This window comes from Kitasatospora kazusensis (assembly GCF_039529945.1).
Taxonomy (GTDB): Bacteria; Actinomycetota; Actinomycetes; order Streptomycetales; family Streptomycetaceae; genus Kitasatospora; species Kitasatospora kazusensis.
In genome coordinates this window covers 111812-223246 of the sequence record NZ_BAAANT010000005.1, presented here as the reverse complement: position 1 = coordinate 223246, position 111435 = coordinate 111812, and the positions used below count along the sequence as shown (strand labels likewise).

Below are 111435 nucleotides of genomic sequence, written 5' to 3'. Positions count from 1 at the left end.
GTCGCGGATCTGCTCGCCGAGGCCGCCGTCCCGGCGGGCGCAGTTCGCGCAGCAGAAGAACTTGCCGGACACCTCGACCCCGTGGCCGACGATCCGGACGGTGCAGTACTCGCAGCGCGGCGCGAGTTTCTCCATCGCGCACTCGAAGCTGTCGAACATGTAGCTCTCGCCGGTGACCGTCCGGATCTCGAACGCCAGCCAGTAGTCGTTGTTGCACACCACGCAGACCGCCATCGGGCAGGTCCTCTCTGTTCAGTCCGTTCAGCTCGTCTGTTCGGCTCCGCTGTACGCCTTCCCCAGCTGTTCCGAGTCTTCGGCGGGCTCCTCGGGTCGGCAATCGGCGCGCGGCCGAACGGATACTGGAAGGAGCCGCACGAGGAGGCAGCCATGATCGTCCGAATTTGGGAGGCGCACGTCTCACCGCAGCTGGTGGACGAGTTCTGCGACCGCCTGCTGAACCAGTCGCTCCCGGAACTGGCCGGGGTGGACGGCTTCCTCGGCGCCGAGCTGCTGCGCTCGGTGACCGAGGAGGACCACCGGGTCCTGATGCTGGCCCGCTGGCGGGACGAGCGGGCGCTGCTGGCCTACGCCGGGACGATGTGGCGGATCCGCCCGGTCTGGGCGGCCGGCGAGTTCCGCCACCTGGAGCACCCGCCGGTGGTCGCGCACTACACGCCCGTCACACCCGCCACGCCCGTCACACCCGCCACGCCGGTCGTACCCGCCAAGCCCGTCGCGCCCGTCGCCCCCGGCCCGCCCGGCGGGGTCGGCTGACGGCGCCGACCGGGATGACGGCGCCGACCGGGACGCCGCGCCCGGCCGGGACGCCGCGCCCGGCCGGGGGCGGTGCGCCCGCGGCCGGGCCCTGGGGCGCTTCGTCGGTCGGTGAGGTCGTCAGTCGGTGAGGTCGTCCTCGTCGAGGGAGTAGAGGTCCATGGCCTCGGTGGCCTCCTGGTCGCGCTGCTGGGCGCGTAGCGCGTGGACCAGGGCGATCGCCTCCTCCCAGGCCTCGTCCTCCGGGTCGTCGAGGAGCGCCAGGGCCGCGCGGGCGGCCTCCTCGGCGGCGGGCGGGTCGGCCAGGGCCAGGTGGGCCTCGGACAGCAGGGTCAGCAACTCGCCGAGATCCCCCGGATCCCCGTGCCGCTCCATCGCCGGGCGGGCGGCGAGCAGGCGGTCGCGGGCCTCCGCGACCAGGCCCTGCCCACGGAGCAGCCCGGCGGCGGCGACCCGGAACTCGGCGACGGCCGTCAGCAGCCCCGGGTCGTCGGCGTCGCTACCGCTACTGGCACCGGCGCCGGTGAGCGCCGCCACCGCCGCGTCCGCCTCCGCGAGGGTGTCGAGGGCGGCCGGGCCTTCGAAGGCCGTCAGCGCCTCGACGGCGTGCCGGTAGGACTCCAGCTGGGCGCGCGCCCGGCCTGCCGCGCCGTAGCCGCGTGCCGCCAGCAGGTGCTGCTCCGCGGCGTCCGGGTGGTAGCCGTAGGTCCGCGCGATCTCCCGGTGCAGGTCGGGCCGGGACGGCACGCCGGGCACCCCGGCCGTGCCGGGCTCCAGCAGTCCGGACAGTTCGGGCAGCTCCAACAGTTCCAGCAGTTCCAGCAGGGCGGCGCGGGCCGGCTCCTGCTGGTTGTCCTCCAGGTACAGCTGCGCCAGCAGGTAGTGGCAGGCCGCCGTGTCCGCCGTCAGTCCGGCCCGGGCCAGCGCGCGGACCGCCTGCTCGGCGGCCTCCAGCGCCTCCCGCTTCCGCCCGGCGTCCTGGAGTGCGGCGGCGACCAGCGCCTGGCTGCGCGCGGCCGCGGCCGACTCGCCGGCGGCCGTCTGCCGCGCCACCTGCTCGACCAGCTGCCGGACCGCATCCTGTTCGCCGGACGGCAGCCGGCGCTCGAAGACCGAGAGCGGTACGGGGGCGCCGAGCGGACCGGCGGCGAGCCGCTCGGCCAGCAGGCGGCCGTGGTGGTCGTTCCCGTTGCGGGCGTCGAAGCGGTCCGCCAGCAGGCGGGAGCGGGTGCGCAGTTCCTCGGCCAGCTCGGCGACCGTGCGGTCCGGCAGACGCCTGCCCGCCACGGTCGGGAAGCGCAGCCCGCGCCCGCCCTCGCCCCGGGCCTCGAACTGCGTCAGCACCGCTGCCGCCGCCGAGGTGAACTCCAGCTCGTCCAGCGGTGTCGGGACCTGCTCCAGCAGGGGCAGGTGCCGTTCGACCAGGTCGAGGCCGCGCTCGGGGTTGCCGCTGTGCACGCAGAACATCACGTTCTGCGCCAGCTCCGCCAGGTGCTTCGCCTCGCCGCGGATCGCGCGGTAGGCGATCCGGTGCGCCTCGGCGGCGTCCGACCCGCGCCCGGTGTGCAGGTAGGCGAGCAGCAGGTCGGAGTTGATCGCGTGCGGCTGTCGCTCGCAGCCCCCGCTGGTGCGGGCCGGTTCGCCGATCCGGATGGCCTCCTCGTACCGGCCCAGCTCCGTCAGCACCCGTACCTGGCTGCCCGGGACGCAGCCCGAGCAGTCCGACAGGTCGTCCCGGCGGGTGCGGTTCATCTCCTCGTACCAGTGCTGCGCCCGCGCCGGGTCGCCGAGGGCGTGTGCGACGTCGCCGCGGTGCTGGAGGACGGCGTGCATGCTGTGACCGCCGCGCTTGAAGCGCTGTTCCATGTCCTCCAGCAGGGCCAGCGTGCGGGCCAGCGGGACCTCCGGGAAGTCCGACAGCCCGCCGACCATCCACTTGAACTGCCACAGCAGCTGGTGGTGGTCGTGCCCGCCGAACCGGGCCGGCTCGCGGTCGTAGGCGGCCAGGCACCAGGCGAAGGTGACGTACGACTTCGAGGGCGCGCCGCCGAGCGCGTACACGTCGGTGGCGCGCATCCGCACCTCGAAGGCGAACTCGGTGAGTTCCAGGGCGTCCGCGTGCCGGATCACCTCCTCCAGCGCGGCGAACAGCACCGGGCCGCCGGGCAGGCTCCAGGTCTTCTGGTAGCGCGTGCGCAACTCCTGCTCGCTGTGGCTCACGCGGCACCCCCGGCGGCGACGGCCCGGCCGATCAGGCCGAGGAAGGACTGGTTCAGTACGGCGGTGTCGGCCGGCCGCAGCGGGTGGTGCCCGAGCAGCAGCGCCTGGACGTAGAGGCCCTCCAGGCACATCCCGGTCAGCTCCGGTTCGCCGAGCGTGAGCACCTGGCGGACCAGCGGGTTGCGGTGGTTGAGGATCAGCCGGGGGCGCGGGTCGGTGGCGCTCTGGAAGCTGCCGAGGATCGCGGCCCAGGTCTCGTCCACCTGCTCGCGGGTGGAGCGGACGTCGACCTGGAAGGCGGTGTCCTCGTCCAGCAGGTAGAGCGCGGGCAGGCCGGACGGCTCGAACGAGCGGACCAGCACGTCACAGCCGAGCCGCCCCAGCACCCGGTCGGCGGTGGCCAGGAAGGGGCCGAGCGAGCCCTCGTCGGCCACGTCGAGCCGCTCCAGGTGGGTGGTCAGGTCGGCCGCGCGCAGCGGCTCCACCACCAGCTCGCGGTCGAGGGTGGCGACCCGGTCGATCAGCTCGCTGTCGTACACGTAACCGGCGTTCAGCACGGCCAGGCCCTGGGCCGCCGCCACCGGGGCGAGCTGGCGGAACTCGTCCAGCTGCGGGGTGAAGCGCAGCAGGCCGTACCGGGCCCGGAACTCCGCCAGGGTGAGCGGGCCGACGTTGGTCTCCATCGGCCAGAACTCCTCGACCAGCCGGAGCATCTCGTCGTCGTGCACGGCTATCGCCTTGACGCCGAGGTGGTGCACCCGCAGGAAGCTCCGCAGCCGGGCCGGGTCACCCGTGCCGAGCCGGAGCAGCCAGCCGCGCAGCCGGTCGCCCAGCGCGTCCCGGGTCGCCGCCAGCAGCGAGTCCTCGTAGAGCGCCTCCCGGCTCGCGGTGGGGCGCAGTTCGGTGGTGTCCACCACGCAGCGGACGAAGAACGCCCAGTCGGGCAGCAGCCGTTCGGCGCCCTCGGCCAGCAGCATCTGCTTCAGGTAGACCCGGTGCGCCGCCGGGACGGCGGGGTTGGCGGGCATCGGCAGCACGAACGCGACGCCGTTCAGGCCGGCCTCGGCCGACGCGATGTCGATGACGTCGAACGGCGTGAAGCCGAAGACCTCCTCGCAGTACCGCTCCAGCCGGACCCGGCGGGTGGCGGCGCTCTCCTGCTCCGGCCGGGCCCAGGGGGCCGTCCCGCCGGTCAGTTCCGTGCCGTCGACCGTGACGGGGAAGGGGAGTTGTGAGCCGTAGTGGCCGGCCAGCCGGGTGATCGCGGCCCGGGTGAGCAGGTGCTCGGTGCCCGGGCGGGGGCGCAGGGTCACGGTGGTGCCGGGCTCCGCGCGCTGCCGGTCGGCGGCGGCGAGCTCGACGGCGTAACTGCCGTCGGAGCGGCCGTGCCAGAGCACGGTCGGCTCGTCGCCGCGCCGGGTGCTGACCCTGATCTCGTCCGAGACCATGAAGCAGGAGAGCAGGCCGATCCCGAACTGGCCGATGAACTCGTGCCGGGCGAAACCGAGTTCGTCCCGCTTGGAGCTGCGGCCGATGGTCGCCAGCAGCTCGTGGACCTGCCGCTCGCCGAGGCCGATGCCGTTGTCACGGATCTCCAGCGAGCCGTCGCCCGTCAGATCACCGGAGGTGATCGAGATCCGGCCCTGGTACTCCGGACGGTCCAACTGGACGGCGGTGATCGCGTCCACCGCGTTCTGCAGCAGCTCGCGGCTGTAGACCTGCGGGCTGGTGTAGAGGTGATGGCTCAGCAGATCGACGATCCCGCGCAGGTCTACGCGGAAGGATTCGGACACGGTGTGGCTCCCGGTGCTTGACTGGGCAGCACCCTAGGTCCTCGTACCGACAGCGCGGCAGTGGATTTTCCGGGCTCCGCTCCGGGCCGGTACCGGGGGCCGGTGTCGTCACCGGACGCGACGGCCCGCCGGACATCCCTACGCCACCCCGTTGACGGATCGGCTCAGTAGACTCCGGCGGTATGACGCAAGAAGGGTGGGGGACCCTGCCGGCCGATCCGTTCGGCGACCCGCGAGTCGGGAACCAGCGGTCCGGAGATCAGCAGGTCGGAAGTCAGCAGGTGACAAGTCCGGACGCGGGGCCGGACGGTGATCCGGGCGGTGATCCGCAGGAGGGCCCGTACGCGGGGCACTACGTGGTCTGCGGCGGGAACGCCCTCGCACACCGGCTCATCGAGGAGTTGATCGAGCACTACGAGGTCCCGGTGGTCGCCGTGGTGCCGGACCTCGCCCGTGACCACGCCCCGCAGATCGGGCAACTGCCCGGGGTGGTGGCCGTGCTGGAGTACGGCACGGTCACGGCGGAGGCGCTGCGGGCGGCCCGGGTCGAGACCGCGCGGGGCATCGCGCTGGTGGACGGCACCGACCAGGAGAACATCCACGCCGCACTGAGCGCGCAGGGCCGCAACCCGGGGATCCGGATCGTGCTGCGGATGTTCAACCAGCGGCTCGGCGAGCACATCGAACGCCTGCTGCCCAACTGCGCCTCGCTCTCCGGCTCCGCCACCGCCGCGCCCGCCTTCGCCAACGGCGCGCTCGGCCGCCCCAACAGCGTCCGGGTCGGGGACCGCTACCTGTACGTCGCGTACGACGACGACATCCAGTCCAACCAGATCTGCGTGGTCGCCGACCGGATCGACCGGCAGGACCTGGGCAGGCTGCGGCTGCTGCCCGAAACGGCCGGGCGTGCCGCCGAGTTCATCGCGCTGGCCCGCCGGACGGACTCGGCGGGGCCGCTCGGGGCCGGCCACACCGACGGGGATCCGGCCCCGGTCGGCCCGGACGCCCTCGTGCCGGGCGGGATCGCCGCCCTCCAGGCGCTGACCAGCGAGCCCCCGCTGCACATCCCGTGGTGGAGCCGGGCCCGCTGGTGGCTGATGGACACCTTACGGTTCTTCACCAGCGCGCGGCTGCGGATGCTGCTGATCGTCGCCTTCAGCGCGGTGGCGGCCGGGGCCGGGGTGCTCTGGTACTTCAACGGGCAGCTGGACTGGGCGGTCTACCTCACCCTGCTCGACATGGCGGGCGCCGCCCAGCCGGACCAGCAGGGCGTCCCCGTGCCGGGGGCGCTGTGGACGCGGATCGCCCAAGTGGTCATCACCTTCTGCGGCATCACCTTCGTGCCGGTGGCCACCGCGATCGTGGTGGACGCACTGGCCACCGGCCGGCGCGGCCTGCCCAAGGCCCCCGGCGGCGGTATCCGGGACCACGTGGTCGTGGTCGGCCTCGGCAACGTCGGCACCCGGGTGGCGGCGCTGGTCCGCGAGGCCGGCGTGCCGGTGGTCTGCATCGAACGCGACCCGACCTCCCGGGGGATCGCGGCCGTCCGGGCCCTGGGCCTGCCGGTCCTGGTCGGCGACGCGCCGCTGGAGGCCCAGCTGCGGCGGGCCAGGGTCCAGCGCAGCCGGGCCCTGGTCGCCGTCACCAACGACGACGCGACCAACCTGGAGGCGGCACTGGAGGCCCGCGCGGTCCGGGGGGAAGTCCGCATCGTCGTCCGCCTGTTCGACGACGACTTCGCGCACCACGTCTACGCGACCCTGGGCAACGTCGCCTCCCGCTCGGTCTCCTACCTCTCCGCGCCCGCGTTCGCCGCCGCCCTGATGGGCCGGGAGGTGCTCGGCACCCTCTCGGTCTTCCGCCACGTGCTGCTGATCGCCGAACTCGCCTGCGACTCGGGCTCGGGCCTGGTCGGCCTCAACCTGCACGACATCGAGGAGCCGGGCGGCGTACGGGTGATAGCCGTCCGGCTGGCCCGGCGCCCCGAGGACTACCAGTGGAACTACGCGGACCGGGCCCGCCGCCTGCTCCCCGGCGACCACGTCGTGGTCGCCGCCACCCGCAACGGCCTGGCCCGGATCAGCACCCCGGTCCCGACGGAGACCTGACGGTCCACCCGTGCTGGCGGTCAGCCACTGACAGGGGCGCGGGGAACTGCGCGAAGCCGGTAGCGACGGCGCCGCACCTTCCGCCTCACGCAGTTCCTCGCGCCCCTTGGGTTCACCTGTGCTCGCGGTCAGGCACAGACAGGGGCGCGGGGAACTGCGCGAAGCCGGTAGCAACGGCGCCGCACCTTCCGCCTCGCGCAGCGACTCAGCGGTTCTGGAAGGACGGCGGCCGCTTCTCGGCGAACGCCGCCATACCCTCCTTCTGGTCGGCGGTGGCGAAGGCCGCGTGGAAGAGCCGGCGCTCGAAGCGGACGCCCTCGGCGAGGGTGGTCTCGAAGGCCCGGTTCACGCTCTCCTTCATCATCACGGCCGCCGGCAGGGACATCGCGGCGATCGTCTCGGCGGTCGCCAGCGCGTCGGCCAGCAGTTCGGCGGCCGGGACGATCCGGGACACCAGGCCGGCCCGCTCGGCCTCCTCGGCGCCCATCATCCGGCCGGTCAGGCAGAGTTCCATCGCCTTGGCCTTGCCGATCGCGCGGGTCAGCCGCTGCGAGCCGCCGATCCCGGGGATGACCCCGAGCTTGATCTCCGGCTGGCCGAACTTGGCGGTGTCGGCCGCCAGCAGGACGTCACAGAGCATGGCCAACTCGCAGCCCCCGCCGAGCGCGTAGCCCGCCACCGCGGCGATCACCGGCTTGCGCAGCTGCCCCAGCCGGTCCCACGGGCCGAGCCAGTCGTCCAGGTAGACGTCGGGGAAGTGGTTCTCCTGCATCTCCTTGATGTCGGCCCCGGCGGCGAACGCCTTCTCCGAGCCGGTGATCACCATCGCGCCGATCTCCGGGTCGCGGTCGAAGCCGGTCGCCGCGGCCACTACCTCGTTCATCAGCCGGCTGTTCAGCGCGTTCAGCGCCTTCGGGCGGTTGAGCGTGATCAGCCCGACCCGTCCCTTGCGCTCGACCAGGATCGTCTCGTAGTCGGTCATCGCCGTTGCTCCATCCCTGAAGTCCCTGCGCCCTGCGCGGGCGTCCATCTGCCGCTGCCTACCTTCGCGGACGATACCGGCGGCGCGCCAGTCTCGACAGGCGAGACAGTCGTCACCCGGGGCGGACCGCGTGGACCTGACGGTAACGGTGTGCCGGCCGGGAAGGGCTTGCCCGATCGGCCGCGTCCTGCCGAGACTGGGCGGCGTGGACGAATCCGCCTCACCCTCACCGTCATTCCCACCGTCACCGCGCCCCGCAACGCCGCGCCCCGCCGCGCTGCGCTTCGCCGACCTGGTGCTCGACCCGGGCACCTTCCGCAGCTGGGACACCCCGCCCCGGCACCCGGCCACCGGCCCGTACGCCGAGGCGCTCGACCGCGCCCGGGCCCGCAGCGGCGCGGACGAGGCCGCCCTGACCGGCGAGGCCCGGCTCGCCGGGCACCGGGTCGCGGTGGTGCTGAGCGAGTTCACCTTCCTCGCCGGGTCGATCGGCACCGCCACCGCCGCCCGGCTGCTGGCCGCCATCGAACGGGCCACCGCCGAACGGCTGCCGCTGCTCGCCTTCCCGGCCTCCGGCGGCACCCGGATGCAGGAGGGCACCCCGGCGTTCGTCCGGATGGTCGCCATCGCCAACGCCGTCACCGCCCACAAGGCCGCCGGGCTGCCGTACCTCGTCCACCTGCGCCACCCCACCACCGGCGGCGTGCTCGCCTCCTGGGCCTCGCTCGGCCAGCTCACCACGGCCGAACCGGAGGCGCTGGTCGGCTTCCTCGGCCCCCGCGTGTACGAGGCGCTGTACGGCGAGCCCTTCCCGGCGGGCGTCCAGCGTTCCGAGCACCTGCTCGCACGCGGGACGGTCGACGCCGTGCTGCCCCCGGACGCGCTGCGGCGCCGGCTCGCGGACACCCTGGGCGTGCTCGCGGCCCGCCCGGGCCCCGGGCAGGCCCCGCCACCCGCGCCCGCGCCTGAGCCCGAGTCCGCGCCGTCCGCCGGGCGCCCGGCCGGGTACTCCGCCCGGCACCCGGTCTGGGAGTCCGTCACCCTCACCCGCTCGCCCGACCGCCCCGGGCTGGCCGAACTGCTCGGCGCGGCCGGCACCGTCGTCCCGCTGGCCGGCACCGGCGCGGGTGAACGTGACGAAGCGCTGCGTACGGCCCTGGTCCGGTTCGGTGCGACGGGCTGCGTGCTGGTCGGCCACGACCGGGCGGCGGCCGCCGCGCACGGGCCGGTCGGACCGGCCGGGCTCCGCGCCGCCCGGCGCGGCATGCGGCTCGCCGCAGACCTGGGCCTGCCGCTGCTGACCGTCATCGACACCCACGGCGCGGAGCTGAGCCGGGAGGCCGAGGAGGGCGCCCTCGCGGGCGAGATCGCCCGCTGCGTCGCCGAGTTGGGCACCCTGCCGGTCCCGGTGGTCAGCCTGCTGCTCGGCGAGGGCACCGGTGGCGCGGCGCTCGCGCTGCTCCCGGCGGACCGTACCGTGGCCGCCGAGCACGCCTGGCTCTCGCCGCTGCCGCCGGAGGGCGCCTCGGTGATCCTGCACCGCACCCCCGACCGGGCCCCCGAACTGGCCGAACAGCAGCGGATCGGCGCCGCCGAACTCTTCCGCGAGGGCATCGTGGACCGGATCCTCCCGGAGCCCGTCCCGGCCTCCGCGGACCGGGCCGGCTTCGTCAGCCGTACCGTGGCCCTGGTCGAGGCCGAACTCGCCGCCGCGGCCGCCACCCGCTACCCGGCCGCCCGGCAGGCCCGCTTCCGCCGGCTGGCGCAGTGGGAGTGAGGGCGGTGGGGGCGGGGACGGCGGGGGCGGCTCCGGGTCAGCTGCTGCCGTTGACGACGGCGCTCTGCACCGCGCCGGCGTCCAGCTGCCGCTTGGCGAGGATGCCGTCGTACGTCCGGTCCACGACCAGCGACTCCAGCGCCTTCGTCATCACGTCCCGGAGCGCGCCGTCGGACTTGCGGAAGGCGATCCCGTAGGGGCGGGGCTGCAGTTGCTCGCCGACGAGTTCGAGGGTCTGGCCGCCGTCGACGGTCTGGGCGTTGTAGAGCCCCTTCGCGTAGTCGGTCAGGGTGGCGGCCGCGCTGCCGTTGCGCACCTGGTCGATCGCCTGCGCGTCGGTGTCCACCTCCGAGACGGTCAGGGTCTGGCCGAGGCGCTGGCAGACTCCCACCTGGCTGGTCGCCAGGTCGTCGTGGATGGTGCCCTTCTTCACCACGACCGTCTTGCCGCACAGGTCGTCGAGCTTGGTGATCCGGCCGGGGTTGCCCTTGTGCGCCACGATCGAGATGCCGGCGATGAAGTAGTCGAGGAAGTCGACGCCGTCGTTGACCTGCTTGCCGTCCTTGTCCACGCCCTGCTCGCGCGCCCGGGTGTCGGTGATGCCGGACATCCCGATGTCGTACTTCTTGTCCATCACCCCGGGGAGCACGTTCGCGAAGACCCCCGCGTCCTCGAACTCGATCTTGACGCCGAGCACCTTCTCCAGGGCCGCCGCGATGTCGGGGTCGAGACCGTCCGGCTGCCCCTGCTGGTTCTTGAACACCACCGGCACGGAGGTGAACGAGGCGCCGACCCGGATCACCCCGGCCTTGCGGACGGCCGCGGGCAGCTGGTCGTGCAGGGAGGTCTTGCCGCCGCCCGAACCACAGCCGCCCAGCATCAGCGCGCCGACGGTGGCGGCGGCGACCGCACCGAAGCGGCGTCGGGTGGAAGCAGTCATCTTTGATCTCCCGTGGGGTGGAGGCAGAGCGCCGCGAGTGTCCGGTGACCGGCGGAGGCAGCTGATGCCGGGGCCGCTCATCCGTACGCGGACAGGGCTCGCCAGCTTATGACTGCCCTGGTCACGGCAGGGTTAACGTTGGTTCACGGTCAGCTCTCGCTCTTGTGGGCACAGTGTGCCCCGCTCCCGAGGGCACGGCGCGGCCCGCCGGGGCGGCGGCGACCGCCCCGGCGTCGGCCCCGGCCGTCCCGGTGGTCCAGCACCTCGACCGCATCCCCGTTGGACCACAGGTAGGCCGTCCGACCTGCGGCCGGAACCCAGGCGGCGGTCACCTCGCCACCTCCACCCGGACGTAGTGCGAGCGCCCGGCGATGGCGAAGGTCAAGGTCAGACACCTGTCGCGTTCCAGGAACTCGGTCACCCGTTCCTCGGCTCCGGGGGTGTCGAAGAAGTAGCGGTAGGCCTCGTACTGCGTCCACCCGAGCGGCAGGGGACGGAGTGACTCCCACACGGCCGCCACAGCGTCCCCCAACTTCTTGAACTCCGTCGGGGCCATGACGCCCTCGATCTCCACGACGACTCCGCCCGTCATGCCGTCACCGTTGCGGCGGGCCCAGCGGCCAAGAGCCCAGGGGCCGCCGCGCAGGAGCCGCAGGAGACGACCGCCCACTCTCGGACGACGCCTTCCCCGACCCGAGTTGCCACCGCCCCAGCTGGGCGGAGAGGGTGCTCGGCGGAGCCACAGTCGATACACGCTGCGCCACGAAGGCGAGCGGGGCTGACACCCTCGACGATCCGCGGGTGGGCCCGTGCAGGTTCCCGGTGTGCTGTCACGTCACCATCGTGGCGACCGAGCGGGGTCTCGGGTGACACAGTGTGTGTCACCACGAGGTCACACCGCGCGCACCCACTGGGCGAACGACAGCAGTTGCTGATCCCGGCCTCGGTCGAGGCGGACCATCGTCCCGAGCTCTGTTCGGACCTGTCCGTGCTCGCGTACGTGCTGCGGCGCGATCGACCGGGCGACGAGCAGGGACTTCAGTGCGTGCTTCGGCTGCCCGAGCTGCATCTGTGCACGACCGAGGTCGATGTAGTAGTGGGACCGGCGTTCCGACGGCAGGTCGTGGGGCGGCGACCATGTGTTGCCGACTGCGACGGCGTCGCGCAGGTCGGTGGTCTCGTTGAGCTCGACGGCGACGGCCAAGCGGTGGATCTGCAGGGAGTCGGGGCCGACGGCCGTGCCGCAGTAGACGCCCTCACGGATGCCGCTGGTGAGCCGGACGGCTTCGGTGAGGTGGAGGCGGGCGGTGTCGGTGTCACGCATTCGGCCGGCGACAACGGATGCCCGCATGTGGAGTGCGCCGATGGCGGCCCGTAGCCTCGGTGCGGTGGCCGGCGGGGCGGCGTCGATCGCGGTCTGAAGGGCACGCAGGCCGGTGGACAGGGCGCCGCCGGCGAAGTATGTCTCTGTACGAACGTAAGCGGTAGCGGCGTCGAGCTCTGGGCTCTCGGCGATGCGGGCGGCCCAGCGCATCAACTCGACCAGGCGGGCGGACAGGTCGCGGTACCCGTGTTTGAAGGCGACGGCATCGGCCGACCGGTACGCGGCGGCGAGCAGCCGGGCGGCACGCTGCCGCTCGGCACCTCGGTGGACGTCAACGGCGCGCGCCAGTTCACGCAGGAGGTCCGGCATCGTCTCGGCAAGGCGCACGTACTGTGCGTTGACGCGGCGTTCGACGGCAGTCCGCACGTCGGTGGAGAGCTCGGCCAGCGACCGGACGGGGCCGTCCTCGGGGAGATCGTACGTCGCGATCGCAGCCCGGACGGCGGGGAGAGCGAGGTGCACGCGGCTGTCGCCGTGACCGGAGCTGTCGAGGAGGTGCTCGGCGGTGACCTGTAGGGCCTCGGCGATCGCGTGGAGGATGTCGTCGCCGGGGGTGCGGCGGCCTTGCTCGATCTTGCGGATCATGCTGAGGGAGACCGACGTGAGGTCGGCGAGTTCTTGCTGCGTCAGTCGGCGGGCGCTGCGGAAGGTGGCGATTCGTAGGCCGAGCTCACTGTTGGTGCTTCCCGACATGGCGCTCTCCCGTTCCGTGCCCGACCACGGAACGGTAGCGCTTCGGAAGGTCCGGTCAGTGCTGTTCGGTGAGCAGGTCGGCCAGCTCGGTCAGCGAGTTGACGGTCCAGTCGGCGTCGGGTGCGGCCGTGGTGAGGCCGATGGGCCCACGACGGATGTGCGCGGTACGCAGGCCCGCAGCGCGAGCGGGGGTGATGTCGTTGGCGGGGTGGTCGCCGACGTAGACGGTCTCGTCCGGCCCTGCGGGTACCCAGGCGCTGATGTGGTCGAAGAACGAAGCCGCAGGCTTGGCCACCCCCCACTCGGCGGAGGTGGCAAGCTCGTCGACGGGCAGCCGGAGTCCACGTAGGAGCTCGCCTGCGCGCTTGTTCTGGTTGCCTGCGACGCCGACCCAGACGCCGGCGTCCTTCAGACGTTGGAGGGCGGGACGGACGTCGGGGTACAGGTCCGTCTCGTCGAGGTACTCGTCGTGGCCGGTGGCGCGACGGGCCTCCCATTCGGCGGGGACGTCACACCCGGGCTTGACGATGCGGATCGCCTCGCCGTTGTCGAGACCTCGGGCCAGAACAGTGCCGACCAGTGCGGACATGGTGTGGGCCGGGACGCCGAGCCAGCTCGCCCAGTCCGCCCAGTAGCGGGTGTCGGAGGTGAGCGTCTCGCCGATATCGAACACCACTGCACGAATCATGGCGGTCAGCCTAACCCTGGTGGGCGAGCGTCGGCGTGGACCGGGTGAGACCGGGCGGCCGCTCGGCTCGGCACGGTGACTGCTCGCTCAGCAGCCGAGTTCGTCGGCGCCCAGCGGGGCGAAGAAGCGGGCCACCTCGGCGTCGGTCACCTCGGCGAGGGTGGCGGGGGACCACTGCGGGTTGCGGTCCTTGTCGACCACCTGGGCGCGGATGCCCTCGACCAGGTCGGGGGTGGTGAGCGCGGTGCAGGAGACCCGGAACTCCTGGTCGAGGGTCTCGGCCAGGGAGGTGTGCCGGCGGGCCCGGCGCAGGGCGGCCAGCGTGACCTTCAGTGCGGTGGGCGACTTGGCCAGGATCTGCTCGGCGGCCTCCTTGGCCTCCGGGACGCCGCTGTCCCGCAGCCGCTCGACGATCTCCTCGACCGTGTCGGCGGCGTAGCAGGCGTCGATCCACCCGCGCTGGGCGGCGAGTTCGGAGTCCGGCTCCGGCGCGGCGGCGGCGTGCACGGCCGCGACGGGGTCGGCGGAGGCGAGGACCGGGGCGAGGCCGGGCGAGGGGACGAAAATGTCCGCGAACCCGCAGAACAGCGCATCACCCGCGGTCATCGAGGCGGCGGTGAGAGCGAGGTGGGTGCCCGTCTCGCCCGGCGCACGGGCCAGCAGGTGGCTGCCGCCCACGTCGGGGACCAGGCCGATCCGGGTCTCCGGCATCGCGATCGTGGAGTGCTCGGTGACCACCCGGAGGCTGCCGTGGGCGGAGAGGCCGACCCCGCCGCCCATGGTGATCCCGTCCATCAGGGCGACGTACGGCTTCGGATAACGCGAGATCAGGTGGTTGAGCAGGTACTCGTCGCGGAAGAACGCCCGCGCGCCCGCCCCGCCGAGCTTGGCGTCGTCGTGCAGCGCCCGGATGTCCGCCCCCGCGCACAGCCCGCGCCCACCCGCCCCGGAGAGCAGCACCACCGCCACGTCGTCGTCCACGGCCCAGGCGTCCAGCGCCTCGCGGACGGCGAGCAGCATCCCGTGGGTGAGCGAGTTGAGCGCCCGGGGCCGGTCGAGGACGATCCGGCCCACCCGTCCGTCGGTGTGCAGCTGTACGTCAGTGGTCATCGGGCCCGCTCCGTCGGTCGCATGTCCTGATCTCCGGGACACCGTACTCGGCCCGGTGGCAGCATGGATCCGCGCCCGGGGGCCGCCCGGCCGCCGACCGATCGGAGTCCAGATGTTCCGCAGCCCGCCGGGGTCCCCCGCGCCGAGGATCCCCGCCCCCCAGGAGCTGCTGAGCGGCTTCGGACGCCGGTTCGCGATGGTCGCGGCGCCCGCGCCGGACTGGCGGCTGCTGGTCGGTACCTGCGCGCAGGACGACTTCGTCACCGAGCTGGACGTCACTTACGTGCTGGGCGGCCGGTCGGTGGCGATGGTCAGCACCAGCCGTCCGGTGCCGGAGCACTTCCGGGTGCGGTCGGAAACCACCCTGTGGGGCACGCTGGCCTCCTTCGTCGCAAACGCCGGTGCCAGGGACGGGAGCCGCGGTTCGGAGCTCTTCCGGGAGCTGGAGACGACGTCGACCCCGCTCCTGGTGGACGGGAGCGAGGTCGAGGGGTCGGGCCTGGTGTACGGGGACTTCTTCGGGGTGCTGGCGGACCTGGGCGACGAGCGGATCATCGTCTGCGGCCGGTCGGATGCCCGGGAGGCCGCCTGCGCGGTGGTGTTCGGGACGGAGCTGCGTGGCGAGCTCTGGAGCCGTACCCCGCCCGCTACTTGACCGAGCCGGCGGTCAGGCCGGAGACGACCTGGCGCTCGATGAAGGCGAAGAGGACGACGACCGGGAGGATGGCGACGACCGAGCCGGCGAAGAGGTAGTTCCACTGGACGGTGTAGTTGCCGATGAAGTTGTTGATGCCGACGGTCAGCGGCTGGCTGGACGGGACGGTGGTGAGCCGCAGGCCCATCACGAACTCGTTCCAGGCCGAGATGAAGGTGAAGATCACGGCGGTGACGATGCCGGGCATGGCGAGCGGGATGGTCACCCGGCGCAGCGCGCCGAGCCGGCCGAGTCCGTCGATCTGCGCGGCCTCCTCCAACTCGACCGGGATGGAGGAGATGTAGGCGGTGAGGATCCAGATCGCGAAGGCCAGGTTGAAGGCCGCGTTGCAGACGATCAGCGTCCAGACCGAGTTGAGCATGTCGAACTGGTAGAACTCGCGGTAGAGGCCGACCAGCAGCGAGGTCGGCTGGAACATCTGCGTCACCAGGACGAGCAGCAGGAAGGCCTTGCGCCCCCGGAAGGTCATCCGCGCGGTGTAGTACGCGGCGGGCAGCGCGACCAGCAGCACCAGCAGCGTCGAACCGCCCGCCACCAGCAGGGTGACCCGCAGGTTGGTGCCGAGGGTGGAGTCCCGCCAGACGTCGACCAGGTTCGACCAGGCGAAGTGCGTGGGCAGGTAGGTCGGGTCGCGCAGCTCGTCCGCCGGGCGCAGCGCGGTGACCACCATCTCCAGGTACGGCAGCAGGAAGAGCGCGGCCAGCAGCCAGGCGACCGCCGTGATGACCATGGTGCGCGGCCTGAGGCCGCGGCGGGTGCGGATCACCGGGAGCACGGGCCGGGTGTCGGCCGGCGCGGGCAGGGTGTCGGTCTGCTGGGTCATCAGCTCTCCTCGTTCCAGCGGCTGACCTTGAGGAAGGCCAGGACCATGACCACGATCAGGGCGAAGTTGACGACGGACATCGCGGCGGACTCGCCGATGTCGGTGTTCATCAACTGGAAGGCGAAGACCGTGGTGGTCGCGGTGGCGCTGTCCGGGCCGCCCTGGGTGGTGCCCCAGATGACGGGGAAGGAGTTGAAGACGTTGATCAGGTTGATCACCAGGCCGACCAGCAGCGCCGGGCGCAGCAGCGGCAGGGTGATCAGCCGGTAGGTCTGCCAGGGGCCGGTGCCGTCGACCCTGGCCGCCTCGTACACCTCGCCGGGGACGGTCTGCAGCCCCGCCAGCAGGGTGTACGTGGTGAAGGGGAGCGAGACGAAGACGGCGATCAGCACCATCCACGGCTTCGCGGTGGAGGGGTCGCCGAGCCAGTCCTTCGGGCCGTCGATCAGGCCGAGGTCGGTCATCGCGGTGTTCAGGACGCCCGCGGTGCGGTCGAGCATCCACTTGAAGCCGATGGAGGTCATCAGCACGGACGCCGCCCACGGGGCGATCAGCGCCCAGCGGGTGAGCCGGCGGCCGGGGAACTGCTGGTTGAACAGCTGGGCCAGCGCCAGCGAGATCACCATGGTCAGGGCGACCACGACGACCGTCCAGATCACCGTCCAGCCCAGCACGCCGTAGAAGTCGGGTTCACCGAAGAGCTTCGTGTACTTGTCGAAGCCGGCCGAACCGCGGACGAAGCCGCTGGTGCTGATCCGCAGGAACGAGGTGTGCACCATCTCGTAGACGGGCCACAGCACCACCAGCAGGATCAGGACGACGGCGGGGGCGATCCACGGGAGCGGGCCGAGCCGGGCGAGGCCGGAGCGACCGGCCCCTGGTGCGCCGGATTTGAGCGACACGGGTACTGCCTTTCCTAAGGGTGCGCGGGAGGCCGGGGCAGGTGCCGGGCCTCCCGCGCGCTGCTCAGAGCCGGGGCCGGCGGATTACTTGTCGGCGACTGCGGCTTCGGCCTTCTTCTGCAGGTCGCCCAGGACCTTGGCCGGGTCGCCGGAGACGGCGGTGCCGCCGCTCTTCTTGATCTCGGCGGAGACGGCGTCCCAGGTGGTGTCGCCCAGCGGGTAGAAGGAGGCGTTCGGGAGCAGCGAGAAGAACGGCGCGAGGTCCGCGTGCTTGCCGCTGCCGGTCATGTCGGCCAGGGTGTCCTTGGTGACCGGCATCAGGTTGTACTCCTCGTCGAACTTCAGCGTGTTCTCCTTGGAGTACGCGAAGTCGAGGAACTTCCTGATCTCGTCCTTGTGGCCGTTCTTGTTGAACGCCATCATCCAGTCGGCCACGCCCAGCGTGGACTTGAGCGGGCCGTCCTTGCCCGGGATGGCGGTGGCGGCGTAGTCGACCTTGCCGTCCTTGGCCATCTGGATCAGGGAGGGGTGGCCGTTGAGCATGGCGGCCTTGCCGGCGGCGAAGTCCGCGAAGGCGGTCTTGCGGTCGGTGGTGGCCGGGTTGGCGTAGGTCAGGCCGGCGTCCACCAGGTTGCTCTTCAGCCAGCTGAAGGTGTCGATGTTCGCCTGGCTGTTGAGGGTGTACTTGCCGGAGGAGTCGGTGTAGCCGCCGCCGTTGCCGAGCTCCCACATCATGCTTTCGCCCTGGGCCTCCTCGGGGCCGAGCGGCAGCGCGTACGGGGTGACGCCGGGGACCTTGGCCTTGATCAGCGCGGCATCGGCCTTGACGTCGGCCCAGGTCTGCGGTGCCGAGGCGATCCCGGCCTGGGTGAAGATCGCCTTGTTGTAGAAGAAGGCGCGGGCCGAGGAGACGAACGGGATGCCGTACTGGGTGCCGCCGACCTGGCCGGCCTTGGCGAAGGTGTCGATGAAGTTCGCCTGGGTGGCGGGCGAGAGCACGTCGCCGGCCGGGTAGAGCAGCTTGTCGGTGACCTTGTCGGCGTAGCCGCCGGTCTGCAGGATGTCCGGCACGTTGCCGCTCTGGATCATCGTCTTGACCTGCTTGTCGATGTCGTTCCAGTTCACGACCTGCAGGTCGACCTTGATGGTCGGGTTGGCGGTCTCGAAGCTCTTGACCACGTCGCCCCAGTAGCCCTGCGAGGAGTTGGACGCCTTGTCGCCGTAGTCGGCCGCGACCAGCTTGAGCGTCACCGGGCCGCTCGCCTTGGAGCCGTCCCCGCTGCCGCTGCTCTTGCTGCTGCCGCACGCGGTCAGGGCCAGGACACCCACGGCACAGAGCGCGGAGAGGTTGAGGACCTTCTTGTTCATCGTGGGAACCGCCTTCGACATGGGGGAGGGGAGGCCGTGACGGCGCCGTCGGCTCGGCAAGCAGCGGTGCGCTGGCAACGGTGCTTGAGGCACGAGCAGTTGGGACGGGCAGAGCGGGTGTTCCCCGGAACGGTCCCAGAGTGCAGGTAGGGCGGATATAGGTCTACACCAGTTATGGAAGTGAGGGAGTTCGTTGCAGCCTGTGCAATCCCAAAACGGGCATGCGGCCCATAACGTCGATTGGTACGGACCAAGTTGGCCGTCTCCTGGATGCCCCCGCCGCCCGGATCGGGCCCGGACATGCCACCGCCTCCGCTCCCTGCCCTTGGGCGGGCGGGAGCGGAGGCGGTCGGCCGGATCGGGCCGGGTGAGGCCCGGGTTGGGGGGTGCTATGCGGGGGTGCTACTCGGTGGCCGCGCACTGGCTCAGGGCCGCCACGGCGGACTGGACCTGGGTCGGCAGGGTCTTGAGGTCGGGGCTCTGGTTGCTCTTCGCGCTGTCGGCGAGCTTCTGGTAGACCTCGCCGAGCTGCTTCGCGGCGTTCTTGGCGTCCGGGTTCTTGATCTTCTCCGCGTCGGCGGCGAACTGCTTGGCCACGTCCTGCAGATCGGCGGCCGCCTTCGCGTGGTCCTTGGCGTCGGTGCTGATCTTCTGGCCGGCGTCCGTGATGTGCTTGATGGCGTCCCGGCACGGGCCGCCCGAGCCCTGGGCGGCCGCACCGGCCGCGCCGGCCGCCCCGGAACCGGCGGCCGCCGACGAGGCGGCCTTGCCGGCGGCGGACTCCGTTTTCGCGGAGGAGCAGCCGACCGCCCCCAGGAGAACGATCGCTCCCAGAGCGATCGCGGACAGGGCACGCCCTGATATCTGCTTCGTCACCATGTGTCTGATTCCCCGTTTCGAGCCGCGAGTCGGCGCCGCCGATCATAGCGGCCGCCTTTCGGTCCTCCCCGCCTTCACCGGTTTCCCAGGGTTGTCCGGTGCGTCGTGGCCGAGAGGTGATGGATCGTCATCAGTGCTCTGAACAGGAGCGGAGTGCTCTGGCGGTGGCCGGTGGCGGGTGGGAGCAAACCTGTTGCCGGTCGGTAACTTGTCCTGTAGTTTGCGATCGTTTTAGATCACATCGGATGTCTTCGTTTCGGGGAGCAAGACTCCAACGGGCGCACGTGCTACGGCTGTCAGCCGCGTGCGCGTGATGTGCGCTGCGCGAGTGCCGTTCGCCGGAACGGGGTTCGCGAAGGGCGAGCAGTGTTTTCGTACAGAACCGGTCGAATACGAGGGGCATCGCGGGTGGTCGCCTCGGCGGCCGTCCTGGCCATGACCGCCTCGCTGGTCGCCACCACCGTGGGCACGGCGCACGCCGCCCCGGTGGTGCACACCGACGCGGCGCCGCCGCCAACCGGTCAGCCGGACCTGCCGACCCGGGTGAAGGCGATGGCCGCCGCGGCCGACGCCCGCCGGGCCCAGGCCGAGGTGGCGCACGCCATGCACGCCGGCGGTCCCGCCATGAAGGCCGGCGCGGGCGCCCTGCTCATGAGCGGCAACCCCGTTGCCGCGCCCGGGGCCCAGCTGTTCTACGGGTCGGCCTCGGCCGAGACGGTCGTCGACTCCAAGGGCAACCGCACCTCGGCCGGCGGGCTCGGTGAGGGTGTCGGCGCCGTGGCGCAGAGCGCCCAGGCCACCCTCCCCAACGGCCACCTGCACGTGGGGATGCTGACCAAGGACGGCAGGCTCTACGACAACGTCCGCCTCGCGAACGGCGACTGGACCGGCCCGATCCTGGTCGACGGCGGCACCCACACGGTGGCGTTCGCCGAGACCGCGCTGCCCAACGGCGAGCTGCACTTCGAACTGCTCACCGACGACGGCATCGTCAACGAGCACACCTACATCCCGGGCGACTACCCGGCCTACAACATGGGGACCGGGGTCGCCGGCACCGTCCTCTTCGACTCCCTTCCGGGCAAGGTCAAGGGCCTGGCGGTCGCCGGGCTGCCCAACAACGACCTGCACCTGGAGCTGCTGACCGCCGACGGCAAGGTCTGGACGAACGTCCGCCACAGCAGCGGCAACTGGGACGGCGTCACGGCCGCCGACGGCGGCGCCACGCCGTCCTCGGCCGTCGCTGCCGCCGCCACGGCGAGCGGTGACGTACGGCTCGACCTGCTCGGCACCGACCGGATCGTCCGGGAGAAGACCCGCCACGCCGACGGCAGCTGGACGGCCGCCTCGGTGGTGGACGGCAGCGGCACGGCCCGCGCGCTGTCGACGGTGAGCGTCCCGAACGCCCAGCCGTACATCGTGACGCTGGCCGCCGACGGCACCGTCTCCGACAACGCCCTCCAGGCCAACGGCAGCTGGACCCGGTCCGCCGTGGCCGCCCCGCACGCCACCGGGCTCTCGGCCGGCGCCGCCGCCACCGGTGAGCTCCAGGTGGACGTGACCGCCGACGACGGCCGGCTGTGGAGCACCGGCCGCGCCGGTACGGGCAGCTGGAGTGCGCCGTTCGTGGTGGACGGCGCCTTCGGCCACACCAAGGACCTCGCGCTCACCGGCGCGCCGGGCGGTGACCTGCACATCGTCTCGCTCGCCGACGACGGCACCGTGTGGGACCAGGCCCGCCGCGCCGCCGCGAACAGCTGGAGCACCAGCTACTCGGGCACCGTCCTGGTGGACGGCTCGCACCACGCCGTCGCCGCCGCGGCGGCCTCGACGCCGAACGGCGACGTGCATGTCGTGGTACTGGGTGACGACAACACCGTGCGCGACATCGTCGGCCACAGCAACGGCAGTTGGGACACCCCGGCGGTCGCCGAACAGAGCGGCACGGCGCGGGCGGTCTCGGCGGTGGGCCTGCCGAACGGCGAGGTCCACCTCGGCGTACTGAAGGCCGACGGCAGCGTGCTGGACACCGTCCGCCACACCGACGGCAGTTGGGCGAGCTCGGCGGTGACGGCCCCGCACGCGGGCCACGTCGCCGTCGCCGCCACGCCGAACGGCGAGCTGCACCTCGCGGTGGTCGCCGACGACGGCAAGGCCTGGGACGTGCTGCGGCACGCCGACGGCAGCTGGGCGGCCCCGGCGCTCGCCGACGGCGGGCACACCGCCAAGTCGGTCTCGGCGGCCGGATCCGCCGCCAACGAGGTCCACCTCGTGGTGCTCGACACCGCCGGCGCGGCCTGGGACAACGTCCGCCGCACCGACGGCAGCTGGGCCGCCAACTCGGCCCAGTTCGGCCTCATCGACGCACGGGTCAGCGACGCGCCGGTGGCCTTCACGGCCAGTGGCGACCTGCACGTGAACCAGTTCGTCACCCCGCGCATCGACAGCGCGTTCGTCAAGGACTCCACCGACGCGAAGACGGCCTCGGCCGCCCGCTACGCGCACGACACGGGCCTGGAGAAGTACCTGGCCCCGTACGCGACCTCCTCCGACACGCACCTGCCGCAGTACGACACCGACGTCACCGACTACATGTCGTTGGCCGGTGTCAACGCCCGCGACGCCTCCCTGACGGCTCCGCCGGTGGCCAAGGCGAGCCAGGCCGCGCAGGCCAAGGTCACCGCGATCGTGAAGGACCTGATCGCCAAGAACGGCGGCCAGGACCCGTTCGGCCTCTACACGATCCTCGGCACCACCACCAACAACGGCTCCGCCGACGACGTCCGGCGCTTCATCGAGTACAACGGCATGCCGCAGACCGCTCCGGTCAAGGGCACCCCGGAGTTCCGGATCGAGGTCGAGGCGCTCAAGGCCCGCTGGGCGAGCGGTGACACCACCAACCCGGTGGACTGGCAGAACGTCCTGGTCGAGGCGGAGGAGACCGCCTCCGCCGAGTGGCTCGCCGAGCAGGCCTCGCAGGCCAAGCCCCGGGCCGACATCCTCAGCGCGGAGCTGCGGTCGCTGACCGCGCTGCAGAGCGGCACCGAGGCGATGCACCAGGCCCTCGGCTACGCCTGGGCCGCGAGCCAGATCCTCAAGTGGCAGGCGGCCAACCCGTCGAAGCCGATGGACAAGGCCACCGCCGACCTGGCGACGGTACGGAACCTGGTCACCGCCCAGGCGGCGATCGCCCGCCAGGGTGCCAACGACGCGAAGGCCGCCGCCGACACGGTGGACCCGGCCGTCGCCGCCTCCAACAAGATCGCTGACGACGCCGGCCTCCCGCACGGACGCGGGCTCGCCTACGCGCAGCAGTCCGGGGACGTCGCCAAGTCCTCCGCCGCCGCCGCGCTGGCCACCGCCAACGCGCTCGACACCGCCGTGGCCGCCACCGGTGCCACCGCCGCCGACAGTGCCACCCTGCTCGCCAACTCCCAGGCCCAGGCCGCCGCCGCCCGTGCGCAGTACCTGCGCCAGTCGGCCCAGGACAGCGCCGCCACCGCGGCCGACCTGGCGGCCGGTGCCAAGACCCGGGCGGCCGCCGCCGCCTCGGCCGCCGCCGACGTCGCCACCGCGAAGGGCCAGGCCGTCCAGGACCAGGCCGACGCGAGCGCGGCGAACGACCGGGCCAAGGCGGCCGCCGCCAACGCGGCCACCGAGCGGCAGAACGCCGCCAACGCCAAGGCGGACGCCGAGACCCAGCGGACCGGCGCCAAGCAGGCGCTGGCCGGTGCGCTGGACAAGGCCAAGGCCGCCGGCGACAGCCGCGGCAAGTCCCAGGCCGCGAGCAGCGACGCCGCCACCAAGGCCTCGGCGGCCAAGCTGGCCGAGGACCAGGCCGCCGCCGCCCGGAACGCGGCCGCCGTCGCCCAGCAGAAGAAGGACGTGGCGACCGCCGACGCACAGGCCCTGGCCGCCGCCGCGGTGGCCGCCCAGGGTACGGCCGCCGCGGCCGACGCCCAGACGGCCGCTCAGCAGGCCGCCACCGCCGCCGCGCAGGCGGCGACCGCCTCCGACCAGGCCTCGGCCCAGGCGAAGACCGCCACCGACGCGGCGGTCGCGGCACGGACGGCGGCCACCACCGCGGCGGCGGCTTCGGCCCGCGCCACCGCGTGGGCGGCCGACGCCGACGCCAACGCGCTGCTGACCTGGTCGACCGCGATGGACGCGGAAGCCGCCGCGGCGACCGCGATCACCAAGTCGCAGACCGCCGCCAAGAACGCCTCCGACGCGGCGAACCTCGCCTCGCAGGCGGGCCAGGCCGCGCTGGCGGCCGACACCAAGGCGGTGGCGGCCTCCCAGCAGGTCGACAACGCCGTCGCCGCGAGCGCCACGGCCGCCGGCCAGGCGTACGCCACCGCGCAGGCCGCCGCCACCGCCCGGGACGCCGCAGCCGCGGTGACCGCCCCGGCGAATACGGCGATCGCGCTCGGCGCTCCGTACGCGCTGACCGACTCCTCGGCCGGTCTCGCGACGCTCGCCTCGCAGGGCGCGCTGACGTTCGCCCAGCAGCAGACCGCCGTCGCCGACGCCGCCTCGGCGCAGGCCGCAACCCTGGCCACCCAGGCCGCCGCACTGGCCGCCCAGGCGACCGGCGACGGGAAGCTCGCGGCCCAGGCCGCCTCCGATGCGGCGGCCTCCGCCGCCCAGGCCGCCGCTTCGGCGGACGCGGCGCAGCAGTCCTCCGCCGCTGCCGCCTCCGACGCGGCCGCGGCCAAGTCGGCTGCCACGCAGACCGCCGCGATCGACGCCCAGGCCCAGGCCCAGGCGAAGGCCGCGTCCCAGTCCGCGCTGGACGCGAACACCGACTCGCAGGCCGCGGCAGCCGCCGCGACCGCAGGCGAGAAGGACGCCGCGGCCGCCGCCGCAGCCTCCGCCTCCGCCGACGCCGACGCCAAGTCGGCGCGCGGCACGGCGGACCAGGCAGCCGCCTCCGCGACGGCCGCGGAGAAGTCCGCCGCCACAGCGGCCGCCGACTCGGCGACGGCGGAGCAGTCCGCCACGGCCGCCGAGCAGCAGCTGCGCAAGGACGAGGCCGCGCTCGCCGCGCAGGTCGCGGCCGCGCAGCAGGCCGCCCAGGCCCGGCACGACCTGGACGCCCGGGCGAAGATCATGGACAACCAGGCCCAGATCCGGATCGGGCGGGCGAACCTGGCCTACCTGCTGCACGTCGGCGGGGTCGCCTCCAAGACCCTGGCGACCACCCGGCTCGCCGGGCCCGGCCAGGCCGACGCGGCATCGTGGTCCTTCTTCAACCCGGACATGTGGAACGCCTGGAACGCCGACGTCGTCGCCGCCCGCGACGCCGCGAGCGGCCGGTACCAGCGCACCCAGGACCGGCAGCAGACCGTCTGGAAGTACTTCACCACCGATTTCGCCCACACCGAGCCCCAGTACGACACCGCCGTCACCCAGTTCCTGGACACCGGGAACGCCTACCTGAGGGTGGGCCGGGCGGCCGGCTACGGAGCGACCCCGGAGGTGCCGCAGGCCAGCCAGGCCGCGCTGGACCGGGTCGCGCAGATCCTGAAGGACAAGATCGCCGCGAACGGTGATCCGTGGAACCTGTGGTCGATCATGCTCGCCTCGCCGCAGACCCGCGGCTCGGCGGACGACGTCCGGCGGTTCATCCAGTACAACGGCTTCCCGACCGTCGCCCCGGCCAAGGGCAGCGCGGAGTTCCGGCTCGAAGTCGAGAGCCTGAAGACCCGCTGGGCCAGCGGTGACCCGACCAACCCGCAGGACCCGAACCAGGTCATGGTCGAGGTCGAGGAGACCGCCTCGGCCGAGTGGGAGGCCGAGTACGCCGGCCAGGCGCAGCAGCGCACCGACATCGCCAACGCCGAGATCAAGGCGCTGACGGCGCTGCAGTCCAGCGCCGAGGCGATGCACGACGCCCTGGGCAACGCCTGGGTCGCCAACAACCTGATGCAGGCCCAGGCGGACCCGCACAGCGCGTGGAACACGTACATCAAGGACTGGCCCACCACGATGGGCGGGAACTTCTCGTCCGACGGCAAGCCGGTCTCGGTCACCGACGACCTGGCCGCCGTCAAGTCGCGGGTCGACGCCCTGTCGGCGACGGCCACCCAGAACGCGGCCGACGCCCAGGCGGCGGACGACTCGGCCTCGGCCGCGGTCACCTCCGCCGGCCAGTCGGCGGGCGCCAACGGCCTGCCGGCGGGTCGCGGGCTCTCCTACGCGACCGAATCGGCCCAGGTCACCAAGGCCGCCGCGGCCGCCACCCAGGCGACCGCGCTGGCCATGAAGACCGCCGTCGCGGCCACCAACGCCACCGTCGCGGACAGCGGCGCCCTGCTGGCCAACGCCAGCGCCCAGGCGCACGCGGCCCGTGCCGCCTTCCTGCGCGCCACCGCGCAGGACGACGCGCAGAAGGCGGCGGCCGACGCCGTCGCCGCGCAGGACAAGGCGGACGCGGCGGCGACGGCGGCAGCCGTCGCGGCCAAGGACAAGGCGACCATCGCCACCCTCCAGGCCGGCTCCAACGACGCGGCGGCGCGCGCCAAGGCCGCCGCCGCCACGGCTGCGACGGAACGTCAGAACGCCGCCACCGCGAAGGCGACGGCGGAGACCCAGCGCAACGCCGCGGCCACGGCGAACGCGGCGGCGCAGCAGCAGGCCGCTGCTGCGGCGAGCAGCGACGCGGCGGCAGCGACGGACGCCGGTAACGCGGCGAACGACAACGCCACCGCGCAGAAGGCCGAGAGCAACGCGGCGGCTGCCAAGTCGCGGGCCGATGCGGCCCGGACGGCGTTCGACTCGTCCAGTGCCAAGGCTGCTGCCGCCGACGCGGCGGCTGACGCGGCGGTCGGGACGAGCGCGGCGGACGGTGCGACGGCCGCTGCCAAGCAGGCCGGTCTGGACGCCGACGCGGCTGCCCAGGCGGCCGACCAGGCGGACGCCGACGCCAGGACCGCGACCGATGCCGCCGTGGCAGCACGCGCTGCCGCGACCACCAGCGGTGCGGCGGCTGCCAAGTCGATGGCGGCGGCCAAGGTGGCCGACTCGGCGGCGGCCCAGACCCGGGCCAACGCCGCTCAGGGCGACGCCCTGGCAGCCGACGCGATCAGCCAGGCAGGAGTGGCAGCGCAGAACTCCAACGCGGCCAACGCGCTGGCCAAGCAGGCCGCAACGGACTCGGCCAACGCCAAGGCGGCGGCCGACGGAGCCCAGAAGGAGGCCGACGGAGCCACCGCCGACAGCGCCACCGCTGCCGGTCAGGCGTACGCCGCATCGCAGCAGTCGGAGATCGCCCGCGACACCGCGAACGCGGTGACGGCGCCCGCCGACCAGGCGATCCAGCTCGGTATCGCGTTCGCGGCCACCGACGCCACCGCCGGTCTCGCTGTCGCTGTCGCCGACACCTCCAAGACGCTGGCACAGCAGGAGGCGGTCGTCGCGGACGTCCGCGCCACCGAGGCGGCGGCCTTCGCGGCCGCGGCCCAGGACGCGGCGAACCGGGCTAACGGGGACGCCAAGCTGGCGGCCCAGGCGGCGGCGGACGCGGCGGCCTCGGCCGCCAAGGCCTCCCGCTCGGCCTCCGACGCCCTCAAGTCGGCGGCCCAGGCGGCCTCCGACGCCAAGGACGCCAAGGCCGGCGCCGACCAGCTCCACGTCACCGACACCCAGGCCCAGAGCGACGCCTGGAACGCGGGCCTGTCGGCGGCCGCCGCAGGCAACGACGCCGCGGCCGCCAACGCGGCGGCGACGGCGGGCGAGACGGACGCGGCGGCAGCGCACACGGCGGCGGCCAACGCGAGGGATTCGGCGGACGACGCGGCCTCCAACGCGACCGACGCCCAGACATCGGCGAACTCCGCGAATCAGGCGGCGTCCACCGCCCAGGCGGACGCACGGGAGTCCGCGCAGATCGCTGAGGGTGCCGCTCAGTTGGATCAGAATCCGCCCGCGGCGACGGACACCCCGGTGGCCTCGGACTCGGACCTTCCGGGTCTGGTCATCGAGCCTGTGGACCTGAAGGCGGATGCGCACGCCACCGACCAGTGCAAGTGGAACCCGGATCACCCGCTCCACTGCAGCCTGCCGGCTGATGTCCACATCACCGGTTCCGGGATGGTGTACCTGGTGACGTGTTCGCTGCCCAACGCACCTGCGGCCCAGTGCATCCAGACCGGCCAGTACCAGAAGGACTCCTTCGGCTCGGTGCCCATCGACGTCACGCAGCACCGGGTCTTCAACGTCGATATGTGGCAGCAGGACAAGACCTTCACCAAGACGCTCGCCTACAGCATGATCAGCAACTTCGTCCAATGCGCCAAGGACCTCAAGCACCTCGACCCCACCAGCAACGACTGCCTCATGGCGGTCGGCAGCATCGTCATTCCGCTTGCGCTGAAGGCCTTTCTCAAAGCTGCTCTCGCAGTCCGGGCCGCCTGGGTCATCGGCAAAATGGTCGGTGTTGAGGCCGCAGTCAATGTGCTGACCCAGACGGCCAAGGCCGCAGCGATCGACGCGTTCGTAATGTCCAGGTTCAGCCAGGCTCTGAAGCCGGTCATGATCAAGGATCTTCTCCAGACCTTCCTCCCCTGTGTACCTACGCACAGCTTCTCCGCCGGTACCGGCGTCCTGATGGCGGACGGCAGCGTCAAGCCGATCCAGGACGTCCGCGGCGGCGACATGGTCGAGAATGCCGCGCCTGGTGGTGGGGTCGAGCGGCACCGCGTCGAGAACGCGTTCACCACCCGCACCGACACCGAGTTCACCGACCTCACGGTCAGCGGACCGGAGGGCCGGGGGAAGATCACTGGCACCCAGAACCACCCGTACTACGATCTGACCCGCCAGGCATTTGTCGATGCATCCCGGCTGACGGTGGGTGACCGCCTTCAGAGCGCCGGGTCGACTCCGGTGACGGTCCTGGAGGTGCGCAACTACACCTCTGCGATGGTCACCTACGACCTGACCGTCAGTGACCTGCACACCTATTTCGTGCTTGCGGGCCGTACACCGGTGCTGGTGCACAACTTCGACTGCCCGGTCGGTGTCACGGTCGAGGCGACGGAGGACGGGATCACCATCGCCCACCCGGCGAGTGGGACGATGACCATCGGAATCCTCGACGCGTGGACGGGCAAGCTGACCCTGGGCATGGACCGGCTCGACGGTTCGACCATCTCGGGCAAGCAGATGTTCCAGATGGTGATGGAGCACTTCGGCGACCGGGTCGAGATGATCCAGGGCAACTGGTCGTACGGCGACAACCTGGCCGCGTTCAACAAGCTGATTGCGGAAGGGATGCCGGAGAAGACGGCTGCGAGGGCGACCTGGACGGGCCTGCGTGCCGCAGACTACGGGTTCACCAGCGTTCGGATCTCGCGTGCCGTCCCCGCCGCGGATGGCGGGTACGCTGCGGTTTCGGCAGATTTCAGGAGGCCGTAGGACATGGCAGAGCAAGACTGGGTCGCAGAACTCCGGCGATTGGCCGCTCTGGGGATGGACATCGTCCAGATCGCTGAGCACATGCGGGAGAACCACGACGAGTTCAGGCAACGGTCGATCGTCATCCTGAACCACTATCGCGTCGCGTTCGGCTTGTCGATCCCGCAGATGCAGGACATCGGCGGTTGGTATGAAGGCGGTCTCTCCGCCGAATACCTGCGCAACGAGATCCAGCTCTGAACGGCACGGCATAGCGTCGGCCCCGCCAAGGTCAGTCCTGGCGGGGCCGCGTTCTGACTGCGAGCCGGAATTCAGAAGGCCGCACCCTCCAGGAGGGTGCGGCCTTCGCCGTTGTGCCGTCCGGCCGGTCAGGGGACGATGCGCCCTGTCACCTCGCCGAAGCCGATGACCGTCCCGTCCGGGCCGGGGGCGGTCGCGGTGATGGTGACCTCGTCGCCGTCCTCCAGGAACGTACGCGTCGTGCCGTCGGGGAGCTTGACGGGGTTCTCGCCGTTCCAGGTGAGTTCGATCAGGGCGCCGCGGGTCTCGACCTCGGGGCCGCTGACCGTGCCGGAGGCGAACAGGTCGCCCGGGCGCAGGCTCGCGCCGTTGGCGGTCATGTGGGCGAGCTGCTGGGCGGCCGTCCAGTACATCGCGGCGAACGGCGGGTGCGAGACGGGGTGGCCGTTGAGGCGGACCTCCATCGCGATGTCCAGGCCCCAGGCCTCGCCCTCGCGGTCGTCGAGGTACGGGAGCGGCTCGACGTCGCGGGTCGGCGGGGTGACCCGGGCGGCCTCCAGGGCGTCCAGCGGGACGACCCAGGGTGAGACCGAGGTGGCGAAGGACTTGCCGAGGAAGGGGCCGAGCGGCACGTACTCCCAGGCCTGGATATCGCGGGCCGACCAGTCGTTGAGCAGCAGTACGCCGAACACGTGCTCGCGGAAGTCGGCCAGCGGGACGGGCTTGCCGAGCTCCGACCCGGCGCCGACCACGAAGCCGACCTCGGCCTCGATGTCGAGCCGGCGCGAGGGGCCGAAGGACGGCAGGGCCTCGCTCGGCGCCTTGCGCTGCCCCTGCGGGCGGACGACCGGGGTGCCGGAGACCACCACGGTGCCGGCCCGGCCGTGGTAACCGATCGGCAGGTGCTTCCAGTTGGGCGTCAGCGGTTCGGAGCCCGGACGGAAGATCTTGCCGAGGTTGGTCGCGTGGTGCTCGGAGGCGTAGAAGTCGACGTAGTCGGCGACCTCGAACGGCAGGTGCAGCTCGACCTCGCCGCGCGGCAGCAGGCAGGGGCTGATCGCGGCCCGGTACGACTCGTCGCCCAGCCAGGCCGTGAGCGAGGCGCGCACGGCCGTCCAGGCCGGACGGCCCGCCGCCAGCAGCGGGCCCAGCGAGTCCGCGTCGAGCAGCACCGAGGGCTCCCCGGCCGCGCGGGCGGCGGCCCCGGCGTCCAGCACGAAGTCGCCGACGGCGACGCCGATCCGGCGGCGGCCGGGCTGGTCCGGCGCGGTGAAGACGCCGTACGGCAGGTTGTGCAGGCCGAAGGGCGAGTCCTGCGCGGAGGCGAGCCAGCTGGTCAATGGTTCTCCAGGGGCGGGACCAGGCCGAGTTCGGCCAGGTCGACGAGGGGTTCGATGACGCTGCAGGTCCCGAACGCGGTGAAGGAACGCCGCAGGTCGGCGATCTGAGTGTCCGTCAGGTCACCTGCGGCGGAGGCGAGGACGGCCCCGGAGCGCTCGGCCAGCAGCTCGGCGGCCCGGTCCGGCTCCGCCGCCGCCAACAGGACGTTCAGGAAGCCGTGGTGCTCGAACCCGGTCACCGCGTCGGTGTGCCGGACGGCGTTGTGCAGCCCGGCCGTGCACTTGTACGGCAGCCCGCGCTCGGCGCAGCCGGCCAGGAAGGCGGCCAGCTCCCGCTCGGAGGGGAAGGCCTCGGCGGTGAGGCCGCCGGTGCGGTACTTGGCCCGGTACGGCGTCCCGGCGAGCGCGTCCAGCGCGTCCGGCAGGCTTGCTCCGCGCGGGATTTCGACCGTGCCCCAGACGTCCTTCGGCAGGTGCTCGTCCAGCGCCGCGACGGCGGCCCGGACGTCGGTGGCGGCCAGTTCGACCCCGGTCACCGTGAGCGCGGAGGCCGCTTCGAGCGCCGGGACGAGCTGGTCGCTGCCCCCCGGCAGCACCAGCCCGACCCGCAGGCCCGGCTCGGCCAGCCGGGCCAGTTCGCCCAGCAGGCCGGCCCCGCAGAGGAACGGCCCGACCGAATCGGCGTACGCCGCGGCGCGGTGCCCCAGGTGCGCGGGCACCGCCTCGGCGAGCGGCAGGTCCCCCGGCGGGAACACCGCCGCGTCGTCGAACAGCCCCCGGAACAGGGCGGGTACGGTCACTGCCCCGTCCTCCGCCCGCCGGACCAGGTCCAGGCGTAGCCCAGGTCCTCGCTCGCCCCGGCGCCCTCGCCGAGCTCCAGCGGGCGGAAGGTGTCCACCATGACCGCCAGCTCGTCGAAGAACTCCACGCCGATGCTGCGCTCGTACGCACCCGGCTGCGGCCCGTGGGTGTGGCCGCCGGGGTGCAGCGAGATCGAGCCCTGGGCGATGCCCGAGCCCTTGCGCGCCTCGTAGTTGCCGCCGCAGTAGAACATCACCTCGTCACTGTCCACGTTGGCGTGGTAGTACGGGACGGGGATCGACAGCGGGTGGTAGTCCACCTTGCGCGGCACGAAGTTGCAGATCACGAAGTTGTTGCCCTCGAAGACCTGGTGCACCGGCGGCGGCTGGTGGACCCGCCCGGTGATCGGCTCGTAGTCGCTGATGTTGAACGCGTACGGGTACAGGCAGCCGTCCCAGCCGACCACGTCGAACGGGTGGTGCGGCACGGTGTACCGGGTGCCGACCACGCCGGACGGTCCCCGGTGCTTGACCAGCACGTCGACGTCGGTGGCGTCCACCAGCAGCGGCCCGACCGGCCCGCGCAGGTCGCGCTCGCAGTACGGCGCGTGCTCCAGCAGCTGCCCGAAGCGCGACAGGTAGCGCTTGGGCGGCGTGATGTGGCTGTTCGCCTCGATGCAGTACGCGCGCAGCGGCTCGTCGCCGCCGGGCACCCAGCGGTGGGTGGTGGCCCGGGGGATGATCACGTAGTCGCCCTGGCCGACCTCCAGCGTGCCGAAGACCGTCTCCAGCACCCCGGAGCCCGACTCCACGTACACGCACTCGTCGCCGAGCCCGTTGCGGTAGAGCTCGCTCGGCGCGCCGGCGGCGACGTAGGAGATCCGGACGTCGCCGTTGCCCAGCAGCAGGCGGCGGCCGGTGACGGCGTCGGTGTTCTTCCACTCCTCGCCCTGGAACAGCTCGTGCAGCTTCAGGTGGCGGGGGAGCAGCGGCAGGTTCGGGACGGTCGCCTGCTCGGGCAGCTCCCACACCCGGGCGTTCACCAGCGCGGACGGAATGCCCCGGTGGTAGAGCAGCGAGGAGTCCGAGGAGAACCCCTCCTCACCCATCAACTCCTCGTAGTACAGCCCGCCTTCGGGCGTGCGGTGCTGCGTGTGCCGCTTGGGCGGTATGTCGCCCAGCTGCCGGTAGTGCGCCATGACCTGGTCTCCCTCGGGGGCTCAGAGGTTGCCGCGCTTGTCCTGCTCGCGCTCGATCGACTCGAAGAGCGCCTTGAAGTTGCCCTTGCCGAAACCGAGTGAACCATGCCGTTCGATGAACTCGAAGAAGACCGTCGGCCGGTCGCCCTGCGGCTTGGTGAAGATCTGCAGCAGGTAGCCGTCCTCGTCCCGGTCGACCAGGATGCCGCGCTTCTTGAGCTCCTCGACCGGGACGCGCACGTGCCCGATCCGGGCCCGCAGCTCCGGGTCGTCGTAGTACGAGTCGGGGGTGGTGAGGAACTCCACGCCGTTGGCGCGCAGGATGTCCACGGTGGTGAGGATGTCGTTGGTGGCGAGCGCCAGGTGCTGGCAGCCGGGGCCGCCGTAGAACTCCAGGTACTCGTCGATCTGCGACTTCTTCTTGGCGATGGCCGGCTCGTTGAGCGGGAACTTCACCCGGTGGTTGCCGCTGGCGACCACCTTGCTCATCAGCGCGGAGTAGTCGGTGGCGATGTCGTCGCCGACGAACTCGGCCAGGTTCTCGAAGCCCATGACGCGGTTGTAGAAGCCGACCCACTCGTCCATCTTGCCGAGCTCGACGTTGCCGACCGCGTGGTCCAGGGCCTGGAACAGCCGCTTGGGGTGGCCCTCGGGACGCTGCACCTTGGTCTCGGCGGCGACGTAGCCCGGCAGGTAGGGGCCGGTGTAGCGGGAGCGGTCGACCAGCGTGTGGCGGGTCTCGCCGTAGGTCGCGATGGCGGCGCGGCGGATGGTGCCGTGCTCGTCCGAGACGTCGTTCGGCTCCTCCAGGATGCGGGCGCCCTGGGCGCGGGCGTGCTCGATGCACTTGTCCACGTCCGGGACCTCAAGGGCCAGGTCGACCACGCCGTCGCCGTGCCGGCGGTGGTGGTCGAGCAGCTCGCTGTCCAGGGCGACGCCGCCCTTGATCACGAACCGGCAGGAGCCCGAGCGCAGCACGAACGCCTTGCGGTCGCGGCGGCCGGTCTCCGGGCCCGAGTAGGCCACCAGCTCCATGCCGAACACCGACTGGTAGTGGTGGGCCGCCTGGGTGGCGTTGCCGACCACGAAGACGACCGCGTCCTGGGCGATCACCGGGAAGGGGTCAGCGGCCGCGTCGTGCTCGACCAGGCCCACCAGGCGGCGCAGCTGCTCGGCGTCGAGACCGGCCTCCCGCTCCTCGGGGGTCAGTTCAATGGTGTTCGCGGTCATCGGTGGTTCCTCCACGTTGAGGCTTCCGCGCGGCACTGGGGTGGGTGTGCGCGGTTGAGGGGTGAGCTTGCTCCTGTCGGGCGGATTGGGCAACAGCTCCGGTCCTGACTGCTCAATGTGTACAAGATGAGCAGCCTGGCCCTGTTCTCACTGCTCAGATTGTCCAGTGATCGTCCCCGGCCTCCGCGAACCGGGTGAACCACCGGCCGAACCACTCCGCGGCCAGCTCGGCGACGGTCTCCAGCGCGCGGGGCTCCTCGAAGAGGTGGGTGGCGTCGGGGACGACGGCCAGACCACTCTCGCACCGCAGCAGCGCCCTGGCCTGCCGGTTCAGCTCCAGGACCGCCCGGTCGGCCCCGCCGACGATCAACAGCGTCGGGGCGCGCACTTTGGCCAGTCGCTCGCCCGCCAGATCGGGCCGCCCGCCCCGGGACACCACCGCGGCCACCCGGTCACCGTGCTCCGCCGCCGCCCACAGCGCGGCGGCGGCGCCGGTGCTCGCCCCGAAGTACCCGAACGGGAGCCCGTCGGTGCCCGGCTCGTCGGCCAGCCGGCGGGTCGCCGCGCCCAGCCGGTCGGCGAGCAGCTCGGGGTCGAAGACCTTGTGCCGGTCCGGCTCCTCGTCGGCCGTCAGCAGGTCGAGCAGCAGTGTCCCGAGACCGGCACGGTTCAGCGCGGCGGCCACTCGGCGGTTGCGCGGGCTGTGCCGGCTGCTGCCGCTGCCGTGCGCGAACAGGACCACGCCGGCCGCCCGGTGCGGGAGGGCCAGCTCGCCGGCCAGCCGCGCCCCCGGCGCCTGGATCTCCAGCTCGCGCTCCACGGCAGGGGTACCGTCCGCCGCCGCGTCCAGACAGGCGAGCACCTCCGCGTCGCCGGTCTGCCCGAAGTCGGCGTAGAACTCCCCGATGGCGTAGAACCGCGCGGGGGTGAACGGGCAGACCAGCTCGTCGGCCGTCCCCGCCATGGTGCTCCGCCAGTCGGCGGGCGCGACCGGCACCGCGAGCACCACCCGCGCGGCGCCCCTGGCCCGGACGATCCGGCAGGCCGCCTTGGCGGTCGAACCGGTGGCGAGACCGTCGTCCACCACGAGGACGGTACGGCCGCGCAGGTCGACGCCGTCGCGCCCGCGCCGGTACCGGACGGCCCGCCGCTCCAGCTCCGTCCGCTCCGTCCGCTCCACCCGGTCGAGCTGCTCCGCCGTGATCGCGGCCCCCCGGATCACCCGGTCGTTCAGCACCCGCGCCCCGCCCTCGCCGATCGCCCCCATCGCCAGCTCCGGCTGGAACGGCACCCCCAGCTTGCGGATCACACAGATGTCCAACGGCGCCCCGAGTGCCCCCGCCACCTCCGCCGCCACCGGCACCCCGCCGCGCGGCAGCCCCACCACCACCGGATCGGCCCCGCGCAGATGGGTCAGCTCGGCCGCCAGCCGACGGCCGGCCTCCGTTCGGTCGGTGTAGTTCATGGCACGGCCTCCGGGAGCTGGCCTTCCCCCGGTTCCACGGTACGTCGGGGGCGCGTGGGCAGCTGCGTGGGCTCGGGGAGCCCCGGGCGGCCTCGCTCCCGGCCCCCGCGCTACCGTCCCTGAGGTCTCGTTGCCGCCGCGGCCGCCCGCGCGTCGGGCGTGCTCTCCTGGGCCGTCCAGGCGAGCAGCAGGCGCAGGGCGTCCTCGGAGGGGCTGCCGGGTTCCGGGGCGTAGGTGATCAGTGCCTGGGTGGGGTCGTCGACGGCCCGCAGGGTCTCGTAGAACAGTTCGAGGTCGCCGACGACCGGGTGCCGGAAGCCCTTGGTCCCCGAGGCCTTGTCCTGGACCGGATGTTCGGCCCACCAGGTGCGGAACTCGGGGCTTTTGACAGCGAGTTCGCCGATCAGGGCGGTCAGCTCGGGGTCGTCGGGGTGCCGGCCCGCCTCCATGCTCAGGTAGGCGACGTTCTCACGGGCGCAGGCGTCCCAGTCGGCGTACAGCGTGCGGGAGCCGGGGGCGAGGAAGGTGATCCTGGCGATGTTGCGGGCGGCCGGCTCCGCCGTGTCGAAGTCGCCGAGCAGCGCGCTCGCCGCGCGGTTCCAGGCCAGCACCTCCATCCGCCGTCCCATCACCAGGGCGGGCAGCCCGTCGAGGGACTCCAGCAGCACCCGGAGCATCGGCCGTACGCGCTGCGGGCGCGCCGCCCGCCGCCCGGCCGGGCCGCGGGCGGCGGCCGGGCGGGCTATCCGGTGCAGGTGGCGGGTCTCGTCGGCGTCCAGCCGCAGCGCCCGGGCCAGCGCGTCCAGCACCGCCGGTGAGGCGTTGCCGACCCGCCCCTGCTCCAGGCGGGTGTAGTAGTCGACGCTGACGCCCGCCAGCTGGGCCAGCTCCTCGCGGCGCAGGCCCGCCACCCGGCGCCGCCCGCCGAAGTCGGGCAGGCCGACGTCCCGGGGCAGCAGCCGGGCGCGCCGGGAGCGCAGGAAGTCCCGCAGGGCGGTCGTCGTGGTCATGCGCCGATTGTCGCCTGTACGCCGGTGCGGAGCCTGGCCCTGGCAGGACCAGGCTCCGCACCGGCGACGTCCCGACATCCCGACGTGCTCGCCGTGCGCACGGACCGGCCGGTCTCAGGCCGCGTCCCCGCCGCGCAGGACGGCCGCGTGCTCGGCCGCGAACTCCGCGAAGGAGCGCGCGGGGCGCCCGGTGAGCTTCTCGACGTCGGGGCTCACCGCGCTCGCGTGCCCGGCGGCGTACAGGCCGTAGAGCTCGACCATGCCCTCGGCCCGCCAGGTGTCCCAGCCGGCGCCGAGCATCCCGGCCAGTGCGGCGGCGGGCTCGGCGGCCCGGTACGTCACCTCGCGGCCGACGACGGCGCCGAGCTGCCCGGCGATCTCGGCATGGGTGAGGCCGGCCGGGCCGGTCAGGGTGTGGACGGCGCCCTCGTGCCCCTGGCCGGTCAGTACCGCCACCGCCGCGTCGGCGACGTCGCGCGCGTCGACGTAGCTGACCGCGCCGGTGCCGCCCGGGGCGGTCAGCCGGCCCTCCCGGACGTCCGCCGCCATCCCGAGGAAGTTCTGGTAGAAGCCGTTCGGCGCCAGCACCGTCCACGGCAGCCCGCTGGCCAGCAGGTGCTCGTACCCGCTGACGTGCGCGGAGACGAACCGTACGCCCTCCGGCCGCTGCTCGATCCCGGCGGCGGTGTGCAGCACGATCCGCGGCCGCCCGCCGCCGCGCACCGCCGCGTCGATCACGTTGCGCTCGTGCGCGGCCATCTCGGGGTGGACCGCGACCAGCAGGTAGACCGCGTCGGCCCCGGCCAGCGCGGCGTCCAGCGAGGCCGGGTCCGCGAAGTCGGCGGCCACCGGCTGCACCCCCTCGTCCCACTCCGCCGGGACGGACCTGGTGTCGCGGACCAGCGCGCGCACGTTCTCGCCGCGCTCGCGCAGCCCACGGACGATCCTCGAACCCACGGTTCCGGTGGCACCGGTGACCACGATCACGAACGACTCCTCATCGACGGGACTCCACGGCACCGGCCTGACGGTCGGTCAGCCGCACTGCTGTGGAGCTTAGTCCGACGATCAAGGCCGGCTGCGGGCGGGGCATCCGAAGTGATGATCCGTCAGTTTGTCCTGCGGTAGCGGAAGTGCCCCCGGATGTCCCGGCAGAAGTACCGGCCGTGGCTGGGCGCGCCCATCAGTCCGTCGCGGACGCTCACCGGCACGTCGAAGTAGCGGTAGACCGCGCCGCTGGTGAATTCGACCTCCAGCTCGCGGGCGGCCTCGTCGTAGCCGACCGACCGCAGGCAGGACGACTCGACCGGTGTCCGGAGCACGGCCATCCGCGCACCACCCCCGTCGCCTCAGTGGGTGCCTGGTCCCAGTGTGCGCCGCCGGGCCCTGGAGCCGCCGTCCGGGACGCGGTGGGGACCAGGAGCGGACCTGGCGCCCGTGCGTCCGGGACGTCGGGATCGCGACTGTGGGGAGCACCGCAACACCGCAGGACAGCAACACCGCTGCACCGCAAGACAGCAGCACCGCAGGACAGCAGCACCGCAGTACGAGCCCGAAGGAGCCCGACGTGCCTGCCAACCGCATCACCCACCCCCGTGCCGCACACGGGGCCGACCACGGCCTGTTCACTCTGGGGGAGCCGGTCACCGCGTGGACGGTCAGTACCGCCCTCCCCGTCACCTACGAGGTGGCCTTCACCCCCCAGGTCCTCTCCCCGGCCAACCCCGCGCTCGCGCAGGCGGGCGGCCACCCCGGCCGGCGGCTGGTGGTGGTGGACTCCCATGTCCACGAGCTGTTCGGCGACCGGATCCACGGGTACTTCGAGGCCCGGGGGCTGGAGCACCGGATCTGTGTGCTGCCGGCGCACGAGCAGGTGAAGACCATGGACTCGGTGTTCCGGGTCGCCGAGCAGATGGACCGGTTCGGGATCTCCCGGCGCGGCGAGCCCGTCATCGCGATGGGCGGCGGCGTGCTGATGGACGTGGTCGGGCTGGCCTGCAGCCTGTACCGGCGCTCCACCCCGTTCGTCCGGGTGCCGACCACGCTGATCGGGCTGGTCGACGCGGGGGTGGGGGCGAAGACCGGCGTCAACTTCGGCCCGCACAAGAACCGGCTGGGCACCTACCACCCGGCCACCGCCACCCTGCTCGACCCGTCCTTCCTCGCCACCCTCGACCCGCGGCACCTCAGCAACGGCCTGGCGGAGATCCTCAAGATCGCCCTGATCAAGGACCGGCGCCTCTTCGACCTGCTGGAGCAGCGCGGCGAGGCACTGATCGAGCAGCGCTTCCAGGGGCCGGCCGCCGGCGGCGAGGTGCTCGTCCGGGCCGTCCACGGGATGCTCCAGGAGCTGCAGCCCAACCTCTGGGAGCACCGGCTGGAGCGGTCGATGGACTACGGCCACTCGTTCAGCCCGACCGTGGAGATGCGGGCGCTGCCCGAGCTGCTGCACGGCGAGGCGGTCTGCGTCGACATGGCCCTCACCACGGTGCTCGCCCAGCGGAGGGGACTGGTCGAACCCGGGCAGCGGGACCGGATCCTGGCGCTGATGCGCACCCTGCGGCTGCCGCTCTGGCACCCGCTGATGGAGCCGGAGACGCTCGGCGACGCGCTCACCGACACCATCCGCCACCGCGACGGCAGGCAGCGGCTCCCGCTGCCGGTCGGGATCGGCGGCGGCTGCTTCGCCGACGACCTGACGGCGGACGAACTCGGCGACTCCGCCGACGAGTTGCGGGAGCTGGCATGCGTCACGCAGTGATCGTCGCCGACAACCGGCAGCCCGCCGACGTGCACGGTGTGCACGGCACCCGGGGTCTGACCCAGTGGGCCTGCCTGGCCCGCCGGGCCGGGCTCGGGGGCGGCTGGGAGGCGGTGGAGTGGGCGTGCGTCCCGGCTGGCGGGGTCAGCGGGGAGCACCTGCACACCCGCACCGAGGAGGTCTACGTCCTGCTGGCCGGCCGGGGGGAGATCACCCTCGACGGCCGCCCCGTGCCCGTCCGGGCCGGCGACGCGGTCCTCACCGGCCTGGGCACCACCCACGGCCTGCGCAACACCGGGACCGAACCGCTCGAATGGCTGGTGATCGAGATGCCCGCCCGTACGACCGCACCGAACCCGACCCGGCCTGACCCGGCCGCCCCTGACCCGGTCGTCCCTCACCCGGCCGCGCCGGACCCGATCCTGCGGCACGCCGTGATCACCAACCTGCGGCGGGTCGGCCCCGTCGACCCCGGCGCGGTGTTCACCGGCCCGCTGCGCACCCTGGAGGTCACCCGGCTCGCCGCCCGCGAGCGGGCCGTCCTGCGGACGGACGGCGTCGAGCACACCGTCTTCGTCACCCGCGGATCCGGCCGCGCCGCGACCGGTGACGTCCGGATCCCGCTGATGCCGGGCCGGGCGCTCACCCTCCCGCTCGGCACCGGCGCGGCGCTGACCGCCGGGCTGGACGGGCTGGAGTACGTGCACGCCGTACTGGCCGTGCCGGCAGAGGAGTTGACATGATCGTCGCCGACATCGCGCACGCCGCGGTGCACCTCGGGCCCGGCACCCAGCGGATCCGCACCCGCTGCCTGGCTCGCCGGGGGATGCTGCACAGCGAGTGCGAGGCCGTCGAGCACGTCCGGCTCAGCCCGGGTGCCTGCTACGAGCTGGCCGGGCGCTCCGGCACCGAGGCCGCCTGGTACGTGCTGCGCGGACCGGTCGCCCTGCTGGACTGCCCGGAGCAGCCGCAGCGCACCTTGGACGAGGGCGACCTGCTGCTCGCCCCCGACGGCCAGGGCGTCCACCTGCACGGCGGTCCGCTCGGCGCCGAACTGCTCTGCGTGACCGTCCTGCCGACAGCGGTGAGTCGTGAACTCCCGCCCCGCCGACCGGACTTGCTCGACCACTGAGAGCCCCTGGGGCGCGGGGAGCCGCGCGGGACCGGAGGGTACGGCGTTGCCGTCCCCGGTCCCGCGCGGCTGCCCTGCGCCCCCCTCGTGGCCGGGCCGGCCCCAGGCGCATTCCGGGCCGGCCCCGGGCGGGAGACGGGGCCGGGATGGGCACCGGGCCTCAGGTGTCCGGGGCCCCGGGCCTCCCATGGTGAGGAGGTAGGAATTTCCCAGAGGAGGCCCGAGATGGCCCGCTCCACCGAACCGGTCGCACTCGACCGGGAGTTGCAGACCGGCGGCGCGAACTACCGCGTGAAGGTCCGCACCGGCGACCGCTCCTGGGACGAACTGGCCCGGGACCTGGCGGCGCTGGACGCCGACCGGTACGTCGTCATCACCGACGGGGACGTCCCGGCCGGCCTGCTCGCCCGGGTCCCGGCGCAGGTGCTGCGCATCCCCGGCACCTGCACCCTGCAGACCGTCGAGCGGCTGGCCGAGCGGATCCTGCTGGCCGGGGCGACCCGCCGCACCCTCGTCCTCGGCGTCGGCGACGACCGGACCGGAGACGTCGCCGGCCTGCTGGCCGGCCTGCTGTTCCAGGGGCTGCGCCTGGTCCACGTGCCGACCACGCTGTCGGCGATGTGCGGTCCGGCGCTCTCGCTGCGGCACGTCCTGCCCTCGGCGGTCCTCGGTACCCACCATGCGCCCGAGCTGGTCTGGGACCAGCTCGACCTGCTGCGGGACCGCCCCGCCGACGAGCTGCGCGCCGACCTCGCCCACCTGGTCAGGAGCGTCCTGGCGGTCTGCCCGGCCCAGTACGACCGGGTCGCCGCCGTGCTGAACCCCGACGCCCGCTACGGGCCGGCCGAGCTGGCCGCGTTCGTCGCGCTCTGCACCGACGCCCGGGCCGCCGTCACCGCCTACGACCCGCTGGAGCGCGGCCCCGGCCGGGTCCTGGGCTACGGGAGCACCATCGGGCGGGCGGTCCGGCTGCTCACCGGCGGCGCCCTGCGCCCGGGGTACGCCGACGGGCTCGGGATGCTCGCGGCCGCCCGGACCGCCGCCCACCTCGGCCTGCTCGACGCGGCCGGCGAGCGTGCCCACCGCGAGCTGCTGCTGCGCAGCGGCTCGCCCGTCGCGCTGCCGGCCGGGACCGACCCCGACGGGCTCCCCGCCGCCGTCCGGCTCGCCGCCGAGCGCGGCGGCGAGGCCGGGCTGGTGCTGCTGGCCGGGCTCGGCCGACCGTACGTGGCCGACGGGAGCCTGCTGACCCAGGTGGGCGAGGACACCCTGCGGGCCGGGGTGGAGGCGCTGCGGGCCGGGGGTGTCCCGTCCAGCCGTACCGGTGGCGCACCGGTCCCGGCCCGGGCGGACCGGTGAACAGGGAGCAGGACGGGACACCGCTCCCGTGCACCCGGGACTTCGGGCAGGCCAACGTCGTAGGCAGGAACGAACCACCAGTAGCAGCCGGATCGGACCAGGAGCGTCAGCCATGACCAGCACCGCTATCACCGCCCTCCGCCGGGGCCGCGCCGTCGACCCCGGCCGGGTGCTCACCGGGCCGCTGTGCGGCGTCGGGCTCTCCTGGCTCGAACCCGGCGACGGGATCCTGCTGGTGGCCGAGGGCGTCGAGCACACGGTTTACGTCACCGCCGGAGCCGGCTTCGTCACGGCGGTGGCCGCCGACGCGGCCGACAGCGCCGACAGCGCCGCGGACACCGACTCCGCCGTCGCAGACTCCGACTCCGACTCCGACGACATCCCGCTCGCCGAGGGCACCGCCGTCACCCTGCCGCTCGGCGGCCGGGCCACCCTCACCGCCGGGGAGGCCGGGCTGGAGTACTTCCACGCCGTGCTCGCCGTCCGGGCGGCACTCCGCACTCCGCAAGAAGGCGCGTCATGATCATCACCACCGCCACCGCGTCCGCCATGGTCGTCGTCGGCCCGGGCACCGAGCGCACCCGCGTCCTCTGCCTGTCCCGCCGGGACCTGATGCACAGCGACTGCGAGGCGTTCGAACACGTCCGCCTCAGCCCCGGCGCCCACCACCTGCGCGCCGGCCGCCCGGACACCGAGGCCGCCTGGTACGTGCTGCGCGGCCCGGTGGTCGCCGAGCAGCGGCCGGACCGGGCCCAGCACCTCGCCGACCGCGGTGACCTGCTGCTCGTCCCGCCCGGCCAGGAGCTCGACCTGCTGGCCGGCCCGCTCGGCGCCGAACTGCTCTGCCTCACCCTGCACGCCCAGGAGGCCGCCCCGAAGCGGCCCCGCACCCGGAGGACCACCCGCCCATGAGCGCCACCGTGAACTCCGCCACCGTGAACTCCGCCGCCGTGAACTCCGGGCCCGGCACCATGACCGCCCTGCGGATCGAAGGACCGCACCGCGCCGCCCTGGCCCGGGTGCCGCTGCCCGAACCCGGCCCCGACGAGGTCCTGGTGCGCACCGCACTGGTCGGCCTCTGCGGCACCGACCTGGAGATGCTGCACGGCACCGCCTCCTACCTGCGCGACGGCCGCACCTCCTACCCGGTGGTGATCGGCCACGAGTGGACCGGCACCGTGGTCCACGGCAACGCCGGATTCGCCCCCGGCGAAAGGGTGGTGGGCCACACCATGCTGCACTGCGGCCGCTGCCGGATGTGCCTGCGCGGCCGCCGCGCGCTCTGCGAACGCCTGCGCGAGGTCGGCCTGTACGGACAGCAGGGCGCCGCCGCCGAGTACGTGGCGATGCCGGGCGGCTCGCTCAGCCGGGTGCCCGACCCGGTGCCGGACCGGGCGGCCGCGCTGGTCGAACCCGCCGTCACCGTGGTCGGCGGCCTGGAGCAGGCCCGCTGCCGGCTCGCCGACCGGGTCGCCGTGATCGGCACCGGCACCATCGGCCTGCTCGCCGTCCAACTCGCCGCCCGGCTGGCCGGATCGGTGGACGCGGTCGGCATCGACCCGGCCGGGCTGGAGCTCGCCCTGCGCTGCGGCGCCGGGCGCGCCCTCACCCCCGAACAGGCCGAGGACGGCGGGTACTCCCTCGTGGTCGAGGCCTCCGGCGCCGCACCCGCCTTCCGGCGCGGGCTCGACCTGCTGGAACCCGGCGGACGACTCGCCGTGATCGGCGTCGCGGGCGCGCCCGCCGAGGGCTTCGTCCCCGGTGAACTGGCCCTGCGCGGGCTGGAGGTGATCGGCGTACGGCACGGCCTGGACTACTACGACCGCACGCTGCGCCTGTTCCAGGACGGCGTGCTGGACGCCGAGCCGCTGATCGCCACCGTGCTCCGGCCGTCGGACGGGCCGGCCGCGTTCGAGCTGCTCCGGAGCGGCCGGACCGGGCCGCCCAAGATCCTGATCGACTTCGGAGGTTCCCGATGATCCTCGTCCCCGCAGCCATCCCCGAGCGGGCCCCGGCCTTCCGGCGCCTGATCGACCCGCAGCTCTTCCCGCAGGCCAGGGGCGGCCTGACCGTCGAGGCACTCGCCGCCGGCACCCGCGCCGAGGAGGCGGCCGGAGCCGAGGCCGTGACGATCGTGCTGGCCGGTCGGGCCGCCCACGGCGGGCGCGCCGACGGCGTGATCGGCCCGGGCGGCGGGCTCTACCACCCGCCCGGCACCCGGTACGCCCTGAGCGCCGGCGCCACCCCGGCGGTCGTGCTGACCGTGTACGCGCTCCCGGCCCCCGCGCCGACCCCGGCTTCTGCGCAGGGCCCGGCGGCGGCCGGCGGATCCGTCCCGCTGGCCCGTCGGCGGGAGGCGGGCGCCCTCACCCGGGCCGGCGGCTTCGCCGGGATGGGCGTGCACTGGCTGGCCACCGGCGCGACCGTCGGCTCGCGCCGGCTCGCGCTCGCCACCTCGACGTTCACCCCCGGCGGCAGCCACGACCTGCACCGCCACCCGGACGCGGACGAGTTCTTCCTGGTCCTGGCCGGCGGCGGCGACCACCTCACCGACACCGGCCGGGTCCGGCTCGCCCGGGGCGACCTGGCGTACGTACCGGCGGGGGAGTGGCACGGCTTCCGCACCCGGCAGGGCGTCACCACCGTCGCGCTGTACGGCTACCTCGGCGCGGCCGGCCTGGAACAGGCCGGTTACCAGATGAAGGAGGCAGCGGCATGACCGCCATCGTCACCGGCGCCAGCTCCGGCATCGGCCGGGCCACCGCCGTCGCGCTCGCGCGTGCCGGGCACACCGTCGGCATCGGCTACCGCACCGACCGGGCGGCCGCCGAGCAGACGGCCCGGCTCACCGCAGGGCAGGGCATCGTCTTTCCGCTCGACCTGGCCGACCCGGAGGCCGCCGCCGAAGCGGTGGACCGGGCCGCCGAGTGGCTCGGCGGGATCGACGTCCTGGTCAACTGCGCCGGGATCAACCGTCGTTCGCCCGTACTGGAGGAGAGCCTCGGCGAGTGGCAGCGGATCCTCACCGTCGATCTGACCGGCCCGTTCGCCTGCGCGCAGGCCGCCGCCCGGCGGATGGTGGCGCAGGGGCGGGGCGGCCGGATCGTCAACGTCACCTCGGTGCACGAGTTCCTCCCGATCCTCGGCGGCGCCTCGTACTGCGCCGCGAAGGGCGGGCTGGGCGAGCTCACCAAGGTGCTGGCCCTGGAGCTGGCGCCGTACGGGATCACCGTCAACGCCGTCAGCCCGGGGGAGACCGCGACGCGGATGAACGGTGTCCCGGACGGCCAGGACGCCGAGGGCATCTCCCGCCCGGCGATCCCGGCCGGCCGGCCCGGCCGCGCGGCCGAGGTCGCCGCCGCCATCGCCCACCTCGCCGCCCCCGAGGCGGCCTACACCACCGGGATCACCCTGACCGTCGACGGCGGGCTGAGCCTGATGAGCGCCATCGCCAACCAGCGGTACGCCAACGAGCCCGACCGCAACGAGCAGTACGTCACCGAGAACGGAGTCACGCCATGACCGGCATCCCCGGCGCGCTCGCCGTCCACCACGTCGCCTACACCGTGCCCGACCTGGACCAGGCGGTGGAGTTCTTCACCGGCGTGCTGGGCGCCCGGCTCCTCTACCGGATCGGCCCGGTGGAGGACAAGGAGGGCGACTGGATGACCCGCCAGCTCGGCGTCCACCGCGACGCCGCCACCCACATCGCCATGCTGCGGCTCGGCCCGGTGACCAACCTGGAGCTGTTCGAGTACACCGCTCCCGGCCAGCGCCGCGAACTGCCCCGCAACAGCGACTGGGGCGGCCACCACCTCGCCGTCGCCGTCACGGACGTCGACGCCGCTGTCGCCTACCTGCGCGCGCAGCCGGGCGTCGAGGTGCTCGGCGAGCCGCAGACGATCACCGACGGCGGCCCGATCGACGGCGACCGCTGGGTGTACTTCCGCACCCCGTGGGGCCTGCAACTGGAGGTGCTGAACATGCCCCCCGGCATGCCGTACGAGAGCGGGACCGAGGCCCGGCTCTACTCCCCGACCGAGCAATGGAGTTGACGATGCACACCGCCACCGCCGCCGTGGTACGCGCCCAGGACGCGCCGTTCGCGCTGGAGCCCGTCCGGCTGGACGACCCCCGCCCGGACGAGGTGCTGGTCCGGATCGCGGCGGCCGGGATCTGCCACACCGACCTGAGCGTCCGGGCCGGGCGCACCCCCGGCCCGCTGCCCGCCGTGCTCGGCCACGAGGGCACCGGCACCGTCGAGGCCGTCGGCCGCGCGGTGACCAGGGTCCGGCCCGGGGACACCGTGGTGCTCACCTTCGACTCCTGCGGCGGCTGCCCGCCCTGCCGCGCCGGGCAGCCCGTCCAGTGCGAACACTGGCCCCGGCTCAACCTGTTCGGCGGCAGCCGGCTGGACGGCAGCGCCACCCTGCGGGCCGAGGACGGCACGCCGCTGCACGGGCACTTCTTCGGACAGTCCTCCTTCGCCACCCTCGCGCTCGCCAGCGAACGCAACGCGATCCCGGTGCCGGACGAGGTGGCCCAGGACGTGCCGCCCGAACTGCTCGCGGTGTTCGGCTGCGGCGTGCAGACCGGGACGGGCGCCGTGCTGAACGTGCTGCGCCCCGAACCCGGCCACACCCTCGCGGTGTTCGGCGCCGGGGCGGTCGGGCTGGCCGCCGTGCTGGCGGCCCGGCTCACCGCCGCGACCGGGATCGTGGTCGTCGACGTCCAGCCCGCCCGCCTCGCGCTCGCGCTGGAACTCGGCGCGACGGCGGTGGTGGACGCCCGGACGGAGGACCCGGTCGAGGCGATCGCCGCCCTGACCGACGGCCGGGGCGCGGACCGGACCCTGGAGGCCAGCGGCAACCTGCGGGCGCTGCGGCAGGCGGTGGACGCACTGGCGGTCGGCGGCGTCTGCGGGGTGGCCGGCGCCCCGCCGGCCGGCAGTGAGGTCACCCTCGACGTGCCCGCGCTGCTCGGGCGGGCGCCCCGGATCGTCGGGGTGAACCAGGGCGCGGCGGTACCGGAGCACTTCCTGCCCGCACTGGTCCGGCTGTACCGCTCCGGACGGCTGCCGGTGGACCGGCTGGTGCGGACCTATCCGTTCGCCCAGGTGGAGCGGGCGGCGGGGGCCGCGCGGTCGGGGGAGGTGGTCAAGCCCGTCCTCCTGATGCCGTGACGCTCGCGCTGTGCGGTTCGCCCGCGATGCGCTGTCCAGGGGGCGCTTCCAGAACGGGTGCACGGGTGCACGGGTGCCGCGCCGTACCTGCCGGTTTCGCGCAGTTCTCCCCCAGCCTTCGGCCGGGAGGTACCCCCACGCGCCCCTGTTCGGGTGGGCCCTTTACGGTTCGTCCCGGTTCACCCCCATCGGTCAGCATGTCACACTAAGTCACAAAGTGGTCGCTGGTAGTGTCGGCCAGGTGGATGACCAGCAGAGGGACGCTTCACCGGTGCGTGTACTGATCGTCGACGATCACCCGCTCTTCCGAGAGGGCCTCAAGGCCGCGCTGCAGAGCGCCGACGGGGTCGAGGTGGTGGGCGAGGCGGAGACGGTCGCCGCCGTGGCCGACGCCGTCGCGCAGTGCCAGCCGGACGTGGTGGTGATGGACCTGTCGCTGCCGGACGGCTCCGGCCTGGACGCCACCCGCCGTCTCGCCGCGCAGACCCCGGCCGCCCCCGTCCTGATGCTCACCATGGCGGACGACGACGGCAGCCTGCTCGCCGCGCTCCAGGCCGGGGCCCGGGGCTACCTGGTCAAGGGGGCGGGGCGGGACGAGGTGCTGCACGCCGTCCGGACGGTCGCGGCGGGCGGCGCGGTCTTCGGCGCCGAGATCGCGACCAGGATCACCGCCCTGCTGGCCGGCACCCGGCTGCGCGAGGCCGGGCAGCTCTTCCCCTCGCTCACCGCGCGGGAGGCCGAGGTGCTCGGGCTGGTCGCCCGGGGGCTGGACAACCACCGGATCGCGCGCGAGCTGGTGGTCGCCGAGAAGACCGTCCGCAACCACGTCACCCACATCTTCGAGAAGCTGCACGTCGCCACCCGCGCCGAGGCGGTGGCCCGCGCCAGGGACATGGGCCTGGGCGACGACTGAGGACCTCCGCGACCGGCAACCTCCACGGCTGAGGACCCCGGCGGCCTCCACGACCGAGGACCCCCCGCGGCCGGGGGCCTCTCCGCCGCCACCGGCCCGGCCGGCGGTAGGGGCCCGATCGGGACCGGTGGCCCGTGCGTCCGGGACGTCGGGCGGCCGAGGATTCGAGCAGGGAGGCCCATATGACGACCGAAGCCGAAGCCGCCGCACCACCCGTCAACCTCGCCTGGGCCTACCGGGCGGGGGCCGCGGCGCTGCTCAGCGGCTTCGCCTGGGCGGTGCTGGCACTCACCCACCTCGACCGGCCGGAGATCGCCGTCACGCTCTCCCAGGACGGGCCGGTGATGCTGCTGGCGCTCGGCTTCGTCCTGGCCGGCCTGTTCATCCTGGCGCACCGGTCCGGCTTCGGGCTCGGCCGGCTGCTGCTCTCCAGCGGCCTGCTGCTGTGCGCCTCGCGGCTGTTGCTGATCGTCCTCGGCGTCGTGCATGCCGGCCCCTCGGCGGCCTACGTCGGGATGGCGCTGCGGCTGGTCTCGGCCTCGGTGTTCTACTTCGTCACCCTCGGACTGCCGCTCTGGCTGCCCGACGGCCGGCTGCCGGGCGGCTGGGGGCGCCTGCTGTGGCTGGCCGTGCTGCTCTGGTGCATCACCCAGGCGGTCGAGCAGCGCCTCACCGTCCCCGCCTTCTACGGGGTGCCCAACCCCTTGCTGCACAGCGGCCTGGCCGGCCTGGGGCGGACGCTCTCCGGCGCGCTGGAGAGCCGGATCGACACCATCAATCCGCTGGTCGTGCTCGGCGGGTTCGCCGTCGCGGCCGTGCGCCGCCGGCGCTCCCCGGGCGCGCGCCCGGAGCAGGTGCTGCTGCTCTCGGTGTACCTGTTCTGGACGGTCCTGACGTACATCGGGACGGTGACCGGGCTGGCGGGCTGGCCGCTGACGATCGTGGTGTACGTCGCGGCGCTCGGCTGGACGGGCGTGCTCTGCTACGCCTTCGCCCGCGACCGGTCCCGGCTGCTCGACCGGGAGACCCGCCGGGTGCTGACCGCGTTCGTGCTCACCACCGCACTGATCGTCGGCTACCTGACACTGGCCCTGGTGGTCCGCGGCGTCCTGCCGGCCGCCGGGACGGCCGACGCGCAGCTGCTGGCCGCCGGCGCGCTGGCCATCGGCGTGCTGTTCGGGCCCACCGCCCGCTGGGCCATGCACGCCGTCGACCGGATGTACTACGGCAACCGGGCCCGCCCGTACCAGGTGGTCCGGGCGCTGGCCGAGCGGCTCAGCAAGGCCGTCAACCCGGCCGACGCGCCCGCGCTGCTCTGCGACACCGCCGTGCACGCCCTCGACCTGCCGGGCGCCCGGCTGATGATCACCACCCGCACCGGCCTGCGCGAGCTCGCGTCGGTCGGCACGCCCGGGCCCGGCTGCGCGGGCTTCCCCCTCACGTACGAGGGCGCCGTGATCGGCGAACTCCAGGCGCCGCCCCGGTCGGGGCAGCCCGCGCTCGACCCGCAGGACCAGGAGGTGCTGGCCTTCCTCGCCGACCAGGTCGCCCCCGCCATCGCGCTGCTGCGGGCCTACGAGGACCTCCAGTCCAGCCGGCGGCAGATCGTGCTGGCCCGGGAGGAGGAGCGGCGGCGGCTGCGCTTCGACCTGCACGACGGGATCGGGCCCGCGCTGTCCGGCCTCCGGCTCCAGGTCGACACGGCCCGCTCCGGGGTCGCCGAGGGCTCGCCGCAGCAGGCGTCGCTCAAGGCCGCCTCCGAGGGCATCGGCCGGGCGATCACCGAGCTGCGCCGGATCACCGACGGGCTGGCGCCCGCCGCGCTGGGCAGCGAGGGCCTGGCCGGTGCGCTGCGCCAGCTGGCCTCCGGACTGGACGGCCGAGCGCTGCGGATCAACCTCGACCTCGACCCGGATCCGCTGCCCGCCCTGCCCGCGGCCGTCGAGGTCGCGGTCTACCGGATCAGCGGCGAGGCGCTCAACAACGTGCTGCGGCACTCGGGGGCGACCAGCGTCCGGCTGAGCCTGCGGGTCCGGGCCGAGGAGGTCACCGTCGAGGCGCACGACGACGGTGCCGGCTTCCCCGCCCACGAGACCGCCGCCGGGCTCGGGCTGCGCTCGATGGCCGAGCGCGCCGAGGAGCTCGGCGGCCGGTTCTCGGCGGCGAACGACGTCCGGGGGGCGATCGTCCGGGCGGTCTTCCCGCTGGGGGTGCCCGTCGACGGCCGGGACCGTCCCGCCGCGGAGTGAGGACCGTGAGCCCATGCACTCGGGACAGGCATGAGCGGATAGTCGGACGTATCAACCCGGTCGGTCATCCGATCGACCACCCTGCGGACCGTCCTGCGGGACCGGCCCGCCCGGAACGCCAAGGAGCACAGAATGGCAGCACAGTTCGGCCGGTCGCTGAAGACCGTCGCCGTAGTCGCAGGGCTCGCCTCCCTCGCGGTGGCGGTGCCCCGTGTGGTCCGCCGCAACCGGGCCGCCCCGGCGACCTCCACCGGGACCTCTGCGGGCTCCCCCGCAGACGGGCCCGCCGTGGTGGAGGCCCGCTGGCCCGACGACGGATCGGGCGTGGTCTCCGGACCGCCCGTGGTGGAGGCCCGCTGGCCCGACGACGGATCGGGTGCCGTCGCCGGACCGTCGGCGGTCGAGGACCACTGGCCCCCGGAGGGCTCGGGCGACGCACACAGCCCCGGCGGTGCCGGCTCCCGGCCGCCGGAGGAGCCCGAGGCGGTCTGATCCGGAGAAGTTCCGATCCGGAGAAGGTCTGAGCCCGGGAAAGTCTGAGTCCAGGAAAGTCTGCATCAGAGAGAATCTGCTACCGAGACAACGGGACGGGCGGTACGGCGAAAGCCGTACCGCCCGTCCCGCCGTGGGCCGCGCTCACATGTTCATGCCGCCCATGCCGCCCATCCCGGTGAAGTCCTGTACCGCGCCCGGGGTGACGGTGAACGGCCGCATCATGCCGTCGTCCTCGTGGTCCAGCAGGTGGCAGTGGTACATGAACTTGCCGGTCGCACCGGTGAACTGCCCGGCGATCCGGACCAGCCCGCCCGGCGGGATCTTGATGGTGTCCTTCCAGCCCTGGTCGGCCGGGTCGATCGGCGACTCGGCGCTCCAGGTGACGGGTGAGCCGGCCGGAGTGCCGCCGTTCGCCTGCTGGAAGGCCGACACGTCGCAGGCGGCCCGGGTCAGCAGCTGGAAGCGGATCAGGTGGATGTGCACCGGGTGCAGCGCGACGGTGAGGTTGATGATCGTCCACACTTCCCAGGCGTCCTGCCGGACCCGCCAGTTGAGCGTGTCGTTGAAGTCGCCGGAGATCCTGCGGTACGTCTGCACCGGTCCGGTGCCCTGCTGGACCTGGACGATGCCGTCCCGCACGGTGCCCGGCGGCGGCACGTCCCCGGGGGCGGCCTCGGCCGTCTCCCAGAGCTGGAAGGTGCCGCCCGGCGTGCGGCCGAGCATCAGCACCCGGTGGTTGTGGTCGGCCGGCAGGGCCTCGTGGGTCAGCCGCTGGAACGACCCGGCGAGCACGGGCGGCAGCGTGAACGGGTCCGGGTCCGGCTCGGCCGCCGCGACGCGGAACTCCATCACCTCCGGGTCGGGCAGCCGGTTCGCCGGGTCCGGCACGCCGACGGGGTCGGTGTCGCCGATGGTCTGGCCGTCGTAGGGGGCGGGGGCGGAGTTCACCAGCCGCAGGGTCCGGCCCGCCAGGGCGCCGAAGTCCACCAGCAGGTCGGCGCGTTCGGCGGGGGAGAGGGTGAGCCCGTGGCCGGGCAGCGGGACGGGCGCGCCGAGCAGTCCGCTGTCGGTGCCGATCTGCCAGACCGCGTCCGGCACCCGCTGCCCGGTCTCGTCGACCAGGTGCAGCCGGTAGGCGCGGGCGTTGGAGGCGTTCAGCACCCGGAACCGGTACCAGCGCGGCCGGACCTCGAAGTGGGGCCAGATCCCGCCGTTGACCAGGGTGTACCGCCCGGCGAACGGCAGCGGGCCGACGGTCTTGTAGAGCAGCTGCCCGGTCGGTGACCCGTCCGGCGCGGTGGCCAGGTTGCGGTCGCAGAGCACCAGCGGCACCTCGAACTCGTCGCCGGGCAGCCCGAGTCCGTCCTCCTCGTCGTCCCGGACGAGGTAGAGCCCGGCCAGTCCGGCGTAGACGTTGAGCCGGGTGATGCCCATCGCGTGGTCGTGGTACCAGAGCGCGGTGGCCGCCTGGTCGTTCGGGTACTCGGAGAGCTGGGAGCCGCCCGGCAGCACGGCGTTGTCCGTCCAGCCGTCCTGCCCGCCGCCGGTCACCGCGCCGTGCAGGTGGGTGACCGTCCAGGACGGGAGCGCGGCCGCCTGCTGGTTCAGCAGGGCCGGGTCGATGCCGGGCACGTTCTCGGCGGGCGGCATGGTGATGGCCGGGATGTTGCCGACCTGCGCCGGGTACGGGGTGGTGATCCGGTTCTCCCAGGCGACCCGGAGCCGCTGCCCGCGCCGCACCTGGATGGTGGGACCGGGGAAGCTCCCCTGGTACGTCCACATCGGGGTCGGCGGCAGCTCGGAGTGCAACCGGACCTCGGCGGCGGTCAGCAGGACGGTGACGTCCGTGCCGCCGTCGTCCCCGGATCCGGGGTCGGGGGTGATGGTCGGCGGGATCCGCAGCGGGTCCGCGAACTTGGTGAGTTCGCCGGGCGCGGCGTCCGTGGTGGTTCGGGCGGGCTGGACGAGTTGGGTCATCAGGGCTCCCAGGGTCGGTGACGCCTCCCCAGGTTCGGTGGCCCGTTGTCCCAGGCACATGAGGCAGGTGTCCCGGTTGTCCTGCGGAGCGTATCGAGTCGGGTACGCACCGAAGGGGTGCCACGCCGCCGTGCGGCACCCCTTCGGCCGGTCTCGTCACGGCCGCGCCGCGCTACCGGCGCACCGCCTCACCGCTGAACCGCGTTACGGCTGCATCTCGTACGCGCCGGACAGGCCCTCGACCTGTGCCCAGACCCGGGCCGCGCGCTCGGCGTCGGCGACCGGGCGGCGGACGTGCGCCAGCGCCCAGGCGGCCTGCTCGTCGGTGGTCGAGCTCTTGCCGTGCAGCTCGGTGGCGTGGGCCGAGAAGTCCCGCACCAGGACGTCGAAGACCCCGTCCAGCAGGTCGGCGTCCACGCCGGTCAACTCGGCCTGCTCCAGCACCAGCTGACCGTAGACCACCAGTGCGAACAGCTGGCCGATCTCCAGCAGGAAGTCGAGGTCCTGCTGCTGCTCGGCGCTCGGCGCGTGGCTGAGCAGCAGCGCGCAGAGGCCGTCGGCCTGCTCGCGGAACCGGGCCACGTTCGGCAGGTGCGCGTGCGCGTCGTACGCCGTGCGCCAGTCGTGGAAGCGGATCGCGCCGAGGCCGCGCGCCGGGCCCTGCTGGAACAGGAAGGCGTCGTCGGCCGGGTCGAGCCGGGTCGGCACGGCCGGGTACTCGGCGGGGTTGAACAGGTAGTTCGCCATGAACTTGAGGATCAGCGCGAGGTTCACGTGCACCGTGCCCTCAAGCTTGGGCAGGCCGCGGATGTCGCGGGCGGCCTTGTCGAAGTAGGTGTCCGCCTCGAAGCCCTTGGCCGCGATGACGTCCCACATCAGGTCGATGACCTTCTCGCCCTCGGTGGTGACCTTCATCTTGGTCATCGGGTTGAAGAGCAGGTAGCGACGGTCCTCGGGCGAGGCCGAGCGGAAGTAGTCGACGGCCCGGTCGGCGAACAGCTTCATCGCGTTCAGGCGGATGTACGCGTCGGCCAACTCACGGCGCACGTGCGGGAAGTCGGTGACCTTCTTGCCGTACAGCACCCGGTTGTGGGCGTGCGTGACGGCCTCGTACATCGCGTGCTCGCAGATGCCGACCGAGGCCGTGCAGAGGTTGAACTTGCCGACGTTGACGGTGTTCAGGGCGGCGTCGAAGGCGGCCTTGCCGGTGTGCAGCACGTCCTCGGCGCGGACGGGGTACTCGTCGAGGCGGAACTCGCTGACGTACATCTGCGAGTTCACCACGTTCTTCACCAGGTGGTACGCCTCGTGCCGGCTGTCGGCGGCGAAGAAGACGTAGCCCTCCGGGCCGTCGACGTCCGAGCGGCGGCCGAAGACCGAGACCAGGCCGGCCACGTTGCCGTTGCCGATGTAGTACTTGGAGCCCGACGCGGTGAAACCGCCCTCGCCGTCGGGGGTGAGGATCATGTCGGTGGAGTAGATGTCCGCACCGTGCGAGCGCTCGGAGAGGCCGAAGGCCATCACGTGGCCCTCGGTCAGCAGCTTGGCCGCGCGGGCCCGGACGGCCTCGTTCTCGCTCTGCCAGACCGGGCCGAGGCCCAGGATGGTGACCTGCCAGGTGTACCAGTACCCCAGCCCGTAGAAGCCCAGGATCTCGTTCAGCTCGGCGATCCGCGCGGTGTCCCAGCGCTTGCCGTCGGTGTCGGCGGCCGAGGCCGGCGTCAGGAACTCCGCGAACAGGCCCTCCTTGGCGGCGAACTCCAGGAAGTCGCCGTACCAGGCCCGGTCCACGTAGGTGTCGATCAGGGCCTTCTTGCCGCGCGACTCGAACCAGTCCACGGTCGCGCGCAGCAGGCGGCGGGTCGGCTCGTCGAACTGCACGGGGTCGTAGGTGCGCGGGTTGAAGAGCATGGGAACTCCCGGTCGGTGAGGGTCGGTGAGGGTCGGTGAGCGGTGTGGGCGGCGTCGTGCCGCGCCCACCGCCCGCCGGTGCTTTCAGTGGGCGAGGCGGTGCAGGGTGGCGAGCACGTCGTCCAGCCAGGCGAGGGTCATCCGCTCGTACTCGATGCCGCCGCGCAGCACCACGTGCTGGAGCTCCTGGCGGGCGTCGAGGGCCGCCAGGTCGGGGAAGTCGCGCTGCTCGCCCGTGAGGTAGCGGTCCAGCAGGGCGGCGTGGCTCTCCCGGTGCCGTTCGACCTCGGAGATCAGCGCGGCGGGGTCGTCGAAGGCGGCGGCGCGGATCTTGACGGCGAGTTCGTGCCGGACGGTCTCCGGCTCGACGGGCTCGCGCAGCCAGTCGGCCAGTGCGGTACGGCCCGGTGCGGCGGCCGCGTAGACCTTCTTGTCGGGCCGGCCGTCCTGGGCGACCTCCTCGGCGACGATCCAGCCGTCCGTCTCCATCCGCCGCAGCACCCGGTAGATCTGCTGGTGGGTGGCGGTCCAGAAGCGGCCGATGGACCGGTCGAAGCGGCGCGCCAGCTCGTACCCCGAGCCGGGCTGTTCCAGCAGGGAGACGAGGATCGCGTGCTCAAGGGCCATGCCGCCATCCTGCTATGCAACGAGTTGCATAGACAATGCGACCCGCTGGGGTTGAGACGCGGATCACGCGAGAACGAGCGCTGCGGGCGGGGACGCGCAGGGTGAAGAAGTGGGCGGGAGCTGATGTGAGCAAATCAGGACGAACCGTTATTTTTGGCACAGAATGGGTAGTGGCTATGCGGCTGTCATGTCCCTAGTCAAGGAGGTGGTCCCGGTGTCGACCCAGCTTCCGATGAGCATGGAGACCCATCCGGACATCCTGGAATTGCGTGACCGTGCCGAGCGGGTGGTGGCAACCCCCCGGGCGCAAGCGGTCGAGGCTCTGGCGATCATCGCCGGTCTGTTCCTGGCAGCTTCTCCCTGGGTGGTCGGCTACAACACGGCCTTCTCCACCCTGGCCATCACCAACCTGATCGTCGGACTGGCCTACACGGTGCTGATGGCGGGCTTCGGCTCCGCCTACGAGCGCACGCACGCGCGGGCCTGGGCCGCGTCCCTGCTGGGTATCTGGACCGTGGTCGCACCCTGGGCGATCAACGGTGGCGCGCACGTGCGTCGGACGATCCTCACCAACACGATCACCGGCGGCGTGATGCTCTGCCTGGGCATGGCGGCAGTCGCCATGACCGTCACGCTGGGCAGCGGCATGGCACGCCGGCGCGGCTCCGCTTCGAGCGGCGGATGACAACCGGGTAGGCACTCGATCAACCACAGCTCGGTCAACCACGGAAAGGGGCGCGGGGAAGATCCCCGCGCCCCCTACCTATGGTCGGCGCCTCAGGGGTGCGTCATCCGCAGGACGTCCAGCGCCTCGTCGAGCTGCGCCTCCGTCAGCTTGCCCTGCTCCAGGTAGCCGCGCTCCAGCACCACCTGCCGGATGGTCTTACGCTCGGCCAGGGCCTGCTTGGCGGTCTTGGCGGCCTCCTCGTAGCCGATGTACTTGTTCAGCGGTGTCACCACCGAGGGCGAGGACTCGGCGTACTCCCGGGCCCGCTCGACGTTGGCCGTGATGCCGTCCACCGTGCGGTCGGCCAGCAGCCGGGCGCTGTTGGCCAGCAGCCGGACGGACTCCAGCACGTTGCGGGCGATCACCGGCAGCATCACGTTGAGCTCGAAGTTGCCGCTCGCGCCCGCCACCGTGACGGTCGTGTCGTTGCCGATCACCTGCGCCGCGACCATCAGCACCACCTCCGGCAGCACCGGGTTGACCTTGCCGGGCATGATCGACGAGCCCGGCTGGAGATCCGGCAGGTTGATCTCGCCGAGCCCGGTGCGCGGGCCCGAGCCCATCCAGCGCAGATCGTTCGCGATCTTCGTGAAGCCGACCGCGACCGTCCGCAGCTGGCCGCTCAGCTCCACCAGCGCGTCGCGCGCGCCCTGCGCCTCGAAGTGGTTCCGGGCCTCGGTGAGCGGCAGCCCGGTCGAGCGGGCCACCTCGGCGATCACGGCGGCGGCGAAGCCCGGCGGGGTGTTGATGCCGGTGCCCACGGCGGTGCCGCCGAGCGGCAGCTCGGCGACCCGGGGGAGCACCGCGTGCAGCCGCTCGATCCCGTACCGGACCTGCGCCGCGTACCCGCCGAACTCCTGCCCCAGGGTGACCGGGGTGGCGTCCATCAGGTGCGTCCGACCGGACTTCACCACCTCGGCGAACTCCGCCGCCCGGCCCTCCAGCGCCACCGCGAGGTGGTCCAGCGCCGGGAGGAGATCAGCGGTGACCGCCGCCGTCGCCGCGATGTGGATCGAGGACGGGAAGACGTCGTTGGAGGACTGGCTGGCATTGACCTGGTCGTTCGGGTGCACCGGACGGCCCAGCCGCTCGCCCGCCAGGGTGGCGATCACCTCGTTGGCGTTCATGTTCGAGGACGTCCCCGAACCGGTCTGGAACACGTCCACCGGGAACTCGCCGTCCCAGCGCCCCGCCGCGACCTCCTCGGCCGCCGCCTGCACGGCCGCCGCCGTCTCGCCGTCCAGCACCCCGAGCTCGGCGTTGACCCTGGCGGCGGCCGCCTTGATCCGGGCCAGCGCCGCGATGTGCGCCCGCTCCAGCCGTTGGCCCGACACCGGGAAGTTCTCCACCGCCCGCTGGGTCTGCGCCTGCCACTTGGCCGCGGCCGGCACCCGCACCTCACCCATCGAGTCGTGCTCGACCCGGTACTCCTGCTCGTCACCCATGGCGCGACACACCTCCTGGTGATCAGAGCCGCGCAGGAGCCCCAGGTATTTCCTCCCTCGCGTCCTCCGATCGGGTGGCTCTCGCGTCCGGCGGTTCTCGCGTTCGGGCGGCTCTCGGCAGACCCTAGGACTGCTGGTGCATGAGCGCGCGGCGGTCGACCGTCGCGACCACCGTGTTGACGGCCGCGACCACACCGAAGACGGTGGCCAGGGTGTGCCGGTCGATGGCCCACAGGCCGGCGGTGGCGGCGGCGAACACCAGGAACTTGACCAGCAGCACACCGGCCAGCGGCACCTGGAACCGCGCCTTGGGCGCGGCGAACATCCCCCAGAGCACGGCGGCGACCAGCGGAGCCCCGATGCCCAGCAGCAGATGGGTGACGGCGCCGCTGCCGGTGCTGAAGCCCCACCAGCAGAGCGCGGCGAGCGCGGCGACCTCGATGACGAAGGCCAGCCCCTCGTTGACTACGTGCAGCGGTGCCGGGATCATCGGGCCCCCTCCTTCGTCTGACGCGGACAGTCTGACAGATCGTCAACTGTCGGGTCGTGCGGTTTCCTCATGCGTCCATGGTTCCCCTGGGGCGGCGTACGACACCCGGTTGATCCGCTTTCAGCGGTGGCAGTTGTAGTCGCGGCCGACGTACGGGCCGGTGTCAGGACTCCGGCTCCGGCCGGGCCCGGTCGCCGAGCGCGCGCCGGACGAGCCGGTCGGAGAGCCTGCGCAGCCGGTCGCGGGCGGCGGCGTCGTAGGCCTGCGGGTCGGCCCGGGCCTCCCGGGTGCCGTCGTAGTAGCGCCCGGTGGCGCCCGACGCGGCCGGGCCGGCGACCAGGCGGAGAACGGCCCGGCCGCTGAACATGACGACGACTCAGGTTGAAACCGGCTCCCATGCCTGGGCCATCGTCCAATTTTCATTTCAGCTGACGCCGACCGATCGGAGGCCTAGGCTTCCTCCGGATGAGTCCGGACGAGGGGGCCACGGATGCAAAGGGCAATTCGGCAAGCAGTTGAGCAGATAGCACTGGACGCGATGCGCAATTCGCCCGACATTCCCGAAATGGCCCGGGAGGCGGCGAACGAGACGGTCCGCGGTGCCATGCCGGAACTCAAGAAGATTATTCATGAAAGGGTCGTCGAAGCACACCGGAAAGCGGCCCCGGTCACCCTTTCCGTGCAACTGCCCGGCCGCCCCGAAGTGACAGTCGAGCGGGAGACCCACCGGCTGCTTCCGGACGTCCTGCTCGCACTCGGCGCCGCCTGCCATCTGCTCCTCGTCGGGCCCGCCGGCACCGGAAAGTCCCACATGGCGAAGCACGCCGCCGCCGCCCTGGGTCTCTCCTTCCACGCCCTGTCCCTCGGGCCGACAACGCCGATGAGCAAGGTCTTCGGCTATCTCGACGCCGAGGGGAATTATCGGGGCACACCATTTCGTGCAGCCTACGAACACGGCGGCGTCATGCTCCTGGATGAGCTGGACAACGGACATCCGGGCCTGCTGGCCGAATTGAACCAGGCCCTCGCAATCGGCTGCTGCGCCTTTGCGGACGGCATGGTGGACGCCCACCCCGAATTTCGACTGGTCGCCACCGCGAACACGTACGGACACGGCGGAGATCACCAGTACGTGGGGCGGCAGGCCCTGGACGCCGCCACCCTGGACCGCTTCACCGTCATCGACATACCGGTCGACCCCGGCCTGGAGGAACGGCTGGTGGCCGCCCACGCCCCCTCGCAGCTCGCCGAGGCCCTCCGGCTGCTGGCCGAGGTGCGCAAGCTGCGCGCCACCGCGAAGCGCAAGCGCCTCCCGCTCGTCTTCTCCCCGCGCGCCTCGATCGACGGAGCCAAGCTGCTCGAAGCCGGGGCGACCTGGGAGCAGGCACTGAGCTGGCGGGTCACTCGCGGGCTCTCGAACGCCCACCGACAGGCACTCGGGCTCGGCTTCGCGAACGACGCTGCGCAGTGAACGGCCTGATCCTGCCGCCGTTCTACTCCTGGCAGGAGTTCCTCGACGCAGCCCAACTGCCCTCGTCCATCAGCAACGGCGCCGGCCGGGACAACCGCACCGCGTGCACCGCGTGGGCCGGAGCCACCTGGGAGGAGGCACTGGAGCTGGCACGCGACGGCTGGCACGAACCACTGGAGGAGGTGGGGCTGTCCATCGGCGCCCTGCGCCGACTGGCCGGTCTGTCCGGCCGCGGTCCGGTCTTGGAGCCCTTCTTGGACGTGACCGGCGGTGAGGTCGACATCGCCGCGTATCTGTCCGGTGCGCCCGAGTGCATGGTCAATGCGACGGTGCAGCAGGTCTCCAGACGCGGCAAGGTCATCACCTTCCTCATCCCTGGGAGCTACCCCAGCACCACACCGCACCGCGAAGTACGCAACCGGGGGCTGGCCCTCGCAGCCCTGTGCGCGGGCATCATCGGGGCCGGACACAGCGTGGAGATCTGGTCGAGCAAGTCGGGCGAACTCCGAGGCGACCCCATCCGCTCGCACAGCTCGGTAGCCCGAATCGTCTCGCCCGGAGAACCCCTCAACGTCGGACGGCTGATCTTCGCCGTGGCCCATCCGGCGATGCTGCGCAGACTCTGGTTCAGCGTCTGGGACGCTCAACCCCGCGACATCGCCCGCCTGTTCCCCCCAACCTACGGCAGCTCCACGGACAGGGTGCCCGGCAACCTCCCCGCGGAGATCCGCGACCCCTACATCTTCCCGGTCCTCCGCCCGGGCGAACCCCACTGGCAGAGCCTCGACCTGGCGATGGCCTGGTGCCGCACCACCTTCACCGACCTCGGCCTCTCCCTTCCTTGAAGGCTGAGCCCCGTCGGCCACGGGCCGCCAAGTGAGTATGGATGACACCCTCTGAGAAGTTGAGTTGACGACCACTCGGTCGGGCCGAGGGGTCATCACAGGTCCGAGGCGTCAATCCAACAGATCGTCGCCACCAGATCGGGAGCCTTGTCGGTCGCTTCGGCTGCCAGCAGTGCCCAGTCCCGGCAGTGGGCCACGATCCGGGCCCAGGACGACTGGCGGTCGAGGTCCCAGTCGATGCCCGGGCCGGGGCCCCCGGAGGCCCCGTTGTCCGGCCTGATCCGCCATACCTGGAAATAGAGCACCGCCTGATCGTGAGCGGCGAGATCCTCGATGACTTCGGCAAGGTGAGCCGTCGGCCAGGCGGGGTCCAGGTTGCCCAGCGAGGTCCGCAGGGCGGCGGCCCGAGGCGGGATCACGGGCTCGCGGGCTCCGAGATCCGTCAGTGCCCAGCGAAGTGCCACTCCTTCGCTGTCGTCGGGGGCCTCGCCTCGCCGCCGGAAGGCTTCGTAGGTTCGTTGGAGAGCCGGTACGGCACGCCGGATCTCCAGGTCCGCCAAGGCTCCGGCCGCCCATTGGCGAACGGTGGCGTTCTCGCTGTCCAACAGGTCGATCAGCACGTCTCCCGGTCGGGGGTCCTTCAGCGCGGTGAAGACGTCGATGGCGCAGAGCTGCCCGAAGACCCCGAGGTGAGGCGTTGCCGCAATCACCTCGTCCAGTACCGCCGGCCCCATGGCGATCAGCGAGTACTGGGCGTCCTCTGCCACCTCGCTCGAATCCGCGTCGAGCTCGCCGACCCGCTGAGTGATCATGCTGTCCATGGCCACGAAGTCTCGCTCGTCCGATCCGTTGCGACCAGTCAATAAACCGGAAGCCTCGCGCCCAGGGCGGATGCGCGCCTTCGGCCCGTCGGCTCCGTGGCCTCCGTCCGGCCCGCTGAGGGCGGTGCTCGCACCGAGCACCGCCCTGTTGCCGCGACCGTCGGTGGATCAGACCGTCTGGTAGTAGCCGAGCAGGTCGACGATGAAGTCGGCGTTCTGCCCGCTCTGGTTCCAGATGTCGACGATGCCGCCCTTGCCGCCGGGGGTCTGTGCGACGTTCGGGACGGTCGCGCCCGCCGTCCAGTTCAGCGTCGAGGAGCCGGGCCGCTGGGGCGTGACGGCAGTGCCGTTCTGGTAGGCGGACCAGAAGTTCGGGTCGGGAGCGACCGACAGGTAGCCCGGACCGGTGGTGTCGGTGACGGTGGTGTTCAGCACCCAGCCGTCGACGCGGGGGGTGGTGGTGTCGCTTTCGAGCCGCATCGCGTAGAAGCTACGGGCCGCCAGCGGGCCGGCCTTGCGGCCCCAGCTGTCCTTGCGGCTGTCGACGATCCGGAACGGCACCGTGGCCGCCACGAAGGCGGAGCGGCTGTCGGGGCTGTAGTAGCCGACGACGTCGACGACCACGTCCGCCGGCTTCGTGCTGCCGTTGCGCAGGGTGATCCTGCCGTCCGGGCCGACCGGCACGATCACCGCGTTGGCGATGGTCTGGCCGGCGGAGAAGTTCACGCTGGACGTGGACGGTGCCGGCTGCCCGCTGGGGTAGGCGCTCAGGTAGCCGGCCTGCTGCGGGTTGGTGACCGTCAGGTTGAGTGCCACGGCGGTGACGCCCTTCGGCACGCCGTTGCGGCCGGCGATCTCGGCGTCGAAACCCGTCTGCCCGGCGACCTGCCCCTTGGCCGTCCCGAGCCCCTCGCGGGTGTCGACCGCGCGCACCGGCGGCAGTGCCCGGTAGCCGCTGGCGGGCGAGGGCGTGAAGAAACCGGTGATGTCGGCGATCAGGTCGACCGACTCCCCGCCCGCGTTGTACAGGTGTACGTAGCCGTCCTTGCCGACCGCCGTCACCACCAGGTTCGGGACGGTCTGGCCGGCGACGTAGTTCAGGTTCGACGTCGCGGCGTTCTCGGCCAGGGCCTTCTCGGACTGCACCGAGATGTGGCCGGCCGCCGTGGTGTCGGTGACGGTGACGTTGAGGACCACCGCGGAGACCCCGGTGGGGACCTGGGCGGTACCCGCGACCTTCAGGGCCACCGAACTGTGCCCGGCGACCTTGGCCTTGGCGGCGCCGACGCCCGCGCGCGTGTCCAGCAGCCGGGTGGGCTTGTGCGGGGTGAACTCGGCGCCCGAGGTGACGACCTGCACCTCGTTCGTGGCCTCGTTCCCGTGGGTGGTGTCCTTCACCGTGACCTTGACGTCGTACGAGCCGACCGCCGCGTACGTGTGCGTGGTGTGGCGCATGTCGGAGGGGTAACCGGCGACAGCGGCGGAGAAGGTGTCCTTGGCCCCGTCGCCCCAGGTGATGGTGACGTCGACCGCGGAGTCGTTGAGGACGGTGATGATGGTCTGCAGATCGACCGAATGTGCGGTGGGAGTCGTGGCGTTCAGGTCGACCGCGAGATACTGGGCCGACGCTGCCGGACCGCTTCGCCCGTCGGACTTCGGCGAGAGCACGGTACGGTCGGCAGGGCTGCTGAAGGTGCCGCCCGGCAGCCCCGGTGCCACGCCCGAACCGGCTTCGACCGGTGCCCCCTGGGCGGCGCGCGCCGCAGACGCGGCGGCGGGCCCCGCCGCCTGGGCGAGCCCGGGAGTGAGACCAACACCGGCCGCCACGAGGGCAGCTGGAACCACGAGTCGGCGAATGCGCACCGATCCCCCACGTTTCTGTCAACGGTCAAGCAATTCGATTACACGCTCAGCGTACAAGTCGTCAGGGGAGCGAACGGCCTCGGGGGAGGGGGCCCATCTGCGGGAACATCGAGGTGCGCCGCGCGGGGCGTATCCAGCCCTGGGCGGGGTTGTCACAGCACGAAGCCCCGCCCTTGCCGCCGTGGCCGGCGGTGGGGACGGGGCTCCGCGCTGCGTCGGTGGCCGTCCGTCAGACGGCGTCGAACTCCCCCGACTTCACGCCGGCCACGAACGCGGCGAACGCGTCGGCGGCGAAGAGGAGGGCGGGGCCGTCGGGGTCCTTGGAGTCACGGACGGGCATGATGTCGGCGAAGCCCGGCGCGACCTCGATGCAGTTGCCGCCGTTGTTGCTGTGCCCCGACTTCACCCACCGAGCGCCGGTCAGGTCGATGTTCGTCATTCAAGTTCCTTCCTAACAGCGCGGATCATGGCGAGAGAGGCCACCTTGGACAGCGACTCCACTTGCAGCTGATCGTAGTCTCTTTCCCAGGCGGCAACGGCTTCGCGTCCACGCTCAAGGTGGCCCCGGGCCTGGGACTCGGCGTAGCCGAAGACCGTATGGTCGGGCAGCGTCAGGAGAACGATGGGCATGGTGAACGGGACGTGTTCGGCAAGGCTGAACGGGGCGACCTGGATCGTGATGTGCGGGCGGCGCGACAGCGCCTCAAGGTAGTCGAGTTGTTCGAGCATGACCTCACGCCCTCCCACCGGGCGGACCAGACAGCTCTGGTCCATGACAGCGTGGATGACCGGCGCTGATGTCCGTTCCAGCAGACGCTGGCGATGGGCAAGGAACGCCACCCGCTCGTCCGCCTGATCCTGGGTGATGCTGCCCCGCTGTACGGCGGCCAGGGCAAGGCCGGTTGCGTAGGCCGGGGTCTGGAAGAGGCCGGGCATCACGCTCAACTCGAAGGTGCGCAGCCGCCGACAGCGAGCCTCGGCCTCCGCGAACTCCGGGAACCCCTCCAGCAGGCTGGCGCGCGAGTAGCGCCGCCACAGCTCGTAGAAGGTCCCCGCCGTTTCGAACACTTCATCGGCTTTAACCGCGAATTTGCTCGTTGGAGGACGTTTCGCCCGTTCGATGTACGACACCAGGGTGTTGGAGTAGCCCATCCGCTTCCCGAGCTCGACCTGGGACCAGCCCCTCGCCCGTCGTGACCTGCTCAGTTCCGCGCCGAACCTCGCCATGGGCGATGACGCGGGGTCAATCTCGCTGTCGCTCAAGGTCACCAGAACCTTTCACATGAAAGTTCCGTCAAGGTCCAACCTCTGGTGATCGTAGCTCTGCGTGTCGATGCTGGTACACAGAACGACGAAAGGGGGCGCGATGAGCGCTCGGAACACACCGGCCAGGCAGGTGCCGGCCCCGTCCGGGGCGGCAGAGCGAACCTCCAATTCACCTGGCGGCCCGCCGGGTTGGTCTCCTCTGGACGACTACGACCCCGAGCTCTCCCGGCGGGCGACGGGGCTCGTCCCGCAGGCGTACGAGGGCTGCCGCTGCGCCAGGTGCAGGAGCTTGCTGGGGGCGGCGGGATGACCGGGCCCGCGCTGATGGTCCCGAAGGAAGAGCCCACCTGAGCGGCCTCCCGGGCTCCCGTGCCGGTCCGGGGTGCGGGTGGGGTCAGGGAGTCCCGCCCGTGCCGCCGCCGGGTTCCTTGTGGCGTACGGCACGACGACTGGGATGCCCCGGCCGACGTCGTGCTGGAAGGTGTCCGCGGGGGCCTGCTGCCCCGCGCCCTGGCCGCCCTCGCGCCCGGCGGACGCATGGCCTTCTTCCGGGGTGGCCGCGCACGGGCCGAGCCTCCGCGCTCCACTCGCGACCCGAACACTACCTCTTGGCAAGTGTTGCCTCATGCAATACTTCTCGCATGGTTGACACACCCGAAGAGCGGCCCGGCTCCGGAGCCGAACCGCAGGAGGCCGAGATCGAGGCCTTCCAGACCGCGACCCGCGACCTGATAGGCGTGGCGCTGCGCAGTCTGGAGACGCTGGAGGGCGAGGTCTCGCTGCCGCAGTTCCGGCTGCTGCTGGTCCTGGGGGACCTGGGGCGCTGCCCGTCCTCCCGGGTCGCGCACGCGCTCGGCCTCGGGGCCTCGTCCGTGACCCGCCTCGCGGACCGGCTCTTCGCCTCCGGGCACGTCAACCGCGGCACCGACCCGCACCACCGGAGTGTGGTCACCCTGGAGCTCAGCCCGAGCGGCGCCCAGCTCGTCGAACGGGTGCTGCGCTGGCGCCACCAGGAACTGGAACGCGTACTGCGCCGCCTGGAACCCTCCGAGCGCGCCGCGACCGCCGCCGGTCTGCGCGCCTTCCACACCGTCCTCGGCGAGGCCTATACGGCCGAGCTGCACGGGCCGGTGCCGCTGTGAGCGCCGGACAGCGCCACCGCGCCGCCCACCTGGGCGACTTCACCGTCCAACCCCGCATGCTGCTGGTCACCGCGTGGGCGCTGGTGGTCGGCGGCGCGGGCGCGCTCGCCGCGCTCGCCCTGCTGCGCCTCATCGGCCTGGTCACCAACCTGGTCTTCTACGGCCGTTTGAGCACCGCGCTCGTCGCACCCGGCGCGCACCATCCGTGGTGGCTGGTGCTCGGCGCGCCCGTCCTCGGCGGCCTGGTGATCGGGGTGATGGCCCGCTTCGGCTCGGAGAAGATCCGTGGTCACGGCATGCCGGAGGCCATCGAGGCGATCCTGACCGGCGGCAGCCGGGTGGCGCCCCGGGTGGCGGCCCTCAAGCCCGTCTCCGCGGCGATCAGCATCGGCACCGGCGGCCCGTTCGGCGCCGAGGGCCCGATCATCATGACCGGCGGCGCGATCGGCTCCATCCTCGCCCAGGCCCTGCACTTCACCGCGACCGAACGGAAGACCCTGCTGGTCTCCGGAGCCGCCGCGGGCATGGCCGCCACCTTCAACTCACCGCTGGCCGCCGTGCTGCTCGCCGTCGAGTTGCTGCTCTTCGAATGGCGGCCGCGCAGCTTCGTACCCGTCGTCGCCTCGGTCGCCGTCGCCACCGTCGCCCGCGGGTTCCTGCTCGGGACGGACCCCGTCTTCCCCGTCCCCACCGCCGGCATCCACCTCACCCCGGCGGTCGAGGCGCTGTGCCTGGTGTCCGGACTGACCGGCGGCGCCCTGGCCGTCGCGGCGACCTGGCTGGTCTACCGCGCCGAGGACGCCTTCGCCCGGCTGCCCTTCCACTGGATGTGGTGGCCCGCCATCGGCGGCGCGATCATCGGTGTCGGCGGCCTCGTCGAGCCCCGCGCGCTGGGCGTCGGCTACGACGTCATCGACCAGCTGCTCACGGGCCGCGCCACCCTCTCGTTGATCATCGGCATCCTGGTCGTCAAGACGCTCATCTGGTCGCTGTCCCTGGGGTCCGGGACCTCCGGCGGTGTCCTGGCGCCGGTCTTCATGATCGGCGGCGCGCTCGGCGCAGCCGAGGGCATGCTGCTCCCTCAGGTGATCCCCGGCTTCTGGGCCATGATGGGCCTGGCCGCCGTCGTCGGCGGAGTGATGCGCTCCCCGCTGACCGGCGTGGTCTTCACCCTGGAACTCACCCACGCCTGGCCGGCCGTCCTTCCCCTGCTGATCTCCTCGACCGCCGCCTACGGCCTGTCCGCGCTGGTCCTGAAGCGCTCGGTGCTCACCGAGAAGATCGCCCGCCGCGGACTCCACCTGACCCGCGAGTACTCCACCGATCCGCTGGAGACCTTCTTCGCCGGTGAGGTCATGCGGCCCGCACCCCGCATCCTCGCCGCGCACAGCCTGCTCGACGACGAGTTCCTGACCGCTCTGGGCGAGGGACGGCACGCCGATCAGAGGCTGTTCCCCGTCACCGACGCCGCAGGCACCCTGATCGGTGTGGCGACCCGACGCGGACTGTTCGGCACGGCGACCGGCAGCGGTACGGGTACGGGTACGGGAACCGGCACCGGTCGGGCGAGCACCGGTCGGTCCGTCACCGTGGCCGACGCCACCGTCCCCGCGCAACTGGTCGTCCGCCCCGACGACACCCTGCGCCGCATCGCGTACCTCTTCGCCGAACACGAGGTCACCAGCGCTCCCGTCGTCCAGGACGGCCCGTCCCGGGAGGTGCTCGGGATCATCACGCTGCGCCACCTGCTGACCGCGCGCCTGCACGACCTCACCGAGGAGCACCAGCGCGAGCGCCTGCTCACCCGTCGGCGGGACCGGGGCACCGTCGTCGTGGCCGGCAGCGGCCGGCGCTCCGCCGCCGGACCGGGCGAGGGGGCCGCCCGGCCGACGGGCAGCAGGACGGCGGTAGATTGATCATCGGACTGCGCCGCCCGGGAGCCGGAGCCGAGCGCAGGACCCGGCCGCGTCGACCACGCGCGCCCGCCGCAGCGACCCGGTCGCCCGGTCGCCCGGCCGAACCGTTCCCGAAACCGCACACCGCCGGACCTTCCGCCGGTCCGACCGTCCCGGAGTCACCTTGCCCACCGACCAGGCCACCCGGCCCCGCCCTGCCCTGCGACCGGTGGCCAGCCGTGCCCCTGCCGCACCCACCGCCGGTACCGTGCTGCACGCCACCGCCGGATCCATCGCGGTGCTCCTGCTACTGGTCGCCGCCGGATCCCTGCTCCACCAGCCGATGCTCATCCCGCCGCTGGCGGCCAGCGCGGCCCTGGTCCACAGCACCCCCACGCTGCCCCTGGCGCAGCCGCGCAGCGTCATCGGCGGCCACCTCCTGGCGGCGCTCACCGGGTTCGCCGTCCTCGCCGCGTTCGGTCACTCCGCCTGGGCCGCCGCGCTGGCCGGCGGCCTGGCGGTGACCGTCATGATGATCAGCCGTACTCCGCACTCACCCGCGGCCGCCACCGCCGTCATCGTCGTCCTGCAAGCCCCCAGGGCTCTGCACTTCCTCGGCCTGCTGACGGCGGCGACCGCCCTCCTGGTCCTCGCCGGCATGGCCGCCACCCGCGCCAAGTCCGACAGCCCCACCTATCCCGTGTACTGGTGGTGACGGCCGGGCGTCGCCACCCCGGGCGGATCGTCAGATCGTCGCGCTGACCACCTCACCGGCCGCCGGGCCGGCCTGGGCGACCAGGGCGCCGCCGGGGGACCAGAACCCGGAGCCGCCCGAGGTCCGCGGGTAATCGCCGCTCGGCCCGGCCGAGGTGGCCAGGACGGCCCAGACGCCGTGCGCGGCGGCGGCGCCGCGCAGGTGCTCGTCGCGGCGGGCGAGCGCGACCGGGTCGTCGGAGTAGAGGGTGCTGGCGAGGTACACGTCGATGCCCAGGGCAGCGGTGTCCGCCGCATGCCCGGGGACGGAGGCGTCCGCGCAGATCGCCAGGCCGATCCGGACACCGTCCAGCTCCAGCACACTGTGCCCGGCGCCGGGGGTGAAGCGCTCCACCTCCTTGCCGTGCAGGTGCATCTTCCGGTGGACCACCGTCGTGCCCGCGCCGGTGACGGCGAGCAGGGCGATCGACTCGGACCCGTCCGGCTCGGCGACGGCCGCGCAGACCAGGGCGGTGCTGCCGGTCTCGCGACAGGCGGCCGTGACGGGCGCGAGCCGGACGTCGTCCGGGGCGATCGCGGGGGCGGTCAGGTCGTAGCCGGTGAGGGACAGTTCGGGGAACACCACCAGCCCGGCCCCGGCCGCGCGGACCACCTCGGCGTGCACGGCGGCGTTGGCGGCCACGTCCAGGTGGACACAGGCGGGCTGGGCGACGGCGACGGTCAGCTGTCCAGGCACGGGGACGACTCCACGGCTCGGCGCCGGGGCACGGGGGTGCCTCCGGCTGGTGCGTACGGGCTTGATCGGCAACCTATCGGCGCCTGCTCGGACGCGGCAACCCGCGCCGGGCACGGCTGCGGCCCGAAGCCGTGCAAGTTCCCGCAAGTTCATGGAGCCGCTGTGACCGATGGTGCAAGCTCTGTCACAGCGATCATCTTCGGCAGCGAAGGAGACCCACCATGACACTGCACCGGCTTGGCAAGGATCCCAACAGCCCCGACGGCAAGTCCCCGACCGTGTACTACGACGACGTGACGGACGACTACATGCAGTTCCTCCCGGAGGTGAACGGTGCCGGTGCCCACGACGCTTGAGGACCTGCTGCGCGGCTGCCGGCGGTCGGCCCTCCACCTGGAGATGCGTGACGGCTACATGCGCGACGACCCCCTGTTCACCGCATGGCAGGCCGGCCACCGGGACGACCCCGCCACTCCTGCCTCGTGGTGGCGTCCCTGGCATCAACTCATCGCCGAGACGACCGGCCGGGGTGTCGACGTCCGCCGGGCCCGCATCGTCTCCGAGCCGGTCAGCGAGTACATCCGGTTCGAGTACGAGATCACGTACTCGAATGTGGCTTCGGGCGAGCAGGTTCGCTGGCTCCCGCGCCGCCGCGCCACGGACCTGGCTCTCCCGGGCAACGACTTCTGGTTGATCGACGGCACCATCGCCATGATCCACCACTTCAGTGGCGAGGGTGACTTCATGGACGACGAGGCCACCACGGATCCCAACGTCGTGAAGTTGTGCGCATCGGCCTTCGACACAGTCTGGGAACGGGCCGTTCCGCACGAGGACTACCGGCCCGGCTGACCCGCCTGCCACGACGCACAGTTGGTCTCCGTGTCCCCGACTTCACCGCCCTCCGGCGTTCAGCAGGCCAAGAACGGCCGCGCTCGCTGGATGGCACGAGTCGAAGAGTCCCCGCGTCGAACACGGCCGAACTCGGCCCTCGGACAAGCACATTCGTTCCTGGACGGCGCACCGCGATGTACACGGCAGGCCCGTTCTGCCCAGGCGAGTTCACTTGGCGCTGTGTACTCTTGACGGTCCGTAGTCCGATGGTGAAATGTCGTTCACGTGCAAGCCAACGCAACCAACTTGGTACGGGAGTGCACCATGACGCTACGGTTCAGCGGAATCGACCCCAACACCGGCAAGGACGAGAGCCCGATGGTGTGGGTGGACGACGAAGAGAAGGAGCTCGTCCTCCAGGGCTGGAAGCCCGGCGAGGCGCTGCTGGCGAAGATCGGCAGCACGGAATGGGTCCCCGGTCATGCCGTCGGTACTCCCGACCACGAGAACGTGACCCGTGTCCCGCTGCGCATGGCGGAGATCATCAGGAAGGCGCTCGACGATGCAGAACGTGCCGGACTTCTCTGAGCTGCTGGCCGGCGCCCAGCACACTGCGGTGCACCTGGAGATGCGTGACTCCTACGGCATCGCCGGTGAGGCCGCGGACTTCGAGACCTTCCGCCGTACCGGGGTCCACCCGGATCTCGCCCCCGAGTCCGAGGGCTGGTCCGGCTGGGTGTCGTCCGTCCGGGGCGCCCTCGCCCGGGGTGTCGTGGTGCGCCGGGCCCGGATCGTCTCCGAGCCGGTCACCGACTACATCCGCTACGAGCACGCCGGAACCGTCGTCAATCTCGCAGCCGGTGAGCAGGTGCGGTGGCTCCCGCGCCGTCAGGCTTCGGACATCGCGCTGCCCGGCAACGACTTCTGGCTGTTCGACGGAAGGATCGTCCGGTTCAACCACTTCACGGGCGACGGTGCATCCGGAGGACCGGAGATGTGCGAAGACCCCGCGGTGGCGAAACTCTGCGCCTCCGCGTTCGAAGCTGTCTGGGAGCGCGGCATCGACCACGAGAAGTACACCGTCTGACATCAGCAACGGACAGTCGGCTCATGCCCACCTCACCGTCCTCCAGCGCCCAAGAGGCTCGTCTGGCCCTCGCCGCGCGGCTGCGTGAGATCATGCTGGACGCGGGTCTCCAGGGGCAGGAGCTGGCTGCCCTGTGCGGGTGGAACAGCGCCAAGACCTCCCGCATCATCAACGCCAGGACCGCGCCGTCGGACTCCGACATCCGGGCCTGGTGCGCGGTGTGCGGCGCCGGCGACCAGGTCGAGGACCTGATCGCCGCCAACCGCGCCGTGGACTCCATGTACGTCGAGTGGCGCCGCCTCACCCGCACCGGGCTGCGCAGGCTGCAAGAGTCCGCAGTCCCGCTCTACGAGCGCACCCGACTCTTCCGCGCCTACTCCTCCCGGGTCGTGCCGGGCGTGTTGCAGACCGAGGCGTACGCGACCGCCCTCCTGACGACGGTGGCTGACTTCCGCCGGACGCCCAACGACGTCGCCGAGGCCGTAGCCGCCCGCCTGGCCCGATCCCACGTTATTCGGGAAGGCAATCACCGCTTCGCGATCGTGGTCGAGGAATCCGTTCTGCGCTACCAGCTGGGGGATGCCGAGACGATGGCCGGCCAGCTCGGGCACCTGCTCGCGGTCATGTCGCTGCCCTCCGTCTCGCTCGGGATCATCCCGTTCGCCGCAACGCGCCACATGTGGCCGGTGGAGACCTTCAACATCTTCGATGCCGAGCAGGCCGCCGTGGAGCTGCTGGCCGCGCAGGTGACGGTTACGTCGCCCAGCGAAGTCACTCTCTACGTGCAGGCGTTCGCGCGCTACGCGGAACTCGCCGTTCACGGAACCCGAGCACGGTCTCTCATCACGGCTGCGATCGACGCGCTCGGGTGAATCCCTGCAATCTGCTGCAAGTGCGTTGAGAGCGTTGCCTGTTGCTCCCTAGCGTCGGTGCCACCGATCAGCGAGGGGGAGCAACCCATGGGCACGCCGGCACCGCTCGGAACGTCCGCATCCGGTCCGGCTCTGCACCTGGTCGAGGCGGCCCCGGCGGTGCGCGCCGTGGTTCCGGCGACCGTGCTGCTCCCGTACGCACCCGAGTCCGCGTCGGCCGCCCGACGGCTGGTCCGCGACAAGCTGACGGCCTGGGAGTTGCCGGGTCTGGTGGACGACGCTCAGTCCATCGTGAGCGAGCTGGTCGCGAACGCGGTCGGCACGGGATGCCATCGCCGGATGGCCGTCACGATCCGCCGCGTCACCGTCCAGACGGTCCGGATCGCCGTCCGGGACGGCTCCCGGGTGATGCCCGTGATGGTCGACGCCGGGCCGGTAGCGGAGTCGGGCCGGGGGCTGGCCATGGTGCACCGCCTGACCGGCGGCCACTGGGGCGTGCAGGTCGAGGCGCTCGGCAAGACCGTGCACGCGGACCTGAGGGCACGTGTCGTGCCCTGACGCACTCCCGGGCCGGCCGAAAGGGCCCCGGCCTGCCGATTGAGCAGGTCAGGGGCCCTCCGGTCGGCGTCGGTCAGCCGTGGTACTTGGCGATGATCTTGGTGAAGGCGTACGAGGGCTGGGCGATGCCGCTGCACGAGTCCCCGGCGGAGGCGCCGCCCGAGCAGGCGCGGTCGCGGTTGACGGCCCAGAAGGTGAAGCGGGCCAGGTGGTGGGTGGTGGCGTAGTTCAGCATGGTGGTGAAGTCGCCGGTGGAGACACTCTCGTCGCTCTCGTCGGTGGCCCCGTTCATCGAGGAGATCCCGATGTGCCGGTAGGCGGTCGCCGCGTCGTAGCCGTAGGCGCTCGCCACGGTGTTCTTCAGGCCGTCGGCGGCCTTGGTGGTGACGGAGCCCATCGAGCCGCTGTGGCTGCCGAAGTCGAACGGCATGATGGTCCAGCCGTCCACCGCGAGGCCGGCCGCCGCGCCCTTCCTGATCAGGTCCGTCCCGTCGGAGTCCGGGCCGGTGGTCGTGGTGCCGAAGGTGACGTACTCCTTGATGCCGGGGTTGGCGGTGCGCACGGTCTTGAGCGCGCTGATCACCCGCTGGCGGACCGTCGCGTCGGAGACCTCGGTGTTCTCGATGTCGATGTCGACCGCCTTGAGCTTGTAGGCGTCGATCACCTTCTGGTACGCCCCGGCCAGCGCGCCGGCCGAGCCGCACTTCTCGCCGAGCTTGTTGCCGCTCCAGCCGCCGAAGGAGACCACGACGTCGCCGCCGGCCGCCCGGATGCTGTTGATCGCGGACTGGTCGCTGCCGCCGGTGAGCGCCCGGCTGCCGTCCCACTTGGGGTTGCAGCCGCCGTCGCTGAGCATGAAGGCGAGCGTGAACTGCTTGATCCCGGTCGCCGCCATCACGTCGGCCGGCTTCTGCGGGCTGCCCCAGCCCAGGTACTCGTACGGGGCGTTGAGGCCGACCGGGTCGGCCTTGACGGCCGGGGTCGCGCCGGCCGGCGCGAGGGCGAGGGAGCCGGTAGCCAGGGCGGCGGTGGTGGCGAGGGTGAGCAGCGGGCGGAGCAGGGTGCGCGGATGCATAGGTCACCGTTCCGTCGGGGAGTCTGGGGGATACGGAGGGGACAGCGCTGACACATGTTAGGAAAGTTTCCTAACCGCACGCGAAAGCGAACCAGCCCGCCGTGACCGCGTCAAGAGGACCGGCATGATCGATGTGGGCAGCGTCTCGTACCCCGGCGCGCCCCCGTACGCGATACTCGTCGCCGTGGCCCACCCCGCTACCCGCCCATCCGCTCCGAGGAGTTCCGCCATGGCAACCACCCCTGCCCGCCTCGACCCCGCCGACCTGCTCGCCGTCGGCGAGCTGCTGACCGACGAGGAGCGGCTGATCCGCGACACCGTACGGAAGTTCGCCGACGAGCGGATCCGGCCGTACGTCGGCGAGTGGTTCGAGCAGGGCGTCTTCCCGGCCCGCGAACTCGCCCCGGAGCTCGGGAAGCTCGGTGTGCTCGGCATGCACCTCGACGGGTACGGCTGCACCGGCTCCTCGGCGGTCGCCTACGGCGTCGCCTGCATGGAACTGGAGGCCGCCGACTCGGGGTTGCGCAGCTTCGTCTCGGTCCAGGGCTCGCTGGCGATGCGCTCGATCCACGCGTACGGCTCCGAGGAGCAGAAGCAGCAGTGGCTGCCCGACCTCGCGGCCGGCCGGGCGATCGGCTGCTTCGCCCTGACCGAGCCGGACTTCGGCTCCGACCCGGCCAACATGCGGACCAGGGCCCGGCGCAAGGGCACCGACTGGGTGCTCTCCGGCAGCAAGATGTGGATCACCAACGGCAGCATCTCCGACGTCGCGGTGGTCTGGGCGCAGACCGACGAGGGCGTCCGGGGCTTCCTCGTCCCCAAGGGCACCCCGGGCCTGACCGCCACCGATGTGCACGGCAAGCTCTCGCTGCGGGCCTCGGTGACCAGCGAGTTGGCCTTCGACGAGGTCGTGCTGCCCGCCGACGCGGTACTGCCCGGTGTCGAGGGCCTGCGCGGCCCGCTCTCCTCGCTGGGCGAGGCCCGCTACGGCATCCTGTGGGGCACCGTCGGCGCCGCCCGCGACTGCTACACCACCGCGCTCGACTACGCGAAGAGCCGGATCCAGTTCGACCGCCCGATCGCCGGGTTCCAACTGACCCAGCAGAAGCTGGTCGAGATGATGCTGGAGGTCGAGAAGGCCTACCTGGTGGCCGTCCGGATCGGCCGGCTCAAGGATGAGGGCCGGTGCCGGCCGGCCCACATCAGCTTCGGCAAGCTCAACAACGTCCGCGCCGCGCTGGAGATCGCCCGCAGCGCCCGGACCATCCTCGGCGCCAACGGCATCACCACCGAGTACCCCGTCCTGCGGCACGCCAACAACCTGGAGTCGGTGCTCACGTACGAGGGCACCGCCGAGATCCACACCCTCGTGCTCGGCGAGACGATCACCGGCGAGCCGGCCTACCGCTGAGCCGGCCCACCGCCGGGCCGCCTGCCGCCGAGCTCTCCCGCGCGGCACCACGGCCCGTCGGGCAGGGCCCGCCCGACACCGGGCGGGCCCTGCCCGTACGGGCCGCCGTGTGCGGAAAAGCGCTGGTGGCGGGCCGTTCCGAGCCCCTACGGTGACGGCATGGACAGCACCGACACCACCACCCTGTGGCGCCCGACCGGCCCGAAGGAGCTCGCGCTCGTCGAGGCCGCCGACTGGCGCGCCTGGCCGCCCCGGCTGCCGGACCAGCCGATCTTCTACCCGGTGCTGAACGAGGACTACGCCGTCCGGATCGCCCGGGACTGGAACGTGCCCGCGTCCGGGGTCGGGTACGTGACGCGGTTCGAGGTGGAGAGCGACTTCCTCGCCCGGTACCCCGTCCGGCAGGCAGGCAGGCAGGCAGGCGGGCGGCCGGACGATCCTGGAGCTCTGGGTGCCGGCCGAGGAGCTGGCCGAGTTCAACACGCACATCGTCGGCCGGATCGAGGTCGTCCGGGAGTTCCGCCCGCCCGTGCCTGACGTCGTCGCACCCGGTCCGGCCGTCTCCTGAGGGAAAGGCGGCCGGGGAGTGGTAGGACGGTGTACCCGCCACCATCCTCCGAGGAGTCAGATGCCAGCCCCGACCGTAGGCGCGGACGACCAGTCGGCCCCGAACTCCCCACCCGCCCCGGCGGGCAGGAGCAGCGGAGCGGCCGTACCACCGCCCGGCCGCAGCACCGTGATCGTGCTCGGCGGCCTGGTCTCGCTCGGGCCGCTCACCACCGACCTCTACATGCCGGCCATCCCGGCCCTCACCCGTGACCTCGGCTCGACCGCCGAGGCGGTCCAACTCACCCTCACCGCCTCGCTGGTCGGGCTGGCGCTCGGGCAGCTGCTGTTCGGGCCGCTGAGCGACCGGCTCGGCCGCCGACGGCCGCTGCTGGTCGGGCTGCTGGTCTACACGCTGGCCACCGTGGTCTGCGCGCTGGCCGGCTCGGTGCCGGTCCTGGTGACCGCCCGGGCCCTCCAAGGCGTGGCCGGGGCCGCCGGGTTGGTGATCGGCCGGGCGATCGCCCGGGACCGGTACGAGGGCGTGGCGATGATCCGGTTCCTGGCCTCGATGGGGCTGATATCCGGGCTGGCGCCGATCCTGGCACCCGTCCTGGGCGCCCAGCTGCTCCGGTTCACCTCCTGGCGCGGCACCTTCGCCGTGCTGGCCGGGCTCGGCGCCCTGCTCGCCGCCGGCGCCCTGCTCGTCCTGCGCGAGTCGCTCCCGCCCGAACGCCGGCACGCCCAGGGCCTCGGCAGCACCTTCCGCGCGATCGGCGGCCTGCTGCGCGACGCCCGGTTCCTCGGGTACGTCCTCACCAGTACCTTCGGCTTCGGCGCGCTCTTCGCGTACGTCGGCGGTTCGTCCGTGGTGCTGCAGACGGTCTACGCCATCTCGCCGCAGACGTACAGCCTGCTCTTCGCCGTCAACTCGATCGCGGTGGTCGGCTTCACCCAGCTCAACGGGCGGGTGCTGGTGCAGCGCTTCTCCTCCGGCGCGCTGCTGCTCGCCGGGCTCACCGCCGCCGCGCTGGCGGGTGCCGCGCTGATCCTGTGCACCGCCGTCTGGGACGTCGGTCTGGCCGGGGTCTGGCCGGCTCTGTTCCTGCTGATGGCGAGCATGGGCGTGATCCTGCCGAACTCCTCGGGCCAGGCGCTCACCATGGCGCCGCACGCGGCCGGTTCGGCCTCGGCGCTGATCGGCACGGGCACCTTCCTGTGCGGCGCGGTGGTCGCTCCGCTCAGCAGTGCGGGCGCCCGGCCGTCGGTGCTGGTGCTCGGCGCGGTGGTGCTCGGCTGCGCGGTGCTCGCGCTCGCCTCGTTCCTGCTGCTCTGCCGCCCGTCGGACGACCGGGACCCGGCCGACGCGTAACCCCCTGCCTTCCGTCCCCGCGTGAGCGGGTGCGGAAGGCAGGGGGCGGTGGGCGGCGGGGCGGCGCGGACGTCAGTGGGGCGCCGGGATGATCCCCGACAGCCACTTGAAGATCGGGACGACCAGGGGCCGCCAGGTCGAGATCGCGTGCGGTCCGGTGGTCTCCAGCGGGACCACCACGGTCGGGCTCTTAGCCGCCTGCTGGAGGGCGATGGCGTCCGCCAGCCCCTCGCCCGTGACCTTGCTGCCGGTCTCGTAGAGCGCGACGTTCGGCGGCGTGGCGGCGTGGGTCAGCATGTAGAGCGGGTTGTCCGTCTCGCGCAGCTTGGGGTCCTTGGCCGTCAGCGAATCCGGTTCGCCGGTCGGGTCGTTGTAGCCGGACAGGCTGATCCCGGCGCGGTAGCGGTCCGGGTGGCCGATGGCGAGCCGGTTGGCGCAGTGGGCGCCGGCCGAGTAGCCGGCCACGGCCCACTGGCCGGGCGTGGCGTCGGTCCGGAAGTTGTCCAGCACCATCTGTGGGACGTCACGCGAGAACCAGGTCTCGGCGTTGACCTTGCCGGGGATGTCGGCACAGCCGGTGTCGGCCTTGCTGTAGATGGTGACGCGGGGCGAGACCAGGATGAACGGCGTCACCTGACCGGACTTCATCAGCGGGGCGAGCTGCTTGGAGATGGCCATGCCGCCCGAGTCGCCGAACCAGGTGCTGGAGCTGCCGGGGTAGCCGCCCAGCAGCTCGACCACCGGGAAGGTCTTGTCCTTGTAGGCCGGGTCGTCGTACTGCGGCGGCGTCCAGACCAGGACCTCGCCGTCCACGCCGGAGAGCCGCCCCTTGAGGTCGGCCTGCTTCACGTCCCTGGGGACGGCGTCGGAGTCGGGCGCGTGGAAGGCCTGGACCACCTTGGGGGCGTGCGAGGCGCCTGCCTTGTCCCCGGCCAGACCGTTGTCCTTCGGGGGGACCGGCACGGCCCGGATGTGGTTCGAGGTGCCCAGCAGGTCGCCCCAGCTGTCGTAGAGCCCGTTCGCGTTGTTGACCAGTACGAAGACCAGGGTGATGGCGGTGCACTGGCAGAGCAGGATGGTGGAGAGATAGGAGAGGGCCTGCACCGGACCGATTCGCCGCCCGGCGGCGGCCCTGCTCCGCCGGGATCCCGCCCGACCCGCCACGACGGGATGGCCCGCGTTGCCGCCCGCGCCCCTGCTGCGGCCCCACTGCGCCATGGCCAGGGCGATCGAGGCCACGAACAGGAAGATCGTGAGGATGAAGAAGGGAGTGCCTGTCAGGTTCATCGTGCTCTGTACCCAGCTCCTGTGCCGCCCGGGCCCGTTTGCCCGGCGACATCAGGGACAGCGGGGAACGGTTGTTCGGTTGCCTGTTCGTGAGAGAAACCCGGGAGCCGGTGCTCAGGCGGTACCCCCCGCGACGGCCGACCAGGTCAGGGGGCGCCAGGAGCAGCGCACGCTGCCGCGCACCGCTCGCACACCTCTGTAAAAGCGCCTGTCGCGCGCCCCCCGGACGGGAAGCCTACGTGCTCGTGGTGACCGGTCGGTTCAGTGCCCCCGTGCGAGCAGCCTGCCCCGGACGTAGTCGGCGAAGCCGGGGCCGGCGGCGGAGGCCGTGGCGTCCGCCGTGTCGCCGCCGGGCCTGAGCGTGCCGGAGACCGTGAAGTACCCGTACCGGCCCACCGCCGCATGGGTGTTCACGCACCCCGGCGTCACGCAGAAGGCGATCGAACCCTGCGTCACGAGGCCTTGGAGCTGCCCCTGGTAGGCCCGGTCCCCGGCGTCGGCCTGACTCCGCTGGTCGTACACGGCGACGCCGACGGTGACGGCGCTGTGCCCCGAGGCGTACGTGGCGCGGAGCACCGTCCGGCACCCGTGGTCGGCGATCTCGCCGAGGCCGCCGGTGGTGGCCCGCCAGCACGGGTCGGTGGTGGCAGTGGTCACCTGCGTCCAGACCTGGCCCCCGACGGTCAGCGTCCGGTCGGGGAACAGCGCGGCGGGGTTCAGCGGGGCGGTGTCGGTGCCCGCCGAGGAGATGACCGTGAGCGGGTCGTCGGGCGTGGGCCCGCCGGGCCCGGCTCCGGGCGCGGACGGCTGCGGCGCGGGCTGCCCGTCGGGCGCGGTGCCGCCCGCCGACGGACGGGCGGCCGTCGCGGACCCGCTCGCCGACGCACTGGCGGACGCGCCGCCCGACGCACCGGCGGACGCGCTCGCGGAGGCCGGGGCTGGGGCGAACCCGACGCCGCCGGGGTCGGCGGCCGGGGAGCCGGCCGGGGCCGGTGCGGTGCCACCGAGGGCGACCGTCGCCCGGCCGGGCGCGCCCTTGCCGTGTCCGGTGACGGCCACGGCGGTCGCGGTGAGCCCGCCGACCGCCAGCACGCCGCCCACCACGGCCCCGATGACCCGGCGCTGCTTGCGCCGCTGGGCGTCCTGCTGGTGCTGATCGGCGAGCGCGGCCCAGTCCGGCGTCGCGCCCTGACCGGCCGTCGGTCCCCAACCGAAGTGATCCTGCGCCCCGTCGTTCATAGCCGGTGATCCTAGGACACCGGGCCCGGCTGTTCGAGTGGGGGAGGCGGTACGCCCGGAGGCCGGACGGCAGCGGTTCGCTGCGGTCCGGCCCCGGGCCGCCGGTGCGGCGGGTGGTGGGTGTGCGGTGGGTGTGCGGTGGGTGTGCGGGCTGTCCGTCAGGCGATCGAGAAGTCGTCCCCGAACACGTTGCCCTGGCTGTACCAGCCGTGCAGGTAGACCGTGACCGCGCCGGTCGCGCCGGTCGTGAACGGCACGCTCAGCTTGGTCCAGCCGGCCGCCGAGGTCCAGGTGGACGCGGTGGCGCCGCCGCTGACACCGATGAAGGCGTAGCTGCCCTGCACCCAACCAGTCAGCGTGTAGGCGGTGTTGGGCTTGAGTGTGACGGCCTGGTCGCACTCGCCGGTCTGCGACGCGGTCGCGGCGGCCTGCAGTGCGTGTGCACCCGAGTGGACCGGCGTGCTGACCACGGCGCCGCCGCTCTGGCAGGTCCAGGGGGTCAGACTGCCCGTCTCCAGGCCGCCGTTGACCAGACCCGAGCCCCCGCCGCCGCTGCCGGTGACGGTCAGGGTGTAGGTGGTGGTGTGGGTGCCGGAGGCGGCGGTGCCGGTGACGGTGAGCGGGTAGCTGCCGGGTGCGGTGGCGGCGGTGGTGCTGACGGTGAGGGTGGCGTTGGTGCCCGCGGTGACGCTGGTGGGGTTGACGGTGGCGGTGACGCCGGCGGGTGCGCCGGTGACGGTCAGGGCGATGTTCTGGGCGGTGCCGGCGGTGACGGCGGTGTTGAGGGTGGCGGTGGTGCCGCTGCCCTGGACGACCGAACCTGCGGCGGGGGAGTCGGCGAGCGAGAAGTCGTCAGTCACCGGCCCGCTGCCGCCCGAGAACGGCGCCATGATGTGGCTGAAGTCCCAGGTGCCCTGGCTGATGCCGGAGCAGCTGTCCGAGCCCGCCGTGCCGACACAGCCGCCGTTGTCGCGCTGGAGTGCCCAGAACGAGAGGGTGCTGATGCCCTTGGCAGTGGCCCAGTTGGTGACGGCGGTGGCGTCGGCGGTGCTGAAGGTCTCGGCCGCGCCGTAGTCGTCGATGCCGGCCATCTCGGTGATGCCTATCGAACTCCACAGCTGGGCGGCGGACTTGGCCGGGTACAGCTTGGCCAGCTGGTTGTAGAGGCCGGTCGAGGCGTTCTCCGCGTCGGTCGCCATGTTGTGGGTGGCGCCGTCGTAGTAGTCGAACGTCATCTGGTTCACGACGTCGATCCGCGCGTTGTTCGTCACCGCGTTCTTCAGCACGGCGAGCCCGCTCGCGGCCAGCCCGCCGGTGGTGGTCGGCAGCGTGTACGAGAACTGCACGGACCGGCCGTTGGCGGCGGCCCAGTCCTCGACCAGCTTGATCGCCTTGTTGCGGCGGTCGATACCGGCCGTGTTGGTCAGCGAGTTGTCCTCGGTGTCCAGGTCGATCCGGCTCGCGTCGTACGTGGTGATGACCGACTCGTACGCGGCGGCGACGGCGTTCACGTCGGTGCAGCCGTCGGCGATCTCGGTACCGGTGTTGTCCGCCGTGTAGCCGCCGAAGGACGGGATGACGTCGCCACCGTTGGCGCGGATCTTGGCGATGTCGGCGCCGAAGCTGGCCGAGGCGATCGGCAGACCGGTGTCGCCGTTCCAGTACGGGGTGCAACTGCCCTTGGTCGCGGTCTGGATGAAGGCCATCGTCAGGTACTTGTCGCCGGACTGGGCGGCCAGCGTGGCGGGGCTGTCGCCGGTCCAGGCCTCGAAGTAGGGGGCGAAGACGTGCGACGGCAGCGGCGTGGCGGCGTGCGCGACGCTGCCGCCGACAACGGCCAGGCCCACGGAGGCCGCCAGCGTGACGCCGGTGGTCAGCAGGGTCTGGATGGATCTGTGAAGGCGCATCGGTGCTCCAACAGATGTGGATGTGGAAGCCGTTGACCCGGAATTGGGCATGACGGCGCCTGACGCAGGTACTGCTGGGGTGGTACGGCAGTGCACGACAGCACAGCCGGCCGGTGTTCACACCCCCACAGTGCAGCCCGGTCGGAAGGACACCGCCTATGGTTGGTCTGGACCACTCGTCTGTCAAGAGCCCTAACAGTTCGTCAACGGTCCTGCCCACCGGCTGAGACGGCCCGCAGGGCACCGTGATTCTCATTTGCCGCGCCGGGACGGGATCGGCCATGATCGAGCACGCGTGCGACTCCGAAGGGGAAGGCGACCGCCTGATCCCCTGGGCGGGGCGCCGGGGGGCGTCCCGCCCAGGTTCGTTCGGGTCCGCCCGGGTCCGCCCGGGCGTCGTGGACCGGTGCGTGCCGTTGCGGGCGGGGGCGGGTCAGGCCGCTTCGGCGGTGAGCAGGTCCTGCCGGTGAGCCTTCCGGGTGCGGAGCCCGCCGGGCGGCCGGATTCCGGTGTTCGCGGCGTCGCGCTGGGTGACATCCGGCGTCCCGGTTGGTGACACCAGCCACAAGGCTTTCCTCACAACGACGCCCGATCGTAGAGGCACCGCCCCGGTCCCGTCCCGGCGGCCGGGCGGGCCGGGGGCGGCCTCGGCGGGCGGGCGTGGAACCGAAGGCGGCCCGCCCCGCTACTACGCCTCGTCGTAGTGGGCCTGGTTGAAGCCGGGCACGCGGCCGGGCTAGAACTGGACGAGTCGCAAGGCGCTCCGCCCTGTCGCACCGGCCGCCCCCAGCGGCCCGGGCCGGTCCAGGGGAGCGCGAAACGTTCGGTACCCACCCCCGGGCCCACCACGGGCCGGCGGGGCAGCGGTGCTCACGGCCATCGGCGCAGTACACGCAACGGGCGGTTCCATGCCGCCACGCTGCCGCGCGCCCGGGGCCGGTCCAACCGATCGGGGTCACCCGGTCCAGGAAGGCCACACTTCATGCGTAGTTCCCTCCTTGCCGCCATGCGCCGACGCTCCACCCTCGTGGTGGCCGCCGCCGGTCTGGCGACGGCCTGTGCCGCCTCCGTCGTCGCGGTGGCACTTCCCGAGGACAACGCTTCCGCCGCAGTGGTGACGGCGGTCGCCACCGCCCCCGCTCCGGTGGTCCACAGTGCCGCCCCCGTAGCCCCGGCCGCTCCGGCTGCTCCCGCCGCTCCTGCGGCCCCGGCTGCTCCCGCCGCGCCCGCCGCCCCGGCTCCCGCGCAGCAGGAGGCCGCCTCCCGCTCGGAGCAGCGCCCGGCGCTGGCCGTCACCGACACCAGCCCGAGCGGTGTCCAGGCGCTGGCGAAGAGCATCGTCCCGGCCGACCAGTACGCTTCGTTCGCCAACATCGTCAGCCACGAGAGCAGCTGGAACTTCCAGGCGACCAACCCGTCGTCCGGCTCCTACGGCCTGGGCCAGGCGCTGCCGGCCTCCAAGATGGCCTCGGCCGGCTCCGACTGGCGCACCAACCCCGAGACCCAGATCAAGTGGACGCTCGGCTACATGAACGACCGCTACGGCAGCCCGAACGCCGCCTGGTCCTTCTGGCAGACCCACCACTGGTACTGAGCCGGACCCGGCCCAGTGCGCAGAGCAGCCCCGCACCCGTTCGAACGGGTGCGGGGCTGCTCCACGTCCGCGGCAGGGCGGAGGGCGCCGGGTCAGCTCAGGCCGTTGGTCTTCAGCCAGTCCTTGGCGACCGCCGACGGGTCCTCCTTGTCGACGCTGACGCGCTTCATCAGCGCCGTCAGCCCGGCGGTGTCCAGCTTGGCGGAGACCGCGTTCAGCGCGCCGGTGGCCGTCGCGTCCAGGCCGGCCTTGTTGACCAGCGGGGTGACGTTCTGCGAGCTGAAGACGTTCTTCGGGTCGGTGAGCGTCACCAGCTTGAGCAGCAGGATCTTCGGGTCGGTGGTGAACACGTTGCCGACCTGGACCGCGTTGCTCTTCAGCGAGTCGGCCGTGGCGTCGCCGGTCGGCTTCCACTCCTTGAAGGTGAGGCCGTAGGCGTCCTTGAACTGCTGCTCACGGCGGCTCTTGAACTCCGGCGGCCCGCCGACGGTGAAGCCGGACGCCTGGGCGGACAGGTCGGCGATGCTCTTCAGGTTGTACTTGGCCGCGTTCTCCTGGCTGACGGTGAGCGAGTCCTTGTCCTCGGCGGCCGCCGAGTCGAGGATCCCCAGCGAGGCGGGCAGCTTCGCCTGCAGCGCGGCGTTGACCGCCGTGGTGCCGGAGGCGGTGTTCTTGGCGTCCAGGTAGCCGAGCAGCGCGCCGTTGTACTCGGGCAGCACGGTGAGACTGCCGTTCTGCAGCTGTCCGTAGAGCACCTCGCGGCTGCCGATGTTGAACTTCTCCTGGACCTTGACGCCCTTGGCCTGCAGGGCCTGCGAGTAGATCGAGGCCAGCAGCACGTTCTCGGGGAAGTTCGCCGAGCCGACCACCACGGTCCTGCCCGAGCCGCCCGAGGCGGAGGAGCCCGCGAGCGGGTCGCTGCCGCTGCCGGACGAGCTGCAGGCCGCCGCGCCGAGCAGGACGGCGGTGGCGGCGACGGAGCGGATCAGACGGGAATGCATGGGTCTCCTTCTGGAGCCGGCCGAGGGTCCGGCCGTGGGCCACGGCCGTGGATTCGGCCGTGGGTGGGTGCGGAGCGGGGTTCGGTACGAGGCGGGGCTCATCCGTGCGGGCCGCCGCTGCGGCGGCCCGCCGCGCGTTGGGCCCGCAGGCCCGGCGGCAGCCCGTACCGGAGCAGCAGCGAGAAGAACAGCTGGGCGGCGACGGCGAGCAGCACCACGAGCAGCGCGCCGCCCACCGTCGCGGGGAAGTCCCGGGTGGCCAGCCCGTCGATGACGTACCGGCCGAGGCCGCCGAGGCCGACGTACGCGGCGACGGTGGCGGTCGCGATCACCTGGACGGTCGCCGAGCGCAGCCCGGCGATCAGGGTCGGCAGGGCTGCCGGAAGGCAGACCTGGAACAGGACTTGACGGTGCGTCAGGCCGATGCCACGGGCCGCGTCGCGCAGCTCGGGGTCGGTGCCCCGGATGCCCTCGACGGTGGCCACCAGCAGCGGCGGAGCGGCCAGCGCGACCAGCGGCACCAGTACGGCGCCGTCGCCCACGCCCGCCAGTAGGACGGCCAGTGTGACCAGCCCGAGGGTGGGCAGCGCGCGGGCCACGCCGGTCAGCGCCGTCACGGCGACGGCGCCGCGCCCGGTGTAGCCGATCAGCAGGCCGAGCGGGACGGCCAGCAGGGCGGACCACAGCAGCGCCTCGCCGCAGAGCGTGAGGTGCTCGCCGACCCGGTGCACGATCGAGTCCGGTCCGCTGCGCCGCGCGGGTGCGGTGAAGAAGGTGGTGAGCCAGCCGGCCCAGGCGGTCCAGTTCACCGGGCGGCCCCCTTCTCCCGGACGGCCCACGGCGCGAGCAGCCGCCGGGCCAGCACCAGCAGCAGGTCGGTGGCCAGCGCGAGCGCGGCGACCAGCACGATGCCGGCCACGATCGGGGTCGGGAAACTGCGCTGGAAGCCGTCGATGAACAGGTAGCCCAGCCCGCCCCGGCCGACCAGCGCGCCGACGGCGGCCAGCGAGATGCTGGACACCGCCGCAACCCGCAGCCCGGAGACCAGGTACGGCACCGAGGCCGGGAGTTCGACGGCCGCCAGCCGGCGCCAGGGGCCGTAGCCCATCGCGATGGCGGCCTGCCGCACCGAGTCCGGCACCGAGCGCAGTCCGTCCACCGTGGTCGGCAGCAGCACCGCGAGGGCGTAGCAGGTGAGCGGCACCATCACGGTCGCGCGGGTGGCCAGGCCGGTGTACGGGATCAGCACCACGAAGACCGCGAGCGAGGGCAGCGCGTACACCACGTTGAAGACGGCGGACAGCGGCTGGTAGAGCCGGGGGAAGCGGGCGCAGGCCAGGCCCAGCGGCACCGCGATCAGCAGGCCGATCAGGACGGGGACGAGGGCGATCACCGCGTGGTCGAGCGCGAGGCCGCGCAGGTACGCCAGGTGGTCGCCGATCCAGTACCAGCGGACCAGCGGTTCACCGTCCACGGGTGCTCACCGGCCGGTGGTCGTCGGCGAGGGCCGCGAGGACGGCCGCCCGGTCGGCGGTGCCGACAGCCCGGCCGTCCGGGCCGACGGCGACCGCGAGTCCGGCGGGGGAGAGCACGGCGGCGTCCAGCGCGGTGCGCAGGGTGTCGCCGCCGGGGTGGAAGGCGGGCGCGGGGTGGGCGGCGCCGTCCGTGGCGCGCCAGCCGGCCGGGCGGCCGTCGGCGTCCAGGAGCAGCTCCCAGTCGCCGTGTTGCGAGGTGTCGGCGAGCGGCCGTACGGCCACCCCGGCGGCGGAGCGCAGGCCGAGCCCGCGCAGGCCCCGGTCCCGGCCGAGGAAGGCGGCCACGCTCTCGTCGGCCGGCGCCGTCAGCAGCGTGTGCGGATCGGCGAGTTGGGCGATCTCGCCGTGCTCGCGCAGCACCACGACCTGGTCGCCGAGCCGGACGGCTTCCTCGATGTCGTGCGTGACGAACAGGACGGTCTTGTTCAACTCGCCCTGGAGCCGGAGCAGTTCCTCCTGGAGTCCGGCGCGGACCACCGGGTCGACGGCACTGAACGGCTCGTCCATCAGCAGCACCGGCGGGTCGGCGGCGAGCGCGCGGGCCACGCCGACCCGCTGCTGCTGCCCGCCGGACAGCTGGAAGGGGTAGCGCTTGGCGGTCTCCGGTGCCAGGCCGACCAGTTCGAGCAGCTCGGCGGCCCGGGCGCGGGCCTTCCTGCGGTCCCAGCCGAGCAGGTACGGGACGGTGGCGATGTTGTCGATCACCCGCCGGTGCGGGAAGAGCCCGGCCTGCTGGATCACGTAACCGATGCCCCGGCGGAGCCCCGCGGCCGGCAGCCGGGTGACGTCGGTGCCGTCCAGCAGGACCCGGCCCGAGGTCGGCTCGACCATCCGGTTGACCATCCGCAGGATGGTGGTCTTCCCGCAGCCGGACGGGCCGACCAGCACGGTTATTCGCCCGGCCGGCACGTCCAGGTCGAGTCCCGCGACGGCGACCGTGCCGTCCGGGTGGTGCTTGGCGGCACCGTCGAATCTGATCACAGAACGATCCTAGCTTCGGCGCCTTCGGCACCAGTCGTGGTTTTTCGGGCGGACGGTACGGACAGTATGGATATCTGACTCTGCCAGAATTCGGCGGTGTTCGAGTGACGGCGCGGCTGACCGTCAGCCATCCGTAAGGGCCGAGCCGGGTGGCTGACGGCCGCCGGCCGCCCTGTTCCCGCGTCAGCCGGCGGTGGTCGGCAGCCCCGCAGCCGCCCAGGCGACGAACCCGCCGTCCAGGTCGGTGGCCAGACGCAGGCCCAGCTCGCGCAGGCTCGCCGCGGCGAGGCTGGACGCGTAACCCTCCGAGCACACCACGATCACCCGCAGGTCGTGGCCGGTCGCCTCGGGGATCCGGTGGCTGCCCGCCGGGTCGAGCCGCCACTCCAGCACGTTGCGCTCGACGACCAGCGCGCCCGGGATCGCACCCTCGCGCGCCCGCTGCGCCACCGGCCGGATGTCGACCAGCAGCGCACCCGCCGCCGCCTCCCGGTACGCCTCCTGCGGACCCGGCCGGTGCACCCCGGCCCGCGCCCGCTCCACCAGCTCCTCGATCGTGGTCACCACTGGTCCGATCCTTCCGTCGCGGTGCGGACCAGGCCGCCGGCCCGCAGTTCGTAGCGTGACATCTCGCTCAGCGGCGGCGAGTACGCGTGCAGGGTGACCGCCGGTCCGGCGGCCGTGTTGCGGATGTCGTGCAGGTAGTCCGGCCCGAAGGCGCGCGCCGTACCCGGACCGACCCGGCGCATCAGCAGCCCCTGCTCCGGGCCGCCGAGCGAGAGTTCCTCCAGTTCGCCCAGCGCCACCAGGAACGCGCCACGCGAGCCGCCGTGGTCGTGGAACCCGGTGGACTGCCCCGGCAGCCAGCTGATCAGCCACACCTCGTGGTCCTCGGCCAGCCGGATCCGTTCGTACCACCGCTCGCCGGCCGCGAGCCGGACCCGGGGCAGCCACTCGTCGGTCCGCTCGGCCACGTCCTGGACGATCTTGCGCAGGGCGTTGGGCGAGAGTGCGGGCCCGGTCCGCGGCAGTGCGCGGGCAAGGGCGAGATCCAGGCTCATGGGAGTCCTCGGGAAGGCCGAAAGCGGGGCGGCCGGACGCGGACGGGCGCGCACGGCGGCAGGGGAGCGGGCGGCTCTGGGGGAGTGCGGATCAGACCCGGGGAGTGGTCACCGGGCGGAGGGATCCGGAAGTCAGCAGGGACAGCAGGCACACATGTCGCTCGCCTGGCGTCGCAGATCGACGTGCAGGCGGCAGACCAGAGCGGTGCCGGTGTCCATGCGCTGATCGTGACGGAGAGACGGCGGCGCGTCAAGCCTGTCCCGGCAGGTGGGAGGGGTGTCGCCGGGTTCTTCGGCACGTCGCCGGACCGGGGGCGCTGCCGGGCCGGGGCGCTGCCGGGCCCGGAGGACGCCGGGCCCGGAGGACGCCGGGCCGGTGGGACGCCGACGGCCTGCCCCGGGGGAGACGGGGCAGGCCGTGCGGTGCGGTGGTGCCGGTGGGTCAGTTGTTCTGGGTGGAGTCCGTCTCCGCCTGGGCGGCGGCGCTGTCGGCGGAGTCCACCTTCTGCTGCATGTCCTTGAGCGTGGCGTCGCCGGTGCCTGCGGTGCCTGCGGTGCCTGCGGTGCCTGCGGTGTCCGGAGTGCTGCCCGCGCCGGCCGCGCCGCCGCTGCCGGACGCGGCCGGTGCCGGGGCTGCGGGCGCGGTGCCGCCGTGCCCGCAGCCGGTGAGCAGCAGTGCGGCAGCGGCGGCGAGGGCGGCGAAGCCGGTGGCGGTGCGTCGGTTCATGGTCACTTGGCGTCGGCCTGCGCGGTGCACCAGGTGGCGACGGACTTCAGGTCCGCCTGCCGCTGCTGGAGGGTGGGCAGCAGGCTCTTGCGGAAGGTCAGCCGGTCGTTCAGGTAGGTGTAGACCTCGGTGTGGCCGGCCGCCTTGGCGTCGGTCACGCGCTGCGCCAGCCGGGCGACCGAGCCCGGCACCGTGACGGCGCCGTTCAGCCGGGTGATCGAGGCGTCGATCCGGGCCTCGGTCTTCGGCAGCCGCTTGCAGATGGCCTTCGCGCCGTCGCCCTTCGGGGCGGCCTTGGCGGTCGTCGTCGCCGCCTGGGCGGGGGCGGCGGCCAGCAGGGCGGCGCCGGCCAGCGCGAGGGCGCCGAGCGCGGCGGCGGACTTGCGGTTCGGGAGCATGGCTGAATCCCCTTCGATGCCGGTTGGGTTGGCCGTGCGGTCCAACCGAGCAGGACGGTAACGGGCCTTTTTGTGGATTCCTTGTGGGTCTCCCGCCCGGTGCCCCCGTCCGGTGGGCCCGGCGCTTATGCCCGGTGGGCCCGGTGCCGCGAACCGTCAGTTCGCGCGGGAGATCCAGTCGCGCCGGGCCGGCAGCTGGAGGGTCGGCGCGTCCACCGCCAGCAGCGGCAGTCGCAGTTCGAACCGGGTACCGGTACCGGCGCCGGCGCCGCTGCCGGTGGGCGGGGTCCCGACGGTGACGGTGCCCCGGTGCAGGGCGGCCTGCTGGGCGACCAGGGTCAGTCCGAGCCCGGAGCCCGGGCTGCCCGGGCGGTGGTGGAACCGGCGGAAGACCGCCTCCCGTTCGGCGGGCGGGATGCCCGGGCCCTCGTCGTCCACGGTGAGCACGGCCTGACCGCCCTGCGGGCCGAGCTCGGCGCGCAGCCGTACGGTGATCCGGGCGGGCCGGTCCGGCAGGTGGCCGTGCACCACGGCGTTGCCCAGCAGGTTGGCCAGCAGGATTCGCAGGCCCGCGTCCCAGCCGAACACCCTCAGCTCGGCGGGGAGTTCGGCACTCAGCTCGACCTCCGGACGGCGCCGCGCGGTCTCGCCGACGGCACTGTCCACCAACTCGGACAGGTCGAGCGGTCCGAATGCGGAGACCTCCACCAGATCGCCCTGGGCCAGCATCCGCAGGGCGGTGAGCAGTTCCAGCAGCCGGGCGTGGTCGCGCTGCAAGTCCCCCACCACCTCGGCCCGTTCGTCGGCGGGCAGGTCGGGGTGTGCGGCCAGCACGTCCAGGTCGGTGCGCATGCTCATCAGTGGCGTCCGCAGCTCGTGCGAGGCGGCGGAGGAGAACGACCGCGCGGTGTCCAGGGCTTGGGCTGTGCGGTGTGCCTGCTCGTCGTAGCGGGACAGCAACTGGCCGATCGCCGATGACAGTTCGTCCACCTCGGTGATGTGCACCGGTGCGGTGGGGAAGGCGGCCGGTCCGGCCGCCGGGTCCAGCTCGGCCGCCCGGCGGCTCAGCCGGCGGACGGAGGCGGTGGCCCGCCCGGCCAGGGCGTACCCGAGCAGCCCGGCCACCGGCGCCGCCAGCAGCGCGACCAGCACCACCCGGCCGCGCACGGCGGCGATCTGCGGGTCGGTGGCCGAGGCGGGGGCGAACAGCCAGAGCGTGCCCGGCGCGGCCCCCGCCACCGGGACGGTCAGCACCCGCCAGGCGTGGCCGCCGCCCCGCACGGTGACCGGGCCGTTCGGGGTGGACTGCGGCAGCCGCGCGGGGTCGGCGGGCTGGGGGCCGCCCTTCAGCACCACCGTGCCGTCCGCCGCGCGGACCAGGATGCCCGCGTCGAGCACGTTGTCGAGCACCAGGCGGTGCTGGTTCTGCTCCACCTTGAGCCGGCCGTTGCGGTCGGCGTTCAGCAGGGTCCGGACGTCCGGCAGGGTGGCCGAGGCCTGGTCCTGGAGGCGGGTGTCCTGCTGGTTGTGCAGGTCGCGGTTGACCAGCCCGAGCAGCAGCAGCCCGGCGGCCAGCACCAGCAGCGGCACCACGACGGTCACCGAGAGCGCGATCCGGGTGGCGAGCTTCATCGGGCGCTCCGGTGCTCGGGCAGCCGCAGGACGAAGCCGACCCCGCGCACCGTGTGGATCAGGCGCGGCCGGCCGCCCTCCTCCAGCTTGCGGCGCAGGTAGCTGACGAAGGTGTCGACCGCGTCGGTACGGACCTCGAAGTCGTAGCCCCAGACCCGGTCGAGCAGCTGGTCCCGGGTGAGCACGATCCCGGCGTTCCGGACGAGCTGGACCAGCAGCTCGAACTCCCTCCGGGTGAGCCGGAGTTCGACACCGTCCTGGTGGGCCTGCCGGGTCGCCGGATCGATCACCAGCGGGCCGGCCCGCAGCACCTCGGCCTGCGGGGGTCCGCCGCGGGCCCGGTCGGGGCGGCGGCGCAGCAGGGCCTGCAGCCGGAGCACCAGCTCCTCCAGCGCGAACGGCTTGACCAGGTAGTCGTCCGCTCCCGCCTGCAACCCGGCGACCCGGTCGGCGACCTCGTCCAGCGCCGACAGCATCAGTACCGGGGTCTCGTCGCCCGTGGCACGCAGACCCCGGCAGACCTCCGTCCCGGTCAGGCCGGGCATCGACACGTCCAGGACCAGGACGTCGGGTGTCTCGCGGGCGGCCAGTGCCAACGCGCTCGGCCCGTCCTCGGCGAGCAGCACGGTGAAGCCGCTCAGCCGCAGCCCGCGCTCCAGCGAGCGGCGGATGGCCGCGTCGTCGTCCGCCACCAGGACCCGTCCGGTGGTGGCGGTGGTGGTACTCCCGGTCAAGCTGTCCTCCTCGTACCCCCGCGTCCGAGCCCGACCCTCTCACGTCCGGGCGTCCGGAGGGGAGGCAGGAGGGGAGACGGGAGGCCGGCCCGGTGGAACGGAGGCGTCCGGCGGCGGGCACCCGTTCGAGCGCTTGCAACCGGGCGGGCCGGGCAGGCGTCCCTACCGGTACGGCCGCCCGCACCCGGGCGGTCCGGTGGAGGGCAGGAGAGACGCTGTGGGGATTGTCGGCTGGATCATTCTCGGCCTCCTGGCAGGGGGCATCGCCAAGATTCTGCTTCCCGGACGCGACCCGGGCGGGCTCGTCGTCACCACCCTGATCGGCATCGCCGGGTCGTTCGTCGGAGGCTGGCTCTCGTCGAAGTTCCTGCACCGGCCGGTCGCGACCCACTTCTTCGACCTCGCGACCTGGGGGTCGGCGATCGCCGGGGCGCTCGTCCTGCTGATCGTCTACCGCATCGTCTTCGGCAACTCGCGCCGCTGACGCCCGCGCCCGGGCCCCCGTCCCGCTGACGCCCGCGCCCCCGACCCGCGAGTGCAACTCGCGGGTCGGGGGCGCGGACGGTTTCAGGGGGCGCGCAGCCCGCTCAGCAGCAGGGCCCAGACGCCCTCGAAGTCGCTCTCGGCGCGCGGCGAGGACCACTCGGCCGCGTGCGCCGGGTCGTGGAAGTGGGCCGTCGCCTGGAAGACCGCGCGGGCTGCGGTGCCCACGTGGGTCGGGCGGAACTCGCCCTGGTGGATGCCGTCCTGGAGGATGGTGGCGACCTGGGCGACCAGGGTGTCGATGTGCGCCTCGACGGTGCTGCTGGTCTCGTTCACCAGCGTCATGTAGGTCGCGAACATCTCCGGGTCGTCCAGCGCCTTGCGGCGCTTGGCGGCGAACAGGGTGGCCAGCCAGCGGTGCAGCCGCTCGGGGGCGGGGCCGCGCTCCACGGTGATCGCCGCGAGCCGGTGGTGCGCCTGGTCCAGCCAGCGCTGGGTCACGGCCTCGCGGAGCGCGGCCTTGCTGGGGAAGTGCCGGTAGACGCTGCCGTGGCTGACGCCCAGGGTGCGGGCGATGTCCACCACGGTGGCTTTGGCCGGGCCGAACCGCCGCAGGACATCCTCCGCCGCGCTCAGGATCTGCTCGGGAGTGAGGGTGCTGTCCGTGGTCACGGGGAGGTACGTCCTTACCTGGGCGGGGCCGACGGGGTCGGTCGGGGCGGCTCAGTGCTCGCTGTCGAGATGAGCCATCTGTGCGGCAGAGTACCGCTCGCCGGCCGCCGCACCTGCGGGGATGGCCGCTTCGATGGCGTCGAGGTCGGCCTGGGAGAGGGTGACGTCGAGCGCGCCGAGCGCCTCCGTCAGGCGGTCCCGGCGGCGCGCGCCGACCAGCGGCACGATGTCGGCACCGCGCGAGGACACCCAGGCGATGGCGACCTGGGCGACGCTGGCGCCCTTGGCCTCCGCGATGGCGCGCAGCGCCTCGACCAGGCTCAGGTTGTGGGCGAGGTTGTCCCCCTGGAAGCGCGGGCTGAAGCCGCGGAAGTCCGCCTTGTCGACGGCACGGTCGTTGCTCCAGTGGCCGCTGATCAGGCCGCGCGAGAGCACGCCGTACGCGGTGATGCCGATGCCCAGCTCGCGGGCGGTGGGCAGGACCTCCGCCTCCAGGCCGCGGGAGATCAGCGAGTACTCGATCTGCAGGTCGCTGATCGGGTGCACGGCGGCCGCGCGGCGCAGGGTGGCGGCGCCGACCTCGGAGAGGCCGATGTGACGGACGTAACCCGCCTTGACCAGGTCGGCGATGGCGCCGACGGTCTCCTCGATCGGGACGTTCGGGTCCAGGCGGGCCGGGCGGTAGACGTCGATGTAGTCGGTGCGCAGGCGGCGGAGGGTGTAGGCGAGGGCCGTCTTGGTGGCGGCGGGGCTCGCGTCGTAGCCGAGCCAGCTCTCGTCCGGGCCGCGCTGGGCGCCGAACTTGACGCTGATCTGGACGTCCTCGCGGTTACGGCTGCGCAGGGCGTCGTGGATCAGCAGCTCGTTGTGGCCCATGCCGTAGAAGTCGCCGGTGTCGAGCAGGGTCACGCCCGCGTCGAGGGCGGCGTGGACGGTGGCGATGCTCTCGGTCTCGTCGGCGGGGCCGTACAGAGCTGACATGCCCATGCAACCGAGGCCGAGGGCAGAGGTGGCGGGGCCGGTGCTGCCGAGCTGGGTACGGGCAGGGCGGGTGGTCATCGGGAGGCTCCTGGATGGATCGCAGGGGTTGCTTGACGTCGTCGCGATGACGGCGTCGGGGTGACGTGTATTGACTATGGCATGACGGATGACAGATTTCAATATCTGTCATCCGTCATCGCGATTCCCATAGTCGACCACCAACTCCGCGGCTCGGGCCGCTCCATCGCGCCGACCCGTCCACGGCTCCGACCCCGTGTCCGCCCCTGCGCGTCCGCCGCTCCGCCCCCTGCGCCGCCCGGTTCAGTCGGCGACCCGGCTCCGGTTCTCGTAGGCGAGATCGGCGTATTCGGGGTGCTTGACCATCCAGGCCTTGATGAACGGGCAGGTCGCCAGGACCGGCAGGTCGCGGGCCCGGGCATCGTCGAGGGCGGCCCGGGCCAGCGCGCCGCCCACTCCCCGGCCCTCGAAGGCCGGCTCGACCACGGTGTGCGGGTAGACGACCAGCGCCTCACCGCGCATGTACTCGGCGAACCCGGCGAGCTCACCGTCGATCCACGCCTCGAAGCGCCGGCCGGTCGTCGCGTCCTGAATCGTGATTGCCATGTCGGTCCCCAGATCCGTGATGTCCGGTCCCGCGTACCCGTGGGACCGTCGCGCCTGTCGCGCGCGTCGCGTCCTCGCGCCTCCCCGGATCCCGGATCCGTTCCGACCGGCACCGGAGGCCGCGCGATCCCATCATCGAGCGGAGTCCCCGGCGCCGCGCCCGCGCCACGCCCGCCCGGGCCACCCGGGTCGCCCGGTTCGGCCCGGCGCCGCGCCGGTCGCGCGCCGAAGGCTGACCGGCCGTCACCCGTGCGGCCGGGATCGGCGGCGGCCGGGCGGTTCGGGAGGCCGGGGGACCGGCCGGGGTCCATCGTGGAACCAGGGGCACAGTGGCGCCCGCAGCTGTGTTCCGGACCAGTTCAGGACGGTGTGCGGGCACGGACGGCGCTCCGGCGGGCCGGTGCCCGTGCGGCCCGGAGGCGACGTAGTAGCCGGGCCACCTCGCAGCGAGGCGAACGAATCTTCTAGGCTCGCCTCGGCCTCCCTGTATCGGTGCCCCCGAGCATCGTCGTAGCGAGGCCGCCGTCCGCAGGCCCCGGGCCGAGCCGGGGTCGCCGGACCGAGCGAGGAGGACCCAGTGTTGCCCAGCCCGAGGTCGCACCACCTGGCGTTGCCCGACGGAGTGCCCCACGGCCGCGTCGCGCCCGTCGGCCACGCCACCGCCGTCCGCTCCGGCCTGTCGGCCGTGCGGGTGCCCGAGGCGTTCCCCGGTACGTCCTTCGGTGATCCGCTCAATACCGGCGGCGTCCGGGGAGGTGTCCGTTGAGCCCTCATACAGTGTCGGAACCCGCAGCCGCCCGGCCGCCGGCCCCGTCCTCGGGCGTGGTGCCGCCCGCCACCGCAGAGCCGGCGCCCGGCCCGAAACCGCACGGTCCGCAACCGGTCGGCGCGAAGGCGGCCGGCTCGAAACCGGCCACCGCGACCGTGACCGTCACCACGACTGCCACCGCCACCGCCACCGTTTCGGCCCCCGGGACCCCGAAGCAGTCCGGCGCGAAGGCCGTCGGCGTGAAGCTGTCCGGCCCGCAGCCCGTCGGCTCCAAGCCTGCCGCCCCGAAGCCCACCGGTTCGAGATCCGTGGTTTCGAAGCCCGCCGCCCCGAAGCCCGGCAGTCAGAAGTCCGCCACCTCGACGGGTGCCGTCCCGACAGGAGCCACCTCGCAGGGCGCCACCTCGCAGGGCGTCACCTCGCCGGGCGCAGCCCCGGCCGGCGGCCGGGCGCAGCCCGAGGCCGCCGCCGCCCCTGCCGCCCCTGCCGCCCCTGCCGCCCCTGCCGCCCCTGCCGCCCCTGCCGCCCCTGCCGCCGACGGCGGCGGCGAGCAGAGCGGCACCGCCGCACTGCCCGGCCTGCCGGCGACGTTGAGCTCCCGGGCCCGCACGCTGGCCGGCGCCGTCCAGCGCCGCTGCGCCGACCTGGTGGCGATGGAGTCGCCGACCGGCGACGTGCCCCGGCTGGACGCGCTGGCGGAGGAGCTCGCCGCCGGGTACCGCGCCACCGGCGCGCAGGTCCGGCGCGAGCCCGGTGCGGCCGGGGACCACCTGGTGCTGGAGTGGGCCGGCCAGGAGGAGGACCTGCCGCACATCCTGGTGGTGGGCCACCACGACACCGTCTGGCCGGTCGGCACCCTCGCCGACTGGCCGCTGTCCGAGCACGACGGCGTGCTGAGCGGCCCGGGTGTCCTGGACATGAAGGCGGGCCTGGCCCTGCTCGAAGGCGCCTTCGCCCTGCTCGCCGACCTCGGCCAGCGCCCGCACCGGCCGGTCCGGCTGGTGGTGGTCGCGGACGAGGAGGTCGGCAGCCCGGACGGGCGCCGCCTGGTGGAGCGTCAGCTCCCGGGCGCCGCCGCCGTGCTCGGGTTGGAGCCGCCGCACCCGGACGGCCGGGTGAAGACCGCCCGCCGGGGCAGCACCCGGGTCCGGTTGACGGTCACCGGCCGGGAGGCGCACGCCGGCAACGACGCGGGCCAGGGCACCTCGGCGGTGGACGAGCTGGTGGACCAGCTGGTCGCCGTGCGCGGGCTGGCCGGCCTGCCGGGGACGGAGCTGAACGCCGGGCGGATCACCGGCGGCAGCCGGGCGAACGTGGTCGCGGGGCGGGCGGAGGCCGAGCTCGGCCTGCGGTTCGCCACGGCGGAGGCGCAGAGCCGCACGCTCGACACCCTCGCCCACCTGACGGCACTGCGTCCGGGGGCCCGGGTCCGCACGGAGGTGCTCTCCAGCCGTCCGGCCTGGCCCGAGCGTTCGGGCGACCCGCTGCTGCGGCACGTACGGTCGCTCGCGGCGGTGCTCGGGCAGCAGCTGGACGGCGCACCGGCCGGCGGCGCGGGGGACACCAACCTGGCGGGCGCCCGCGGGCTGCCCACCCTTGACGGGCTCGGCGCGGTCGGCGCAGGCTCGCACGCCTGGACCGAGCACATCGAGCTCGACCAGCTGGCCCCGCGGATCGCCCTGCTGGCCGCCCTGCTGGCCGTCCCGCTGCCCCGCCTCCGGGACCGCCCCTGAACCCAGGCCCGCCTCCGGGTACGCAAGGGCCCACCTAGGGGCGCGGGGAACTGCGCGAAGCGGGAGGCACCGCGCCGTCACTCCCGGTTTCGCGCAGTTCCCCGCGCCCCTGGGTTGCGCCCCCCCGGTCACCGCGACTCCGGGCGAGCAGCCCGGCCGCACCAGACGGTTCCCCGTTGATCGGCCACGTCCCTTGTCATTCGAGGCCCGCACCAGACACAATGGACCCGACCGAACGGTCAGTCGGGAGGCGAGCGCGGTGGATGCAGCGAATACAGTGAACGCGGCGGGTGCGGAGTCGGTGATGCGGTCGGACGCGGAGCTGGAGGCGCACTTCGACGCGGTCGTCGGGGCCGAGCAGCGGATCGAGCCGCGTGACTGGATGCCCGACGCCTACCGGGCCACGCTGGTCCGGCAGATCGCCCAGCACGCCCACTCGGAGATCATCGGCATGCAGCCGGAGGGCAACTGGCTCACCCGGGCGCCGTCGCTGCGCCGCAAGGCGATCCTGCTGGCCAAGGCCCAGGACGAGGCCGGCCACGGGCTCTACCTCTACGCCGCCGCCGAGACCCTCGGGGTGGACCGGGCCGAGCTGACCGAGAAGCTGGTCTCCGGCCGGCAGAAGTACTCCTCGATCTTCAACTACCCCACCCTGACCTTCGCCGACGTCGGCGTGATCGGGTGGCTGGTGGACGGCGCGGCGATCTGCAACCAGGTCCCGCTCTGCCGCTGCTCGTACGGGCCGTACGCCCGCGCGATGGTGCGGGTCTGCAAGGAGGAGTCGTTCCACCAGCGCCAGGGCTACGAGCTGCTGATGACGCTGATGCGCGGCACCGAGGGCCAGCGCCGGATGGTGCAGGACGCGGTGGACCGCTGGTGGTGGCCGTCGCTGATGATGTTCGGCCCGCCGGACGGCGACTCGCCGAACACCGCGCAGTCGATGGCCTGGCGGATCAAGCGGCACACCAACGACGAGCTGCGTCAGCGATTTGTCGACATGACGGTCCCGCAGGCCGAGCACCTCGGCGTCACCCTCCCCGACCCGGCGCTGAGCTGGAACGAGGAGCGCGGCGGCTGGGACTTCGGCGAGCCCGACTGGTCGGAGCTGAAGCAGGTGATCAAGGGGCAGGGCCCGTGCAACGCGGAGCGCGTCGAGCGCCGCCGGGCCGCCCACGAAGACGGTGCCTGGGTGCGCGAAGCGGCCCTGGCCTACGCAGCGAAGCAGCAGAAGCAGCGAGGTACGGAGAAATGAGCGGGATCAAGGCCGACTGGCCGCTGTACGAGGTGTTCGTGCGCCCCCGGCGCGGCCTGAACCACGTCCACGTCGGCTCCCTGCACGCCGCCGACGACCACATGGCGCTGCTCGCCGCGCGCGACCTCTACACCCGCCGCAACGAGGGCGTCAGCCTCTGGGTGGTCCGTTCCAGCGCCATCACCGCCTCCGCGCCCGACGAACAGGACCCGTTCTTCGCCCCGAGCGGGGACAAGGTCTACCGCCACCCGACCTTCTACGACATCCCCGAGGATGTCCCGCACATCTGACGGGGGCCACCGAACCATGAACGAGCACCACGCCATGACCGACGACCACGTGTACCTGACGCTCTCCGAGGCCCCCGGCGAACCCGAGGGCGAGGCCCGCTGGGCCTACGGGACGGGCTTCGCCGACCCGCTGCTCGGCGTCGACACCGCCCTGCCGCCCGGTCTGGACGGCGCCGACCTGGCCGCGTACTGCCTGATGCTCGGCGACGACGCGCTGGTGCTCGCCCAGCGGCTGATCGAGTGGTGCACCCGGGCCCCCGAGCTGGAGGAGGAGGTCGCGCTCGCCAACCTCGCGCTCGACCTGCTCGGCCAGTCCCGCCAGCTGCTCACCCGGGCCGGGCAGGCGGACGGCACCGGGCGCGGCGAGGACGACTTCGCGTACTGGCGCGAGGACCACGAGTTCCGCAACGTCCGCCTGGTCGAGGGCCCGAACGGCGACTTCGCCCAGACGATCGCCCGCCTGCTGCTCTTCTCCACCGCCCGTCACGCCCTCTACGAGCGGCTGGCCGGCTTCGCGGACCCGGTGCTCGCCGCCGTCGCCGCGCGCGGGGTCAAGGAGCTGGCGTACCACCGCGAGTACGCCACCTCCTGGACGCTCCGGCTGGGCGGCGGCACCGAGTACTCCGCCGAGCGGATGCAGGCCGGGCTGACCGCCGTCTGGCCGCTGCTGGACGAGCTCTTCACCGCGCACCCGGTGGAGATCCGGCTCGGTGCCGACCCCGCCGAGCTGCGCGGGCCGGTGCTCGCGGAGCTCGCCGAGGTGATCACCGAGGCCGGGCTCGCCGTGCCGGCGGCCGCCCCGATGGCCCGGGTCGGCGGCCGGGCCGGGCGCGACGGCGTGCACACCGAGGCGCTCGGCCTGCTGCTGGCCGAGCTCCAGGTGGTGGCCCGTGCCCACCCAGGGGCGACATGGTGACCACCATGACCGCCTGGGAGGTGGCGGCGGACGTCCCCGACCCCGAGCTGCCGATGCTCACGCTCGCCGACCTCGGCGTGCTGGCCGGGGTCGAGGAGGACGGCGGCACCGTCACCGCCTGGCTGACCCCGACCTACTCCGGCTGTCCGGCGATCGCCGAGATGGCCGCCGACGTCGACGCCCGGCTGCGCGCGGCCGGCTACGACGACGTCCGGGTACGGCTGCGGCTCGACCCGCCGTGGAGCACCGACCGCATCACCGAAGCGGGCCGCCGCAAGCTCGCCGAGGCCGGTATCGCCCCTCCGGTGCACGGGCTGCTGCACCTCGGACCCACCCGGCGGGTGGTGAGCTGCCCGCAGTGCGGGAGCGCGGAGACCGAGGAGCTGTCCCGCTTCGGCTCCACCGCGTGCAAGGCGCTCTGGCGCTGCCGCGACTGCCGGGAACCTTTCGAACGGATCAAGGAGATCTGAGTTGAGCGCCATGGCCGCCGCCCCACCGACCCGCCGACCGGCCTTCCACGAGCTGCGGATCGAAGCCGTGGAGCCGCTCTGCGAGGACGCGGTCGCGGTCACCTTCGAGGTGCCGCCCGCGCTCGCCGAGGACTTCGCCTTCCGCCCCGGCCAGACGCTCACGCTGCGCCGGATCGTGGACGGCGCGGACGAGCGGCGCTCGTACTCGATCTGCGCGCCGGTCGGCGGCCCGCTGCGGATCGCCGTCCGCGAGGTGCCGGGCGGGCTGTTCTCCCGCTGGATGGTCCGCGAGGCCGGGGCCGGCGACACGATCGAGGTGCTGCCGCCCACCGGCCTGTTCAGCCCCGACCTGGACGCCCCCGCCGAGCACGTGCTGCTCGCCGCCGGGTCCGGCATCACCCCGATGCTCTCGATCGCGGGCTCGGTGCTGGCGGCCGACGAGCGTTCGCACGTCACGCTGCTGTACGGCAACCGCCGCAGTGACACCGTGATGTTCGCGGACGAGCTGGCCGACCTGAAGGACCGTTTCCTCGGACGCTTCCAGCTCCTGCACGTGCTCTCCCGCGAGACCCGTGACGCCGAACTGCTCAGCGGCCGGCTCGACCCGGAGCGGGTCACGGCGCTGCTCGCCGCGCTGGTGGACGTCCCCGCCGTCGACCACTGGTGGCTCTGCGGCCCCTACGCGATGGTCACCGGCACCCGGGACCTCCTCGCCGGCCTGGGGGTTCCCGGCGAACGGGTGCACCAGGAGCTCTTCCACGCGGAGGACGAGCCGGTCGCCGAACGCACCGAGGAGCAGCCGAGCGGTGAACTGAGCGAGGTCACCGTCGTCCTCGACGGCCGGGCCGGCACCCTCCCGCTGCCCCGGGACCGCTCCATCCTGGACGGCGCCCAGCGGGCCCGCCCCGACCTGCCGTTCGCCTGCAAGGGCGGCGTCTGCGGCACCTGCCGCGCGCTGGTCACCGACGGCGAGGTCGAGATGCGGCGCAACTTCGCCCTGGAGGAGAAGGAGGTGGCCGCGGGCTACGTCCTCACCTGCCAGGCCCGCCCGCTCTCCGACCGCGTCACGGTCGACTACGACCGCTGAGCGGCCGCGCCACGCCGAACGGACCCCCCGGCCTTCGGCCGGGAGGGGCCGCACGCGCCCCTAGACGTTCCTGACCAGGTGCCCGAGGGCGGGGTCGCCGATCAGCTTCACGATGCCGTTGGCCGCCGCGCGGCCCGCGCGGTTGGCGCCGATGGTGGAGGCCGAGGGGCCGTAGCCGACCAGGTGGACGCGGGGGTCGTCGGCGGCCTGGGTGCCGTCCATCCGGATGCCGCCGCCGGGCCCCCGCAGGCCGAGCGGGGCGAGGTGGCCGATCTCGGGGCGGAAGCCCGTCGCCCAGACGATCGCGTCCACGGCCAGCTCCTCGGAGCCGTCCCAGGCGACCCCGTGCTCGGTCAGCCGGTCGAACATCGGCCGCCGCTCCAGTGCGCCCAGCTCCCGGGCCCGGCGCAGGGCCACCGACGGCCCGAGCCCGGTCACGCTCACCACGCTGCGTACCGGCAGCCCCTGCCGCACCCGCTGCTCGACCATCGCGACCGCCTCCCGCCCGGCCTCCTGGCTGAACGGGCCGGCCCGGAACACCGGCGGGGTGCGGGTCACCCAGACCGTCTCGCCCACCGCCGCGACCTCCGAGAGGACCTGCACCGCGGAGGCCCCGCCGCCGACCACCACGACCCGCTTCCCGGTGAACTCCTCCGGGCCCCGGTAGTCCGCGTAGTGCAGCTGCCGTCCGGCGAAGTGGCCGGGGTAGTGCGGGAGGAACGGCCTGGTCCAGGTGCCGGTCGCGTTGACCAGGGCCCGCGCCGACCAGTCGCCCGCGTCGGTTTCGACCAGCAGCCGCCGGTCCGGGCGCGAGCTCACCGCGCGGACGTGCACCGGCCGGACGACCGGCAGCGCGTGCATGGCCTCGTACGCCGCGAAGTACCCCGGCACCACCTCGCGGGCGGGGGTCTGCGGGTCGGGGGCGGGCAGCTCGAAGTCGGGGAGGTCGTGGAACCCGTGCACGGTGGCCATCCGCAGCGAGGGCGAGCGGTGCGCCCAGGCGCCGCCGGGCGCGGCGTCCGCGTCCAGCACGACGAAGCCGTCGAACGGGGTGAAGCCGCGCCTGCGGAGGTGGTAGGCGGCGGACAGGCCCGCCTGTCCGGCGCCGATCACCACGACGTCCACCTCGGCGGCGGCCACATCTGTTGCACGGTAAACAGTCACGCCGATGAAACATCGGACGTGGCAGTCGTGTTCCCCGGGGTCAGCCCGCCGGGACGATCACCGCGGCGGTGCCGTAGGCACAGATCTCCGTCCCCAGATCCGCGGCCTCCGTGACATCGAAACGCATCATCAGCACGGCGTTGCCGCCGCGCGCCTTGGTCTGCTCGACCAGCCGCTGCATCGCCTGGTTCCGGCTCTCCACCAGCGTCTTGGTCAGACCGCGCAGCTCACCGCCCAGCATCGACTTGAAGGAGGCGCCGATCTGGGTCCCGATGTGCCGGCTGCGCACCGTCAGACCGAACACCTCCCCGATCACCCGCTCCACCCGGTAGCCGGGCACATCGTTGGTGGTGACCACCAGCACATCCGCGTCCGGGCCCTGCCCGCCGCCGTACTCGTCCAGGTTGCTCATCGCACTATCGTGTGCGCCCCGGCGCGCCACCGGCGGCAGGCCACGCCGGAGCGAGACCAAGAAGCTGCCACACACCGGTGAACCGGGGGAGGGAAAAGCCGTACGGTAGCCCCATGGGCGAGCGAAGCGATCATCCGAAGGGGCCGGGCGCGGCGGAGGAATCCGGTGCGCAGGAGATCGAGGCGACAGTGGTGCTCGGTATCCGGATCACCGACTGGCCGGCCTTGCGGGCCGCCGCGCAGGCGGCCGTCGCGGAGCTGGACTTCGCCGGGATCGATCCGGCGGGCCAGCGCGAGGCGCTGCTGCGCGAGGTCACCGACGACCCGAACGCGGCGCTCGGCGCCCTGCTGCACCCGGACCGCCTGGTCGCCTCGATCCCCGGGATCGAGGCCCTCGGCGGCACCCTGGAGATCAGCCTCACCGACGACTTCGCCCCCGACTTCGCCGACCTCTTCCCGCTCGACGCCGAGGCGGAGGACGGCGGCGGGGACGACGACTGGCTGCTCACCCCGCGCACGGCCTGCCTGCTGCACACGCAGTTGATCACCCTCGCCGACGCGGCCTACGACGACCTGGAGGAGCACGAGGGCGACCCGGTCGGCGACGAGGACGAGCAGGAGTGGGCCGTGCTCGCCCGCTTCCCGCGCCGGACGTGGGGGATGCACCGCAGCTGGCGCCGGTCGGTCGCCCGGACCTTCGACGACCTCGCCGACGACCTGGCGCTCGGCGAGTGGCCGCTGCCGCGCTGCCCGGCCGAGGAGCTGGCCCTGCGGCTGGCCCTCGCCGACGCCCGCGAACTGCTCGGCTCCCAGCCGCAGGCGGTGGCCGACATGATGGGCGACCTCCCCGTCGACCTGTACGACTACGACTGGGACGGCTGCGTCGACCAGCTCTTCGGCGTCTACGGCCCCGGCGACGAGGACCCGGACGCGGACGCCGCCGACCGGATCGACCAGCTGCTCGCCGCCACCCACCCCGAGGGCTGGTTCCTCCCCTACGAGGACGCCGAGGAGCGCGACGTCAGCCGGGGCTACCGCCGCTGACGGGCCGCTCCGGCGGTCCTGGCATGCTGGTGCGGTGACTTCACCTTCCGCACCGTTCGACGCCCCGAGCACCCCGGCCGTGCCCTCGGCCGGATCCCCGGCCGAGCCCCGGGGCGACGCCGCCGACGAGCGCGCCGCCAACGTCCGGGACGCCAGGCCGCAGTACGTGCTCCCGCTGGTGGTCCGCCTGGAGAAGGCGGAGCCTCCGGCCCGGACGGACGCGCTGGAGACCTCGGCGCGCGCGGTGCTCACCCTGCTCGCCGACCCCCGGGTCACCGGCGAGGAGGGCGAGTGGGCGGAGCGGGTCTCGGCCTGGGAGGACGCCCGGATCCGCAAGGTGGTCCGGCGGGCCAGGGGCGGCGAGTGGCGCAAGGCGGGCGAGCTGCCCGGCATCACGGTGACCGGCGCGAGCGCCGAGGTCCGGGTCTTCCCGCCCGTCCCGCTGGACGGCTGGCCCAAGGAACTGGCCAAGCTCCAGGTCTCCGGCACCGAGCTGGACGACCCCGAGCCGCCCGCCGACCCCGCGCCCGGCGTCCCCGTGCTCTGGCTCAACCCCGAGGTGGAGATGAGCGCGGGCAAGACCATGGCCCAGACCGGCCACGCCGCCCAGCTCGCCTGGTGGGCGCTGGACGAGGCCCGGCGCAAGGAGTGGGCCGAGGCCGGCTTCCCGCTGGCCGTCCGCACCGCGACCCCGGCGGCCTGGGCCGGTCTGACCTCCGGCGGCCTCCCGCTGGTCCGCGACGCGGGCTTCACCGAGATCGCCCCCGGCAGCTGCACCGTCGTCGCCGACCACCCGGCGCTGCACTGAGCCCGAGAACCGGATGCCGCCGGCACGTCGATTGCTCCCGCGCGGATGTCGTCACCCGGAGAACCGAAACCGGGGTTCAGGCCGCGACGAGCTCCTGCTCGCGGGCCGGTGTCCTGACCTCGGGCTTCCTGTTCGGCAGCGAGAGCCGGAAGACCTTGTGCCACGCGGAGAACACCTGCTTGGGCAGCGGCCCGGTGACGTACTCCAGCTCGTACTTCTCGAACAGCGCGCGCACCTTCACCGCGACGTCGGCGTACCGGTTGCTCGGCAGGTCCGGGAACAGGTGGTGCTCGATCTGGTGCGACAGGTTGCCCGTCATGAAGTGCATGGCCCGGCTGCCGCTGATGTTCGCCGAGCCCATCATCTGGCGCAGGTACCACTGGCCGCGCGTCTCGCCGTCGACCGACCGGCGCTCGAAGACCTGTACGCCCTCGGGGAAGTGCCCGCACATGATCACCGAGTGGGTCCAGATGTTGCGGACCAGGTTCGCGGTGAAGGTGGCGGCGAGCGTGGTGAGGAACGACGGGCCCGACAGCAGCGGGTGGATCACGTAGTCCTTGAGCACCTGCTTGCGGATCTTGCGGCCCACGGCCTTGGCCCGCGCGCGGAACCCCGGGTCCTTGCGGCGGTGCTTCTGCAGGTTCTTGGCGAGTTCGAGGTCGTACGCGGCGATGCCGTACTCGAAGAAGCAGGCGTTGAGGAAGTTCCACAGCGGCTGGCCGAGGTGGAACGGGTGCCACCTCTGGTCCTCGTCGACGCGCATGATGCCGTAGCCGAGGTCGTTGTCCTTGCCGATCACGTTGGTGTACGTGTGGTGCAGCTCGTTGTGCGAGTGCTTCCACTGCTCGGACGGGGAGACGTGGTCCCACTCCCAGGTAGTGGAGTGGATCTTCGGGTCCCGCATCCAGTCCCACTGGCCGTGCAGGATGTTGTGGCCGATCTCCATGTTGTCCATGATCTTCGCCACGGACAGGCCGGCGGTGCCGAGCAGCCACGCGGGCGGGAAGATCGAGAACAGCAGCACGCCCCTGCTGGCCAGTTCCAGTTTGCGCTGCGCCGAGATGACCTTGCGGATGTAGGCGGCGTCCTGCTCGCCGCGGTCGGCGATCACCTCGTCGCGGATCGCGTCCAGCTCGCGGCCGAGCTCCTCGATCTGCTCGGCGGTCAGGTGGGCGGTGGGGTCGATGGCCGTCAAGGTGCCTCTATCGTTCGATGTCGCAGGGGCCCGCCGCGGCGGACACGCAGGTCTGGATGAGGACGCCCGGCTCGGCCTCGGTGATCTCGCCGGTGCGCAGGTCGCGGACGGCGCCCGCCTTGAGCGGCGTGACGCAGCCGAAGCAGATGCCCATGCGGCACCCGGAGGGCATCAGCACGCCGGCCTCCTCGCCGATGTCCAGCAACGGCGTGGCGCCGTCCGCGTCGACGGTCCGGCCGGTGGCGCTGAACGTGACCTCGCCGCCGTCGCCGGCGACGACGATGCGGGGGCGGAACCGTTCGGTGTGCAGGCGCTCCAGGAGGCCGTGCCCGGTCCAGTGCTCCTCCACGGCGTCGAGCAGGCCCCCGGGCCCGCAGGCCCAGGTCTCGCGCTCGGCCCAGTCGGGCACGAGTTCGCCGAGACGGGCGAGGTCGAGCCTGCCGTCCGTGTCGGTGTGCACCTCGGTGAGGCGCAGCTTCCCCGCCGCGGCCAGGCCGTGCAGTTCGTTGCGGAAGATCACGTCCTGCGGCTTTGGCGCGCAGTGGACCAGGACGACGTCGTCGACCTCGGTGTCGCGCAGCATGCCCATCACGGGCGTGATGCCGCTGCCGGCCGTCAGGTAGAGCACCTTGGCGGGCCTGGCCTGCGGCAGCACGAAGTCACCGGCCGGCTGATCGAGCTGGACCAGCGTGCCCGGTGTCGCCCTGCGGACGAGGTGGTTGCTGACCTTGCCGTCCGGGATCGCCTTCACGGTGATCGTGATGCGGCCGTCCCGGCGGTCGGTCGGTGAGGTGATGGAGTAGGAGCGCCACAGGCGCCTCCCGTCGACGTCGACCCCGATCCGCACGTACTGACCGGCCGTGTGGCCGCGCCAGCCCCGTCCCGGCCTGATCACGACGGTCGCGGCGTCACCCGTCTCGGGGTGTACGGCCTCGATGCGCCCACGCAGGTCGGCGCCCGCACGCAGCGGGCTGACCAGGTCGAGGTAGTCCGACGGCAGCAGGGGCGTCGTGACCATCTCCAGCAGTTTCCACGCCCTGCTGCGGAGGGCTGCACTCGTCATGACCCCAGCTTGCTGCGCCTCAGGGCGTAAAGTCCTAACCGTAGGACGTAAATCTGATCGGCTGGATTGTTCGCAGGGAACAAGAACGTGAGCCATGCCATCCGGAGGACCGGCGAGCCGGTCCTGGACGAGACGACGGTCACAGTGCTTCGGGCGGCGCTGACGGCCACCGCCGACGAGGTCGTCGAGGCGGTCATCGACGAGGTCCCTTCCTACGCCAACGCCCTTTCGGGCCGCATGGGCGCGACCATCCGCGGAGCCGTCCGCACCGCCCTGGGGCACTACCTGGACCTCGCGAGCGGGATCGTCACGGGTGGCGACGCCGGTGACGCGGCCTACGAGCTGGGCCGCGGCGAGGTGCGCGACGGCCGCTCGATGGACGCGCTGCTCAGCGCCTACCGCGTCGGCGCCCGGGTGGCCTGGCGGTGCCTGGCGGCGGGTGCCGTACCCGCAGGTCTGCCCGCCGCCGAGGTCGCCAAGTTCGCCGAGCTGACCTTCGCCTACATCGACGAGCTCTCCGCCGCGAGCGCCGCGGGCCACGCCGACGAACTGGCCGCCCGGGGCAGGGCCCACGAGCGCCAGCTGGAACACCTGGCCCGCGACCTCCTCGCCGGCGCGAGCCCGGACGTGCTGCTGGCCGCTGTCCAACGGGCCGGGTGGCAGCCCCCGGTCTCGCTGACCGCGGTCCTGCTGCCCGCCGCCCAGGCCTGGCCTGCCTACCGCGTGCTCGACCTGGGCACTCTCGTCCTCGACGATCTGCCGGACGCCACCGGTGTGCTGCTCGTCCCCGATGCCGACCGGTCACATCTCCTGCGGCAGCTGACCGACCGCACCGCCGTGGTCGGCCCGGCCCGGCCATGGACTCGTGCGTCCGCCTCGTACGCCCGGGCCGTACGCGCACGCTCCCTCTCCTCCGAGATTCGCGACACCGAGGCCCACCTGCCCGAGCTGGTGCTGACCGCCGACGCGGACGCCTTCGCAGACCTGCGTGCCCGAGCCCTCGCACCGCTGCGGGCCTTGCCCGTCGCGACCGCACGGCGGCTGGAGGAGACGCTGCGGGCGTGGCTGCTGCACCAGGGCAGGCGGGACGAGGTGGCGGCGGCGCTGTTCGTCCATCCTCAGACAGTCCGGTACCGGATGTCGCAGCTGCGGGAGCTGTTTCCGGATCTCGCCTCGCCGGACCGGGTCCTCGAACTGACCCTGGCGGTGGGTCTTCGGGGCAGCTGACGCGTACTCCGGCCGTCCCCGCACCGACCGTCCCCGCGCTGCCCCCCGCGCCGACCGTCCGGGGGCGGGTCGGTAGGGTCCCGGCATGACTACTGTCCAGGTGCCGACGACCACCGAACGCGAAGCCCTCGCCGGGTTCCTGCTGAAGCAGCAGGAGGCCCTGATCGGCAAGGTCGCGGGTGTCTGTGAGGAGGACGCCCGCAAGGCCCCGACGGCGAGCTCGCTCTCGCTGCTCGGCCTGCTCAAGCACGCCGCGCTGTGGGAGCGGCGCTGGTTCCACCTCGTCCTGACGGGCCGGCTGGTCCCGGGGGAGTGGCCGGCCGACGAGTCCGGCGACGGCGAGGAGGACTTCGAGCTCGGTGACGAGGACACCGTCGAGGGCTGGACCGCCCGGTTCCGGGAGAACGCCGCCGTCTCGCGGGAGATCGTCGCGGCCATGGACCTGGACACCCCCTGCGGCTGGCCCCGGCTCGCGCACCGCAACCTGCGCTGGGTCCTGCTGCACATGATCGAGGAGTACGCCCGGCACGCGGGCCACGCCGACATCATCCGCGAGACCCTGGACGGCACCCGCGGCGTCTGAGCCCGTTAGGGTTTCCGGTGGAAGGTGCCGGCCGGGGGAGCCGGGCGGCACGGTCGGGCCGGTACAGGAGATCGCACAGTTGTCCGAGAATCACAACCGGGCGGAGCCCGCCGACAGCCTCCGGGCCGACTGCGGGAGCTGCTTCGGACTCTGCTGCGTCGTGCCGGCCTTCGCCAAGTCCAGTGACTTCGCGGTGAACAAGCCCGCCGGGCAGGCGTGCGCCAACCTCAAGGCCGACTTCCGCTGCGGGATCCACACCCGGCTGCGGGAGAAGGGCTTCCGGGGCTGCACGGTCTACGACTGCTTCGGGGCCGGGCAGAAGGTCTCCCAGGTCACCTTCGCCGGGCAGGACTGGCGGCAGGAACCGAAGTCCGCGCGGCAGATGTTCGCGGTGTTCCCGGTGGTACGGGACCTCCAGGAGCTGCTCAGCTACCTGACCGAGGCGCTGGCGCTGCCGGCCGCCGCCGAGGTGCACGCCGAACTGCGGACGCTGCTGGCGGAGACCGAACGCCTCAGCCTCTCCAGCGCCGAGGATCTGCTGGCCCTGGACGTCCCCGCGCACCGGAGCACCGTCAACGGGCTGCTGCTGCGGGCGAGCGAGCTGGCGCGGGCCGAGGTCCGCGGCCGCAAGCGGGAGCACCGGGGGGCCGACCTGATCGGTGCCAAGCTCAAGGGCGCGGACCTGCGCGGCGCCAACCTGCGGGGCGCCTACCTGATCGGTGCGGACCTGCGCGGCGCCGACCTGCGCAGGGCCGACCTGATCGGTGCCGACACCCGGGGGGCCGACCTGCGCGGAGCGGACCTCACCGGGAGCATCTTCCTGGTCCAGTCCCAGCTGGACGCGGCGCAGGGCGACGCCGCCACGAAGCTGCCGGGATCGCTCACCCGCCCCGCGCACTGGGCGGCTCAGGCCGGGTGACCGGTGCGACTCAGGCCGGGTAGGCGTGGGTCTGGGCCGCCTTGACGGAGGCCCAGACGGAGCTGCCGGGCGCCAGGTCGAGTTCGGCGGCGGCGGCCGGGGTGAGGTCGGCGGCGAGCGGGAGCCCGCCGGTCAGGTCGACCCGGACCTGGTCGCCGTGCAGGTCCAGGCCCGTGACCCGGAGCTCCCAGACGTTGCGGGCGCTGGAGTCCGGGCGGCCGCGGTGCAGCGTCACGGCGGACGGCGGGAAGGCGACGAAGACCGGCCCGGTGAGTTCGTCCGTGGTGGTCAGCACGGGCCCGTCCGCCAGGGTGACGGTCTGTCCGGCGGCCAGGCCCTGGTAGAGGTTGAGGCCGACCAGCCGGGCGATGTAGTCGGTGCGCGGGTGCCGGGCGATCTCGGCGGGCGAGCCGGACTGCACCTGCCGCCCGTCCTCGATCACCACCAGCCGGTCGGCCAGCACCATCGCGTCCAGCGGGTCGTGCGTCACCAGCACCGCCACCGCCTCGAACTCGGCCAGGTGCCGCCGCAGTTGCGCCCGTACGTCCAGCCGGGTGCGGGCGTCCAGCGCGGCCAGCGGCTCGTCGAGCAGCAGCAGCCGGGGGCGGACGGCCAGCGCGCGGGCCAGCGCCACCCGCTGGGCCTGGCCGCCGGAGAGCGCCCCGGGCTTGGCCTGGGCGTGGTCGGCCAGCCCCATCCGTTCCAGCCAGGGCAGCGCCTCGGCCCGCGAAGGCTTCCGGCCGAGGCCCTGGCAGCGCAGGCCGAAGGCGACGTTGTCCAGGGCGCTCAGGTGCGGGAAGAGCAGGTAGTCCTGGAAGACCACGCCGACCGGGCGGTTCTCGGCCGGGGTGTGCAGACCGGCTGCCGGGTCCTCCAGGGTGACGCCGTCGAGCCGCAGGTGACCGGTGGTCAGCGGGATCAGACCGGCGAGGGCGCGCAGCGCGGTGGACTTGCCCGCGCCGTTCGGCCCGAGCAGCGCGATCACCTCGCCGGGGGCGGCGGTCAGCGCGAGGTCGAGCGCGAAGGCGGACCGGTCGACCCGGAGCCGGGCGTCGAGGGCGGGGGTGGTCATGACGGCTCTCCCAGGTACGAGGGCGGGCAGAAGCTCTCCCCTGCGCAGTTCCTGCCCGGCCCTTTCCACTGATGCTGCCTCACGGCGCTGACATCCAGCGCTCACGGAGCCCGGCCAGCACCGCGATCGAGACCGCGAGCAGCACCAGGCTGAGCGCGATCGCCGCCTCCGGGTCGGTCTCCATCGCGAGGTAGACCGCGAGCGGCATGGTCTGGGTCTGCCCGGGGAAGTTCCCGGCGAAGGTGATGGTCGCGCCGAACTCGCCGAGCGCCCGGGCCCAGGCCAGCACGGCGCCGGCCCCGATGCCGGGGGCGATCAGCGGCAGGGTGACCCGGCGGAAGGCGGTCAGCCGGGAGGCGCCGAGGGTGGCGGCGGCCTCCTCGTACCGGGGGTCGGCTGCGCGCAGCGCGCCCTCGACGCTGATCACCAGGAACGGCATCGCGACGAACGCCTCGGCGACCACCACCCCGGAGGTGTGGAACGGGAGGGTGATGCCGAACGCGGAGTCGAGCCAGCGCCCGACGATGCCGTTGCGGCCGAGCACCAGCAGCAGCGCGACGCCGCCGACCACCGGCGGCAGCACCAGCGGCAGGGTGACCAGCGCCCGGACGATCCGGCGGCCGGGGAACTCGGTGCGGGCCAGCAGCCAGGCGAGCGGCACCCCGAGCACCAGTGCGACCCCGGTCGCCGCCGTCGCGCAGACCAGCGAGAGCCGGAGGGCGTCCCACACCTGGGAGCTGGCGAGCTGCCCGGAGAGCGAACTCCACGGCGCCCGGATCAGCAGCCCGGCCAGCGGCAGCACCAGGAAGGCCAGCCCGAGCAGGGCCGGCAGCAGCAGCGCGTACGGGATCCGCCGGGCACGCCGCCGCCGGGCCCGTACGCGTACGGGCCCGGCGGGTTGCGGTCGGTTCACCGTCACGGAGCCTGGAAGCCTGCCGCGGTGAGCACCTGCCCGGCCTCGGGCGAGAGGATGTACGCGGTGAAGGCGGCGGCGCCCGCCGCGTTCGGCGCCTTGGTGAGGGTGGCGATCGGGTAGTCGTTCACGGCCTTGGCGGCCTCGGGGAAGTCCACGCCGTCGATCTTCGCAGCATCGGCCTGCACATCGGTCTTGTAGACCAGCGAGGCGTCGACCTCGCCCAGCTCGACCTTGGTGAGCGCGCCCTTGACGTCCTGCTCCAGGGTGACCGGGGTGAGGTTGACCCCGCCCGCGTTCAGCGCGGTCACGGCGGCGGCGCCGCACGGGACCTGCTTGGCGCACAGGGCGACCTTGAGACCGGCGCCGGCCAGGTCCTTGAGCGAGCTGATGTGCTTGGGGTTGCCCTTGGGGACCGCGATCTCCAGGGTGTTGCGCACGAACACCGTGGAGGTGGTGGCGCCCTTGGCGTCGGTGACGGTCTTCATGGTGGCCGGGCTGGCGGCGGCGAAGACGTCGGCGGGGGCGCCGGAGTTGATGCTCTGGGCCAGCGCGGAGCTGCCGCCGAAGTTGAAGATGACCTTGGTGCCCGGGTTGGCGGCCTCGAACTTCTTGCCGAGCGCGGTGAAGGTGCCCTGGAGCGAGGCGGCCGCGAAGACCGTCACGGTGCCGGAGACCTTCGGGGACGCGGCAGCGGAGGCCGACGACGCGCTGCTGCCTGCCGCGGGCTTCGAGCCGCTGCTGCCGCAGGCGGTGAGGCCGCCGGCCAGAGCGAGTGCGGCGACGGCCGCGACGGCGGTGCGGCGGGTGACGGTGATCATGAGGTGTTCCCCTCCTGCCGCGCCGGGTGAGGCGCGGGGGCTGCGGTACTGAGGTGATCATAATGGCGCAGATGCGGCCGGAAAGTCCGCTGTCTCATCGCACAGGCGAGGGTGTCGGCGGTGCCGTGCCCGCATGTGCGAATCATTAAACCGGCCCGTAGCCGAAAAATCCGGTAGTCAGGGATACCGATGGGCCGACAGAGTGGACCCGGAAAAGAGGCTCCGCCGGCCGGTCCGCGGGTGCCTTCCAGGGTCGCGGGGAAGTCCTGGAAGGCGCCCGGCGGGGTGCCGGCGGAGCCGTCCCGGAAGCAGCGAGGGGGAGAACGTACTCATGTCGACACTGCGAGTCACCGCCGAGCGGCTGACCATCCTGGCGCACCCGAACGCCGACGCTCTGGAGCTGGCCCAGGTCGGCCTGTACCGGGCGGTGGTGCCCAAGGGCGCGTACCGGACCGGCGAGTACGCCGTCTACATCCCGGAGCAGGCCGTCCTGCCGTCCGCACTGATCGAGGAGCTCGGCCTGACCGGGCGGCTGTCCGGGCGCGGGAAGGACCGGGTGAGCGCCGTCCGGCTGCGCGGCGAGCTCTCCCAGGGCATCGTCTGCCGCCCCGGCGCCCTCGCCGGCACGGACCTTGCCGGCGCCGCCGCGGGCGGAGCGGACTTCGCCGCCGCGCTCGGCGTCACCAAGTGGACGCCGCCGGTGCCCACCTCGATGACCGGCACGGTCGAGAGCGCTCCCGACCTGCTGCCGTGGGTGGACGTGGAGAACCTCAAGCGCTTCCCCGACGTCTTCGAGCCGGGCGAGCCGGTGGTCGTCACCGAGAAGGTGCACGGCACCTGCTGCCTGTTCACCTTCCACGCCGACTCCGGAACCGTCCAGGTCTCCTCCAAGGGGATCGGGGCCCAGCACCTGGCGCTGAAGGAGGACGCGACGAACCTCTACTGGCGGGCCGTCCGCGCACACGGCGTCCCGGCCGCCGCCGCCCGGCTGGCCGAGCGGCTCGGCGCGAGCCGGGTCGGCATCTTCGGCGAGGTCTTCGGCGAGGGCGTCCAGGACCTGGGCTACGGGGAGTCCGCGCGCACCGAGCTGCCCGGGTACGCCGTCTTCGACGTCTCGGCCGTCATCGACGGCCGGCTGCACTGGCTGGACGCGGCCGAACTGCTCACCGGCGAGCTGCCGTTGGTGCCACGGCTGTGGAGCGGGCC

The 111435-nt window shown here is 72.9% G+C and carries 105 protein-coding genes and 1 pseudogene (2 of these 106 only partly in view); 50 read left to right on the top strand and 56 right to left on the bottom strand.

From position 1 onward, the window contains the following. Positions 1-234, bottom strand: partial view of a Prokaryotic metallothionein gene (locus ABD330_RS07100; RefSeq protein WP_344461933.1) — the 5' portion only. 39 nt of this gene lie to the left of the window's left edge; only the first 234 of its 273 coding nucleotides appear in the window; the start codon lies at positions 232-234; its stop codon lies off the left edge, out of view. Between the two features lie 153 nt (positions 235-387). Between ABD330_RS07100 and ABD330_RS07095 the strand changes: the two genes are divergently transcribed. Next, positions 388-774: an antibiotic biosynthesis monooxygenase family protein gene (locus ABD330_RS07095; protein WP_344461931.1), complete on the top strand. Its 387-nt coding sequence runs from the start codon at positions 388-390 to the stop codon at positions 772-774. A 120-nt stretch (positions 775-894) separates the two neighbouring features. Here the strand turns inward: ABD330_RS07095 and ABD330_RS07090 are convergent, their stop codons facing one another. Both ABD330_RS07090 and ABD330_RS07085 read right to left on the bottom strand, forming a co-directional pair. Further along, complete coding sequence (locus ABD330_RS07090; RefSeq protein WP_344461929.1) at positions 895-2994, bottom strand: hypothetical protein; 2100 nt, start codon at positions 2992-2994, stop codon at positions 895-897. Next, positions 2991-4787: an HSP90 family protein gene (locus ABD330_RS07085; protein WP_344461927.1), complete on the bottom strand. Its 1797-nt coding sequence runs from the start codon at positions 4785-4787 to the stop codon at positions 2991-2993. The genes ABD330_RS07090 and ABD330_RS07085 overlap by 4 nt, the downstream gene beginning before the upstream one ends. Before the next feature lie 281 nt (positions 4788-5068). On the opposite strand from ABD330_RS07085, the gene ABD330_RS07080 reads away from it, so the two are divergent. After that, positions 5069-6895 carry an NAD-binding protein gene (locus ABD330_RS07080; RefSeq protein WP_344461925.1) on the top strand — a complete coding sequence of 609 codons (1827 nt, stop codon included), beginning with the start codon at positions 5069-5071 and terminating at the stop codon, positions 6893-6895. 205 nt (positions 6896-7100) lie between these two features. On the opposite strand, the gene ABD330_RS07075 is transcribed toward ABD330_RS07080, so the two are convergent. Next, entirely contained in the window at positions 7101-7877 is a 777-nt protein-coding gene (locus ABD330_RS07075) for an enoyl-CoA hydratase (protein ID WP_344461923.1), read from the bottom strand. A 205-nt stretch (positions 7878-8082) separates the two neighbouring features. Here ABD330_RS07075 and ABD330_RS07070 point away from each other — a divergent pair, with 205 nt between their 5' ends. Further along, the gene (locus ABD330_RS07070) at positions 8083-9654 is read left to right on the top strand and encodes a carboxyl transferase domain-containing protein (protein ID WP_344461921.1); all 1572 of its coding nucleotides are present in this window, start codon (positions 8083-8085) and stop codon (positions 9652-9654) included. A 37-nt stretch (positions 9655-9691) separates the two neighbouring features. On the opposite strand, the gene ABD330_RS07065 is transcribed toward ABD330_RS07070, so the two are convergent. The 5 genes from ABD330_RS07065 to ABD330_RS07045 form a co-directional block, all read right to left on the bottom strand. Continuing rightward, positions 9692-10594 (bottom strand): transporter substrate-binding domain-containing protein, encoded by a 903-nt coding sequence (locus ABD330_RS07065; protein ID WP_344461919.1) that lies wholly within the window; start codon positions 10592-10594, stop codon positions 9692-9694. Between the two features lie 328 nt (positions 10595-10922). Beyond that, positions 10923-11264 carry a hypothetical protein gene (locus tag ABD330_RS07060; RefSeq protein ID WP_344461917.1) on the bottom strand — a complete coding sequence of 114 codons (342 nt, stop codon included), beginning with the start codon at positions 11262-11264 and terminating at the stop codon, positions 10923-10925. Between the two features lie 222 nt (positions 11265-11486). Next, positions 11487-12671 carry a helix-turn-helix domain-containing protein gene (locus ABD330_RS07055; protein WP_344461915.1) on the bottom strand — a complete coding sequence of 395 codons (1185 nt, stop codon included), beginning with the start codon at positions 12669-12671 and terminating at the stop codon, positions 11487-11489. Between the two features lie 55 nt (positions 12672-12726). Next, positions 12727-13359, bottom strand: a complete 633-nt coding sequence (locus tag ABD330_RS07050; RefSeq protein ID WP_344461913.1) for an HAD family hydrolase — start codon at positions 13357-13359, stop codon at positions 12727-12729. An 87-nt stretch (positions 13360-13446) separates the two neighbouring features. Further along, positions 13447-14469 (bottom strand): enoyl-CoA hydratase/isomerase family protein, encoded by a 1023-nt coding sequence (locus ABD330_RS07045; RefSeq protein ID WP_344461911.1) that lies wholly within the window; start codon positions 14467-14469, stop codon positions 13447-13449. 112 nt (positions 14470-14581) lie between these two features. On the opposite strand from ABD330_RS07045, the gene ABD330_RS07040 reads away from it, so the two are divergent. Continuing rightward, a complete protein-coding gene (locus ABD330_RS07040) occupies positions 14582-15124 on the top strand; it encodes a hypothetical protein (protein WP_344461908.1) in 543 nt (180 codons plus the stop codon). On the opposite strand, the gene ABD330_RS07035 is transcribed toward ABD330_RS07040, so the two are convergent. The 4 genes from ABD330_RS07035 to ABD330_RS07020 all read right to left on the bottom strand — a co-directional run bounded on the left by ABD330_RS07035 (position 15117) and on the right by ABD330_RS07020 (position 19156). Continuing rightward, positions 15117-16007 (bottom strand): carbohydrate ABC transporter permease, encoded by an 891-nt coding sequence (locus tag ABD330_RS07035; protein ID WP_344461906.1) that lies wholly within the window; start codon positions 16005-16007, stop codon positions 15117-15119. The genes ABD330_RS07040 and ABD330_RS07035 overlap by 8 nt on opposite strands. After that, positions 16007-16909, bottom strand: a complete 903-nt coding sequence (locus tag ABD330_RS07030) for a carbohydrate ABC transporter permease (RefSeq protein WP_344461904.1) — start codon at positions 16907-16909, stop codon at positions 16007-16009. The genes ABD330_RS07035 and ABD330_RS07030 overlap by 1 nt, the downstream gene beginning before the upstream one ends. An 84-nt stretch (positions 16910-16993) precedes the next feature. After that, complete coding sequence (locus ABD330_RS07025) at positions 16994-18277, bottom strand: extracellular solute-binding protein (protein ID WP_344461902.1); 1284 nt, start codon at positions 18275-18277, stop codon at positions 16994-16996. 402 nt (positions 18278-18679) lie between these two features. Continuing rightward, positions 18680-19156, bottom strand: coding sequence for a hypothetical protein (locus ABD330_RS07020; protein WP_344461900.1), 477 nt, complete (start codon positions 19154-19156; stop codon positions 18680-18682). Positions 19157-19564: 408 nt separating this feature from the next. On the opposite strand from ABD330_RS07020, the gene ABD330_RS07015 reads away from it, so the two are divergent. Beyond that, on the top strand, positions 19565-28576 hold the full coding sequence (locus ABD330_RS07015) for a polymorphic toxin-type HINT domain-containing protein (RefSeq protein ID WP_344461898.1): 9012 nt from the start codon (positions 19565-19567) through the stop codon (positions 28574-28576). Positions 28577-28579: 3 nt separating this feature from the next. Then, positions 28580-28816, top strand: a complete 237-nt coding sequence (locus ABD330_RS07010; RefSeq protein WP_344461896.1) for a hypothetical protein — start codon at positions 28580-28582, stop codon at positions 28814-28816. 128 nt (positions 28817-28944) lie between these two features. Here ABD330_RS07010 and fahA read toward each other — a convergent pair whose 3' ends face one another. From fahA to ABD330_RS06970, 8 genes are all read right to left on the bottom strand, one after another. Beyond that, a complete protein-coding gene (fahA, locus tag ABD330_RS07005) occupies positions 28945-30156 on the bottom strand; it encodes a fumarylacetoacetase (RefSeq protein WP_344461894.1) in 1212 nt (403 codons plus the stop codon). Then, positions 30153-30956 (bottom strand): hypothetical protein, encoded by an 804-nt coding sequence (locus ABD330_RS07000; RefSeq protein ID WP_344461892.1) that lies wholly within the window; start codon positions 30954-30956, stop codon positions 30153-30155. The genes fahA and ABD330_RS07000 overlap by 4 nt, the downstream gene beginning before the upstream one ends. Continuing rightward, positions 30953-32155, bottom strand: a complete 1203-nt coding sequence (locus tag ABD330_RS06995; protein ID WP_344461890.1) for a homogentisate 1,2-dioxygenase — start codon at positions 32153-32155, stop codon at positions 30953-30955. The genes ABD330_RS07000 and ABD330_RS06995 overlap by 4 nt, the downstream gene beginning before the upstream one ends. A 21-nt stretch (positions 32156-32176) precedes the next feature. Continuing rightward, the gene (gene hppD, locus ABD330_RS06990) at positions 32177-33385 is read right to left on the bottom strand and encodes a 4-hydroxyphenylpyruvate dioxygenase (RefSeq protein ID WP_344461888.1); all 1209 of its coding nucleotides are present in this window, start codon (positions 33383-33385) and stop codon (positions 32177-32179) included. 154 nt (positions 33386-33539) lie between these two features. After that, positions 33540-34850 (bottom strand): phosphoribosyltransferase family protein, encoded by a 1311-nt coding sequence (locus ABD330_RS06985; RefSeq protein ID WP_344461886.1) that lies wholly within the window; start codon positions 34848-34850, stop codon positions 33540-33542. 110 nt (positions 34851-34960) lie between these two features. Continuing rightward, positions 34961-35860 (bottom strand): helix-turn-helix transcriptional regulator, encoded by a 900-nt coding sequence (locus ABD330_RS06980; RefSeq protein ID WP_344461884.1) that lies wholly within the window; start codon positions 35858-35860, stop codon positions 34961-34963. Positions 35861-35974: 114 nt separating this feature from the next. Next, entirely contained in the window at positions 35975-36880 is a 906-nt protein-coding gene (locus ABD330_RS06975) for an NAD(P)H-binding protein (RefSeq protein ID WP_344461882.1), read from the bottom strand. Between the two features lie 89 nt (positions 36881-36969). After that, the gene (locus ABD330_RS06970; RefSeq protein WP_344461880.1) at positions 36970-37188 is read right to left on the bottom strand and encodes a KTSC domain-containing protein; all 219 of its coding nucleotides are present in this window, start codon (positions 37186-37188) and stop codon (positions 36970-36972) included. Positions 37189-37427: 239 nt separating this feature from the next. Here ABD330_RS06970 and ABD330_RS06965 point away from each other — a divergent pair, with 239 nt between their 5' ends. The 14 genes from ABD330_RS06965 (at position 37428) to ABD330_RS06900 (ending at position 49948) form a co-directional block, all read left to right on the top strand. Continuing rightward, positions 37428-38621: a sedoheptulose 7-phosphate cyclase gene (locus tag ABD330_RS06965; protein ID WP_344461878.1), complete on the top strand. Its 1194-nt coding sequence runs from the start codon at positions 37428-37430 to the stop codon at positions 38619-38621. Then, complete coding sequence (locus ABD330_RS06960; RefSeq protein WP_344461876.1) at positions 38606-39364, top strand: cupin domain-containing protein; 759 nt, start codon at positions 38606-38608, stop codon at positions 39362-39364. The genes ABD330_RS06965 and ABD330_RS06960 overlap by 16 nt, the downstream gene beginning before the upstream one ends. After that, complete coding sequence (locus ABD330_RS06955) at positions 39361-39753, top strand: pirin family protein (RefSeq protein ID WP_344461874.1); 393 nt, start codon at positions 39361-39363, stop codon at positions 39751-39753. The genes ABD330_RS06960 and ABD330_RS06955 overlap by 4 nt, the downstream gene beginning before the upstream one ends. Before the next feature lie 225 nt (positions 39754-39978). Then, positions 39979-41112, top strand: a complete 1134-nt coding sequence (locus ABD330_RS06950; protein WP_344461872.1) for a 3-dehydroquinate synthase family protein — start codon at positions 39979-39981, stop codon at positions 41110-41112. Positions 41113-41224: 112 nt separating this feature from the next. After that, positions 41225-41635 (top strand): hypothetical protein, encoded by a 411-nt coding sequence (locus ABD330_RS06945; protein ID WP_344461870.1) that lies wholly within the window; start codon positions 41225-41227, stop codon positions 41633-41635. Continuing rightward, entirely contained in the window at positions 41632-42024 is a 393-nt protein-coding gene (locus tag ABD330_RS06940) for a hypothetical protein (protein ID WP_344461868.1), read from the top strand. Before ABD330_RS06945 ends, ABD330_RS06940 begins: the two co-directional genes overlap by 4 nt. Next, entirely contained in the window at positions 42021-43091 is a 1071-nt protein-coding gene (locus tag ABD330_RS06935; RefSeq protein WP_344461867.1) for a zinc-dependent alcohol dehydrogenase, read from the top strand. The genes ABD330_RS06940 and ABD330_RS06935 overlap by 4 nt, the downstream gene beginning before the upstream one ends. Continuing rightward, a complete protein-coding gene (locus ABD330_RS06930) occupies positions 43088-43831 on the top strand; it encodes a cupin domain-containing protein (protein ID WP_344461865.1) in 744 nt (247 codons plus the stop codon). The genes ABD330_RS06935 and ABD330_RS06930 overlap by 4 nt, the downstream gene beginning before the upstream one ends. Further along, a complete protein-coding gene (locus tag ABD330_RS06925) occupies positions 43828-44634 on the top strand; it encodes an SDR family oxidoreductase (protein WP_344461863.1) in 807 nt (268 codons plus the stop codon). Before ABD330_RS06930 ends, ABD330_RS06925 begins: the two co-directional genes overlap by 4 nt. Continuing rightward, positions 44631-45167, top strand: coding sequence for a VOC family protein (locus ABD330_RS06920; RefSeq protein ID WP_344461861.1), 537 nt, complete (start codon positions 44631-44633; stop codon positions 45165-45167). The genes ABD330_RS06925 and ABD330_RS06920 overlap by 4 nt, the downstream gene beginning before the upstream one ends. Before the next feature lie 2 nt (positions 45168-45169). Beyond that, complete coding sequence (locus tag ABD330_RS06915) at positions 45170-46294, top strand: NAD(P)-dependent alcohol dehydrogenase (protein ID WP_344461859.1); 1125 nt, start codon at positions 45170-45172, stop codon at positions 46292-46294. Between the two features lie 271 nt (positions 46295-46565). After that, positions 46566-47207, top strand: coding sequence for a response regulator (locus tag ABD330_RS06910; protein WP_344461857.1), 642 nt, complete (start codon positions 46566-46568; stop codon positions 47205-47207). Positions 47208-47389: 182 nt separating this feature from the next. Continuing rightward, on the top strand, positions 47390-49456 hold the full coding sequence (locus ABD330_RS06905; RefSeq protein WP_344461855.1) for a GAF domain-containing sensor histidine kinase: 2067 nt from the start codon (positions 47390-47392) through the stop codon (positions 49454-49456). A gap of 132 nt (positions 49457-49588) precedes the next feature. After that, positions 49589-49948 carry a hypothetical protein gene (locus ABD330_RS06900; protein ID WP_344461853.1) on the top strand — a complete coding sequence of 120 codons (360 nt, stop codon included), beginning with the start codon at positions 49589-49591 and terminating at the stop codon, positions 49946-49948. Between the two features lie 144 nt (positions 49949-50092). On the opposite strand, the gene ABD330_RS06895 is transcribed toward ABD330_RS06900, so the two are convergent. The 3 genes from ABD330_RS06895 to ABD330_RS06885 all read right to left on the bottom strand — a co-directional run bounded on the left by ABD330_RS06895 (position 50093) and on the right by ABD330_RS06885 (position 54466). Next, the gene (locus ABD330_RS06895) at positions 50093-51928 is read right to left on the bottom strand and encodes a multicopper oxidase family protein (RefSeq protein ID WP_344461851.1); all 1836 of its coding nucleotides are present in this window, start codon (positions 51926-51928) and stop codon (positions 50093-50095) included. A 204-nt stretch (positions 51929-52132) separates the two neighbouring features. Next, the gene (locus ABD330_RS06890; RefSeq protein ID WP_344461849.1) at positions 52133-53839 is read right to left on the bottom strand and encodes an acyl-CoA dehydrogenase family protein; all 1707 of its coding nucleotides are present in this window, start codon (positions 53837-53839) and stop codon (positions 52133-52135) included. Between the two features lie 84 nt (positions 53840-53923). Further along, entirely contained in the window at positions 53924-54466 is a 543-nt protein-coding gene (locus ABD330_RS06885) for a PadR family transcriptional regulator (RefSeq protein WP_344461847.1), read from the bottom strand. Positions 54467-54680: 214 nt separating this feature from the next. On the opposite strand from ABD330_RS06885, the gene ABD330_RS06880 reads away from it, so the two are divergent. After that, entirely contained in the window at positions 54681-55151 is a 471-nt protein-coding gene (locus ABD330_RS06880; RefSeq protein WP_344461845.1) for an SPW repeat protein, read from the top strand. A gap of 92 nt (positions 55152-55243) precedes the next feature. Here the strand turns inward: ABD330_RS06880 and ABD330_RS06875 are convergent, their stop codons facing one another. The 3 genes from ABD330_RS06875 to ABD330_RS06865 form a co-directional block, all read right to left on the bottom strand. Further along, entirely contained in the window at positions 55244-56638 is a 1395-nt protein-coding gene (locus ABD330_RS06875; RefSeq protein WP_344461844.1) for a class II fumarate hydratase, read from the bottom strand. Between the two features lie 124 nt (positions 56639-56762). Then, positions 56763-57128: a YrdB family protein gene (locus tag ABD330_RS06870; RefSeq protein WP_344461842.1), complete on the bottom strand. Its 366-nt coding sequence runs from the start codon at positions 57126-57128 to the stop codon at positions 56763-56765. 163 nt (positions 57129-57291) lie between these two features. Further along, positions 57292-57495, bottom strand: coding sequence for a hypothetical protein (locus ABD330_RS06865; RefSeq protein WP_344461840.1), 204 nt, complete (start codon positions 57493-57495; stop codon positions 57292-57294). Positions 57496-57666: 171 nt separating this feature from the next. Here ABD330_RS06865 and ABD330_RS06860 point away from each other — a divergent pair, with 171 nt between their 5' ends. Next, entirely contained in the window at positions 57667-58599 is a 933-nt protein-coding gene (locus tag ABD330_RS06860) for an AAA family ATPase (protein ID WP_344461838.1), read from the top strand. Then, positions 58596-59444, top strand: coding sequence for a DUF7192 family protein (locus tag ABD330_RS06855; RefSeq protein ID WP_344461836.1), 849 nt, complete (start codon positions 58596-58598; stop codon positions 59442-59444). Before ABD330_RS06860 ends, ABD330_RS06855 begins: the two co-directional genes overlap by 4 nt. A 95-nt stretch (positions 59445-59539) precedes the next feature. On the opposite strand, the gene ABD330_RS06850 is transcribed toward ABD330_RS06855, so the two are convergent. From ABD330_RS06850 to ABD330_RS06835, 4 genes are all read right to left on the bottom strand, one after another. Further along, on the bottom strand, positions 59540-60265 hold the full coding sequence (locus ABD330_RS06850) for a HEAT repeat domain-containing protein (protein WP_344461835.1): 726 nt from the start codon (positions 60263-60265) through the stop codon (positions 59540-59542). A 168-nt stretch (positions 60266-60433) separates the two neighbouring features. After that, positions 60434-61984: a PKD domain-containing protein gene (locus ABD330_RS06845; protein WP_344461833.1), complete on the bottom strand. Its 1551-nt coding sequence runs from the start codon at positions 61982-61984 to the stop codon at positions 60434-60436. Positions 61985-62357: 373 nt separating this feature from the next. Then, a complete protein-coding gene (locus ABD330_RS06840; protein WP_344461831.1) occupies positions 62358-62567 on the bottom strand; it encodes a DUF397 domain-containing protein in 210 nt (69 codons plus the stop codon). Then, positions 62564-63391: a helix-turn-helix domain-containing protein gene (locus ABD330_RS06835; RefSeq protein ID WP_425555468.1), complete on the bottom strand. Its 828-nt coding sequence runs from the start codon at positions 63389-63391 to the stop codon at positions 62564-62566. The genes ABD330_RS06840 and ABD330_RS06835 overlap by 4 nt, the downstream gene beginning before the upstream one ends. Before the next feature lie 644 nt (positions 63392-64035). On the opposite strand from ABD330_RS06835, the gene ABD330_RS06830 reads away from it, so the two are divergent. From ABD330_RS06830 to ABD330_RS06820, 3 genes are all read left to right on the top strand, one after another. Then, positions 64036-64536, top strand: a complete 501-nt coding sequence (locus tag ABD330_RS06830) for a MarR family winged helix-turn-helix transcriptional regulator (protein WP_344461827.1) — start codon at positions 64036-64038, stop codon at positions 64534-64536. After that, on the top strand, positions 64533-66452 hold the full coding sequence (locus ABD330_RS06825) for a chloride channel protein (protein ID WP_344461825.1): 1920 nt from the start codon (positions 64533-64535) through the stop codon (positions 66450-66452). Before ABD330_RS06830 ends, ABD330_RS06825 begins: the two co-directional genes overlap by 4 nt. 163 nt (positions 66453-66615) lie before the next feature. Then, the gene (locus ABD330_RS06820) at positions 66616-67146 is read left to right on the top strand and encodes an HPP family protein (protein WP_344461823.1); all 531 of its coding nucleotides are present in this window, start codon (positions 66616-66618) and stop codon (positions 67144-67146) included. Between the two features lie 30 nt (positions 67147-67176). Here the strand turns inward: ABD330_RS06820 and ABD330_RS06815 are convergent, their stop codons facing one another. Continuing rightward, the gene (locus ABD330_RS06815; protein ID WP_344461821.1) at positions 67177-67881 is read right to left on the bottom strand and encodes a carbon-nitrogen hydrolase family protein; all 705 of its coding nucleotides are present in this window, start codon (positions 67879-67881) and stop codon (positions 67177-67179) included. A 221-nt stretch (positions 67882-68102) separates the two neighbouring features. Between ABD330_RS06815 and ABD330_RS06810 the strand changes: the two genes are divergently transcribed. From ABD330_RS06810 to ABD330_RS06785, 6 genes are all read left to right on the top strand, one after another. After that, positions 68103-68237, top strand: coding sequence for a hypothetical protein (locus tag ABD330_RS06810; protein WP_344461819.1), 135 nt, complete (start codon positions 68103-68105; stop codon positions 68235-68237). A 43-nt stretch (positions 68238-68280) separates the two neighbouring features. After that, a complete protein-coding gene (locus ABD330_RS06805) occupies positions 68281-68733 on the top strand; it encodes a DUF6879 family protein (protein ID WP_425555470.1) in 453 nt (150 codons plus the stop codon). A gap of 306 nt (positions 68734-69039) precedes the next feature. Beyond that, the gene (locus ABD330_RS06800) at positions 69040-69303 is read left to right on the top strand and encodes a hypothetical protein (RefSeq protein ID WP_344461815.1); all 264 of its coding nucleotides are present in this window, start codon (positions 69040-69042) and stop codon (positions 69301-69303) included. Next, the gene (locus tag ABD330_RS06795; RefSeq protein ID WP_344461813.1) at positions 69278-69802 is read left to right on the top strand and encodes a DUF6879 family protein; all 525 of its coding nucleotides are present in this window, start codon (positions 69278-69280) and stop codon (positions 69800-69802) included. The genes ABD330_RS06800 and ABD330_RS06795 overlap by 26 nt, the downstream gene beginning before the upstream one ends. A 23-nt stretch (positions 69803-69825) precedes the next feature. Further along, the gene (locus tag ABD330_RS06790) at positions 69826-70674 is read left to right on the top strand and encodes a DUF5753 domain-containing protein (protein WP_344461811.1); all 849 of its coding nucleotides are present in this window, start codon (positions 69826-69828) and stop codon (positions 70672-70674) included. A gap of 87 nt (positions 70675-70761) precedes the next feature. Beyond that, entirely contained in the window at positions 70762-71232 is a 471-nt protein-coding gene (locus tag ABD330_RS06785) for an ATP-binding protein (protein ID WP_344461809.1), read from the top strand. Positions 71233-71305: 73 nt separating this feature from the next. On the opposite strand, the gene ABD330_RS06780 is transcribed toward ABD330_RS06785, so the two are convergent. Then, positions 71306-72307, bottom strand: a complete 1002-nt coding sequence (locus ABD330_RS06780) for a chitinase (RefSeq protein WP_344461807.1) — start codon at positions 72305-72307, stop codon at positions 71306-71308. A gap of 229 nt (positions 72308-72536) precedes the next feature. Here ABD330_RS06780 and ABD330_RS06775 point away from each other — a divergent pair, with 229 nt between their 5' ends. The 3 genes and pseudogenes from ABD330_RS06775 (at position 72537) to ABD330_RS06765 (ending at position 75636) form a co-directional block, all read left to right on the top strand. Next, positions 72537-73718: an acyl-CoA dehydrogenase family protein gene (locus ABD330_RS06775; RefSeq protein ID WP_344461805.1), complete on the top strand. Its 1182-nt coding sequence runs from the start codon at positions 72537-72539 to the stop codon at positions 73716-73718. A gap of 159 nt (positions 73719-73877) precedes the next feature. Next, positions 73878-74286, top strand: a pseudogene (locus tag ABD330_RS06770) (ADP-ribosylation/crystallin J1). 60 nt (positions 74287-74346) lie between these two features. Further along, positions 74347-75636 carry a multidrug effflux MFS transporter gene (locus tag ABD330_RS06765; protein WP_344461803.1) on the top strand — a complete coding sequence of 430 codons (1290 nt, stop codon included), beginning with the start codon at positions 74347-74349 and terminating at the stop codon, positions 75634-75636. 72 nt (positions 75637-75708) lie between these two features. Here ABD330_RS06765 and ABD330_RS06760 read toward each other — a convergent pair whose 3' ends face one another. The 3 genes from ABD330_RS06760 to ABD330_RS06750 all read right to left on the bottom strand — a co-directional run bounded on the left by ABD330_RS06760 (position 75709) and on the right by ABD330_RS06750 (position 80069). After that, positions 75709-76923 (bottom strand): alpha/beta hydrolase, encoded by a 1215-nt coding sequence (locus ABD330_RS06760; protein WP_344461801.1) that lies wholly within the window; start codon positions 76921-76923, stop codon positions 75709-75711. 261 nt (positions 76924-77184) lie between these two features. Further along, a complete protein-coding gene (locus tag ABD330_RS06755; protein ID WP_344461799.1) occupies positions 77185-78162 on the bottom strand; it encodes a hypothetical protein in 978 nt (325 codons plus the stop codon). 158 nt (positions 78163-78320) lie between these two features. After that, on the bottom strand, positions 78321-80069 hold the full coding sequence (locus ABD330_RS06750) for a glycosyl hydrolase family 18 protein (protein ID WP_344461797.1): 1749 nt from the start codon (positions 80067-80069) through the stop codon (positions 78321-78323). 982 nt (positions 80070-81051) lie between these two features. Here ABD330_RS06750 and ABD330_RS06745 point away from each other — a divergent pair. After that, the gene (locus ABD330_RS06745) at positions 81052-81663 is read left to right on the top strand and encodes an aggregation-promoting factor C-terminal-like domain-containing protein (RefSeq protein ID WP_344461795.1); all 612 of its coding nucleotides are present in this window, start codon (positions 81052-81054) and stop codon (positions 81661-81663) included. 92 nt (positions 81664-81755) lie between these two features. On the opposite strand, the gene ABD330_RS06740 is transcribed toward ABD330_RS06745, so the two are convergent. The 10 genes from ABD330_RS06740 to ABD330_RS06695 all read right to left on the bottom strand — a co-directional run bounded on the left by ABD330_RS06740 (position 81756) and on the right by ABD330_RS06695 (position 89732). Beyond that, on the bottom strand, positions 81756-82664 hold the full coding sequence (locus ABD330_RS06740) for an ABC transporter substrate-binding protein (protein ID WP_344461793.1): 909 nt from the start codon (positions 82662-82664) through the stop codon (positions 81756-81758). Positions 82665-82762: 98 nt separating this feature from the next. Continuing rightward, positions 82763-83473 (bottom strand): ABC transporter permease, encoded by a 711-nt coding sequence (locus ABD330_RS06735; RefSeq protein ID WP_344461791.1) that lies wholly within the window; start codon positions 83471-83473, stop codon positions 82763-82765. Continuing rightward, positions 83470-84138, bottom strand: coding sequence for an ABC transporter permease (locus ABD330_RS06730; RefSeq protein WP_344461789.1), 669 nt, complete (start codon positions 84136-84138; stop codon positions 83470-83472). The genes ABD330_RS06735 and ABD330_RS06730 overlap by 4 nt, the downstream gene beginning before the upstream one ends. After that, positions 84128-85180, bottom strand: a complete 1053-nt coding sequence (locus ABD330_RS06725) for an ABC transporter ATP-binding protein (protein WP_344461787.1) — start codon at positions 85178-85180, stop codon at positions 84128-84130. The genes ABD330_RS06730 and ABD330_RS06725 overlap by 11 nt, the downstream gene beginning before the upstream one ends. 183 nt (positions 85181-85363) lie before the next feature. Beyond that, a complete protein-coding gene (locus tag ABD330_RS06720) occupies positions 85364-85756 on the bottom strand; it encodes a rhodanese-like domain-containing protein (RefSeq protein ID WP_425555469.1) in 393 nt (130 codons plus the stop codon). Further along, positions 85741-86241 (bottom strand): cysteine dioxygenase, encoded by a 501-nt coding sequence (locus ABD330_RS06715; protein WP_344461783.1) that lies wholly within the window; start codon positions 86239-86241, stop codon positions 85741-85743. Before ABD330_RS06715 ends, ABD330_RS06720 begins: the two co-directional genes overlap by 16 nt. A 442-nt stretch (positions 86242-86683) precedes the next feature. Then, positions 86684-86968 carry a hypothetical protein gene (locus tag ABD330_RS06710; protein ID WP_344461781.1) on the bottom strand — a complete coding sequence of 95 codons (285 nt, stop codon included), beginning with the start codon at positions 86966-86968 and terminating at the stop codon, positions 86684-86686. Positions 86969-86970: 2 nt separating this feature from the next. Beyond that, complete coding sequence (locus ABD330_RS06705) at positions 86971-87366, bottom strand: hypothetical protein (protein ID WP_344461779.1); 396 nt, start codon at positions 87364-87366, stop codon at positions 86971-86973. Between the two features lie 156 nt (positions 87367-87522). After that, positions 87523-88998: an ATP-binding protein gene (locus tag ABD330_RS06700; protein ID WP_344461777.1), complete on the bottom strand. Its 1476-nt coding sequence runs from the start codon at positions 88996-88998 to the stop codon at positions 87523-87525. Further along, positions 88995-89732, bottom strand: a complete 738-nt coding sequence (locus ABD330_RS06695) for a response regulator transcription factor (protein ID WP_344461775.1) — start codon at positions 89730-89732, stop codon at positions 88995-88997. The genes ABD330_RS06700 and ABD330_RS06695 overlap by 4 nt, the downstream gene beginning before the upstream one ends. Positions 89733-89949: 217 nt before the next feature. Here ABD330_RS06695 and ABD330_RS06690 point away from each other — a divergent pair, with 217 nt between their 5' ends. Further along, positions 89950-90216 (top strand): GlsB/YeaQ/YmgE family stress response membrane protein, encoded by a 267-nt coding sequence (locus tag ABD330_RS06690; RefSeq protein ID WP_344461773.1) that lies wholly within the window; start codon positions 89950-89952, stop codon positions 90214-90216. 83 nt (positions 90217-90299) lie between these two features. Here ABD330_RS06690 and ABD330_RS06685 read toward each other — a convergent pair whose 3' ends face one another. From ABD330_RS06685 to ABD330_RS06675, 3 genes are all read right to left on the bottom strand, one after another. After that, positions 90300-90887 carry a TetR/AcrR family transcriptional regulator gene (locus ABD330_RS06685; RefSeq protein ID WP_344461772.1) on the bottom strand — a complete coding sequence of 196 codons (588 nt, stop codon included), beginning with the start codon at positions 90885-90887 and terminating at the stop codon, positions 90300-90302. 51 nt (positions 90888-90938) lie between these two features. Next, positions 90939-91946 carry an aldo/keto reductase gene (locus ABD330_RS06680; protein ID WP_344461771.1) on the bottom strand — a complete coding sequence of 336 codons (1008 nt, stop codon included), beginning with the start codon at positions 91944-91946 and terminating at the stop codon, positions 90939-90941. A 243-nt stretch (positions 91947-92189) separates the two neighbouring features. Beyond that, positions 92190-92582, bottom strand: coding sequence for a GNAT family N-acetyltransferase (locus ABD330_RS06675; RefSeq protein WP_344461982.1), 393 nt, complete (start codon positions 92580-92582; stop codon positions 92190-92192). A 490-nt stretch (positions 92583-93072) separates the two neighbouring features. On the opposite strand from ABD330_RS06675, the gene ABD330_RS06670 reads away from it, so the two are divergent. The 7 genes from ABD330_RS06670 (at position 93073) to paaE (ending at position 99009) form a co-directional block, all read left to right on the top strand. Next, on the top strand, positions 93073-93258 hold the full coding sequence (locus ABD330_RS06670) for a hypothetical protein (RefSeq protein ID WP_344461770.1): 186 nt from the start codon (positions 93073-93075) through the stop codon (positions 93256-93258). A 158-nt stretch (positions 93259-93416) separates the two neighbouring features. Next, on the top strand, positions 93417-94994 hold the full coding sequence (locus ABD330_RS06665; RefSeq protein ID WP_344461769.1) for a M20 family metallopeptidase: 1578 nt from the start codon (positions 93417-93419) through the stop codon (positions 94992-94994). Positions 94995-95298: 304 nt separating this feature from the next. Continuing rightward, positions 95299-96246 carry a 1,2-phenylacetyl-CoA epoxidase subunit PaaA gene (gene paaA, locus ABD330_RS06660; RefSeq protein WP_344461980.1) on the top strand — a complete coding sequence of 316 codons (948 nt, stop codon included), beginning with the start codon at positions 95299-95301 and terminating at the stop codon, positions 96244-96246. Continuing rightward, positions 96243-96536: a 1,2-phenylacetyl-CoA epoxidase subunit PaaB gene (gene paaB / locus ABD330_RS06655; RefSeq protein WP_344461767.1), complete on the top strand. Its 294-nt coding sequence runs from the start codon at positions 96243-96245 to the stop codon at positions 96534-96536. Before paaA ends, paaB begins: the two co-directional genes overlap by 4 nt. A gap of 34 nt (positions 96537-96570) precedes the next feature. Next, entirely contained in the window at positions 96571-97452 is an 882-nt protein-coding gene (gene paaC / locus ABD330_RS06650; RefSeq protein WP_344461977.1) for a 1,2-phenylacetyl-CoA epoxidase subunit PaaC, read from the top strand. Continuing rightward, the gene (gene paaD / locus ABD330_RS06645; protein WP_344461765.1) at positions 97446-97922 is read left to right on the top strand and encodes a 1,2-phenylacetyl-CoA epoxidase subunit PaaD; all 477 of its coding nucleotides are present in this window, start codon (positions 97446-97448) and stop codon (positions 97920-97922) included. The genes paaC and paaD overlap by 7 nt, the downstream gene beginning before the upstream one ends. Positions 97923-97932: 10 nt before the next feature. Next, positions 97933-99009, top strand: a complete 1077-nt coding sequence (paaE, locus tag ABD330_RS06640) for a 1,2-phenylacetyl-CoA epoxidase subunit PaaE (protein ID WP_344461975.1) — start codon at positions 97933-97935, stop codon at positions 99007-99009. A 60-nt stretch (positions 99010-99069) separates the two neighbouring features. Here paaE and ABD330_RS06635 read toward each other — a convergent pair whose 3' ends face one another. Continuing rightward, a complete protein-coding gene (locus ABD330_RS06635) occupies positions 99070-100173 on the bottom strand; it encodes an FAD-dependent oxidoreductase (RefSeq protein ID WP_344461763.1) in 1104 nt (367 codons plus the stop codon). Positions 100174-100213: 40 nt separating this feature from the next. Then, positions 100214-100585, bottom strand: coding sequence for a YbjQ family protein (locus ABD330_RS06630; RefSeq protein WP_344461761.1), 372 nt, complete (start codon positions 100583-100585; stop codon positions 100214-100216). A 113-nt stretch (positions 100586-100698) separates the two neighbouring features. On the opposite strand from ABD330_RS06630, the gene ABD330_RS06625 reads away from it, so the two are divergent. Together ABD330_RS06625 and ABD330_RS06620 are read left to right on the top strand one after the other, a co-directional pair. Beyond that, positions 100699-101628, top strand: coding sequence for a hypothetical protein (locus tag ABD330_RS06625; protein ID WP_344461759.1), 930 nt, complete (start codon positions 100699-100701; stop codon positions 101626-101628). Between the two features lie 34 nt (positions 101629-101662). After that, on the top strand, positions 101663-102436 hold the full coding sequence (locus tag ABD330_RS06620) for an aminoacyl-tRNA hydrolase (RefSeq protein ID WP_425555467.1): 774 nt from the start codon (positions 101663-101665) through the stop codon (positions 102434-102436). A 76-nt stretch (positions 102437-102512) separates the two neighbouring features. Here ABD330_RS06620 and ABD330_RS06615 read toward each other — a convergent pair whose 3' ends face one another. Both ABD330_RS06615 and ABD330_RS06610 read right to left on the bottom strand, forming a co-directional pair. Beyond that, on the bottom strand, positions 102513-103631 hold the full coding sequence (locus tag ABD330_RS06615; protein ID WP_344461757.1) for a fatty acid desaturase family protein: 1119 nt from the start codon (positions 103629-103631) through the stop codon (positions 102513-102515). A gap of 7 nt (positions 103632-103638) precedes the next feature. Then, positions 103639-104694 carry a ferredoxin reductase gene (locus ABD330_RS06610; RefSeq protein ID WP_344461755.1) on the bottom strand — a complete coding sequence of 352 codons (1056 nt, stop codon included), beginning with the start codon at positions 104692-104694 and terminating at the stop codon, positions 103639-103641. 87 nt (positions 104695-104781) lie between these two features. On the opposite strand from ABD330_RS06610, the gene ABD330_RS06605 reads away from it, so the two are divergent. The 3 genes from ABD330_RS06605 (at position 104782) to ABD330_RS06595 (ending at position 107423) form a co-directional block, all read left to right on the top strand. After that, positions 104782-105921: a PucR family transcriptional regulator gene (locus ABD330_RS06605; RefSeq protein WP_344461753.1), complete on the top strand. Its 1140-nt coding sequence runs from the start codon at positions 104782-104784 to the stop codon at positions 105919-105921. An 85-nt stretch (positions 105922-106006) separates the two neighbouring features. Continuing rightward, complete coding sequence (locus tag ABD330_RS06600) at positions 106007-106504, top strand: DinB family protein (protein WP_344461751.1); 498 nt, start codon at positions 106007-106009, stop codon at positions 106502-106504. A gap of 79 nt (positions 106505-106583) precedes the next feature. After that, entirely contained in the window at positions 106584-107423 is an 840-nt protein-coding gene (locus tag ABD330_RS06595; protein WP_344461749.1) for a pentapeptide repeat-containing protein, read from the top strand. A gap of 10 nt (positions 107424-107433) precedes the next feature. Here ABD330_RS06595 and ABD330_RS06590 read toward each other — a convergent pair whose 3' ends face one another. From ABD330_RS06590 to modA, 3 genes are all read right to left on the bottom strand, one after another. Further along, the gene (locus ABD330_RS06590) at positions 107434-108495 is read right to left on the bottom strand and encodes an ABC transporter ATP-binding protein (protein ID WP_344461747.1); all 1062 of its coding nucleotides are present in this window, start codon (positions 108493-108495) and stop codon (positions 107434-107436) included. 79 nt (positions 108496-108574) lie between these two features. Next, positions 108575-109414, bottom strand: a complete 840-nt coding sequence (locus ABD330_RS06585; RefSeq protein ID WP_425555466.1) for an ABC transporter permease — start codon at positions 109412-109414, stop codon at positions 108575-108577. Further along, positions 109411-110229 (bottom strand): molybdate ABC transporter substrate-binding protein, encoded by an 819-nt coding sequence (gene modA / locus ABD330_RS06580; protein ID WP_344461743.1) that lies wholly within the window; start codon positions 110227-110229, stop codon positions 109411-109413. Before modA ends, ABD330_RS06585 begins: the two co-directional genes overlap by 4 nt. 331 nt (positions 110230-110560) lie before the next feature. Between modA and ABD330_RS06575 the strand changes: the two genes are divergently transcribed. After that, positions 110561-111435 carry the 5' portion of an RNA ligase (ATP) gene (locus ABD330_RS06575; protein WP_344461741.1) on the top strand. It continues 193 nt past the right edge of the window, so 875 of the gene's 1068 nt are visible here — the first part of the coding sequence; it begins with the start codon at positions 110561-110563; its stop codon lies off the right edge, out of view.

Excerpts from the sequence above, each read along its gene's own strand:
- ABD330_RS06745 (WP_344461795.1), top strand. The coding sequence starts at position 81,052 with ATGCGTAGTTCCCTCCTTGCCGCCATGCGCCGACGCTCCACCCTCGTG.
- ABD330_RS06915 (WP_344461859.1), top strand. The coding sequence starts at position 45,170 with ATGCACACCGCCACCGCCGCCGTGGTACGCGCCCAGGACGCGCCGTTC.
- ABD330_RS06860 (WP_344461838.1), top strand. The coding sequence starts at position 57,667 with ATGCGCAATTCGCCCGACATTCCCGAAATGGCCCGGGAGGCGGCGAAC.
- ABD330_RS06945 (WP_344461870.1), top strand. The coding sequence starts at position 41,225 with ATGACCAGCACCGCTATCACCGCCCTCCGCCGGGGCCGCGCCGTCGAC.
- ABD330_RS06840 (WP_344461831.1), bottom strand. The coding sequence starts at position 62,567 with ATGACGAACATCGACCTGACCGGCGCTCGGTGGGTGAAGTCGGGGCAC.
- paaA (WP_344461980.1), top strand. The coding sequence starts at position 95,299 with ATGCGGTCGGACGCGGAGCTGGAGGCGCACTTCGACGCGGTCGTCGGG.
- ABD330_RS06935 (WP_344461867.1), top strand. The coding sequence starts at position 42,021 with ATGAGCGCCACCGTGAACTCCGCCACCGTGAACTCCGCCGCCGTGAAC.
- ABD330_RS06775 (WP_344461805.1), top strand. The coding sequence starts at position 72,537 with ATGGCAACCACCCCTGCCCGCCTCGACCCCGCCGACCTGCTCGCCGTC.
- ABD330_RS06790 (WP_344461811.1), top strand. The coding sequence starts at position 69,826 with ATGCCCACCTCACCGTCCTCCAGCGCCCAAGAGGCTCGTCTGGCCCTC.
- ABD330_RS06750 (WP_344461797.1), bottom strand. The coding sequence starts at position 80,069 with ATGCGCCTTCACAGATCCATCCAGACCCTGCTGACCACCGGCGTCACG.
- ABD330_RS06630 (WP_344461761.1), bottom strand. The coding sequence starts at position 100,585 with ATGAGCAACCTGGACGAGTACGGCGGCGGGCAGGGCCCGGACGCGGAT.
- ABD330_RS07045 (WP_344461911.1), bottom strand. The coding sequence starts at position 14,469 with ATGACCACTGACGTACAGCTGCACACCGACGGACGGGTGGGCCGGATC.
- paaB (WP_344461767.1), top strand. The coding sequence starts at position 96,243 with ATGAGCGGGATCAAGGCCGACTGGCCGCTGTACGAGGTGTTCGTGCGC.
- ABD330_RS06875 (WP_344461844.1), bottom strand. The coding sequence starts at position 56,638 with ATGGGTGACGAGCAGGAGTACCGGGTCGAGCACGACTCGATGGGTGAG.
- ABD330_RS06780 (WP_344461807.1), bottom strand. The coding sequence starts at position 72,307 with ATGCATCCGCGCACCCTGCTCCGCCCGCTGCTCACCCTCGCCACCACC.
- ABD330_RS06785 (WP_344461809.1), top strand. The coding sequence starts at position 70,762 with ATGGGCACGCCGGCACCGCTCGGAACGTCCGCATCCGGTCCGGCTCTG.
- ABD330_RS07010 (WP_344461896.1), top strand. The coding sequence starts at position 28,580 with ATGGCAGAGCAAGACTGGGTCGCAGAACTCCGGCGATTGGCCGCTCTG.
- ABD330_RS06610 (WP_344461755.1), bottom strand. The coding sequence starts at position 104,694 with ATGACGAGTGCAGCCCTCCGCAGCAGGGCGTGGAAACTGCTGGAGATG.
- ABD330_RS06755 (WP_344461799.1), bottom strand. The coding sequence starts at position 78,162 with ATGAACGACGGGGCGCAGGATCACTTCGGTTGGGGACCGACGGCCGGT.
- ABD330_RS06810 (WP_344461819.1), top strand. The coding sequence starts at position 68,103 with ATGACACTGCACCGGCTTGGCAAGGATCCCAACAGCCCCGACGGCAAG.
- ABD330_RS06765 (WP_344461803.1), top strand. The coding sequence starts at position 74,347 with ATGCCAGCCCCGACCGTAGGCGCGGACGACCAGTCGGCCCCGAACTCC.
- paaC (WP_344461977.1), top strand. The coding sequence starts at position 96,571 with ATGACCGACGACCACGTGTACCTGACGCTCTCCGAGGCCCCCGGCGAA.
- ABD330_RS06700 (WP_344461777.1), bottom strand. The coding sequence starts at position 88,998 with ATGAAGCTCGCCACCCGGATCGCGCTCTCGGTGACCGTCGTGGTGCCG.
- ABD330_RS06865 (WP_344461840.1), bottom strand. The coding sequence starts at position 57,495 with ATGTTCAGCGGCCGGGCCGTTCTCCGCCTGGTCGCCGGCCCGGCCGCG.
- ABD330_RS06995 (WP_344461890.1), bottom strand. The coding sequence starts at position 32,155 with ATGGCGCACTACCGGCAGCTGGGCGACATACCGCCCAAGCGGCACACG.
- ABD330_RS06920 (WP_344461861.1), top strand. The coding sequence starts at position 44,631 with ATGACCGGCATCCCCGGCGCGCTCGCCGTCCACCACGTCGCCTACACC.
- ABD330_RS06925 (WP_344461863.1), top strand. The coding sequence starts at position 43,828 with ATGACCGCCATCGTCACCGGCGCCAGCTCCGGCATCGGCCGGGCCACC.
- ABD330_RS06715 (WP_344461783.1), bottom strand. The coding sequence starts at position 86,241 with ATGAGCCTGGATCTCGCCCTTGCCCGCGCACTGCCGCGGACCGGGCCC.
- ABD330_RS06985 (WP_344461886.1), bottom strand. The coding sequence starts at position 34,850 with ATGAACTACACCGACCGAACGGAGGCCGGCCGTCGGCTGGCGGCCGAG.
- paaE (WP_344461975.1), top strand. The coding sequence starts at position 97,933 with ATGGCCGCCGCCCCACCGACCCGCCGACCGGCCTTCCACGAGCTGCGG.
- ABD330_RS07040 (WP_344461908.1), top strand. The coding sequence starts at position 14,582 with ATGTTCCGCAGCCCGCCGGGGTCCCCCGCGCCGAGGATCCCCGCCCCC.
- ABD330_RS06890 (WP_344461849.1), bottom strand. The coding sequence starts at position 53,839 with ATGCTCTTCAACCCGCGCACCTACGACCCCGTGCAGTTCGACGAGCCG.
- ABD330_RS06805 (WP_425555470.1), top strand. The coding sequence starts at position 68,281 with ATGCGTGACGGCTACATGCGCGACGACCCCCTGTTCACCGCATGGCAG.
- paaD (WP_344461765.1), top strand. The coding sequence starts at position 97,446 with ATGGTGACCACCATGACCGCCTGGGAGGTGGCGGCGGACGTCCCCGAC.
- ABD330_RS06850 (WP_344461835.1), bottom strand. The coding sequence starts at position 60,265 with ATGGACAGCATGATCACTCAGCGGGTCGGCGAGCTCGACGCGGATTCG.
- ABD330_RS06590 (WP_344461747.1), bottom strand. The coding sequence starts at position 108,495 with ATGACCACCCCCGCCCTCGACGCCCGGCTCCGGGTCGACCGGTCCGCC.
- ABD330_RS06870 (WP_344461842.1), bottom strand. The coding sequence starts at position 57,128 with ATGATCCCGGCACCGCTGCACGTAGTCAACGAGGGGCTGGCCTTCGTC.
- ABD330_RS07035 (WP_344461906.1), bottom strand. The coding sequence starts at position 16,007 with ATGACCCAGCAGACCGACACCCTGCCCGCGCCGGCCGACACCCGGCCC.
- ABD330_RS07055 (WP_344461915.1), bottom strand. The coding sequence starts at position 12,671 with ATGTCGGGAAGCACCAACAGTGAGCTCGGCCTACGAATCGCCACCTTC.
- ABD330_RS06830 (WP_344461827.1), top strand. The coding sequence starts at position 64,036 with ATGGTTGACACACCCGAAGAGCGGCCCGGCTCCGGAGCCGAACCGCAG.
- ABD330_RS06930 (WP_344461865.1), top strand. The coding sequence starts at position 43,088 with ATGATCCTCGTCCCCGCAGCCATCCCCGAGCGGGCCCCGGCCTTCCGG.
- ABD330_RS06760 (WP_344461801.1), bottom strand. The coding sequence starts at position 76,923 with ATGAACCTGACAGGCACTCCCTTCTTCATCCTCACGATCTTCCTGTTC.
- ABD330_RS07065 (WP_344461919.1), bottom strand. The coding sequence starts at position 10,594 with ATGACTGCTTCCACCCGACGCCGCTTCGGTGCGGTCGCCGCCGCCACC.
- ABD330_RS06940 (WP_344461868.1), top strand. The coding sequence starts at position 41,632 with ATGATCATCACCACCGCCACCGCGTCCGCCATGGTCGTCGTCGGCCCG.
- ABD330_RS06895 (WP_344461851.1), bottom strand. The coding sequence starts at position 51,928 with ATGACCCAACTCGTCCAGCCCGCCCGAACCACCACGGACGCCGCGCCC.
- ABD330_RS06970 (WP_344461880.1), bottom strand. The coding sequence starts at position 37,188 with ATGGCCGTGCTCCGGACACCGGTCGAGTCGTCCTGCCTGCGGTCGGTC.
- ABD330_RS07025 (WP_344461902.1), bottom strand. The coding sequence starts at position 18,277 with ATGAACAAGAAGGTCCTCAACCTCTCCGCGCTCTGTGCCGTGGGTGTC.
- ABD330_RS06625 (WP_344461759.1), top strand. The coding sequence starts at position 100,699 with ATGGGCGAGCGAAGCGATCATCCGAAGGGGCCGGGCGCGGCGGAGGAA.
- ABD330_RS06885 (WP_344461847.1), bottom strand. The coding sequence starts at position 54,466 with ATGGCCCTTGAGCACGCGATCCTCGTCTCCCTGCTGGAACAGCCCGGC.
- ABD330_RS06740 (WP_344461793.1), bottom strand. The coding sequence starts at position 82,664 with ATGCATTCCCGTCTGATCCGCTCCGTCGCCGCCACCGCCGTCCTGCTC.
- ABD330_RS06900 (WP_344461853.1), top strand. The coding sequence starts at position 49,589 with ATGGCAGCACAGTTCGGCCGGTCGCTGAAGACCGTCGCCGTAGTCGCA.
- ABD330_RS07075 (WP_344461923.1), bottom strand. The coding sequence starts at position 7,877 with ATGACCGACTACGAGACGATCCTGGTCGAGCGCAAGGGACGGGTCGGG.
- ABD330_RS06710 (WP_344461781.1), bottom strand. The coding sequence starts at position 86,968 with ATGAACCGACGCACCGCCACCGGCTTCGCCGCCCTCGCCGCCGCTGCC.
- ABD330_RS06955 (WP_344461874.1), top strand. The coding sequence starts at position 39,361 with ATGATCGTCGCCGACATCGCGCACGCCGCGGTGCACCTCGGGCCCGGC.
- ABD330_RS07020 (WP_344461900.1), bottom strand. The coding sequence starts at position 19,156 with ATGGTGACGAAGCAGATATCAGGGCGTGCCCTGTCCGCGATCGCTCTG.
- ABD330_RS06705 (WP_344461779.1), bottom strand. The coding sequence starts at position 87,366 with ATGCTCCCGAACCGCAAGTCCGCCGCCGCGCTCGGCGCCCTCGCGCTG.
- ABD330_RS06600 (WP_344461751.1), top strand. The coding sequence starts at position 106,007 with ATGACTACTGTCCAGGTGCCGACGACCACCGAACGCGAAGCCCTCGCC.
- ABD330_RS06905 (WP_344461855.1), top strand. The coding sequence starts at position 47,390 with ATGACGACCGAAGCCGAAGCCGCCGCACCACCCGTCAACCTCGCCTGG.
- ABD330_RS06960 (WP_344461876.1), top strand. The coding sequence starts at position 38,606 with ATGCGTCACGCAGTGATCGTCGCCGACAACCGGCAGCCCGCCGACGTG.
- modA (WP_344461743.1), bottom strand. The coding sequence starts at position 110,229 with ATGATCACCGTCACCCGCCGCACCGCCGTCGCGGCCGTCGCCGCACTC.
- ABD330_RS07095 (WP_344461931.1), top strand. The coding sequence starts at position 388 with ATGATCGTCCGAATTTGGGAGGCGCACGTCTCACCGCAGCTGGTGGAC.
- ABD330_RS06795 (WP_344461813.1), top strand. The coding sequence starts at position 69,278 with ATGCAGAACGTGCCGGACTTCTCTGAGCTGCTGGCCGGCGCCCAGCAC.
- ABD330_RS06950 (WP_344461872.1), top strand. The coding sequence starts at position 39,979 with ATGGCCCGCTCCACCGAACCGGTCGCACTCGACCGGGAGTTGCAGACC.
- ABD330_RS06980 (WP_344461884.1), bottom strand. The coding sequence starts at position 35,860 with ATGACCACGACGACCGCCCTGCGGGACTTCCTGCGCTCCCGGCGCGCC.
- ABD330_RS07050 (WP_344461913.1), bottom strand. The coding sequence starts at position 13,359 with ATGATTCGTGCAGTGGTGTTCGATATCGGCGAGACGCTCACCTCCGAC.
- ABD330_RS06680 (WP_344461771.1), bottom strand. The coding sequence starts at position 91,946 with ATGACCACCCGCCCTGCCCGTACCCAGCTCGGCAGCACCGGCCCCGCC.
- hppD (WP_344461888.1), bottom strand. The coding sequence starts at position 33,385 with ATGACCGCGAACACCATTGAACTGACCCCCGAGGAGCGGGAGGCCGGT.
- ABD330_RS06800 (WP_344461815.1), top strand. The coding sequence starts at position 69,040 with ATGACGCTACGGTTCAGCGGAATCGACCCCAACACCGGCAAGGACGAG.